A 113,478-nucleotide genomic window follows, 5' to 3' on the forward strand; every position below is an offset into this window, starting at 1 on the left:
CAGTGCTCGAAGCGCTGCACGAATCCAGCGACCCCGCCTGGCATCGCGTCGACCTCGAGATCTTGCCAGGGGTGTCGGCCTCGCTCGCTACCGCTGCGCAGGCGGGGGCACCGCTGGGGCATGACTTCTGTGTGATGTCGCTGTCGGACAACCTCAAGCCCTGGTCGATCATTGAAAAGCGCCTGGACCTGGCGGCCCAGGCTGACCTGGTGCTGGCCTTCTACAACCCGATTTCCAAGTCCAGGCCGCACCAGCTCGGGGTGGCCCTGGAAGTTGTGCGTCGCCACCGCGAGGGGAACACGCCTGTAGTCCTTGGGCGCGACATCGGTAGGCCGGGGCAGACGCTTAAGGTAGTCACCTTGGCCGAGCTGCTGCCGGAAATGGTCGATATGCGCACCATGGTTCTGGTCGGCTCCTCTACAACCTGTGTATTCCCTCGTCTGTCGGGCGGGGTGTGGGCCTACACGCCGCGTTGGTACCCCACTGCCAACTAGTTGCGTCGGAAACTCTTCAGCGCGCTTTGTGGCCAGCGCGCTGGCTAAGGTGATTGCCCCTGACTCAAGGGGCAACCATCAAGGAGTTTCCAATGTCCGATGCAACCCAAATCACCACCACCGATGCCGCCATCCTGGTAGACGGCAACCTGCTTGCTTGCGGCGCGGGCATGTCTGCGCAGAGCCGTCATGATGTGAAGAATGCCTTCCACTTCGCCACGTTGGTCGCCGACAAAGCTTTTGACGCCGAAAAGCAGAGCCGGGAGTGGTACGACAAATTCATCGATGTCATGCGAGACCTTGGCTTTACCATCCCACGTCGTAGCTTCGAACTTGAAACTTCGGTGGAACTGTCCGTCACCGTAGGCGCCGTGGCCATCCGCACCATAGGTGTGGTTGGCAATGCGGTGCTGGGTGGCACCAAGCTGGGTGAAGTGGCAAAGCGGGCCTTCGACAAAATGACCACTGTCGAAAACGACGCCAAGGTGCTCGACCACAAGCGCAAGAACAAAGCCAGGGGCATGGTTGGCATGGCCGCCTGTATTGAAACCGCAAACAACGATGTGGTCATGGTGGTGAGCTGCATCCAGGCATCTGCCCCAACACTGGACGACGATGTGCTGGGCATCCAGTGGAAGCTGGACAGGGCCGCTTACTACGCCGGCACGGCAGTGCTCACCCTCAATAACTTTGTCTACGACAAAGTCCGCGAAACCGTAGAAAACAAACTCGGCGTGCGCAGTGTCGAGAACGTGCTCGAGTACGACATCTGATTGCTGGGCGGCGTAGTCGCAACGCCGCCTTGTTCGGTTCTTTGTGACGAGGTAACACGATGGATAGAGCAGCTGAGCAACTGATGTTGATTGGCGGAACAGCATTGCTGTATTCGCCAGGCGCAGTCGAGGCACAACGCCAGGCCGCTTTCGATTCAGTCCTGTACGCGCAGTTGGTAGCCAACAAGCACGCCGGTTCACGCGTTGACAATTATGAAAACTGGTATGCCGCGTATCGGGAGGCCTACCGCCAACTGGGCTGGATCAAGCTGGCCAGTACCCATGACCTGAAACCGTTGGGGCGACCTGTGCGCAACGCGCATATACAGCCACTTGAAGCGTGGCTGAAGATGCGTTCGCTTCGCCATGAGGCTGTGCTCGCGGCGATAAAAACGGGCCTTGGCCAGTCTGCCGAAGGCTTCCGGCACTTGCTGAGTTTCTGCGCGCATGATCTGGCGCAGTGCTCCACCCTGGTCATCGAACTTGGCGTACTCAAGCCGGGGCCGGCGCTGGACTTGTGCAGCATCTCGCTGCAAATCGATAAGCCACTCTCGCTGGTTTCGCTGGAGACATTTCTGGGCGAACAAGTACTTGAGGGCGAGGCCGAGTTCAACGGCGTTTCCCTGGCGTTGGATGAAGGGCGCTTTCAACGCCAGCGTGATGAATTGCAGGCCTTGATGAAAACCAAGGATGCACAGGCCGTCTACCGGTTCGACCCTTACGCACAACCCACAGGAGCAGCATCATGAGTGAAACCACGTCTGCCGTGATCGGCGCTGGGATTGTTTCGTTCTTGCCGGGCGTCGACGCCGCGCAGAAAAACAAGGTGAAGCTGGCCTTGGCAATGGCCGAAAGAGCCACCGAGGCCGCTTTCAAAGAGGGGCTGATTAAAGACTGGTTCGCTTATTACCGTAACCAGCTCAAATTCATGGGGTGGGATGCGGTAACGGCTGAGCAGATTCATTGGCCGGACAAGACGCGTACGCAACAGACGGACCACGTGCTGCAGACCCTGTCTAAAACTGCCGGGGACAGCTTTGCGTCGTCGGTCAAAGTGTCCATTCAAGCGTTGCTGACCAAGCCGTCGGTGCTGAAGGAACTTGAGAAAAAGGCATTCGAGATGCAGCACTTTCAAGTGTTGGCCTGCGCGCCGGCCGGTAATAACCGTGTCGACATGGTGATTTACCACGAAACGGACAAGCAGTCTGTTTTCAGTGCAGGGTTCATCAGCCGCAAGCGCAGTTACAAGAATGTGCGTGCGGAGCTGGTCCGGTTCAATATTCTGGCCTTCGAGAACAGCGTAATGCCAAAAGTGCAGGAAAGCGTCGTCAAGGTATCTCTCGCGCGCATTCATGACTATGCCATCTAAGGCACCAGGTACCCTTTGATCCCGGTAAAAATGATCTGCGCCGCCAGGGCACAGACGAACAGCCCCATCAGACGGCTGACGATCTGCAGGCCCTGGTCGCCCAGGATCCGCTCGATACCGTGCGACAGGTAAAGCACCAGGCCGACAGTGAAACTGGCCAGCGCGATACTGACGATGGCCAGCAGTTTGTCGTCCCAGTGCGGCTGGCTCACACCCATCACCAACAGGGCCCCGATGGTACCGGGACCAACCGTCAGCGGAATGGTCAGTGGCACGATGGTCACATCCTGCTGCACGTTGTCGGCCTGCACCGCCGGCTTGCCCTGGGCCATACCCAATGCCGAGATGAACAGCACGCTGCCGGCACCGATGCGGAAGGCGTCGGCGGTGATGCCGAAAATGCCGAAGATCACCCGACCGAACAGGTACAGCAGCACGCTGGCGAGCAGGGCTGCGAAGGCTACCTTCCAGGCCAGTTGCTTGCGCTCCTTGCTGGAGTGGCCGCGGGTCAGGCTGATGAAGCACGACAGCACGAAGAACGGGCTGTAGAGCACAAGCATTTTCAGGTAGACGCTGAACAACTCATGGAGCATGAGTGCTGATCCTCGGAAACTTAAAAAGGATGCGCGCTCGGTGCACAAGTGCGCTATCTCTGTGGGAGCGGGCATGCCCGCTCCCACAGGGGCCGTAGAGATCTTGTGAGCAGTGTTCACTGCTCGACAGCGTAGTCTAGGAAGTATGCGCCGGGTCCACCTTGGCTTCCCGGTGATTGGCCCAGTACTGGATCAGCTCGCGCAACTGCGACAGCTCGACCGGCTTGGCCATGTGGCCGTCCATGCCCGCCAGACGGGCGCGTTCCTTGTGTTCTGTAAGAATGTGCGCGGTCAGTGCCACCACCGGGGTGCGCTGGCGCTGGTTGGCGGTTTCCCAGGCGCGCAGCTGCTGGGTGGCCGAGAAACCGTCCAGAATCGGCATTTCGCAGTCCATCAGCACCAGGTCATAGCGCTGGTTTTTCATCGCCTGCAGGGCCTCTTCGCCATTGCACGCGGTGTCGGGCTCAAGGTTCAGCTTGCCAAGCATGCCGCGTATCACCTTGGTGGAAATGCTGTTGTCTTCGGCAACCAGCACGCGGAAGTCGCCGGGCAGGTCCAGTGCCTGCGGGACACCGGGCAGGCTGGCCGGCACTGCCTGATCGCGGCCGCGTTGGGCCAGTTCTTCGGCCAGGGTGGTTTTCAGCGTGTAGCCGGCCACCGGCTTGGCAAGTATCCGCTTCACCCCGGCATTGCGTGCGATGACCTTGCTCGGCGCATTGCTGATGCCGGTGAGCATCACCACCAGGATGTCGTGGTTCAGGCTCGGGTCTTCCTTGATCTTGGCGGCCAGCTGCATGCCGGTCATGCCGGGCATGTTCTGGTCCAGCAGCACCGCGTCGAAGTAGTCGCGCAGGTGGGCCTTGGTGCGCAGAAGGGCCAGGGCTTCCTTGCCTGATGGCACTGCGCTGACATTCATGCCCCACGCGCTGCATTGTTGCACCAGCACCTTGCGGCAGGTGTCATTGTCGTCCACCACCAGCACGCGGGCATCGCGCAGCGGGCTGTCGAGGTCGGTCGGTGGCTGTTCCAGGCGAGAAGGGTCCAGCGGCAGGGTCAACCACAGGGTGTTGCCCATGCCGGTGCTGCTCTTGATGCCGAACTCGCCCTGCATCAGGCCGATCAGCTGTTTGGCGATGACCAACCCAAGGTGGCCACCCAGCTTGTTGCTGGACAGGAAGTGGTGGCTGTGCAACTCGGCCTGCAACAAGGCTTCACGGTCTGCGGCGGCCAACGGCTCGCCGCTGTCCTGCACGGCGATGCGCAGGCGCGGTAGCTCACCCCGTTGGTCCAGTGCCACGACCAGCAGGATCTCGCCCTGGTCGGTGTTTTTCAGGGCGTTTTCCAGCAGGCTCGACAAGGCTTGGCGCAGGCGTGTCGGGTCGCCGCTGATCACCCGCGGTACTTGCGGCTGGGTAAAGCTGATCAGCTCGATGTTCTGCTGCTCGGCCTTGGCGCGGAAGATGTTCAGGCAGTCCTCGATCAGCGCGTTGAGGTCGAACTGCACGTCATCCAGTTCGATCTGCCGGGACTCCAGCTTGGAAATGTCGAGAATCTCGTTGATCAGCGTCAGCAGCTCGTTGCCGGCGCTGTGGATTGTCTGCACGTAGTCACGTTGTTTGACGGACAGCGGTGTGCCCAGCAGCAGCTCGGTCATGCCCAGCACGCCGTTCATGGGGGTGCGGATTTCGTGGCTGATCTTGGCCAGGAACTCGGCCTTGGCGTTTATTTCGGCATCGCTGGCGGCCAGGGCGCGGCTGGCGCTGAAGCGCTCCTCGCTCATGCGGCGCAGGCGCTCGCTGACTGCCAGGTTGAGCAGCAGGCCGCTGGCCACGGCCAGCCCCAGCAGGACGCACAGCAGCCAAGGCGTCGAGGTGCGGGTCAGGCCCAGCAGTGCCGGCAGCAGCACCAGGCCGCCCAGGTTGAACACCACCATGGCCAGGCTGAACAGGCGCCCAGGCGCGTAACCCCGGTACCAGTGGTAGCTGCTGACCAGCAGCATGCTCACGCTGCCCAACGCCATCAGGGCGTAGGTCATCAGGTTGAGGGGGAGGGTGTCGACAAACAACAGCACCAGCCCGCTGACCCCCACCACCAGCATTTCGCCCTGCAGCAGGCGGTTAAGCCGGGGTGAGTTGCACGGGTTGAAGAAGTGTTGGGTGAAATACAGCCCCGCCAGGCCGGCCAGTACCAGAGTCAGGTAGGCGGCCGGGGTTTGCGCGTTGTGCCAGACGTGCCACCAGGGGCCGCTGAGGTTCAGCAGGATCAGGCCGCTGAGCAGCATCAGGCCGTGGTACAACGCCAGGATCAGGGTGGTGGTGGAGCGGCTGTAGAGGAAGCGGATCAGGTTGTGCAGGATCAACATGACCAGGCCGCCGAACAGCATGCCGAACAACAGTGGCTGGCTCTGGTCCGAGGCGGCTACGGCCGCAGGTTCCAGGCTGATGGCTGGGCGCAACTGGTGCTCGGAGACCAGGCGCAGGTAGATGTCCAGCGGTTGCTTGCTGTTGGGCAGGGGCAGTACATGGTCGCTGCCACGCAGGGTCGGGCTGGCATTGCCGGCCTGGCGCCCGTGGTGCAGCTGACGCAGAAGTTGGTCGCCTTCGAGGGCGTAGAGATCAAGGCCAGACAGGTCGGGGGCGAATACCCGTAGCAGTTGCTCCTGGTCGCCTGGTTCCAGGCGGTAGTGCAGCCACAAGGCCTGTTCCGGCGGGGCGGCATCCAGCTCGGTAAGCACCAGCGGGCTGAACTGGTTGCGGTAGCGCTCCGAGCGTACATCGCTCAGTTGCAGGTTGGCCTGTTCGTCGAGCAAAACGGTCCAGCCTGCGTCATGTTCGGCTGCAGCCGGGAACATGCAGAGCAGGGTCAGCAAGGTGACGATCAGAGCTGAGGCAATCCGAAGCCGACGCACTACGAGATCCCTTCTTAGCCGATGTGCCGGGTACTAACTATGCGCGGCGCGCCAAGTCGAAGGCAAGGCCCGTGCCGGGCCTTGTCGACGAGCCGGATGCCGTGCGCCGGGCGGTTGACAGCCCTGGGCGGCACGGCGTTCCGGTAATGCTTACTGCTGGTGCTCACCGCGCTCGCGGGCAATGGCCCGGTAGCCGATGTCATTGCGGTAGAAGCTACCGTTCCAGCTTACTTCCCTGGCCAGGCGGTAAGCCTGCTGCTGCGCATCGGCAACCGTGCTGCCCATTGCCGTGGCGCACAGCACGCGCCCGCCGTTGGTGGCCACTTGGCCGTCCTTGAGCGAAGTACCGGCATGGAATACCTTGCCTTCGATCTTGGCTGCTGCGTCCAGGCCACTGATCACGTCGCCCTTGGCGTAGTCGCCCGGGTAACCGCCAGCCGCCAGCACAACGCCCAGGCTCGGGCGTGGGTCCCACTGGGCTTCGACCTTGTCCAGCGCCTTGGCGAAGGCGGCTTCGATCAGCAGCACCAGGCTCGACTCCAGGCGCAGCATGACTGGCTGGGTCTCTGGGTCGCCGAAGCGGCAGTTGAACTCGATGACCTTGGGGTTGCCTGCCTTGTCGATCATCAGGCCAGCATAGAGGAAGCCGGTGTAGACGTTGCCTTCCTCGGCCATGCCGCGCACGGTTGGCCAGATTACCTGGTCCATCACGCGCTGGTGGACGTCGGCGGTAACGACCGGGGCAGGGGAGTAGGCACCCATGCCGCCCGTGTTCGGGCCGGTGTCCTGGTCGCCGACGCGCTTGTGGTCCTGGCTGGTGGCCATGGGCAGCACGTTGTGGCCGTCGACCATGACGATGAAGCTGGCTTCTTCGCCGTCGAGGAACTCTTCGATCACCACACGCGAACCGGCTTCACCGAAGGCGTTGCCGGCCAGCATGTCACGCACGGCGGCTTCGGCTTCTTCGAGGGTCATGGCGACGATCACGCCTTTGCCCGCAGCCAGGCCGTCGGCCTTGATCACGATCGGCGCACCTTTTTCCTGCAGGTAGGCCAGCGCCGGCTCGATTTCGGTGAAGTTCTGGTAGTCGGCGGTCGGGATCTTGTGACGCGCCAGGAAGTCCTTGGTGAAGGCCTTGGAGCCTTCCAGCTGGGCCGCACCCTTGGTTGGGCCGAAGCAGTCCAGGCCACGGCTGCGGAACAGGTCGACCACACCGATGACCAGCGGTGCTTCCGGGCCGACGATGGTCAGGTCGACGTTCTTCTCGGCGAAATCGGCCAGTTGTTCCAGGGCGCACACGTCGATGGCGACGTTCTCGCACTTGGCTTCAATGGCGGTACCCGCGTTGCCTGGGGCAACGAAGACTTTCTCGACGCGTGGGTCCTGGGCAACTTTCCAGGCCAGGGCGTGCTCACGGCCGCCGCTGCCGATGATCAAAACTTTCATGTCAAAACCTCGAATTCTTTCGGGCGCAAAGCGAAGCCTCACGCTGTACGAGGTCGCAATGAAGCAGGTAGATGCAAGGCGGGGCCGGTTCCGATGAGCGGAGTTGCCTTCTGGCAATGAGCATCAGCGGAACCGGCCCCAACGCAGCAGATGCCTGCTTCAGTGCGGCCGATTGCCGTAAATCAGTGGCGGAAGTGGCGCATACCGGTGAACACCATCGCGATACCTGCCTCATCGGCAGCGGCAATGACTTCGGCATCACGCATCGAGCCACCCGGCTGGATCACGGCGCTGATACCCACTTTAGCCGCATTGTCGATGCCATCACGGAACGGGAAGAACGCATCCGATGCCATGACCGCGCCCTGCACTTGCAGGCCAGCATGCTCGGCCTTGATTGCAGCAATGCGGGCGGAGTTGACGCGGCTCATCTGGCCAGCGCCGACGCCGATGGTCTGGCGCTGCTTGGCGTAGACAATGGCGTTGGACTTGACGAACTTGGCCACTTTCCAGGCAAACACCAGGTCGTGGACTTCTTGCTCGGTCGGGGCACGCTTGGTGACGATCTTCAGGTCGTCTGCGGTGATCATGCCGATATCGCGGCTTTGCACCAGCAGGCCACCGTTGACGCGCTTGAAGTCCCAACCGGCAGCGCGCTCAGCTGGCCACTCGCCGCACTCCAGCAGGCGTACGTTCTGCTTGGCAGCTACCACGTCGCGGGCGGCCTGGGAGATTTTCGGGGCGATGATCACTTCGACGAACTGGCGCTCGACGATGGCCTTGGCGGTTTCGCCGTCCAGTTCGCGGTTGAAGGCAATGATGCCGCCGAAGGCCGACTCGGTGTCGGTGGCGTAGGCCAGGTCGTAGGCCTTGCGGATGCCGCCTTCGTCTTCAGGCACAACGGCCACGCCGCACGGGTTGGCGTGCTTGACGATGACACAGGCTGGCTTGACGAAGCTCTTCACGCACTCCAGTGCGGCGTCGGTGTCGGCCACGTTGTTGAACGACAACTCCTTGCCCTGCAGCTGGGTGGCGGTGGAAATGCTGGCTTCGCCTTTTTTGGCTTCTACGTAGAACGCCGCGCTCTGGTGCGGGTTCTCGCCGTAGCGCATTTCCTGGGCCTTGACGAACTGGCTGTTGAAGGTGCGCGGGAATTCGCTGCGTGCGGAAGTCGAAAGGGTGTCCTTGGCCTGGTCGATGGTGCCCATGTAGTTGGCGATCATGCCGTCATAGGCAGCAGTGTGCTCGAACGCCTTGAGCATCAGGTCGAAGCGCTGGGCGTAGGTCAGGCCGCCGGCCTTGAGGCCTTCGACGATGCCGGCGTAGTCGCTGGCGTTGACCACGATGGCGACGTCTTTGTGGTTCTTGGCTGCCGAACGGACCATGGTCGGGCCGCCGATGTCGATGTTCTCGATGGCGGTCGGCAGGTCACAGCCAGGCTTGGAAATGGTGGCTTCGAACGGGTACAGGTTGACCGCAACCAGGTCGATCGGCTTGATGCCGTGCTCGTTCATGATGACGTCGTCGGTGCCGCGACGGCCGAGGATGCCACCGTGGATTTTCGGGTGCAGGGTCTTGACCCGGCCATCCATCATTTCGGCAAAGCCGGTGTAGTCGGCCACTTCCACCGCGTTCACGCCATTGTCCTTCAGCAGCTTGTAGGTGCCGCCGGTGGACAGGATCTCGACACCGAGCTGCTGCAGCTCACGGGCGAATTCGAGGATACCGGTCTTGTCGGAGACGCTGATCAGGGCGCGGCGGACTGGCAGGCGGGTAGTCTGGTCGGTCATTTCGGGTTCCAATAACGCGGTGGAGTCTGCAAAAAAGGCGCCTCTGTTCAGGGAGCCGCCTTTTCTGGTTGGGATTCTGGCTTACAGCAAGTCGTACTGCTTGAGCTTCTTGCGCAGGGTGCCTCGGTTCAGCCCGAGCATCTCGCTGGCCTTGGTCTGGTTGCCCTTCACGTAGTTCATCACGCTTTCGAGCAGTGGCGCCTCCACTTCGGAGAGCACCAGGTTGTACACGTCCGTCACGGTCGCGCCTTCCAGGTGGGCGAAGTAGTTGTGCAGCGCCTTCTCGACGCTGTCGCGAAGGGTCTGGCCCTCTTCGCTCGGCGTGTTGAGGTGCTGTTTCAGGTTGGCGTTGTCGCTCACGGGCGTTGTTCCACTCACAAAATTCTCGGTCATCATCGTCATGCGGCCACCCCTTGTCCGTCCTCTGTCTCAAGGCTCTGTCGACGCTCGCTGAAAAACGCACGAACGTTGGCGCACTGCGCTTGTGTCTCTTCCAAAGCGTTGAACCGGGAGCGAAACTCCTTGCCGCCGGGTCGTGTTGCCAGGTACCAGCCAACGTGCTTGCGGGCGATACGTACGCCCATCACATCGCCATAAAAGGCATGCAACGCGGCCAGGTGCTCCAGCAGGATGCGTTCCACTTCGTCCAGTTGCGGCGCTGGCAGGTATTCGCCAGTGCGCAGGTAATGCTCGATCTCGCGAAAGATCCATGGCCGCCCCTGGGCAGCCCGGCCGATCAACAGGCCGTCGACCCCGGTGGCATCCAGCACCGCCCGGGCCTTTTCTGGCGAAGTGATATCGCCATTGGCAAAGACCGGGATAGACACCGCTTGCTTGATGGCCGCGATGGTGTCGTATTCGGCTTCGCCGGTGTACAGGTCGGCGCGTGTGCGGCCATGCACCGCCAGCGCCTGGATGCCGGCCTGTTCGGCGATCTTCGCCACGTTCAGGCCGTTCTTGTTTGCCCGGTCCCAACCGGTGCGGATCTTCAGGGTCACCGGGACGTCCACAGCGCCGACCACGGCGTTGAGGATCTCGCTGACCAAGGCTTCATCTCTCAATAAAGCAGAGCCTGCAGCTTTGTTGCAGACTTTTTTTGCCGGGCAGCCCATGTTGATGTCGATGATCTGGGCACCCGCCTCGACGTTGGCCTTTGCTGCCGCAGCCATCATCTGCGCATCACCACCGGCGATCTGCACCGAGCGTGGCTCGGGATCACCTTCATGGATGCGGCGCAGGCTCGACTTGCGGCTGTTCCACAGGCTCATGTCGCTGGAGACCATCTCCGACACCACCATGCCCGCGCCCAGACGCTTGCAAAGTGTACGGAAAGGCTGGTCCGTGACCCCGGCCATGGGCGCGAGGATCAGGTTGTTACGTAGTGTGTATGGGCCGATGCGTACCGCCGACATAGGTGATCCCTGTTGTGGGGCCGAATCTTGGAGTTCGAAAAAGGGTGGGCATGATACCCGCTCTCGGTGACCGGATAAAGATGGATTTGGATAAAATCTGAACAGTTGTCGGCTTATGACTTTTGGTATGAGCCAAGACCCGGGTATCGCGCGGACCCCTGTGGGAGCGGGCGCGCCCGCGAAGCAGACGCCGCGGTGCATGGCACGGGCTTTGCCCGTGTTCGCGGGCATGCCCGCTCCCACAGGGTTGTGCTGACTATTCCGGCGAGCGGAAGCTGAGGCTGTAGTTCACGGCCTTTGGCCCCGGGTCGAGGATGTCCAGGGCGATATGGATGGGCGTCTGGCTTGGCATGTCGCCACGCCCGGCCAACTCGCCGGACAGGTACTCGCTGGGCTTGAAGCGCCGGCTGGCGATCAGCTGGCCATTGAGGTCGGCAAAACGCAGTTCCAGCAGCGGGAACGGTTGGGCGAACGGTGCACGGTTGTAGATGATCGCATCGACGATCAGTGCGCCCTTGAAGTCCGGGTGGCTGCGCACCACCAGGTTGCTGCTCTTGATTCTTGCGATATCGACGCGGGTCGGCACCTGGCACCCGACGATCGGGCAAATTTGCTGGAAGATCGGCCGGTACTGGTCCTGGCGGGCCATTTCGTCGAAGTGGAACCACACATACTGGAATGCCAGCAGGCCAGCGGCCAGCAGGGTCAGGAAGCCCCACAGCAGGCGCTTGCCCCAGTTGGGCGCGGGTTTTTCCCAGCCCAGTTGCAGCGGGTCGTCCACCACATCGACCAGCGGCTCCTTGCGCGCCGGGCGCTCGGGCTTGCTGGCAAGGCCGGGCTCCAGGCGTTCACCCGGCAGCGGCTCGACAGGGTCGTCGTCGCGCGCCGACAGGTGCAGCGCCAGCGGTTCATCGTCGCGGGCGCTCAGGCCTTTTTCCGGGATTTCGTCATCACGGGTGCGCAGCGGTTCGCTGAAGGCGGGCTGGTCGTCGATTTCAGCTGCGCGGTGTACGGGCGGCTCGTCATCGATGTCCAGGTCAAGGTTACGGCCCAGGGTCGGCTCGGTGCGCTCGCCGGGTACGGGCTCCAGGTCCAGCTCCAGCGGCTGCGGCTCCAGCAACACAGGTGCGGGCTCTGCCGGCGTTTGCGGCTCGAAGGGCTCATCGGTGGCGTTGCCGAACAGGTCGTCCGCATGCTCGTCCGGGTGCAGTTCGTCACGGCGCGCCTGCAGCCCGCCATCCAGGTTGGCGGGGCGTGCCGGGGCCGGCTGGCCGCGCCGCTCCAGGCGTGCCAGTTCCTGGTCGAGGTCGAGTGCGTCCAGCGCCTGGGCGGTCAGGGCCCAGTCCTCGTCAGGCGTGATGCTGCGCTCGCGGGTGACAGGCTCGGGGGTAACCGGCGGCTCGACCACTGGCTCGGCAGGTGCCGCTGGCACAGGCGCCGCTACCGGCACCTCAGGTGCGCTGGCGCGGTTCTGCTCCAGCAGTTGCTTGGCGGCATTGAACACCTGCAGGCAATGGCCGCAGCGAACCACGCCGCGGGCCACGCTCAACTGGTGGTGGGTGACGCGAAAGCTGGTCTGGCAATGCGGGCACTGGGTGACGAAACTGTCGGTCATGCGGCAATCCGGGAGCTATGCAGAGAGATATTCTAGGCCCGCTTAGCGGCGGCGACCACTGATGCGCACCCAGCCGTCGCGGACGACGATCGGGTCCAGCTCGAAGTCGGCGGCGTAGGCCGCGGCCACCTCCTCGCCCTGTTCGGCCAGAATGCCGGACAGTGCCAGCAGGCCACCAGGGCGCACCAGGCCGGACAACTGCGGCGCCAGCGACACCAGCGGGCCAGCGAGGATGTTGGCGACCAGCACGTCTGCCTGCATGGCCGGCATGTGCTCGGGCAGGTACAGGGCCAGCTTGTCATCGGCGATGCCGTTGCGCTGGGCATTGTCGCGCGAAGCCTCGATGGCCTGCACGTCGATGTCGGTACCGACTGCTTCACGGGCGCCCAGCAGCAGCGAGGCGATGGCCAGGATGCCCGAGCCGCAGCCGAAGTCCAGCACCTGGGTGCCTTCGAGTTGCTGGCCGTCGAGCCATTCCAGGCACAGGGCCGTGGTGGGGTGGGTGCCGGTGCCGAAGGCCAGGCCCGGGTCCAGCAGCAGGTTGACGGCGTCCTTTTCCGGGGCCTCGTGCCAGCTTGGCACGATCCACAGGCGGCGGCCGAAACGCATGGGCTGGAAGTTGTCCATCCAGCTGCGCTCCCAGTCCTGGTCCTCGATCACTTCAGCCTGGTGCTGTGGCAGCTCGGCGCCGGTCAGCAGGCGCAGGTGAGCAAACACCTGCTCGGGCTCGGCATCGGCCTCGAACAGGGCCAGCAGGTGGGTGTGCGACCACAGCGGGGTGGTGTTGAGGTCTGGTTCGAAGATCGGTTGATCTTCGGCGTCCATGAACGTGACCGAGACGGCGCCTACTTCGAGCAGGGCATCTTCGTAGGTTTCGGCTTGTTCCGGGCTGATGGCCAGGCGTACTTGCAGCCAGGGCATGGCGGGCACCTTTGGTAAATCGACAGGGGCAGCCCTAGGCTGCGCGGAGGCTGGCAGTCTACGCGAGTGCGGAAGATTTGTGGATCGGGGGCTGCTGTGCAGCCCATTCGCAGCACAAGGCTGCTCCTACATGAGATCGCATACCCCTGTAGGAGCAGCCTTGTGCTGCGAATGGGGCGCGTAGCGCCCCCGGGGATAAATCAGACGAAACAGAGCGAGAGCGACTCAGCTATATAAGCAGGCTTCTCTTCACCCTCGATTTCCAGCGTGGCAATCGCCTTGAGCAACCACTGCCCCGGCTTTTTCTCCACCACTTCGGCCAGGTCCACTTTCAGCCGAACCTGGCTGTTGACCTTGACCGGCTGAATGAACCGTACGCTGTCCAGCCCATAGTTCACCACCATCTTCAGCCCTTCTGGGAGGACCAGGATGTCCTCGATCAGCTTGGGGATCAGTGACAATGTCAGGAAGCCGTGGGCAATGGTGCCGCCAAACGGGGTTTTGGCCGCCTTTTCAGGGTCGACATGGATGAACTGGAAATCGCCCGTCGCCTCGGCGAACAGGTTGATGCGCTGCTGGTCGATTTTCAGCCAGTCGGAGCGGCCCAGTTCCTTACCAACATATTGCGAAAGCTCTGTAACCGGTACATAGGGCATCGCGGACTCTCCAGGTTGTCAGTTGGTACGAAAGTGCAAGATCAGCACGGCGAACCGTTTCAGTCAAGTTGTGTGCTTTTCGGCGAATATCGGTCTATAGCTGCGCGTGCTTATAATGGCGGCCATGCCCGAGGGAGATGCTTATGCTGTTGCGTGGTTTGACCTGGCTGGTGCTGTTCCAGCTGCTGGGGACGGCGATCAATCACCTGTTGGTGCCATTTCTGCCGGGGCCGATCATCGGCCTGGTGCTGCTGTTGTTCTTCCTCATGGCCCGTGGGGAGGTGGGCAAGCCGCTGAACGAGGCGGCCAGCAGCCTGCTGCGATACCTGCCGCTGTTGCTGGTACCGCCAGCAGTGGGGGTGATGGTATATGCCAAGGACATCGCCGCTGACTTCTGGGCGATTGCCGGCGCCTTGCTGATTTCCTGCCTGTTAACGCTGGTGTTTGTTGGTGTGCTGATGCAAAAGCTCATGCATCGCCAGGGCAAGCGCGAGGAGCAGCCATGATGCTCGATTGGCAAGGCGCGCTGAATGCCGTGGTGCACCATCCTCTGTTCGGTATCGGTATTACGCTCGGTGCCTACCAGGTGGTGCTAGCGGCCTACGAGAAAACCCGCTGGATCTTCCTGCAGCCGGTATTGGTGTCGATGTTGCTGGTAATCGGCGTGTTGCTGCTGTGCGGCATCGAATACAGCGAGTACCGCAACAGCACCGAAATCATGAACATCCTGCTGGGCCCCGCCACCGTGGCGCTGGCCGTGCCGCTCTATCTCAACCTGCGGCGTATCCGGCAGCTGTTCTGGCCCACATTTACTACGCTGGTAATCGGGGGGCTGTTCGCCACGCTCTGCTGCCTGTTGCTAGGCTGGTGGTTCGGTGCCGAGCACATGATCCTGATGACCATGGCACCCAAGTCGGTGACCTCGCCAATCGCCATGCTGGTGGCAGAGCAGATTGGCGGTGTGGCGGCGCTGGCGGCAGTGTTCGTACTGATCACCGGGGTGATCGGCGCGATCTTCGGCCCGGCGCTGCTGAGCCGCTTCGGCGTGCACAGCCCTGAGGCGCGCGGCATGTCGTTGGGTGTGACCGCGCATGCGGTGGGTACTTCGGTCGCCCTGCAGGAAGGTGACGAATGCGGCGCTTTTGCCGCGCTGGCGATGAGCTTGATGGGGGTAGCCACGGCAGTCTTTCTGCCGTTGGCGGTCAGCCTGGTGGCTTGAGGAGTTGTGATGACACTACCGCTGTTTCCGCTCAATACCGTGCTGTTCCCGGGTTGCTTTCTCGATTTACAGATTTTCGAGGCACGCTACCTGGACATGATCGGGCGCTGCATGAAGCAGGGCGAAGGCTTTGGGGTGGTCTGCATCCTGGAGGGCGAGCAGGTTGGCAAGGCGCCACCGATGGTCGCGTCGATCGGCTGTGAAGCAGTGATCCGCGACTTCGTGCAGCAGGACAACGGTTTGCTGGGGATCCGCGTCGAGGGCGTACGGCGCTTCAACCTGGAAAGCACCGAAGTGCAGAAGGACCAGTTGCTGGTGGGGCAGGTGCAATGGCTACCGGAGCAGGCGGACAGCCCGTTGCTCGAGGCCGATGACGACCTGTTGGCGCTGCTGGTGGCGCTGGGCGAGCACCCGATGGTCGAGGCGCTGGACATGCCGCGCCCGGTGGACGGGCGCCAGGCGCTGGCCAATCAGCTGGCGTACCTGCTGCCGTTCATGGAAGAAGACAAGCTGGACCTGCTGACCCTTGACTCGCCGCAGCAGCGATTGGGGGAGATTCAGAAATTGCTGGAGCGGATTCAGGGTGAGCTTTTCGCCTGACCTCTTTGTGCTGCTTGGGCTGGCCTCTTCGCGGGCTTGCCCGCGAAGAGGCCAGTGAGGGCGACATCAGTACTGGTATCTGAGCAAAGCCTGCGGCAGCGCATGCATGGCAAAGAACGCCAGCAGCGCGATACATGCCGGCAACACCAGCCACCACACCCGCAGCGGCAGGGCCGGCAGTGTTTGCTGGCGCTGCACCACTGCCAGGCTAAGCGCACACACGCAGCACGCCAGCAGCGCCCCAGCCAGGATATCGGTCGGCCAGTGCGCCCCCAGGTACACCCGTGACAGGGCAATCGCCAGCGCCGGAATACAACCCAGCATCACCCAGGTCAGGCGCATCCGTGGCGGCTGGCCGCGCCCTGCCAGTACCGCCATCACCAGAAAGAACGCAAACGACGCCGAGCTGTGCCCGCTGGGCATGCTGTAGCTGGTCAGTGGGTCGGTCAGCACTTCCGGCCTTGCGCGGGCGAACAGCCATTTCAGCGTACCGTTGGCGATTGCCGTGCCCATCAGCGCGCCGGCAGCAAAAAAGGCTTGCCGCCATTGCCGGGCAAGCAGCAGCAGGCCGGTCAGCAGGCCGCCAAGAAACAGTTGCGTGCGGAAATCGCCCAGCCGGGTCACCAGTACCACGGCGCCATCGATGGCCTGGCTGCGATGTTCCTGTACCAGTGTCATCACGCCTTGGTCGAACTCGTGCAGGTAAGGCCAGCCAAAAAATACTCCGGCCAAGGCAGCGAAGCTCATGCCGGCGATCAGTCGTGTTCCATGGCGCTGGTCGCGAATGCTGGTGGTCAGGCTAAAGCCGATGATGACTGCCAGGGTGCCGGCGATGATGCCAGCATCCAGCCAGAAGCCTTCCGGCAGCGGCAGGCGCATGGCCGCGCCGGTGGCCCAGCCTGGCAGCAGGTAGGCCACCGACCAGCCGGCGCCGGCCACCAGGCTGACGGCGATGAAGCGCGGCAGGGGCATGTCGAACATGCCGGCGACCATTGGCAGCATGGGCCGCAGCGGCCCGATGAAGCGCCCCACCAGCAGGCTGGCGATGCCGTAGCGCTGGAAGTAGGTTTCGGCGCTGCCGATCCACTCAGGGTGATGGCGCAGCAATGGCAGGCGGCGAATGTTCTGGTGGAAGTGCTTGCCCAACGTGTACGACACCGCGTCGCCCAGCAAACCGCCGAGAAAACCCAGTAGTAATGTTTCGCCCAGGCTGAAGGCGCCACTGCCGGCCAGTACCGCGACGGCGAACAGCAGCACGGTGCCAGGCACGATGATGCCGGCAATGGCCAGGCACTCGATGCAGGCCACCAGGAAAATCGCCAGGCCAAGCCACTGCGGGTTGGCGCTGAGCCAGCCGGTCAGGCTGTCGAGCCATTGGCCCATGTTCAGCTTCCTTGTTCCAGAATGAAGAAGTCACGGCCTTCGACTTGGCCGCGACGTAACGGGTTCCGCGTGCAGAAACGGGCGTACTCGGCGTCGACGAAGCGGTAGGGCAGGTGCTCGTCGCGCCCGTGCGGGATGCCCAGCCGTGCAGTCTGGATCACCCTTGGTACGGCATTGCCGCAATCGTCCACGTACAGCCGCTCGGCGTCAAAGCGCTGGGCGTCCCAGTGGGGCACTTTCAGGCCCAGCGCCCGGCAGAGCAGGGTCTGGCCGGCGCACAGGCGCGCATCCGGGCGCAGCTTGCCGCTGGCGTCGGGGTTATTCAGTTGCATCTGCGCCAGGCTGTTGGGGCCCGAGCGGGCGTCCTGCCAAGGATAGGCAGACTTGATCAGCACCGCGTTACCCGGGCCTTCGGCGCTGAAGTTCAGCGAGTCGCCGCCGCGGGCGTAGTACATGTAGATGTGCCCGCCATCGAGGAACAATGCCTTGCGCTTTTCGGTGTAGCCGAGCGAGGCGTGGCTGCCCTTGTCAGTGAGGTAGTAGGCCTCGGTCTCAATGATGCGCGCAGCCAGCCACAGGTCGCCGTGGCGATGGCGGATTACCTTGCCCAGCAGCGCCTTGGCCACGGTCTGGGCATCACGGTTGAAAAAGCTGTCGGGCAGGGCTGGCATGCGGGCGGTTCGTGGCTGGGGAGGCGGGGATGATAGCAATGAATGGCTTAATCGAGGCTGAATCGGATATCGAAGTTGGCAGTGCCGGCCTCTTCGCGGGTGAACCCGCTCCCACAGGTGTTTCATAGGGCTCAGGCCGTGTGGAATCAGCGTGGGAGCGGGTTCGCCCGCGAAAGGGTCGGAGCAGGGAGAGGAATTTTCGATAAGTGCAGTTACATCTTTCCTGCGCATTGCCCCAGCCATTTTCTACCATCCGCCACCCGCCGCTGGGCGTACACCTGCGCGGCAGTTATAATCAGTCGATTTCCCCTTCGCCAAGACACCGAACCCATGACTGAGTCCGTTCTTGACTACATGACCCGTTTGGGTCGCGCTGCCCGTGAGGCTTCCCGGGTGATCGGCCGTGCCAGCACCGCGCAGAAGAACCGCGCCCTGCAAGCCGCTGCCGATGCGCTGGATGCTGCCCGTGCCGAACTGACTGCCGCCAACGAGCTGGACCTGGCCGCCGGCCGCGCCAATGGCCTTGAGCCGGCGCTGCTCGACCGCCTGGCGCTGACCCCCGCGCGCATCGACGGCATGATCACCGGCCTGCGTCAGGTCGCCAGCCTGCCGGACCCGGTCGGTGCCATCCGCGACATGAGCTACCGCCCATCCGGTATTCAGGTCGGCAAGATGCGCGCACCGCTGGGGGTGATCGGGATCATCTACGAGTCGCGCCCGAACGTGACCATCGATGCCGCCAGCCTGTGCCTGAAGTCGGGTAACGCAACCATCCTGCGTGGCGGCTCCGAAGCCATCCATTCCAACCGCGCCATCGCCACCTGCATCCAGCGTGGCTTGGCTGCTGCGGGCCTGCCGGCCCCCGTGGTGCAGGTGGTCGAGACCACCGACCGCGAAGCCGTGGGTGCGCTGATCAGCATGCCGCAGTTTGTCGACGTCATTGTGCCGCGTGGCGGCCGTGGGCTGATCGAGCGCATCAGCCGCGATGCCCGCGTTCCGGTCATCAAGCACCTGGACGGCATCTGCCACATCTATGTCAGCCAGCATGCCGACCTGGACAAGGCCTGGAACGTGGCCTTCAACGCCAAGACCTACCGTTATGGCATCTGCGGCGCCATGGAAACCCTGCTGGTCGACCAGCAAGTGGCCGAGCGCTTCCTGCCGGAGATGGCCCGCCGCTTCCAGGAGAAGGGCGTGGAGCTGCGTGGCTGCGAGCGTACCCGCGCGCTGATCGAGGCCAAGCCGGCCACTGAAGACGACTGGCACACCGAGTACCTGGACGCGATCCTGTCGATCCGTGTCGTCGATGGCCTGGACCACGCCATCGAGCACATCAACCACTATGGCTCGCACCACACCGACTCGATCATCAGCGAACACCAGGGTGAAGCCCGCCAGTTCATGGCTGAGGTCGACTCGGCGTCGGTCATGCTCAACACCCCGACCTGCTTCGCCGACGGTTTCGAGTACGGGCTGGGTGCGGAAATCGGTATTTCCACCGACAAGCTGCATGCCCGTGGCCCGGTCGGCCTGGAAGGCCTGACCTGCGAGAAGTACGTAGTGATCGGCGACGGCCAGCTGCGCGGTCAGGAGTCCTGCTGAGTTGAGCAAGGCCCAGGCAGTCCGGCGCATCGGCATTCTAGGCGGCACCTTCGACCCCGTGCACATCGGCCACCTGCGCAGCGCGCTGGAAGTGGCCGAGTTCATGGGGCTGGACGAGCTGCGCCTGTTGCCCAACGCCCGGCCGCCGCACCGCGACACCCCGCAGGTGGGCGCGCAGGATCGCCTGGCCATGGTCCGCGAAGCGGTGCAAGGCGTTGCTTGCCTGAGCGTCGATGCCCGCGAGCTGGAACGGAACAAGCCGTCGTACACCATCGATACGCTGGAATCGATCCGCGCCGAACTGGCCGGCAACGACCAGTTGTTCCTGGTGCTGGGCTGGGATGCCTTCTGTGGCCTGCCTGGTTGGCACCGCTGGGAAGAATTGCTGCAACATTGTCACATCCTGGTGCTGCAACGCCCGGATGCCGACGTAGAACCCCCTGACGAGCTGCGCAACCTGCTGGCTGCGCGCTCGGAGAGCGATCCCGCCGCCATGTCCGGCCCGGCGGGAAATATTTCGTTCGTCTGGCAGACGCCGCTTGCGGTGTCGGCTACACAGATCCGACAGCTGCTGGCCAGCGGCAAATCGGTGAGGTTCCTGGTGCCGGACGCCGTACTGGCCTACATCGAGGCGCACGAACTGTATCGTGCGCCTAACTGACGGTGCCTCTGGCGCCTCATCCAACGAGTTGAACGAGTTTTATATGAGCAAGCAGAAAACCAATGGCATCAGTGGCGAAGAACTGGTCAAACTGACCATTAGCGCTCTGGAAGACGTCAAAGCCCAGGACATCCAGGTTATCGACGTCCGCGAAAAGCACAGCCTGACCGACTACATGATCATTGCCACCGGTACCTCCAACCGCCAGATCAACGCGATGCTGGAAAAGGTCCGTGAAGCGGTCAAGAAACAAGGCGCGCAGCCGCTGGGCGAAGAAGGCAAGGGCGACAGCGACTGGGTTCTGCTGGACCTGAATGACGTCATCGTGCACATGATGACTGCCGCTGCCCGCCAGTTCTACGACCTGGAGCGTCTGTGGGCGGGTGCCGAGCAGAGCCGTGCTGCTGATGCCAAGCATCACAGCCCGGAAAACGCCAGCGCCTACTTCGATGACAAGATCAAAGACCGGGAATAAGGAAGCGTCGTGCGTCTGCGCCTGATCGCGGTCGGCTCGCGCATGCCGAAGTGGGTCGAGGAAGGCTGGCATGAATATGCCAAGCGCCTGCCCGCCCAGCTGTCGCTGGAGCTGGTGGAAATCCCGCTGAATACCCGTGGCAAGAATGCCGATGTCGCCCGCCTGATCCGTCAGGAAGGCGAAGCCATGCTGAGCAAGGTTCAGCCTGGGGAACGCATTGTCACCCTCGAGGTCCATGGCAAGCCTTGGAGCACCGAGCAGCTGGCGACCGAGCTGGACCGCTGGCGCCTGGATGCGCGCACGGTGAATTTGATGGTCGGAGGCCCGGAAGGCCTGGCGCCTGAGGTTTGCGCGCGCGCCGAGCAACGCTGGTCGCTGTCGCCGCTGACCTTGCCGCACCCGTTGGTAAGGATACTCATCGGCGAGCAGATCTACCGCGCCTGGACCGTGTTGTCCGGGCACCCTTACCACAAATGAGCCTGTAAGCAGTCAGATGTCGCAGCCGATCCGCCTCAAGGACCACGAGAAAGACGCCCGCCTGGTGCGCAACCGCGTCGTGGTCGGCGCAGTGGCGATCGTGCTGCTTATTTGCGTGCTGATTGCGCGGCTGTACTACCTGCAGATCATCCAGTACGACTACCACTCGACGCTCTCGGAGAACAACCGGGTGCATGTGCAGCCGATCCCGCCGACCCGCGGGTTGATCTTCGACCGCAACGGGGTGATCGTTGCCGACAACCGGCCCAGCTTCAGCCTGTCGATGACCCGCGAACGTGCGGGTAACTGGCAGGAAGTGCTGGACACCATCGTCGAAGTGCTGGATTTGACAACCGACGACCGGGCCCTGTTCGAGAAGCGCATGCGCCAGGGCCGTCGGCCGTTCGAGCCGGTGCCGATCCTGTTCGAACTCAACGAAGAGCAGATCGCCCGGGTGGCGGTGAACCAGTTCCGCCTGCCAGGCGTGGAAGTGGTGGCCCAGCTGGTGCGGCATTACCCGCAGGGTGCGCATTTCGCCCACTCGGTGGGTTATGTTGGGCGCATCAACGAGAAAGAGCTGAAAACCCTCGACCCGGTGAACTACAGCGGCACTCACCATATCGGCAAGACCGGCATCGAGCGCTTCTACGAAGACGACCTGCACGGCCAGGTCGGCTACGAAGAAGTCGAAACCAACGCTCGGGGGCGCGTGCTGCGGGTGCTCAAGCGCACCGACCCGAAACCGGGCAAGGACATTGTGCTGAGCCTGGACATCAAGCTGCAGGAGGCCGCTGAGGCCGCCCTGGGTGGCCGGCGTGGCGCAGTGGTAGCACTCGACCCACGTACTGGCGAGGTGCTGGCGATGGTCAGCCAGCCAAGCTTCGACCCCAACCTGTTCGTCACCGGCATCAGCTTCAAGGCCTATGCCGAACTGCGCGATTCGATCGACCGGCCGCTGTTCAACCGCGTGCTGCGTGGCCTGTACCCGCCTGGTTCGACCATCAAGCCGGCGGTGGCCATCGCCGGCCTGGACAGTGGCGTGGTCAATGCCAGCAGCCGGGTGTTCGACCCGGGCTATTACCAACTGCCCAACTATGACCACAAATACCGTAACTGGAACCGCTCCGGCGATGGCTGGGTCGACCTGGACACCGCGATCATGCGTTCCAACGACACCTACTTCTACGACCTTGCGCACAAGATGGGCATCGATCGGCTGTCCAGCTACATGAACAGGTTCGGCATCGGCCAGCGGGTTTCCCTCGACATGTTTGAGGAGTCTGCCGGGTTGATGCCGTCGCGCGAATGGAAGCGTGCCACCCGCCGCCAGGCCTGGTTCCCTGGTGAAACTCTGATTCTCGGTATTGGCCAGGGCTACATGCAGGCCACGCCGCTGCAGCTGGCCCAGGCCACTGCGCTGATCGCCAACAAGGGCGTGTGGAACCGCCCGCACCTGGCCAAGACCATCGAAGGCCAGCAGCCTGTGGACGAAAACCCCATGGAAAACATCGTGCTGCGTGACAAGTCCGACTGGGCCAAGGTCACCCATGGCATGGAGCAGGTAATGCACGGCGCCCGCGGTACTGCGCGCAAGGCTGCCGCCGGCGCCCAGTACCGCATTGCCGGCAAGAGCGGTACCGCCCAGGTGGTGGCGATCAAGCAAGGCGAGAAGTACGACCGCAACAAGCTTCAGGAGCGCCACCGCGACCACGCCTTGTTCGTCGCCTTTGCCCCGGCCGAAGCCCCGAAAATCGTGGTATCGGTGATGGTCGAGAACGGTGAGTCCGGCTCGGGCGTGGCTGCGCCCGTGGTACGCCAGATCATGGACGCCTGGCTGCTCGACGAAAATGGCCGGCTCAAGCCCGAGTTCGCGCCTGCCACCGTTACCCAGGAATCGGCCCTGTGATGAACAATTTCGATCGCATGCTCTCCAGTGAGGATGTGATGCGTCGGCGCGCCAGCTTTCTGCAGCGCATCCATGTCGACGGCCCCTTGCTGATCATTCTGCTCACCCTTGCGGCCGGCAGCCTGTTCGTCCTTTATTCGGCCAGTGGCAAGAACTGGGACCTGCTGCTCAAGCAGGCCACCTCGTTCGGCATCGGCCTGGTGTCGATGTTCGTCATCGCCCAGCTGGAGCCGCGCTTCATGGCACGCTGGGTGCCGCTGGCGTACCTGACCGGGGTGCTGTTGCTGGTGGTGGTGGACGTGATGGGCCACAACGCCATGGGCGCCACGCGCTGGATCAACATTCCCGGCGTGATCCGCTTCCAGCCCTCGGAATTCATGAAGATCATCATGCCGGCGACCATCGCCTGGTACCTGTCCAAGCGCACCTTGCCGCCCCACTTGAAGCACGTGGCGATCAGCCTGGTGTTGATCGGCGTGCCGTTCATCCTGATCGTGCGCCAGCCCGACCTGGGCACGGCGCTGCTGATTCTCGCCTCCGGCGCCTTCGTGCTGTTCATGGGTGGCCTGCGTTGGCGCTGGATCCTCAGTGTGCTGACGGCGGCGGTGCCGGTGGCGGTGGCGATGTGGTTTTTCGTCATGCACGACTATCAGAAGCAGCGGGTACTGACCTTCCTCGACCCGGAAAGCGACCCGCTGGGCACGGGCTGGAACATCATCCAGTCCAAGGCGGCGATCGGCTCGGGCGGGGTGTTCGGCAAGGGCTGGCTGCTCGGCACCCAGTCGCACCTGGATTTTCTGCCGGAAAGCCACACCGACTTCATCATCGCCGTACTGGGCGAGGAGTTCGGCCTGGTCGGTATCTGCCTGCTGCTGATTGTCTACCTGCTGCTGATCGGCCGTGGCCTGATGATCACCGCCCAGGCGCAGACCCTGTTTGGCAAGCTGCTCGCGGGCAGCCTGACCATGACCTTCTTTGTATACGTGTTCGTCAATATCGGGATGGTCAGCGGCCTCCTGCCCGTGGTGGGCGTGCCGCTACCCTTCATCAGCTATGGCGGAACATCGTTGGTGACGCTGCTTTCAGCGTTTGGCGTTCTGATGTCGATCCACACGCACCGCAAATGGATCGCACAGGTTTGAATAAGGTGAAGAATTTCATGCAAGCAGTGCGTAACTGGGCTGCCCGTTGTGCGCCGTGGATCGGCGCGGTGGGCCTGTTCGGCGCTGTACATCTGGCCCATGCCGGCGATTACCAAGGCTCACCGCAGGTGGCCGAGTTTGTTGGCGAAATGAGCCGCGACTATGGTTTTGCCCCTGAGCAGCTGATGGGCGTGTTCCGTGAAGTGCAGCGCAAGCAGTCGATCCTCGACGCCATCTCGCGCCCGGCCGAAAAGGTCAAGCCGTGGAAGGACTACCGGCCGATGTTCCTCACCGACGCGCGTATTGCCCGTGGTGTGGACTTCTGGCGCCAGCACGAGGCCGTGCTGGCCCGTGCCGAGCAGGAATACGGCGTGCCGGCGCAGTACATTGTGTCGATCATCGGTGTGGAAACGTTCTTTGGCCGCAACACCGGCAACTACCGGGTGATCGACGCGCTGTCGACGCTGGGCTTCGATTACCCGCCGCGGGCCGAGTTCTTCCGCAAGGAACTGCGCGAATTCCTGCTGTTGGCCCGTGATGAACAGCTCGACCCGCTGACGCTCAAAGGCTCCTATGCCGGCGCCATGGGCCTGCCGCAGTTCATGCCGAGCAGTTTTCGCAACTACGCGGTGGACTTCGACGGTGATGGTCACATCAATATCTGGAATAACCCGGACGATGCCATCGGCAGCGTCGCCAGCTACTTCAAGCGCCATGGCTGGGTAGCGGGCGGGGGCGTGGTCAGCCGCGCCTGGGTGGACGGTGCACGTGCCGACCAAGGCCTGACCACCGGTATCGAGCCGGTGAAGACGGTAGGGGAGTTGCGCGCGCTTGGCTGGTCGGTTCATGATTCGCTGCGCGATGATCTGCCGGTTACCGCCTTCCGCCTTGAGGGCGACAATGGCCCCGAGTACTGGGTGGGCCTGAAGAACTTCTACGCGATCACTCGCTATAACCGCAGCGTGATGTATGCCATGGCGGTGCATCAGCTTGCGCAACAGCTGGTTCAAGCACGGGGCGTCAAGTAATGCGCGCAATCATTTCTGCCAATTCCTTCAAGCTGTTGACCTGCCTCGCCGTTGGCGTGCTGCTGGCCAGCTGTTCATCCAGCCGCCCGCCCCAGCAAAGCAGTGGCAACGTCGTGCGTGCCCAGCCGGGGCTGGACATCAACCGGGCCCACAAGGACGGCGCGCCGTGGTGGGACGTGGATGTGAACAAGATCCCCGATGCTACGCCGACCGTGCACACCGGCAACTACAAGGCCAACCCCTACACGGTGTTGGGCAAGACTTATTACCCGATGCAGGACGCGCGCAATTACCGCGCCGAGGGCACCGCGTCGTGGTACGGCACCAAGTTCCACGGGCAGAACACCGCCAACGGCGAGCTGTACGACCTCTATGGCATGAGCGCGGCGCACAAGACCCTGCCGCTGCCGGCCTACGTGCGGGTGACCAACCTTGCCAACGGCCGGAGCGTGATCCTGCGGGTGAATGACCGTGGCCCGTTCTATTCGGACCGCATCATCGACCTGTCCTACGCGGCAGCGAAAAAGCTCGGCTATGCCGAGACCGGCACCGCGCATGTGCGCGTGGAGGGTATCGACCCGCAGCAGTGGTGGGCCCAGCGTGGCCAGACGCCGCCGATGGTGCTGAAAGAGCCGCAGGTGGCCCAGACCCAGGCGATCCCGGCCACTACCGGGCGTGTCGAGCAATGGACCCCGCCGGCCCAACAGCATGCAGCGCCGGTAGTGCCGGTGCAGGTCGGGGGCAACAACGTACCTGGCGGCAATGGCGGCAGCTTCCTGCAGGTGGGCGCCTTCGCCAACCCGGACGCCGCCGAACTGCTGCGCTCCAAGCTCAGCACCATGGTCAGCGCACCGGTGTTCATCAGCTCGATCGTGCGCAACCAGCAGACCCTGCACCGCGTGCGCCTGGGGCCGATCGGCAGCCAGGGCGAGATCCAGCAAGCACAAGACAGCATCCGCCTGGCGAACTTGGGGCAGGCCAAGCTGGTCACAGCAGACTGACCGCGTCGTCTTCTTCGCGGGCACGCCCGCTCCCACAGGGGTATGCGACACCCTGTGGGAGCGGGCGTGCCCGCGAAGAAGGCAACACCAAACTGTCGGTTTTGTCATGAATTGCCGGGCGCGGCCATGTACAATGACGGCTTTTGCCCGCAGCGACATAAAGCCGCACATGCGGGCCAGGCCAACGGCCATAAAACTAGACTGACTGGCGCTGGGCACACGATCTTGCCCAGGGAACATCTCAGACCATTAGCGATTTTCGAGAGACGGATGAACATCACCAACCTTGCCAAACGACTTTGCCTGCCTGTACTGCTGATGATCACGCCTGCCGCCTTCGCGGCAGAGCAGATGACGCCGGCACCACCGCAACTGGCAGCCAAGTCCTACGTACTCATGGACGCGTCCAGCGGCAACGTGCTGGTCGAGAACAACGGTGACGAGCGTCTGCCGCCAGCCAGCCTGACCAAGCTGATGACCGCCTACATCGCCACCCTGGACATCCGCCGCGGCCAGATCGGTGAGAACGACCCGGTTACCGTCAGCGAAAACGCCTGGCGTACCGGCGGTTCGCGCATGTTCATCAAGGTCGGCAGCCAGGTGACTGTCAGCGACCTGCTGCACGGCATCATCATCCAGTCCGGCAACGACGCTTCGGTCGCCCTGGCCGAGCACATCGCCGGCAGCGAAGATGCCTTTGCCGACATGATGAACAAGACGGCTGCCGACCTGGGCATGAGCAACAGCCACTTCATGAACCCGACTGGCCTGCCGAACCCGGAGCACTACTCGTCGGCGCATGACATGGCAACCCTGGCCCGTGCGATCATCACCGTCGACCCGGCCCACTACGCCATCTACTCGCAGAAAGAGTTCTTCTGGAACAACATCAAGCAGCCTAACCGCAACCTGCTGCTGTGGCGTGACAAGACCGTCGATGGCCTGAAGACCGGCCACACCGACGAAGCCGGCTACTGCATGGTGGCTTCGGCCGTTCGTGATGGCCAGCGCCTGATCGCCGTGGTGTTCGGCACCAACAGCGAGCAGTCCCGTGCTGCCGAGACCCAGAAGCTGCTGACCTACGGTTTCCGCTTCTTCGAAACCCAGACCTTCTACCAGAAGGGCACCGAGCTGACCCAGGCCCCGGTCTGGAAGGGCGCGACCAGCCAGATCAAGGCTGGCCTGGCCGACGACCTGACCATGACTATGCCTAAAGGCCAATTGAAGCGCCTGCAGGCTTCGATGACCATGAACCCGCAGCTCACCGCGCCAATCGCCAAAGGTGACGTGATCGGCAAAGTGGAAGTCAAACTGGACGAGAAAGTGGTTCACAGCGCCGACCTGATCGCCCTCGATGGCGTCGAGGAAGGTGGTTTCTTCCGCCGTATGTGGGATAGCATCCGTCTATTCTTCTTCGGGTTGTTCAACTGATACGTGACCTGCATGCCCCCGCGTATCTAGCGGGGGTGTTGTTGTTGCCACGGCTTACGAGGCCGTTTCCGCCATGAGCGAACCAGACGTCAAGTCGCACAAGATCGAATTCCCTTGCGCTGATTACCCGATCAAGGTGATCGGCGATACCGTTGTCCATTTCAAGGACACGGTCGTCGAGATCTTGAAGAAATATGCTGAGGTCGACATGAAGACCTTGGCTGAGCGCCAGAGCAAGGAAGGCAAGTACACCACCGTGCAATTGCACATCGTTGCCACCAGCGAAGACCAGTTGCACGACATCAATAGCGCCCTGCGCGCTACCGGCATCGTGAAAATGGTGCTCTGATGTCCGCCTGTCTCGGTTTTCGCGAGCTTGGCCTGCAGCCCTACGAACCGGTGCTGGAGGCCATGCGTCGCTTTACCGAGCAGCGCAGCCCGGACAGCCAGGATGAAATCTGGCTGGTCGAGCACCCCGCAGTCTTCACCCAGGGCCAGGCCGGCAAGGCCGAGCACCTGCTGGTGCCGGGCGACATCCCGGTGGTGCAGACCGACCGCGGTGGCCAGGTGACCTACCATGGCCCCGGTCAGCAGGTGGCCTACCTGCTGCTGGACGTGCGCCGGCTGGGCTTTGGCGTACGCGAGTTGGTCAGCCGTATCGAACAGGCCCTGATCGGCCTGCTCGCCAGTTACGACGTGCAGGCATCGGCCAAGGCCGATGCCCCGGGCGTCTATGTCGACGGAGCGAAGATCGCCTCCCTCGGCCTGCGAATTCGCAACGGCCGTTCGTTCCACGGCCTTGCCCTGAACGTGGACATGGACCTTGCGCCATTCCGCCGAATCAACCCCTGCGGCTATGCGGGGCTGGCCATGACCCAGCTGCGCGACCTGGCAGGTCCGATCGAACTCGACGAGGTCAGGACAAGGCTGCGCGGACAGCTGGTCAAGCACCTCGACTACGCTGAGCAGACGACCCTCACGGGCGGAATCGACTGAATATGACAACTGTGCAAGAAGCCGTGCCGAACCTGATACCTACCCTGGATGCCACCCCGCGCCAAGCGCCGAAAAAGGTGGAAGCCGGGGTCAAACTGCGTGGTGCCGACAAAGTCGCGCGCATCCCGGTAAAGATCATCCCGACCGATGAGCTGCCGAAAAAGCCTGACTGGATCCGCGTGCGTATCCCGGTTTCGCCCGAGGTAGACCGCATCAAGCAACTGCTGCGCAAGCACAAGCTGCACAGCGTGTGCGAAGAGGCCTCCTGCCCGAACCTGGGTGAGTGCTTCTCTGGTGGCACCGCCACCTTCATGATCATGGGTGACATCTGCACCCGTCGTTGCCCGTTCTGTGACGTTGGCCACGGCCGACCGAAACCGCTGGACCTGGACGAGCCAAAAAACCTGGCGGTCGCCATTGCCGACCTGCGCCTGAAGTACGTGGTGATCACCTCGGTGGACCGCGACGACCTGCGTGATGGCGGCGCCCAGCACTTTGCCGACTGCATCCGCGAAATTCGCGCGCTGTCGCCGGGTGTGCAGCTGGAAACCCTGGTGCCGGACTACCGTGGCCGCATGGACGTTGCGTTGGCGATCACTGCGCAAGAGCCGCCAGATGTGTTCAACCACAACCTCGAGACCGTGCCGCGCCTGTACAAGGCCGCGCGCCCGGGTTCCGATTACGACTGGTCGCTGGACCTGCTGCAGAAGTTCAAGCAGATGGTGCCGCACGTACCTACCAAGTCGGGCCTGATGCTCGGCCTGGGCGAGACTGACGAAGAAGTGATCGAGGTGATGCACCGCATGCGTGAGCATGAAATCGACATGCTCACCCTCGGCCAGTACTTGCAGCCATCGCGTAGCCACCTGCCGGTGCAACGTTTCGTTCACCCGGACACCTTCGCCTGGTTCGCCGAGGAAGGTTACAAGATGGGCTTCAAGAACGTCGCCTCCGGCCCGCTGGTGCGTTCTTCGTACCACGCTGACCAGCAAGCTCACGAAGCCAAGATCAAGCTCTGAGCCAAAAGCAGAGCTACGTATGCCGATGCACGCCGAAAGGCGGCATCGGCATTTTTATTTGTGCCACCTGCGCTGCAAGGAGCCGCGATGAATTGCGCCGAAACTGTCCAACCCAGCCTGTCAGCCGCGCTGCCGGCTAACGCCTGCTTTGCCATTGTCGCGCCGGCAGGCGCGGCGCGTCTGGATACGCACAAGGTCAGCCAGTGGTTTGCTGACCGCGGCTACCGTTGCCGTATCTACCCGGGTGCCCTGCAAGCGCAGGGTTACCTGGCGGGGCCGGACCAGCAGCGCCTGCAGGACCTGCACGATGCCTTTGCCGACCCGGCCATCGACGCCATCCTGTGCATGCGCGGGGGCTATGGCAGCATGCGTTTGCTCGATCAGCTCGACTTCGAGCTCATTCGCCGCCACCCTAAACCGTTGATCGGCTACAGCGACATTACTGCACTGCACACTGCTATCTACCGGCATTGCGGCGGGCTGGTTACCTTCCACGGGGGGATGCTGAATGCCGATCTGCTGGGGGCCAAGTTGCCGCCGACCGAATCGTCGTTGTTGGCACAGTTGGGTGGGCTTGTGCGGTGCGGCGAGCAGATCGCGCACCCGGCGGACTATGCCTTGACCACGGTGTTGCCGGGTGTGGCCAGCGGGCCGCTGCTGGGCGGCAACCTGTCGATGCTGGGGGCGACCATGGGGACGCTTGCCGAGCTGGATACTCAGGGCTGCATCCTGTTCATCGAGGACGTCAACGAGCCGTTGTACCGGGTGGACCGGCTGCTGACTCAGTTACGCCTGGCGGGCAAGCTGGAGGGGATCAAGGGTGTGCTGGCAGGGGACTTTGCCGGGATCACCACGGCGGCGTTGGCGCCGTTGCTGGAGAATACCTTCGCGCCCCTGGGTGTGCCGGTGCTGGCGGGGTGGCGCAGTGGGCATTGCGACCCGAATGTGTGCTTGCCGCTGGGGGCTCGGGTCAGGCTGGACAGTGATCGGCAGAGCCTGGTGCTGGAGCAGGACCTGTTCAAGGTTTGAGATTGTCGGGGCTGCTTTGCAGCCCATCGCGGCACAAGGCCGCTCCTACAGGGAATTGCGATACATTGCAGTTACGCGGTTGGCTGCAGGAGCGCCCCCAGCAATCTCACGGCTGACGCAGGCTCTCGAGCAGCTTGTGGGTCGGGTAGCCATCTGCTGGCCAACCCAGCCCCTGCTGGGCGGTGCGAATGGCCTTGCGGGTATTGGCGCCGATGATGCCATCGGCATTCCCGGCCTCGTGCCCACGGCTGTTCAGCAAGTTCTGCAGCTCCATGCGCTCGCTGCGGCTCAATGGCAGGTCTTCTTTCGGCCAACTGCCGGCAATGAAGCCCCAACCACTGAAGCGATCCCCCAGCAGGCTCACCGCCAAGGCGTAGGACGACGAGTTGTTGTACTTGAGGATTGCACGGAAGTTGTCCAGCACCAAAAACGCCGGGCCACGTGCGCCCGCTGGCAGCAGCAGGGCGGCTGCTAGCTGGTTGCTGTTGGCGGGCAACTGCGTGCCTGCAGGCAGTGTCACACCCATCGCCAGCCACTCGCTGACCGGTTTGCGCAGTGCGCCATCGGCTTGCCAGAAATCGAAACCAGCCGGCACTTGTACCTCGAAGCCCCATGGCTGACCACGCTTCCAGCCCGAGCTTTGCAGGTAATGCGCCGTCGAGGCCAGGGCATCCGGCGTACTGTTCCAGATGTCGCGGCGGCCATCACCGTCGAAGTCCACGGCATGGGTGTTGTAGGTGGTCGGGATGAACTGGGTCTGGCCCATGGCGCCGGCCCACGAACCACGCATGGCTTCAGGCTGGATGTCGCCATGCTGGATAATTTGCAGCGCGGCGATCAGCTGGTCCTGGGCGAACTGCGGGCGACGGCCCTCATAGGCCAGCGTGGCCAGCGAGCGAATCACCGACTTGTTGCCCTGGAACTGGCCAAAGTTGCTTTCCATGCCCCACACGGCGACCAGCACCTGGCGGTCGACGCCATAGCGTTGCTCGAGGCGGGTCAGCAGCTCGGCGTTCTGCTCAAGCAGCCTCTTGCCATTGCGCACGCGCAGAGGCGACAGGGCGCCTTCGAGGTATTCCCATACCGGGCGGGTGAACTCTGGCTGGCTGCGGTCAGCCTTGATCACGTCCATGTCGGGGGTGACGCCGAGGAAGGCGCTGTCGAACGTGCTCGGCGAGATGCCGGCTTGCAGGGCTTGCTGGCGGAAGCCTGCTTGCCATTGGGCGAAGGTTTGCAGAGGCTGGATTTCAGTGCTGACGTCAGGCGTTGTGCCGGGCACAGTCACCACTGGAGCGGGTTGGGCAGGGGCCAGCGGCAGTGCGTCGGCAGCGGTGGGTTTTTCCGCGCAGGCCACGAGCAGGATGAAGCTGGAGGCCGCGATCAGCTGGCGGGTTTCCCAACGGGGGAGAAGACGGAAGAGCATGCACAGATCCAGAATTGCAGGTCAGGTGACGACCATACCATGCCTGCGCTTGCGATGCTTTCATGCTGCCAAAAAGTAGGAAGCCTCCCAATCTCTCGATTGGAAGGCTTCGCGGCGGTAGCTGCCTTTGCCCTTGTCCGGTTGTTCCTGGCGGCAGCGGAACAGGGGTTGGGCGACGATGGACTTGGCCTTGTTGGGGCCGTGCTTTTTCGGCTTTTTGCTCATGGTGGGCTTCCCGGGTTGGGTGGGGATTCGGGGCGCACTGTAGGGCTTGGTGCGGGGTGGGGCCAATTGATTGTGTTTATGGCTTGGATCTTGGGGCCGCTTCGCGCCCCATCGCGGCACAAGGCCGCTCCTACAAGGGATCCGCGATCTCCTGTAGGAGCGGCCTTGTGCCGCGAAAGGGCCGCAAAGCGGCCCCGGCTATTGCGAAGGTAACGACAGGCGCTGACCCGCCATCAACAGCGACAAGCGCGCCAGACCTGTCCAGGGCGAACCCTCGGCCTGGCCCTTGATCTGCGCATCGATACGCTGGGCATCCTGCAACAACTGCCCCCAGCGTTGCGCTGACAAGCGTTGCAGGGCTTTGCTGACCAGCGGTCGGCGTTTGTCCCAGATCGGCGGGCGGGCCTGGCTAAAGGCTTTGTCCAGCGGCACGCCTTGGCTGAACTGTTGGGCCAGCCCGGCCAGTTGGCGCAGTTCACGGGCCAGGGCCCAGAGGATCACGGGCGGCTCTACGCCTTCACCACGCAAGCCTTCGAGCATGCGCAGGGCATGCGCCGCTTCGCCGTTGAGAATGGCGTCGACCAGGCCGAAGACATCGAAGCGGGCGCTGTCGGCGACTGCAGCCTGCACGGTTTCCACGGTGATCTGGTTGCCGTCGGCGAGCAGCTTGAGCTTTTCGATTTCCTGCGCGGCGGCTAGCAGGTTGCCTTCCACGCGCGCAGCGATCAGGTCGACAGCGTCACGTTGCGCCGACAGGCCGGCTTGCTGCAGCCGCTGGCTGATCCACTGTGGCAGCTGGTGCACATCCACCGGCCAGATCTGGATGAACTGGCAGTGGGCACCTTCGATCAAGGCCTTGCCCCATTTGGTCTTCTGCGCGCTGCCGTCGAGCTTGGGCAGGCTGACCAGCAGCACGGTGTCTTCGGCGGGCCTGGCGCAGTATTCGATCAGCGCGGCGGCGCCCTTGTCACCAGGCTTGCCCGAGGGCAGGCGCAGTTCCAGCAGGCGGCGCTGGGCGAACAGCGACAGGCTGGCGCCAGCCTGGAGCAGGGTGCCCCAGTCGAAGTTGGCGTCGGCACTGAATACCTGACGTTCGTCGAAACCTTGCTGACGTGCCGCGTTGCGGATGGCGTCAGCGGCTTCCTGGCACAGCAGCGGGTCGTCGCCGCTGACCACGTAGACCGGTGCCAAGGCGCCTTGCAGGTGCTTGTTGAGTTGGGCGGGGGCGAGTTTCATGGGAAACAGGTGGGGCACCCGAGGGTGCCCCACGCGGGCTTAGTTGCCCGGCACTTCCAGTGGCGACTGCTGAGGCGTGTCGGCCTGCTGGCGGCGCGCAGCTTCCAGCGCGTCGGCTTCGGCCTTGGCGCGCTCGTCGGCTTTACGCTGCAGCTCGTCCAGCTGGGACGGGCTCAGCATCTGCAGGCGCACGACCATGGCATTGACCAGGTCGCGGCGCATTTCTTCACGCGCGCGGTTGGCTTCCTGCTCGGAACCGGTGATGTTCGAGCCGTCACGCACGTAGATCTTGCGCACTTCCAGCTTGTCGCTCAGCAGTTCCAGGTTGTTCAGGCCTTGGATGCTGTAGTTCAGCTCCGTGGTCAGCTCGTACTCGGCGGTACGGTTGCCGCTGCTGTAGGTTGCCGAGCGCTCGCGCTCCTGCTCGTTGGTCAACACCAGGCGGTAAGGCGCGCCGGCATGCACGTTGACACCGCTACGCTCCAGTACCTCTCGGAGCTGGACCACGGTCGGGCCGTAGGCATTGCGTGCGCTGACGTCCATTTCCTTCACACTCAGCTCGGTGGAGCCGGTGCCGCGCAGCTGGAAACCGCAGGCGCTGAGCATGACCGCCAGGCCGATTACCAGCAAATTGCGTTTGATCATGTTGTTGCTCCCTTGTGGGCCTGTACCGCCCACCCGCAGCCACTGCGGGTGGGCGTTTTCATCAGTTGGCGACGATGTTGACCAGCTTGCCCGGTACCACGATGACCTTGCGGATGGTGAGGCCATCGATGAAGCGCAGGACATTCTCGTTGCTGCGGGCGGCGGCTTCGACTTCTTCGCGGCTGGCTGCGGCAGGCATCTCGACCTGGCCGCGCAGTTTACCGTTGACCTGAACCACCAGGGTAACGGTGTCCTGCACCAGTGCCTGCTCGTCGACGCTCGGCCAGGCGGCATCGATTACCGACCCTGCGTGGCCCAGGTGCTGCCACAGCGCGTGGGAAATGTGCGGGGTGATCGGCGACAGCAGCAGGGTGACGGCTTCCAGGCCTTCGTGCAGCAGGGCTCGGTCCTGCTCGCTGGCTTGCGGGGCCTTTTCCAGCACGTTCATCACGGTCATCACCTGGGCAATGGCGGTGTTGAACTTGTGGAACTGGCCTACATCATTGCTGGCCTGCTTGATGGCGGCGTGGATGGCGCGGCGGATGACTTTCTGCGCGTCGTCCAGGGCGGCGACATCCAGCTTGCCCGGCAGGCCCTGGCTGACGTGAGCCTGGGCCAGGCGCCAGACACGGCGCAGGAAGCGGCTGGCACCTTCGACGCCAGAGTCGGACCATTCCAGGCTCATGTCGGGCGGCGAGGCGAACATCATGAACAGGCGGCAGGTGTCGGCGCCGTAGGCTTCGATCATCGATTGCGGGTCGACGCCGTTGTTCTTCGACTTCGACATCTTCTCGGTGCCGCCGATTTCCACCGGCAGGCCGTCGGTCTTCAGGCGGGCGCCGATGATCTTGGCCTTGGCATCGCGCTCGATTTCGACATCGGCCGGGTTGAACCAGTCCTTGCCGCCGTTGCTGGCCACGCGGTAGTAGGTTTCAGCGACCACCATGCCCTGGGTAAGCAGGTTCTTGAACGGCTCGTTCGAGGTGACCAGGCCTTCGTCGCGCATCAGCTTGTGGAAGAAGCGCGCGTACAGCAGGTGCAGGATCGCGTGTTCGATACCACCGATGTACTGGTCGACGGGCAGCCAGTGGTTGGCGGCTTTCGGGTCGACCAGGCCCTTGTCGTAATTAGGCGAGGCGTAGCGGGCAAAGTACCAGGACGACTCGACGAAGGTGTCCATGGTGTCGGTTTCGCGCTTGGCCGCGGTGCCGCATTTCGGGCAGGTGCATTCGTAGAATTCAGGCATGCGCGCCAGTGGCGAGCCGGCACCGTCCGGTACCACGTTCTCCGGCAGAGTGACCGGCAGCTGGTCTTCCGGCACCGGTACGTCGCCGCAGGACGGGCAGTGGATGATCGGAATCGGGCAGCCCCAGTAGCGCTGGCGGCTGATACCCCAGTCGCGCAGGCGGAACTGGGTACGCGACTTGCCCAGTTCCTTGCGGATCAGGGCGGCTTCGATGGCGTCGAAGGCGCCGGCGAAGTCCAGGCCGTCAAACTCGCCGGAGTTGATCAGTTGGCCGTGCTCGCCATAGGCGGCCTGCCACTCGCTGCCGACTTCATCGCCAGCGCTGGTGCGTACCACGGCCTTGACCGGCAGCTTGTACTTGTGGGCGAACTCGAAGTCGCGCTCGTCGTGGGCCGGCACGGCCATTACCGCGCCATCGCCGTAGTGCATCAGCACGTAGTTGGCGACCCATACCGGCAGCTTCTCGCCGGTCAGCGGGTGCTCGACCAGCAGGGAAGTGGCCATGCCCTTCTTCTCCTGGGTGGCCATGTCGGCTTCGGCAACGCTGCCGCTCTTGCACTCGTCGATGAACGCCTGCAGCGCCGGGTTGCCCTGGGCGGCCTGGGTGGCCAGCGGATGCTCGGCGGCGACGGCGACGTAGGTCGCGCCCATCAGCGTGTCCGGGCGGGTGGTGAAGACCTTCAGGGTGCCTTCGTGGCCGATGCTGGCCTGGTCGTACGGGAACTGTACTTCCATGCCGCGCGACTTGCCGATCCAGTTGCGCTGCATGGTCTTGACCTGCTCAGGCCAGCCCGGCAGTTCGTCGAGGCTTTCCAGCAGCTCGTCGGCGTAGTCGGTGATGCGGAAGTAGTACATCGGGATTTCGCGCTTTTCGATCAGCGCGCCCGAACGCCAGCCACGGCCGTCGATGACCTGCTCGTTGGCCAGTACGGTCTGGTCAGCCGGGTCCCAGTTCACGGTACCGTTCTTGCGGTAGATGATGCCTTTCTCGAACAGGCGGGTGAACAGCCACTGCTCCCAACGGTAGTAGTCGGGTTTGCAGGTGGTCACTTCACGTGCCCAGTCGATGGCAAGGCCCAGACTCTTGAGCTGGGTCTTCATGTAGTCGATGTTTTCGTAGGTCCACTTGGCCGGGGCGACGTTGTTTTTCATCGCCGCGTTTTCCGCGGGCATGCCGAAAGCGTCCCAGCCCATCGGCTGCAGGACGTTCTTGCCCAGCATGCGCTGGTAGCGGGCAATCACGTCGCCGATGGTGTAGTTGCGCACGTGGCCCATGTGTAGCTTGCCGCTCGGGTACGGGAACATCGATAGGCAATAGTAGGTGTCTTTGCCTGGCTGTTCGGTAACAGCGAACGATTGTTGCTCGTCCCAGAAGTTCTGGGCGGCGGCTTCGATATCACGGGGCGTGTATTGTTCGTGCATGGCTACTTTTGGCTGAGAGAGAAGAGACCTTGTTCCAGGCAGCGGAACCTCGCTGCAACCGGTACTCCGGTGTCGTTTAGAGTGAACGCCGTAGCATACAGCAGCGTTGCGCATCGTGGGAAACCTTCGTTGCGAATGCCCGCTGGTCGCGGCAGGCGGCTGCTTTTCATTGCGCCGCTAAGCTCAGGTGTGGGGGGAGATATTCTTTATCTTCAATGAGGTGAACGGATGGGAGAGACGCAGCTACCCGCAATCAAGCCGGAGCTTTACGAACGTCTGATCGACCGGCTTGGCCTGGCGCTGGAAACCGCCAGGACCTCGGTTCGATTGCGCGACGAGATGCCGGCCGAGCTGGAATTGCGCGGCCTGAGCCACGCAGAGTTCGAAGTGATCAAGGCCTACCTGGAATCGCTCCCGGTGCGCCAGAGTGCCTGTGCCGGCAGTTACCCACAAGCGGAGCCGACATCGGCCAAGATCATCTGGCTCAAGGACAAGAAACGCCCCGCCAATACGGCGAGATCCAGGACGCTGCCACATCGCTAGCCGTTCAGGATGCCAGCCGCAGGCCATCGCGCGCCGGTTCTTCAATATCACACAGCTCACGATTGGCGCCGGTCGCACCCTTGTTGACCGGCGCCGATCCTTTTAGGCTGCACCCCTGCCAAGGAGGTGTGGCCGATGCCGATCCGATTCTTCATCAAACAATGGCTGATGCCGCCGGGCATCCTGTTGCTGCTGTTGCTTGCGGCGTGGTGGCTGCGTGCACGGCGGCCACGGCTGGCGGCGCTGTGCTTTGCCATGGGGCTGGGTGGCCTGTGGCTGATGAGCCTGCCGCTGGTGGTGCAGGAAACCGCCCGTGTGCTGGAAAGTGAGCCGCCGCTGGCCGTGAGCGACTGGGCGGGCCTGGCGAGCCGGGCGGATGCCATTGTGGTGCTGGGCGCCGGGCGCGAGCGCGGGGACCCGGCCTGGGGTGGCGGTGACCAGCCCACGGCCACGGCACTGGAGCGTATGCGCTTTGCCGCGCGGCTGGCCAAGGCCTCGGGCCTGCCAGTGTTGACCAGTGGTGGACTGCATTACGGCACGCCGCCCAGCGAGGCGAGGCTGATGGCGGAACGCCTGCATGAAGATTTCGCTGTCGAGGTGAAATGGCGCGAAGAGGCCAGCCGCACGACCTGGGAAAATGCTCAGCTGACGGCCAAGGTGTTGCAGCCTTTAGGGTTTCGCCGGGTGGTGCTGGTGACCCAGGCCTGGCACATGCAGCGCTCACGCTGGAGTTTTGAACAGGCGGGGTTCGAGGTGGTGCCAGCGCCGGTGGGGTTCCTTTGGCGCGATCATGCGCGACCGTTTGCCGGGCTGCTGCCCGAGAGCCGGGCGATGTGGCAGAGCGGTCAGTTGCTGAATGAGGTGGTGGGGCTGGTGGGGTATCGGGTGTTCTATTGAAACTTGTGCTACCTGTACCGGCCTCTTCGCGGGCTTGCCCGCTCCCACAGAATTAGCGCAGCCTTCGAGGCGTGTGCAGTACCTGTGGGAGCGGGCAAGCCCGCGAAGAGGCCGGTACAGGTAGCATCATCAGACAGTTTTGGCTATGCGCCCTGCCAGCAACGCCCAGCCCAGCAGCAGCACACAGACAATCGCCAGCGGCCACGAGCGCCATTTCAGGTACGGCGTCAATTGCTGCATCGGCACCACTTCGCCATACAGCACCGCCTGCTCGAACTGCGGCACCTGCGTGGTAATGCGGCCAAACGGGTCGATAAGGGCCGTCACGCCGTTGTTGGTGGCGCGGATCATCCAGCGGCCGGCTTCCAGGGCGCGCATCTGTGCCATCTGCAAGTGCTGCAAAGGACCGATCGATCTGCCGAACCAGGTGTCGTTGCTGATGGTCAGCAGCAGGTCGCTGCGTGCGGCCAGGCCTGCGGCAAACTCGGGGTAGACCACTTCGTAGCAGATGTACGGCGCAATCTGATAACCCTTGGCTTGCAGCAGCGGCTGATCTTCCGGCCCGCGGGCGAAGTCGGACATGGGCAGGTTGAAGAACTCGATCATCCCTCGCAGCATGTCCTGCAACGGCACGTATTCACCAAACGGCACCAGTTTCTGCTTGAGGTAGGTGCCATCGCCTTCACCGGTGACGGTGATGCCGTTGTAGTAGCGGCGCTGATGATGCACCACTTCACGCACCGGCACGCCGGTGATCAGCGCCGAATGCCTCTCGGCAGCGAAGCGCCCCATCACGTCGATGTAGCCCTGTGCCTGGTCCTTGAGCACAGGCACTGCGGTTTCTGGCCAGATCAGCAGGTCCACAGGTTTGGAGCTGAAGCTCAGGTCACGGTACAGCGCCAGTTGCGCGTCGATGTGCGCCGGGTCCCATTTCAGGTCCTGCTCGACGTTGCCTTGAATGGCTGCCACTTTCAGCGGGTCACCTGCCGGTTTGGTCCAGGCATGGCCCTTGAGCGCCAGGCCCAGTACCCACGGGGCCAGCAACAGCAAGCAGGCCACGGCAAGGAACGAGGGGCGGGCGCGCAGGCGGTGCAGGTTGCACAGCAGGGCCGCAGTGAGCGCCAGGGTGAAGGAAACCAGCCACACGCCCCCCAGTGGTGCCAGCCCGGCCAATGGGCCATCCAGCTGGCTGTAGCCGGCATAGAGCCAAGGGAAACCGGTCAGGAACCAGCCGCGGAAGGCCTCTTGCAGCAGCCAAAGGGCGGCGAAGCACAACGCGTCGGCCAGTGGCGCTTCATTGCGCCTCAGCCAGCGTGCCCACAGCCAGGTGGGCAGGGCAAAGAACCAGGCCAGGGCGGCGAAGAACGCCAACAGCAGCAGGATCGCCAGCAGCGGCGAGGCGCCGCCGTAGGTGTTCATGCTGACGTAGATCCACCAGGTGCCGGCGCCATACAGGCCGAAACCGAACCACCAGCCCCGCCACATGGCCTGGCGCGGGGTGAGCTCGCGCAGGCCAAGGTAGAGCACGGCGATGGACAATATGGCCAGCGGCCAGATGTCGAACGGCGCCAGGGCCAGAAGGGTGGAAGCACCGGCCGCCAGGGCCAGCAGGTTACCGGGCCAGCCGGGGCGGGTGATCCAACGCATGTTTGTCCTTAACGGGTGATCGGGGTCAGGCGCAGCAAGTGTATCCGCCGGCTGTCGGCGTTGAGAATACGGAACTTGTAAGACCCGATCTCGGTGGTTTCGTTGCGCTTGGGCAGGTGGCCAAAGGCGCTCATCACCAGCCCGCCAACCGTGTCGAACTCGTCATCGGAGAACTCGCTGTCGAAGAACTCGTTGAAGTTCTCGATCGGGGTAAGCGCCTTGACCAGGAAGTCACCGCTTGGCAGCGGCTTGATGTAGCTGTCTTCCTCGACGTCGTGCTCGTCTTCGATGTCGCCGACAATCTGTTCCAGCACGTCTTCGATAGTCACCAGGCCTGCCACGCCGCCATATTCGTCGATGACGATGGCCATGTGGTTATGGTTGGCGCGGAACTCGCGCAGCAACACGTTCAGGCGCTTGGACTCGGGCACGAAGGTGGCCGGGCGCAGCAGGTCCTTGATATTGAAGCTGTCGCCGTTCTCCTTGAGGATCAGCGGCAGCAGGTCTTTGGCAAGCAGGATCCCGAGCACATCGTCGTGGCTTTCGCCGATCACCGGGTAGCGCGAGTGCGCGGCGTCTATCACCGCTGGCAGAAACTCGCGAGGCGACTGGCCGGCCTTGATGCTGTTCATCTGCGAGCGCGGCACCATGATGTCGCGCACCTGCAGGTCGGCGACCTGGATGGCGCCTTCGACGATGGTCAGCGCTTCGCTGTCCAGCAATTTGTTCTGATGGGCTTCGCGCAGCAGCTCAAGGAGCTCCTGGCGGTTTTTCGGCTCATGGGCAAAAGCCTGGGTCAGTTTGCCCAGCCAGGACTTTTGCCCGTTGCTCGATCGATCTTCGCTCATGGCGGTTCTCGTGATCCTTCGTGTTTCAGTGTGTGATTGAGTCGGTTTCATCGTCGGCATACGGGTCGGGGTGACCCAGTTCTGCCAGCAATTCCCGTTCCAGGCTTTCCATTTCTTCGGCTTCCTCATCATCGATGTGGTCGTAGCCGAGCAGGTGCAGGCAACCGTGAATGACCAGGTGCGCCCAGTGGGCGTCGAGCGACTTGCCTTGTTCGGCCGCTTCGCGCTCGACCACCTGGACGCAGATCACCAGGTCCCCCAGCAGCGGAATATCGAGCAGTTCGTCGGGCACATCGGCCGGGAAAGACAGCACATTGGTCGCGTAGTCTTTGTGCCGGTAGGTGTGGTTCAGCTCACGGCCTTCGGCTTCGTCGACCAGGCGAATGGTCATTTCCGAGTCGGCGCTGCGCTGGCGCAGGGCCAGTTCGCACCAGCGGTGGAAGGCGGCGTCATCCGGGGCGGCAGCGTCCGTGGCCCGTTGGATATCAAGTTCAAGCATCTTTGCCGGGCGCCTCGGGCTTGGCCTGGCGGGCTTCGAAGCGGTCGTAGGCTTCGACAATACGCTGCACCAGTGGGTGACGAACCACATCCTTGGGTTGGAAGTGGGTAAAACTGATGCCCGGAACGTCTTTCAGCACCTCGATGACGTGTGCCAGGCCCGACTTGGTGCCACGTGGCAGGTCGACCTGGGTGATGTCGCCGGTAATCACCGCGGTGGAGCCGAAACCGATGCGGGTGAGGAACATTTTCATCTGTTCCAGCGTGGTGTTCTGGCTTTCGTCGAGGATGATGAAGCTGTTGTTCAGGGTACGGCCACGCATGTAGGCCAGCGGGGCGATCTCGATCACCTGGCGCTCGATCAGCTTGGCAACGTGTTCGAAGCCGAGCATTTCGTACAGGGCGTCGTACAGCGGGCGCAGGTACGGGTCGATCTTCTGTGCCAGGTCACCGGGCAGGAAGCCAAGCTTTTCGCCTGCCTCGACCGCAGGGCGCACCAGCAGGATACGGCGCACCTGTTCGCGCTCCAGCGCATCCACGGCGCAGGCCACGGCAAGGTAGGTCTTGCCGGTACCGGCCGGGCCGACGCCGAAGTTGATGTCGTTGGCCAGTATTTCCTTCACGTAGCGCTGCTGGTTGAGCCCGCGCGGGCGGATGTTGCCCTTGCGCGTACGCAGCGACACGCTGACCTCGTTGACGGCCGGGTTGTCGATGTTTTCGACAGCCGACTCCTGCAGGTACAGGTGCACGGTTTCCGGCGACAGGTCGGTGGCCTTGGTCTCGCGGTAGAGACGGCGCAGCAACTGTTCGGCCGCAGAGGTGGTCTTGGGTTCGCCGATCAGTTCGAACTGATTGCCGCGGTTGCGGATTTCGATGGCCAGGCGCTGTTCGATCAGGCGCAAGTGCTCGTCGAACTGCCCGCACAAGTTGGCGAAACGGTGGGCCTCGAAGGGCTCGAGGATGAAACGATGAGGTTCTATGGGTGCGTTCAAGGTCGTTTTTAGCCGCTCGACGGCAATGGGTGTGAACTCAAGAATAACCCTTGAATGCCAGTGGCGAAAGCACTGAAACGTTCAACGGTATGTACTGCCTGTTCTGGCCTCTTCGCGGGTGAACCCGCTCCCACAGGTTGTGTGCATGACCTGTGCGAGCGGGTTCACCCGCGAAGAGGCCGGAGCAGGTATCATGCCTGCCTTTTCTTACGCATGTGTTATCCCTCCCATCATGAGCAAACGCGAACCTGCCATCTATAAAGTGATCTTCCTCAACCAGGGGCAGGTCTTCGAGATGTATGCCAAGCAGATCTACCAGAGCGACCTGTGGGGCTTCCTGGAAATCGAGGAGTTCGTGTTCGGCGAGCGCTCGCAACTGGTGGTGGATCCGAGCGAGGAGAAGCTAAAGAACCAGTTCGAGGGCGTGATCCGCAGTTTCGTGCCGATGCACTCGATCGTGCGGATTGACGAAGTGGAGCGGCTGGGCACGGCAAAGATCAGCGAAGCCAAGGGCGGCGGCAATGTGATGCCGTTCCCGATGCCAATGCCGGAAAAATAACTGTCAGGGGAGTGGCGAGAACGGCGTGCGCCCTTCGGCGTTCTGCAGTTCCAGCAGGTATTTGCGGAAGATCTGGCCGAGCACCTGGGTGGCATGCTCCAGTTCGTCGCGGGGCATTTGCTCGGTGACTTCGTCGGCCATGTCCAGTGCATCTTCGGCGCCGTTGACCGCGGCCATCTTCAGCAGGATGTAGGCTTGCACGTTGTTGGCCTTGACCCCTTCGCCATGGAAGAACATCGCACCCAGACGGTACTGGGCGTCGGCCTGGCCTTGCAGCGAAGCCTTCTGGAACCAGTCCAGGGCTTTGTCGAGGTTTTTCGGCGTTTGCGTGTAGTAGTACTCGCCCAGTTCGAATTGCGCCTGGGCATCCCCCGCGGTAGCCGTCTGCTCGCAGGCCTTTAGGGCGTTTGCCAGGTCTTCAGGCTGAACATTCAAGGTGCAGCGGCCCGTCGCCGGAATCAGCAACGAGTTACCGCCCTCCGCCAAGGCCAGCAGGGGCTGAAGAAGCAACAGGCAGCCCAGGGTCAGGGCGCGGCCGGTGCGGTTCATGGGGATCGACTTACCTCTGCAAAGCTGCGGCCAATGTCTCTGGTGGCACATTATGGGATAAGCAGCGCCAACCTTACAAAGTTTTACTCGAATTTCTGCTTGGTTGGGGAAGTCAGCTGATTGTGCATGCGTAATTATTGCCTGTACCGGCCTCTTCGCGGGGCAAGCCCGCTCCCACAGAGGCCGATGCAGGCTGGCAGTTACTTCAATGCAGCAAAGGCCTTCTCAGCCGCATCCAGGGTGATTTGCAGCTCCTTGTCGCCATGGGCGATGGAGGTGAAGCCCGCCTCGAATGCGCTGGGTGCCAGGTACACGCCGCCTTCCAGCATCAGGTGGAAGAAGCGCTTGAAGCGTTCGGCATCGCTGCTCATCACGTCTTCGAAGGTGACGATATCGTCGGCGCCGCTGAAATACAGGCCGAACATGGCACCGGCCTGGGTGGTGACGAACGGTATGCCAGCGGCATCGGCACGTTGCTGCAGGCCATCGAGCATGCGGCTGGTGTAGTCGGTCAGCTCATCGTGGAAGCCCGGGCGGCTGATCAGCTTCAGGGTGGTCAGGCCAGCGGCCATGGCCAGCGGGTTGCCCGACAGGGTGCCGGCCTGGTAAACCGGGCCGAGCGGGGCGATGCAGCCCATGATTTCGCGCTTGCCGCCGAAGCAGCCGACCGGCATGCCGCCACCGACGATCTTGCCGAAGGTGGACAGGTCCGGCTTGATGCCGTAGTGGCCCTGGGCGCCGCCCAGCGAGACGCGGAAGCCGGTCATCACTTCGTCGAAGATCAGCACCACGCCGTGTTTGTCGCACTGCTCGCGCAGGCCTTCAAGGAAGCCCGGCGCCGGCGGGACGCAGTTCATGTTGCCGGCCACGGGCTCGACGATGATGCAGGCCACGGTCTGGCCGACGTCTGCCAGGGTTTTCTCGACCGCGGCGATGTCGTTGAACGGCAGGGTCAGTGTGTGCTTGGCGAAGTCTGCCGGCACGCCGGCCGAGCTTGGCACGCCTTGGGTCAGCAGGCCGGAACCGGCTTTTACCAGCAGGCTGTCGGAGTGGCCGTGGTAGCAGCCTTCGAACTTGATGATGGCGTCACGGCCGGTGTAGCCACGGGCCAGGCGGATGGCGCTCATGGTGGCTTCGGTGCCCGAGCTGACCATGCGCACCATTTCCATCGACGGCACCAGCGAGCAGACCAGGTCGGCCATGTCGGTTTCCATGGCGGTCGGCGCGCCGTAGGACAGGCCGTGCTCCAGCTGCTTGCGTACCGAGTCCAGTACGTCCGGGTGGCCGTGGCCGAGGATCATCGGGCCCCAGGAGCCTACGTAGTCGACATAGCGCTTGTCGTCTTCGTCAACGACGTAGGCGCCTTCGGCATGCTTGAAGAACAGCGGCGTGCCGCCCACGCTTTTGAAAGCGCGCACTGGCGAGTTGACGCCGCCGGGGATGTGCTTCTGGGCTTTGGCGAACAGGTCTTCGGAACGGGACATGAAAGGCTCTCTCGAAATCAGGATGCGAACAAGGCATTGAAGGCGCGGGCGCGGCGGGTAACTTCCTGCGCGCTGTCGGCACCGAACAGGCCATGGATCACCGCCAGCAGGTCGGCGCCGTGGGCGACCAGCGGGGCGGCGTTGTCGAGGGTGATGCCGCCGATCACGGCAATCGGCAATTTCACCTGGGCACGCGCCTGCTCCAGCAGTTCGACGTTGGCGGCGGGCGCGCCCGGCTTGGTAACGGAATTGAAGAAGCGGCCAAAGGCGACGTAGCTAGCGCCTTCGCTGGCGGCCTGGGCGGCCAGGTCGAGGCTGGCGTGGCAGGTGGAACCGATGATCGCCCGGCGGCCGAGCAGGGCGCGGGCCGGGGTCAGCGGGCCGTCGGTCTGGCCCAGGTGTACACCGACACCCAGGCGTGCGGCCAGTTCGGCGTCGTCGTTGATCAGCAGCTGGGTGCCGTAGCGCTCGCAGAGCTTCATCAGCCCTTCGGCTTCACGCAGGCGGCGCGCCGCGTCGTCACTTTTGTCGCGGTACTGCAGCAGGCACACGCCGCCTTCCAGTGCCGCCTCGACATGGGACAGGAACCGGCCGGCGAGCAGCTGGCTGTCGGTGATTGCATACAGACCGCGTAGCTTCATTGAAAGCCTCGTATCAGGAACAGAAGTCCAGGGGCAGGCGGCGCGGCACGTACTGGCCCCTGCCCAGCTGCTCGGCGTCACGCAGGGTGCGCCAGGTGTAGTCCAAAGCGCTGCGCACGGCGCTTTCCAGCTGCTCGCCGAGGGCCAGGCGGCCAGCCAGGGCGCTGGCCAGGGTGCAGCCCGAGCCATGGTAGCTGCCCGGCAGGCGCTGGCAGGTCCAGGTGTGGTGCTGACCGTCCTGGGTGTACAGGCGGTTGTGAATTTCGTCTTCGTCGCCGTGACCGCCGGTAATCAGCAGGTGTCTACAGAACGGCAGCAGCTTTTCGGCACATTCGTCGGCGGTGCCTTCGGGCAGTTCGGCGAGGATGCGCGCTTCGGGCAGGTTCGGCGTGGCGATGGTCGCCAGTGGCAGCAGGCGTTCGCGCACGGCGTAGCCCACCTCGTCCTTGCCCAGGCGGCCACCGCCGCCGGCACGCAGCACCGGGTCGCAAACCAGCGGCAGGTGCGGGTGGGCGGCCAGCAGTTCGGCGACGGTGTCGACCATCTCGATCGAACCGAGCATGCCCAGCTTGACGGCGGCCACCGTGGAGTCGGCCAGTACGGCATTGGCCTGGGCCAGTACCCACTCGCGGTCGAGCACGCGGAAGTCGGAAACGTTGACGGTATCCTGCACGGTCAGGGCGGTCACTGCGGGTGCAGCGTGACAGCCTTGGGCGATCAGGGCTTCGATATCTGCCTGCAGGCCGGCGCCGCCACTGGGGTCGTGGCCGGAGAGACAGAGGACAACGGGGCGGGAGCTGTAGGTATTCATGGTCGGCGAGCTTACCACCAAACCTGTTTGGGCGGATCGTCCGACAAACGAGTTTTACTGATCGATCGGTCAGATTCTAATTTTATGAACTTCTGAAAGTATTGATTTAGAGCCTTTTCTTTGGTTTTTGATATGGCCGATTGCCAGGTTGCGAAGCTATGCTAGAGTGCTCGGATAACTCGACAAACGGGTTCTGCCGGATAACGTCGTCTCAAACGGATGGGAGGCTACCGCGACGCGACCGGACAGGCCATGCTGGGGCTGTATGCGCTATTTGCTGATTGTGCTTCTGGGCTTGCTGCCCGTGCTGGCCGGAGCGGTCGATTTCGACGACGCTACCCGGCATCTTCCATTGGGCAAGGCCATGCAGGTTTACGAAGACCTCGATGGCAGTGCCAGCATCGCCCAGGTCAGTGCCCCCGGGTTTGCCAAATTCTTCCGCCCCCACCATGAAGACGTGCTGAACGCCGGTTATTCCACCTCGGTGTTCTGGCTCAAGGTCGAGCTGCGCCCCGTTGCCCCGCCCGGCGCTGCCCCGCGGCAGTGGCTGCTGGAGCTGGCCTATCCGCCGCTGGACCACCTCGAGCTGTACTTGCCTGACGGCAGCGGCGTATACCGCCTGGCGCAGCGCACCGGCGATGCCTTGCCCTACGACAGCCGGCAGATACGGCAGAACAACTACCTGTTCAAGTTGCAGTTGCCCCCTGGCAAGGTGACCACCGCCTACCTGCGGCTGCACAGCCAGGGTTCGGTACAAGCGCCGCTGGCGCTGTGGTCCCCTGAAGCCTACCTGGAAGAGCAGCCCACGCGCCTGTATGTGCTGGGGATCATCTACGGCGTGTTACTGGTGATGCTGGTGTACAACCTGTTCATCTACCTCAGCGTGCGCGACGTCAGCTACCTCTACTACATCCTCTATATCGCCTCGTTCGGTTTTTACCAGGTATCGGTGAACGGTGCAGGCGTGGCCTACTTCTGGCCGGACAGCCCCTGGTGGGCGAACGCCTCGACGCCGCTGTTCATTGGTGCGGCCGGCCTGTTCGGCTGCCAGTTCGCCCGGCACTTCCTGCAACTGGGTAACATCAGCCGTGGTTTCGACCGGCTGCTGCAGCTACTGATGCTGGGCGGCGCTTTGGTCATGGTAATGGCGGTGAGCATGCCCTACGGCATTGCCCTGCGCATGGCCACGCTACTGGCGTTGCTGTTCACCGTGAGCATCTTCAGCGCCGGCCTCTACGCCTGGTGGCGTGGCTTGCGCGTGGCGCGCTGGTTCATCATCGCCTGGACGGCGTTCCTGCTTGGCGGGCTGGTCAACACCCTGATGGTGCTGGGCCACCTGCCAAATGTGTTCATCACCATGTATGCCAGCCAGCTCGGTTCTGCGCTGGAGGTAGCATTGCTGTCGCTGGCGCTGGCCGACCGTATCAACAGCCTGCGTGAGCAACAGGCGCAGACCTTGCGCGAGACTGGGCGCACGTTGGAGCAGCTGAACCTGCAACTGGCCAGGAGCAACCGCCTGAAGGACGAGTTTCTGGCCAGCGTGACCCATGAGCTGCGCACCCCGATGAATGGCGTGATCGGCTCGCTGGAGCTGATGCACACCCTGCCGATGGAAGCCGAGATGGCCCAGTACCACCGCACGGCGGTGGGGTCGGCGCAAGGCATGATGGACATGGTCGACGCCATTCTTACCCTGTCCGAGCTGCAGGCAGGCCGCCTGCGCGCGCAGCCGGCGCCGTTCAGCCTGCGCGCACTGCTGCAGGGCTTGCGCGCCGGTTATGCAGGGCAGTCCCTGCGCAAAGGCTTGTACCTCAGCCTGGACATACCGGCCGACCTGCCGGACGGGCTGCTGGGTGATGGGAAGAAACTGGCCCAGTGCCTGGGCTGCCTGGTGGACAACGGTTTGAAGTTCACCCATCAGGGCGGGGTGATGATCCAGGTGCGCGGCCGCCGGTTGGGGCCGGGCGACCTGGCCTTGACCTTTACCATCAGTGATAGCGGTATCGGCTTCGATGACCTGGAGCAGTCGACCCTGTACCAGCGGTTCTTCCAGGTCGACGGTTCGATGACCCGGCGGTATGGCGGCCTGGGGATTGGCTTGTCGATCTGCCGGCAGATGGGGGAATTGCTGGGGGCCAGGTTGGCGCATGAATCGACGCGCGGGTTGGGGAGCCGGTTTGAATTGAGTTTGAACGTGGCGATTTCGCAGGTGCAGATGAGCCCGAATATAGTGCAGACGCGGCGCTTGCTTTGAAGGCATAGCGTTCGTGAGGGCTGGCAGGTGTTCGCCGGGGCAGGTGCAGCGCCTATGAGATCGAGCGCCGCCCGCGCGGCGCTTCGCAGCACAAGGCTGCTCCTACGTTTGTCTCGGGCCAGTAACACCTGGGCCAACGCGCGCGACCGCGTGGTTTGCCCGACACGATATCGAGGTGAACACCAAGGGGCCGCGCGCCTCTGCCTCAGGAACCACTGGCCCGAAACAAATGTAGGAGCAGCCTTGTGCTGCGAAGCGCCGCGCGGGCGGCGCTCGATCTCATAGGCGCTGCACCTGCCACGGCGAGCACCTTCAGCCCTGATGCCTCCCAAGGTATGCGCCACCCCCACCACACGTTTAGTCATTAATGCCCCTTTGACTCCCCTGCAAGCAGTGCTTCACTGGGTCTCTCAAGCCTACCCGGATCCAGGAGCCCCCCGATGAACCTGCACCAGTACGCTGAAACCCACGAAGTCACCAACCAGCCGCCGCCTCTCGACGGTGCCAACCTGTACCGCCTCGACCTGCCTTTGCAGGAATGGTCCCGGCGTTTCGGCGCGGGCTGGGCCGAGTCGCGGATAGATGCCTACGGCGCCCTGGCGGGCGGCCCGCTGATGCAGGCAGGTTTCCTGGCCAACGCGCACAAGCCGGAGTTCATCAGCCACGACCGCTATGGCCATCGCATCGACCTGGTCGAGTTCCACCCGGCCTACCACGAGCTGATGCGCACCGCCGTCGAGCACGGCCTGCCTTCTTTGCCATGGGCCGAACCCCGCGCTGGCGCCCATGTGGCACGCGCGTCGATGACTTACCTGCACAGCCAGGCCGAAGCCGGTACTGGCTGCCCGCTGACCATGACCTTCGCTGCCGTGCCGGCGCTGCGCCTTCAGCCCGAGCTGGCCGAGTACTGGCTGCCGAAAATCCTTGCCTGTGAATATGACCCGCGCAATGTCGGCGACCGGCACAAGGCCGGGGTCACCCTGGGCATGGCCATGACCGAGAAGCAGGGCGGCACCGATGTGCGCGCCAATACCACGCGGGCCTACCCGGTAGGGGCACCTGGCCCGGGCCAGCCATATGAGCTGGTCGGGCACAAGTGGTTCTGCTCGGCACCCATGTGCGATGCCTTCCTCACGCTGGCGCAAACCGAAAAAGGTCTGAGCTGCTTCCTGCTGCCGCGCCATCGCCCGGACGACAACCGCAACCAGTTCTACATCCAGCGCCTGAAGAACAAGCTGGGCAACAGCTCCAACGCCTCCAGCGAAGTGGAGTTCCGTGGTGCGCTGGCATGGATGATTGGGGAGGAAGGGCGGGGTGTACCGACCATCATTGAAATGGTGGCCATGACCCGTTTCGACTGCATGGTCGGCTCCAGCGCCCTGATGCGTCAGGCGTTGACCCAGGCGGCCCATCACTGCGCGCACCGCAAGGTCGGCGGCCGGTTGCTCAATGAGCAGCCGCTGATGCAGAACGTGCTGGCCGACCTTGCCCTGGAAAGCGAGGCGGCACTGGCCCTGAGCCTGCGTATGGGGAAGGCGCTGGAGCAACTCGACGACCCGCAGCAGGCGCATTTCGCCCGGCTGGTCACGGCGGTTGGCAAGTACTGGATCTGCAAACGGGCGCCGGCCATGATCAACGAGGCCGCCGAATGCCTGGGCGGTGCGGGTTATGTCGAAGACAGCATCCTGCCACGGCTGTACCGCGAGGCACCGGTCAATTCGACCTGGGAGGGCTCGGGCAACGTGCAGTGCCTGGATGTGCTGCGGGCCTTGTCCAAGGAGCCGGGCGTGCTCGATGCGCTGTTCGCCGAATTGGGCGACGGGCATGGGGATCCGCGGCTGGCGGCGCATATCGGCAACCTCAAGGGGGCGTTTGCCGACACCGGCGACATACAGTACCGCGCGCGGCAGCTGACCGAGGATATCGCGCTGGCGCTTCAGGCCAAGCTGTTGCTGGAGGCGGGCAACGCGGTGGTCAGCGATGCGTTTATCGGTAGCCGCCTGACGGGTGGTGGACGGGCGTATGGGGCGCTGCCACGGGGTGTGGATGTGCAGGCATTGGTGATCAGGGCAACACCTGCCTGGCCGAGTTGAGGTGTGTTTGAAGGCCCTATCGCCGGCAAGCCAGCTTCCACAGGTAATGCGCAATGTTCGATACCGGTGGAGGACTTGTGGGCGCTGGTTTGCCGGCGATAGGGCCGGTACTGACCGCCGGGGATGTAATTGCCATGAAACGCAGGCAAGATGGTTCACATGCATGTCCAGACAGGAAGCACAGTGTGAGCCACGCTTTTGTAGTCGTTGATACCCCCGAACAGGCCGTCGACCGTCTGGCGGCCCTGCATGAACAGGCTACCGGGGCCCTTAGCCAGGCCCTCAAGCGTTACCTGAAGGATCGTACCGAGCCGGGCGCCGATGAGCGCGACCTGTTCCGCTACCCGGCGCTGCGCCTGACCTACTACAGCCACGGTGAGGTCGCCGCCACCACGCGGGCCTATGCCAAGGTGCAGGTGGCCGGCACCTACAGCGTCACCGTCACCCAGCCCGCTGCGTTCCGTGGCTACTTGCTGGAGCAGTTGCGCCCCCTGATGCACGACTACACCGTCACGGTAGAGGTAGGCATCAGCGAGCAGAACATTCCATACCCTTACGTAGTCGACCAGGGCGACGAACTGGCCGGCAGCGGCATTACCGCCGCGCAGCTGGCGCGGGTGTTCCCTAGCACCGACCTGTCGGCCGCCACTGACAACATCGCCGATGGCCTGTACGACTGGGACCGTGCCGAAATTTTCCCACTGGCGCTGTTCGACGCCGCGCGCGTCGACTTTTCGCTGCGCCGCCTGGTGCACTACACCGGCAGCGACTGGCGCCATGTGCAGCCGTGGATCCTGCTGACCAACTACCACCGTTATGTCGACCAGTTCATCAGCCACGGTCTGGAGCAACTTCGCGACGACCCGCGCTTCGTGCGCATGGTGCTGCCGGGCAACGTGGTGATCGAAAAAGCCATGGATCACGGTGAAACCCAGGCCCTGGTCGCCAGCGTGATCTGGCACCGCTACCAGATGCCGGCCTACCACCTGATCGCCGCCGACGGCGACGGCGTGACCTTGGTCAACATTGGTGTCGGCCCGTCCAACGCCAAGAACATCACCGACCACCTGGCCGTGCTGCGCCCGCACTGCTGGCTGATGATCGGCCACTGCGGCGGCTTGCGGCAGTCGCAAACCATCGGCGACTACGTGCTGGCCCACGCCTACATGCGCCGTGACGGCATTCTCGACCGGGTGGTGCCGCCGAACATCCCCATTCCAGCCCTGGCCGAAGTGCAACTGGCCTTGCAGGAAGCGGCTGCGCAGGTTACCGGCGAACGTGGCGAACAGCTGAAGAAACGCCTGCGCACCGGCACCGTGCTGACCTACGACGACCGTAACTGGGAGCTGCGATGGGCCCAGGAACGGCCGCTGATCAACCTGTCGCGTGCCGTGGCCGTGGACATGGAAAGCGGGACCATTGCCGCACAGGGTTACCGTTTGCGCGTGCCGTACGGCACCTTGCTGTGTGTGTCCGACAAGCCGCTGCACAGCGAGATCAAGCTGCCGGGTTCGGCCAACGCCTTCTACAACCGGGCGGTCAGCCAGCACCTGAAGATCGGCATTGCCGCCCTCGACCTGTTGCGCACCGAGCTCAACTCGCTGCACTCGCGTAAACTGCGCAGCTTCGATGAGCCGCCGTTCCGCTGAGGATCCATGTCACTGCCACCCCGTAACAAGCCGCGCCGCCCCCAGGCGCGGCCTGCCGCCGGCCCGCGTCGCCAGCCCAAGGCGCCACCGGCCGAGCCGCGCCTGATCCTGTTCAACAAACCGTTCGACGTGCTGACCCAGTTCAGCGACGGCGAAGGGCGCGCGACCCTCAAGGACTTCATCGACATCGCGGGCGTGTACCCTGCCGGGCGGCTGGACCGCGACAGCGAAGGCCTGCTGTTGCTGACCAACGATGGCGGGCTGCAGGCGCGTATTGCCGACCCCAAGCACAAGCTGGCCAAGACTTACTGGGTACAGGTGGAGGGGGAACCGAGCGACGAGCAGTTGCAGCGCTTGCGCGATGGCGTGGAGCTGAACGATGGGCCGACTTTACCGGCCGAGGCGCGGCGGCTGGAAGAACCCGACTTGTGGCCACGCAACCCCCCGGTACGCTTTCGCAAGAGCGTGCCGACCAGCTGGCTGGAACTGGTGATTCGCGAGGGGCGTAACCGGCAGGTACGGCGGATGACGGCGGCAGTGGGGCTGCCGACCTTGCGTTTGGTGCGGGTGCGGATTGGTGACTGGGCGCTGGATGGGCTGGAGCAGGGGTGCTGGCGCGAAGTGCCGGCGAAGTTGCAGCGCTCCCGCCATTCCTGAGCCTTAAACGCCTTCGAGAAACCCCACCACCACGCTCTTGATGATAAAGGCCAGCACCCCCAGCCCCAGCACGAAGAACAGGATCAACGTCCCGAACTTGCCTGCCTTGGACTTTTTCGCCAGGTCCCAGACGATGAAGCCCATGAAACCGATCAATACGGTAACCAGGATGATCATCATCCACTCTTCGAATACGGCGGGATCCATCTGTGTTCTCCAGGCAGGCTTAACAGCCGATTATACGCCGGCTACCGTGGGCATTTAACGCAGGTGGGTCAATGGCAGCTCGGTGCTGGCCAACACCTGGTTGAGCACGAAGCTTGAACGCACGCTGGTGACGCCTTCGATACGGGTCAGGCTGCCTAGAAGCAGTTTCTGGTAATGGTCCATGTCCGGCACCACCACTTTGAGCTGGTAGTCGGCATCCATCCCGGTGACCAGGCTGCATTCAAGCACCTGCGGCAGGATGCGGATGGCCGCCTCGAAGGTTTCGAAGCGCTCCGGGGTGTGGCGGTCCATGCCGATCAGCACGTAGGCGGTGAGGCTCAGGCCCAGCTTCTTGCGGTCGAGCAGCGCCACCTGGCGCGAGATGTAGCCGTCGTCCTCCAGTTGCTTGACCCGACGCGAGCATGGCGAAGGCGACAGGCCTATGCGTTCGGCCAGTTCCTGGTTGGAAATGCGCGCATCGCGCTGCAATTCGGCGAGGATGCTCAGGTCGTAGCGGTCAAGTTTGCTCATGGCATTTGCCCTTTTCTGTTCGTATTGCGGCGAATTATCAATCCAGGGTGAAAAATTGCGCAAGTGCTATTTATCTGAGCAATCTTCGCAATCCTCTGCCGCAACCTGTCCGGTATCTTTATCCACAGAATCACTGCCCGGACATCAGTCCACAGCGACGCGCCCTAGGCGGGCGGTCGCGGCCAGCCATCCAACAGGATGCACTCGGCCCCCGGGCTACACACCCTCCAGAAGACGGTGTGAGGTGAGCCGGCGCCACAAGTGCCGAGCACGGACGACAATTTCAGAAGGGAGGCCCTGTGGCCTCCCTTTTTTCTGTCTGGAAATTTAATTGGCCTGTGGTGCCGTCACGGTAGACTGGCTCTAGTTGCCGTATTTTCTACCGTGAGGAACACCATGAAGTCGCGCATCTGGCAGTTGGCAGGTGTTGGTTTGCTGGGTTTGAGCATCAGCCTGGGGGCCTTGGCCGAAGGGCCGGCCGAGGGGCATGGCGAACGAGGCCAGCAGGGGCAGGCAGAAGGCACGCCTGGCCGCTCATTGAACTCGCGCGACGAAGTGCGCCAGACCCAGCCGCCAAGGCAGGGCTACTACCAGGACATTCCCCGGCGCCACGGCGATAACCATCAATGGGAAGCTGGCGGCCCAGGGCAACGTCCCGGTGGCGACTGGCAGGGGCGCCCGGATGGCCACGGCAATGGCTGGGGGCCTGGGCCGCAGTATCGACCGGGTCACACTGTCGATCATTTCCCCGACCGCTACTGGAAAGTGCCTTACCGGGGGGCGGACTACTTCTACTCCGGTGGCTACTGGTATCGCCCCCATGGTGGCAGTTATATCGTCGTGACCCCGCCTTACGGCGTGCGGGTCAATTACCTGCCGCCCTATGCGCAGGAGGTCTGGCTGGGTGGGGCGATGTTCTTCCTGGTGGCCGACACCTATTACCAGTACCTGGCTGACAGCCGGGAGTATGTGGTGGTCAACCCATCTGTCGCCGCCCCGGCCCCCGGACCGGTGGCGCCGGCAACCGGCGGGTATGACGTGGTGGCTTACCCGATGAACGGGCAGGGGCAACAGCAGCAGGAGCAGGACCGCTACCAGTGCCATCGCTGGGCGGTGAGCCAGTCGGGGTTCGACCCGGCGACGGCGACCTACGCACCGGCGGCCAATGTGCTCGACACCTATCGCCGGGCGCTGGGTGCCTGCTTCAGTGGCCGGGGTTACAGCATCAACTAAGCCAGATGTGCTGTCTGTCCCGGCCCTGTCGCCGGCAAGCCAGCTCCCATGGGTATTGCGCATGCCTCCAGGCCAGTGCAGGCCCTGTGGGAGCTGGCTTGCCGGCGATAGGACCCTTGCAGATTCAAACAGGGTCGGCGTGCACCATCACATCCGCCAGTGGATAACGCTGGCGGATCACCCGCGAGGCCTCCACGCACAAACCATGCGCATCATGCAGCGGCAACTGCCCCGGCAGCTCCAGGTGCAGCTGCACGAACCACTGGTTGCCCGACACCCGCGTACGCAGGTCATGCACACCTTTCACCCCGGGTATGGCCAAAACCAGTGTGGTCATGTCCTCGCCAACATCACCGGGCAGCTCCTTGTCCATCAGGATTGCCGTACTCTCGCGGGCAATCTGCAACGCGCTCCAGAGGATGTAGCAGGCAATGCCCAGGCCGAACAGTGCATCCAGTTGTGGCCAGCCAAAGCGTGCCAGCAACAGGGCCAGCAGAATGCTGCTGTTCAACAGCAGGTCCGAGCGGTAATGCAGGGAGTCGGCCCGCACTGCGGTGGAGCCGGTCAGGCGAACGACCTTGCGTTGCAGTGCCAGCAAGGCAAAGGTCAGCCCCAGCGACAGCAGCATCACTGCAATGCCGACGCCGGTATCGCCCAAGGGTTGCGGCGTGTGCAGGCGTTCGGCCGCCTGTACGCCAATCAGCACCGCACTGACGCCGATGAACAGCGCTTGCGCCATACCGGCCAAGGCTTCGGCCTTGCCATGGCCAAAACGGTGGTCGTCGTCGGCCGGGCGCAAGGCGTAGTGCACGGCGAGCAGGTTGATAAACGAGGCGACAGCATCCAGTGCCGAGTCGGTCAACCCGGCCAGCAGGCTGATCGAGCCGCTCAGCCACCAGGCCAGCGCCTTGCTCAGCACCAGGATACTGGCCACCGCCAGTGAGGCGCGGGTGGCCAGGCGTAGCAGGCGCTGGTGTTCGGCTGGGGTGATCATCCGTGGTCAACGTCCGTGCGTGGGGTTCAGGCTGCCGGCACCAGGCCCAGGCTGGCCAGCTGTTCGACGCTGCCGCGGTGCTGGATCAGCCGTGGGTCATTCAGCGGCAGGCGCTGGCCCAGTTCGCTTTCGAGAATGGCCTGCAACTTCAGGTTGTCGACCTTGCCGTCGGGGCTTACTGCTTCTTGCAGCTTGGCCGGGTCGACCTGGGCGGTGCGGCCACCCGGGTAGTAGATGGCGCCAGTGGCGAAGTCGATGCCGAAGGCAATCAGCCCCGGGATGACGTAGAACAGAATGCCGATGGCGTCCATTGCGGCTACCACGGGGTCGATCTTGCCGCCGATCTGGCCGCGCCGGTCCGGGTAGAAAATGGTACCGCAGGCCGTCAGCTGGGTCAGCAAGGTGGCGATGAGGGCGCCGCCGATGACGCGGGATGGGATGCGCATGTAAATCTCCGAGAAGGTATTCAGCAGGGCAAGCGAAGCGCCTGCGCCTGAAGCTTAAGACCATGATAGAGCAGGCTGGGTTCGCCGTTATACTCGCCAGATTGTTCGAGGACCACCATGATTTCATTACCGATCGATGCCGTCTTGCCTGCTTTGCGCCATGCCCTGGAAAAACGTGACGAAGCTGTGCTCGAAGCGCCACCCGGCGCCGGCAAGACCACCCGCGTGCCGCTGGCGCTGCTGAACGAGCCGTGGCTTGCCGGGCAGACCATCCTCATGCTCGAACCGCGGCGCCTGGCGGCGCGTGCGGCAGCCGAACGGCTGGCCAGTGAACTGGGCGAGCAGGTGGGTGAAACGGTGGGATACCGCATCCGCCTGGACAGCAAGGTCGGGCCGAAAACCCGTATCGAGGTGGTGACCGAAGGCATTCTTACCCGCCGCCTGCAAGCCGACCCGGCGCTGGAAGGCGTGGGCCTGCTGATCTTTGATGAATTCCACGAACGCAGCCTGGATGCCGACCTGGCCCTGGCGCTGAGCCTCAACGGCCGCGCGTTGCTGCGTGACGACCCACCGCTGAAGATCATGCTGATGTCGGCAACCCTGGAAGGCGAGCGCCTGTCACGGCTGCTGGACGACGCCCCGGTGGTCAGCAGTGAGGGCCGCATGCACCCGGTGGACATCCGCTGGGGGCGGCCCTTCCAGCCGGGCGAGTTCATCGAGCCACGGGTCGTGGACAGCGTGCTGCAGGCGCTGGCCGACCAGACGGGCAGCGTGCTGGTGTTCTTGCCGGGCCAGGCCGAAATCCGCCGGGTGCATCAGAGCCTGCAGGAAGCACTGGGCGAGCGGCCGGAGATTCTGCTGTGCCCGCTGCATGGCGAACTTGACCTCAATGCCCAGCGTGCAGCCATCGACCCGGCGCCCAAGGGCCAGCGCAAGGTGGTGCTGGCCACCAACATTGCCGAAACCAGCCTGACCATCGACGGCGTGCGCGTCGTGATCGACGCGGGCCTGGCCCGGGTGCCGCGTTTTGACCCTGGCAGTGGCATGACCAGGCTGGATACACAGCGTATCTCCCGCGCCAGCGCCACCCAGCGTGCCGGCCGTGCCGGCCGCCTGGAGCCGGGCGTGTGCTACCGGCTGTGGTCCGAAGCCCAGCATGACCAACTGGCTGCCCATGGCAGCGCCGAAATCCTCCAGGCCGACCTGGCAGGCCTGGCCCTGCAACTGGCGCGCTGGGGCGTCGCCCCCCATCAGTTGAGCTGGCTCGACCAGCCGCCCAGCGCAGCGTTTACCCAGGCTCAGGACCTGCTGGCGCGCCTGGGGGCATTCAAACCGGGCAGCCGCGACAACCTCAGCGATCACGGCCAGGCCATGGCCGAGCTGCCGGCCCACCCCCGTATCGCCCATTTGTTGCTGCGGGGGCAGAGCCTGGGTTTGGCCGCCATGGCCTGTGATGTGGCGGCGTTGCTCGGTGAGCGGGATATCCAGCGTGGCGGCGGTGCCGACCTGCACAGCCGGCTGGCCCTGGTCAGCGGCGAGAGCAAGGCCAGCCGTGGCGGCCAGGGTGGCGTGCAGCGCGCCCGGCAGCTTGCGCGTCAGTACCGTGGCCTGTTGCGCGGCAAGGCCGGGGCCGCCGTCGCCGACCCCGATCATCCGCGCTGGCTTGGCGCCTTGCTGGCGCTGGCCTATCCCGACCGGGTCGCGCAGCAGCGGCGTGCAGGGGGCGCCGAGTATCGCCTGGCCAACGGCCGTGCTGCCTTGTTCGGCGAGGTCGATGCGTTGATGAAGCACCCGTGGTTGGTGATCGCCGACCTGGGCAGCCGCCAGGGCCAGCGCGAAGAGCGCATCTACCTTGCGGCAGAATTTGACCCGGCGCTGCTTGATGATGTGCTGGCCGAGCAGGTCGAGCGTGTCGATCTACTCGACTGGGACGAGCGTGAGCAGGTGCTGCGTGCCGAGCGGCAAACCAAAGTCGGTGAGCTGATACTAAGCCGTGAACCACTGGCGGGCCTGACTGACGAAGCGCGGGCCAAGGCGCTGCTTGGCCTGGTACGGCGCAAAGGCCTGAACCTGCTGACATGGACCCCGGAACTGCGCCAGTGGCAGGCGCGAGTGGCACTGTTGCGCCAGCTGGACCTGGACAGGGACGGGCAAAGCGAATGGCCCGACCTGGGTGACGAGGCGCTGCTCGCCAGCCTGGAAGACTGGTTGCAGCCCTACCTTGGCAAAGTGTCCCGGCTCAGCCACTTCAGCGCGCTGGACCTGCCGTCGCTGCTGCGCAATCTGCTGCCCTGGCCGCTGCCGCAACGCCTGGAAGAACAGGCCCCCGCGCACCTGGCCGTGCCGTCCGGCTCGAATATCCGGCTGGACTACAGCGAAACCCCGCCGATTCTCGCCGTGCGCCTGCAAGAACTGTTCGGCCTGGCCGATACCCCGCGCATCGCCAATGGCCGGCAGCAGGTCAAGTTGCACCTGCTGTCGCCGGCACGCCGACCGGTGCAGGTGACCCAGGACCTGGCCAACTTCTGGCGCACGACCTATGCCGAAGTGAAGAAAGACCTGAAAGGGCGGTACCCCAAGCATTACTGGCCGGACGACCCTCTGGTGGCCGAAGCTACGGCGCGGGCCAAGCCTCGGGGTACCTGATTACGGTGCTGCCTGGCCGAAACGCGGGCCTGGGCATCACGCCCCGGCTTCGCCCTCCAGCAGCATGAACAGGCGGTACAGCACCACGGTGCTGAACAACTGCAGGAAGCCGCTGAGGCTGTCCATGGCCAGCTCCATGCCCGGCGATGGCTCGGGGAAGGCCATCAGCAACAGCCCGTCGATCAGCCAGATCGGTGCCAGCACGGCCACCACGCAAATCATGATGCGCATGAAGTGCCCGGTGGTCATGCGTGCGCTTTCGCGCATTGCCTGCACCACCGGCAGGCCGCGCAGCACCAGCAGGTACTCGGCGAACACCAGGTTGATCATGATCCACACGCCCGGGAAGATGAACAGCGCCAGGCCGGCCATGATCAGCAGCGAACTGATCAGGATCAGCAGGGCCAGTTGCGGCCATAGCTGCAGGGCGCGGGCGAACAGGTCGCGCTTGCCGATGTCCTGGCCGTTGCTGCGCGTGTGCAGGTAAAGAATCAGTGCCGCGCTGTACAGCGGGTAGAACAGCAGGCTGACCAGCATGCCGTAGGCCGGCGATGCCTGGTCGCCCATCTGCCGGTACAGCAGCTGGGTGAGCAAGGCCTCCAGCACCACCAACGGCAGGCACAGCTGGAGGATGTTCGGCAGGTGGCGGCGGAAGAAGTACAGGGAGTCGCGCAGAACGCTCAGCGGATTCATCAGTCAACATCGCATGGCAGTAAAATCAGGGGCATAACTTTAGCCCAAAGCGGGCGTGGGGCTGTCACTTGCTGAAAAAAGTTTCACGGCGCCAGTGATTGAATCCCGTGCCGCTACACCCCATCTTTGACGCTGTCCGTTGTCCTGCTACCCCACGAGGTCGCCCCATGAACACTGAAGAACAAACCCTGATCGACGGCCTGTTCGGCCGCATCAAGCAAGCCGAAGACCCAAGCCAGCCGCGTGACGCGCAGGCCCAGGCGTGCATCGAGCAACACCTGCGCCAGCAGCCGGCGGCGCCTTACTACATGGCCCAGGCGATTTTGGTGCAGGAGGCGGCAATCAAGCGCCTCGACGAACAGAACAAGCAGCTGGAGGCCGAGTTGAAGCAGGCCCGCGCCCAGGCCGAGGCGGCACAGGCTGGCAACGGCGCACCGGGCAGCGGCGGCGGTGGTTTCTTGTCCAGCATCTTTGGCTCGGGCGGGCGCAATGCGGCGCCGGCTGTGCAGCCTCAGCGCCCTTCGGCGCCGCCTGCAGCATCCGGTGGTGGCTGGCGCGAGCCGTCGGCACCGGGCTTCTCCCAGGCTCAGCCGCAACCGCAGCAGCCAGGCTTTGGCGCTGCGCCGGCGCGCGGCGGTGCCAGCAGCTTCCTCGGTGGGGCCATGCAGACCGCAGCCGGTGTGGCCGGTGGTGTGTTGCTGGCCCAGGGCATCAGCAGCCTGTTCAACCACAATTCACAGCCCGAGGAAGTGGTCGAGGTAATCAAGGAAGAGCCAGCACCGGCCAGCGACAGCGGTGGCTGGAACGATCAGGGCGGGCAGCAGCAAGTGGCTGACAACGGTGGTTGGGGCAGTGACCAGGGCGGTTATGCCGACACCGATTACGGCAGCGACGATGGCGGGTTCTTCTCGGACGACGATTCGTACGTGTGACAGGTCTGGCATACTGCTGGCAATTTTGGGGGCGCTTTGCGCCCCTTCGCGGGCCAGACATGAGGTTCCCAGGTGAAAAAGATCGCGCTGTTCGCCGATGTGCAGAACCTCTACTACACCGTGCGCCAGGCCCACGGGTGCCATTTCAACTACACCGCGTTGTGGGCCGACGTCATCCGTGAAGGCGAAATTGTCGAAGCGGTGGCCTATGCCATCGACCGTGGCGACAGCAAGCAACAGCAGTTCCAGCAGATTTTGCGCAACCTTGGTTTCGATGTGCGCCTCAAGCCTTTCATCCAGCGCAGCGATGGCTCGGCCAAAGGGGACTGGGATGTGGGTATTACCCTGGATGTGATCGATGCGGCCAGCCGGGTCGACCAGGTGGTGCTGGCCTCTGGCGATGGCGACTTCGACCTGCTGCTGGAACGGGTGATCCAGCGCCACGGTACAGAGGCCGTGGTGTATGGCGTGCCTGGGCTTACCGCATTGTCGCTGATCCGTGCGGCCACCCGTTATGTGCCCATCGAGGGTAAGCTGTTGCTCAAACATTGAGGCCCCTTCATGGAACGTATTGCTGTCATCGACTTTGAAACTACCGGCATCAGCCCTGGCGCCGGCTGCCGCGCCACCGAAGTGGCAGTGGTGATGCTGGAAGGCGGGCGTATCGTCGAGCGCTACCAGAGCCTGATGAACGCTGGCGTGCCGGTACCGGCCTTCGTCGCCGGGCTGACCGGGATTACCACCGCCATGCTGCGCAGCGCACCACCGGTGGACAAGGTTATGACGAAGTGGCCGAGTTTGTCGGCGACACCCCGCTGCTGGCACACAACGCGGCGTTCGACCAGAAGTTCTGGGACTACGAACTGAGTCGCATCGGCCGTAGCCGCAGCCAGTCGTTCGCCTGCTCCCTGCTGTTGTCGCGGCGCCTGCTGCCGATGGCACCGAACCACAAGCTGGGCACCCTGACCCGCTGGGCCGGCCTGCCGGACACCGGTACCGCGCACCGGGCCATGGCCGATGCCGAGATGGCCGCCAACCTGCTGCAGCACCTGGTAGGCGAACTGCGCCAGGCCCATGGTATTCAGCAACTGTCCCATGGCCTGCTTTGCCGTCTGCAGAAAGTGCCTGCCGCAAAGGTACGTGAAACCCTGGCCAAGTTCCGCTAAGGCCACCGTCCAAGCTGTGCGCACCAAAAGTGTGCCGCTCATTTGAGCCCGTTCTGTAACGTAACTTCACCCAGGCAGGCCGTTAAACTGAATCACCCGTAAACGGATTTCGAGTTTTTCCCATGCCTGCCGCCCGTCGCTTCCCGTTGCTGCTCATTGGTGCTTTCCTGGCCTTGTACCTGGTCTGGGGCTCTACCTATCTGTTCATTCGTATTGGCGTGGAGAGCTGGCCGCCGATGCTCATGGCTGGTGTGCGCTTCGTGATTGCTGGGGGGCTGCTGTACGGTTTTCTGCGCTGGCGCGGTGCGCCGGCGCCGACCTGGGCGCAGTGGCGGGCGGCAGGGGCAATCGGCTTTCTGCTGCTCAGCTGTGGCAACGGCGGTGTGACCGTGGCCGAACATGCCGGGGTGGCATCGGGCGTGGCGGCGCTGGCGGTGGCGACAGTGCCCTTGTTCACCTTGCTGTTCGGCCTGTTGTTCGGGCACCGCAACTCGCGGCTGGAGTGGGCGGGGATTGCCCTGGGGCTGGTGGGTATCGGCCTGCTGAACCTGGGTTCGAACTTGCAGGCAAGCCCGGTGGGTGCTGCCCTGATCATTTTCGCGGCGGCGTCGTGGGCGTTCGGCTCGGTGTGGAGCAAGACCTTGCCATTGCCCAAGGGGCCGATGGCCAGCGCGGCGGAAATGCTGGTGGGTGGCGCGGCGCTGTTGCTGGGCAGCGTGCTGTCTGGCGAGCGTATGACGCAGATGCCGACCGCGGCCGGCTGGGGGGCGTTGGCCTACCTGGTGTTCTTTGGCTCGATCCTGGCGTTCAGCGCCTACATGTACCTGCTCAAGAACGTACGCCCGGCGGCGGCCACCAGCTATGCCTACGTCAACCCGGCGGTTGCCGTGCTGCTGGGCATCGTCTTTGCCGGCGAACAGATTGGCGCAGAGGAGTGCGTGGCCATGGCGGTGATTATCGGTGCGGTGGTGCTGATCGGCCTGCCACAGTGGCGCAAGGCACCTGCGCCTGCGCAGCCGCTGGAAGGCGAAATCTGCAAGTAGGCCGGGGTGATGCGGTAAACTTGCCGCCTTCGCTGAACCCCCTGACGGTATTGCCATGAATTTCGCCAAACTCGGCCTGATCGAACCGCTGCTGCGCACCCTGCAGCAGCTGGACTACACCACCCCGACCCCGGTGCAGGCCAAGGCCATCCCCGCCGTGCTGGCCGGCCGCGACCTGATGGCCGCAGCCCAGACCGGTACCGGCAAGACTGCAGGCTTTGCCCTGCCCGTGCTGCAGCGTCTGGCGCTGGAGGGCGAGAAGGTGGCCAGCAACTCGATCCGCGCGCTGGTGCTGGTGCCTACCCGCGAGCTGGCCGAGCAGGTGCACAACAACGTGCGCGAGTACGCCGAGAACCTGCCGCTGAGCACTTACGCGGTGTACGGCGGCGTCAGCATCAACCCGCAGATGATGCGCCTGCGCCGTGGCGTCGACCTGTTGGTGGCCACCCCGGGCCGCTTGCTCGATCTGTTCCGGCAAAACGCGGTCAAGTTCAACCAGGTGCAGACCTTGGTGCTGGACGAAGCCGACCGCATGCTCGACCTGGGCTTTGCCGAAGAACTGCAATCGGTGTACGCCGCGCTGCCCCGCAAGCGCCAGACGCTGTTGTTTTCCGCCACGTTCTCTGACCAAATTCGCGTGCTGGCCGGGCTGGCCCTGAACGACCCGATCAGTATCGAAGTGAGCCCGCGCAACGCCACCGCGACCAGCGTCAAGCAGTGGCTGGTACCTGTGGACAAGAAGCGCAAGGAAGACCTGTTCTGCCACCTGCTGCGCAAGCAACGCTGGACGCAGGTGCTGGTATTTGCCAAGACCCGTAACGGTGTCGACCAACTGGTGGCGCGCTTGCTGGCCGAAGGCGTGAACGCCGACGGCATCCACGGTGACCGCCCGCAGGCCACCCGCCAGCGTGCGCTGGACAGCTTCAAGGCCCGCGAGATTCAGGTGCTGGTGGCAACCGACGTGGCGGCCCGTGGCCTGGATATCGACGACCTGCCGCTGGTGGTCAACCTCGACCTGCCGATCGTTGCCGAGGATTACGTGCACCGCATCGGCCGTACCGGGCGGGCGGGTAACAAAGGCGAGGCGATTTCGCTGGTGTGCGCGGATGAAGTGCAGTTGCTGGGGGCTATCGAAGTGCTTACCCGGCAGACCCTGCCACGTCATGAAGAGCCGGATTTCATCCCTGATCACCGGGTGCCGATGACCGACGCCAGTGGCCAGGTGATCAAGAAGCCGAAGAAACCTAAAAAGCCGAAAGAGAACAGCGCCAAGCGCGGGCTGGGGCGCTGGATGGACAGTGGGGACCCGGAGCCTGCTGTGAAGGCGGTGCGCAAGGTGCCGAGCTTCAATGGTGGGCCGCGTAAGCGTAAGCCTTGAGTTTTTTGGGGCCGCAAAGCGGCCCCAAAAATCTGTCAGGAAACCCGCGTAACCCAATCCGCCGCCGCCCGCCCGGCGCGCAACCCGCTGGCGAAGCAAGCCGTCAGCAGATACCCCCCGGTCGGCGCCTCCCAGTCCAGCATCTCGCCGGCACAGAACACCCCCGGCATGCCCTTGACCATCAACCCCTCATCCAGCCCCTCGAAGCGTACCCCGCCGGCACTGCTTATTGCTTCATCCAGTGGCCGCGTACGCACCAATGTGATCGGCAATGCCTTGATCGCCTGCGCCAGTACCAGTGGGTCGGCAAAGGTCGCCTGATCGGTCAGCTCGCGCAGCAGCGCCGCCTTCACACCATCAATGCCCAGCTGGCTGTGCAGATGCTTGGCCATGGAGCGCGAACCGCGTGGCTTGGCCAGTGCCTGGGCAATTTTGTCCACAGGCTTGTCCGGCAGCAGGTCGAGCAGCAGGACCCCTCGGCCTTCGCGGTTGATGGCCTCACGCACCGGCGCCGACCAGGCATACACCAGGCTGCCTTCAACACCCTGCGCGGTGAGGATGAACTCGCCCTTGCGCGGGGCGCTGCCGGGGACGCTGAGGGCAATGTTCTTCAGTGGTGCACCCGCGAATTTTTCCTTCAGCAATGCGCTCCAGCCTTCCACCTCAAACCCGCAGTTGCTGGACTGCAAAGGCGAGATATCCACAGCCCGTTCGGCCAGCAATGGCTGCCAGGCGCCATCCGAACCAAGCCGCGCCCAACTGCCGCCACCCAGCGCCAGTACCACGACTGCAGCCTTCACCGCGCGCTCGCCCTGTGGATAAGCGATCCGCAAGGCACCGTCGGCGTTCCAGCCCAACCAGCGGTGGCGGGTGTGGATAACTACCCCGCTGTCGCGCAGGCGCTTGAGCCAGGCGCGCAGCAATGGCGCGGCCTTCATGTCGGTGGGGAACACCCGCCCCGAGGTGCCGACGAAAGTTTCGATGCCCAGGCCGTGAATCCACTGTCGCAAGGCGTCGGCGTCGAAGTCGCGCAGCAGCGCATCGACTTCGCCCTGGCGCTCGGCATAGCGTGAAACGAACGCTGGGTATGGCTCGGAGTGGGTGATGTTCATGCCGCCAACCCCCGCGAGCAGGAACTTGCGCCCCACCGAAGGCATGGCGTCGAACACCTCGACCGCCAGGCCTGCCTGGGCCAGCGCTTCGGCGGCCATGAGGCCGGCGGGGCCGCCACCGATAACGACGGCGAGGGGAGGGGAGGCGGGGTTCAGATCGGGCATGGTGGGCAGCAGGCTGTGGAAAAGATGCGCATTCTAGCGCAGCGCTGCCCATGGAAGCACTGGTCAAAAAACGATCAGAGTTCTGCAGGCCTTGTGTACAAAGGGCTACAGCGCCTTTCCCGCAGGTTATCCACAAGCGGTTCCACAGTCATTGTGAACAACCGATGACGCGTGCCGCGCTGTGGTGCAGGATGCCATGGCGCCTGGCCAACGCTTCGCGGTCCTTGCTGTAGCCGCCGCCGATTACGCCAACCACCGGGATGTCACGGCCCAGGCAATGGCGCAGCACCGCTTCGTCACGGGCGGCCAGGCCGGCGTCGGTCAGTTGCAGGTAGCCCAGGGCGTCGTCCTTGTGCACATCGACGCCGGCGTCATACAGCACCAGGTCGGGTTGATAGAGCGGCAGCAGGTAGTTGAGGGTGTCATCCACCACCTTCAGGTAGGCCGCATCGCCCATGCCCCGAGGCAGGGGAATGTCCCAGTCGCTCTGCGCCTTGCGGGCCGGGAAGTTCTGTTCGCAATGCAACGACACGGTTATGGCTTCGGGGGTGTCGTGCAGGATGCGCGCGGTGCCGTCACCCTGGTGCACATCGCAATCGAAGATCAGTACCCGGTGTACCCGGCCAGCCTCCAGCAGGTAGCGGCTGATCACGGCCAGGTCGTTGAAGATGCAGAAGCCGGCGGGGTGGTCGTAATGGGCATGGTGGGTGCCACCGGCGAGGTGGCAGGCGATGCCATGTTGCAGCGCCATCTCGGCGGTCAGCAGCGAGCCACCCACTGCCCGCACCGTGCGCCGGGCCAGGGCTTCGCTCCAGGGCAGGCCGAGGCGACGCTGGTCCTCGCGGGACAGGTCGCCGTTCATGTAACGTTCGATGTAGCCACGGTCGTGGGCCAGGGCGAGGATGTCGTTGGGGCAGATGTCCGGGCGCAGCAGCGCCTGGTCGGTGGTCAGCCCGCTGTCGACCAAGTGGTCATGCAGCAGGCGGAACTTGTCCATCGGGAAGCGGTGTTCGGCGGGGAACTCCGGGCTGTAGTCTTCGTGGTAGATCAGCGGCAACGGCATGGGTGGGGTCGCAATCAGGGCCAGTGCTGATCTTGCCATGGCCGGGGCCGCTTTGCTGCCCAATCGCCTGTAGGAGCAGCCTTGTGCTGCGAAAGGGCCGGTATGACAAACAAGTGTCTGTGGCAGTAATGGCCTCTTCGCAGCACAAGGCTGCTCCTACAAGGGAATTGTGATTGCCTGCATCACTTGGCGGTGCTGGCCAATACGCGTTGCCAGTCAGGTTTGTTCAGCCTCCCGCCTGTCTGGGGCCGGTGAAGGGCGTGTGAAAATTGCATTCGGCTGCTGCCGGTTGGGTGAAACCCGCGCCCGCGCCTACGCTGTAAACTGCAAGGCGGTAAACCGGAGCAGGCCCAATGACCCCCATCCTCCAACTGGAAAGCGCACGGCTGGTGCTGCGCCAATGGCATGACGATGATTTGCGCGAGTTCGCCGCGCTGTGTGCCGACCCCCAGGTGATGCGCTACTTTCCGGCGCCGCTGACGCGCGTTGAGGCGGCTGCGTTGATCGGCCGTGTGCGCGGGCATTTCAATGAGTACGGCTTTGGCCTGTGGGCGCTGGAGCGCAAAGACAGCGGCGCGTTCATCGGCATGACCGGGTTGCTCAATGTCAACTTCGAGGCACCCTTTGCCCCGGCGGTGGAGATCGGCTGGCGCCTGGCACGTCGCCACTGGGGCCTGGGCTTTGCCAGTGAGGCGGCGTGGACCTGCCTGCGTTGTGCTTTCGCCCAATTGCGCCTGGAAGAAGTGGTGTCGTTCACTAGCGAGAGCAACCTGCCGTCGCAGAAGGTGATGCAAGCCATCGGCATGCAGCAGGACCTGAACGGCAGCTTCGAACACCCCCGCCTGGCCGAGGGCCATCCGCTGCGCCCGCACGTGCTGTACCGCATCGACCGCGCACACTGGGAGCGCACCCTGCGCGCCTGAATGCACGGCCATGCCCGGCGCGAATGACAAACCCTGTATCATTTGCCTTCATAACGAGCGCTGTAGAGACGTGTTGCCTTGCGAGGAGAACCCCCAATGAGTCATGTGTTGGACGACCTGGTCGACCTGTTGAGCCTCGAATCCATCGAGGAGAACCTGTTCCGTGGGCGTAGCCAGGACCTGGGCTTCCGTCAGCTGTACGGTGGGCAAGTGCTGGGCCAGTCCTTGTCGGCGGCCAGCCAGACGGTCGAGGATGCTCGCCATGTGCATTCGTTGCACGGCTACTTCCTGCGCCCGGGCGATGCCAGCCTGCCGGTGGTGTACTCGGTGGACCGCGTGCGCGATGGCGGCAGCTTTAGCACCCGGCGGGTAACGGCGATCCAGAAGGGCCAGACCATCTTCACCTGCAGCGCGTCGTTCCAGTACGACGAGGTAGGTTTCGAGCACCAGGCACAAATGCCAGACGTGGTCGGCCCGGAAAACCTGCCGAGCGAGGTGGAGCTGGCCCGCGCCATGGCCGACCAGTTGCCCGAGCGTATTCGCGACAAAGTGCTGTGCGCCAAGCCGATCGAGATCCGCCCGATCACCGAGCGCGACCCGTTCAACCCCAAGCCCGGCGACCCGGTGAAGTACGCCTGGTTCCGCGCCGACGGCAGCCTCCCGGACGTACCTGCCCTGCACAAGTACCTGCTGGCCTATGCCTCGGACTTCGGCCTGCTGACCACGGCGTTGCTGCCGCATGGCAAGTCGGTGTGGCAGCGCGACATGCAGATCGCCAGCCTCGACCATTCGCTGTGGTTCCATGGCAACCTGCGGGCCGACGAGTGGCTGCTTTACGCAACCGACAGCCCCTGGGCCGGGAATTCTCGCGGTTTCTGCCGCGGCAGCATCTTCAACCAGGCCGGGCAACTGGTGGCATCGTCGAGCCAGGAAGGCCTGATTCGCCATCGCAAGGACTGGGCATGAGCCTGGGCGAGGTGCGTAACTGGGTGTTCGACATGGACGGCACCCTGACCGTGGCCGTGCATGATTTCGACGCCATTCGCGTGGCGTTGGACATCCCGGCCGAGCACGACATCCTCACCCATCTGGCGGCCTTGCCGGCAGATGTAGCAGCGGCCAAGCATGCCTGGTTGCTGGAGCACGAACGCGACCTGGCGGTTGCCTCCACGGCGGCCACCGGCGCGGTGGAGCTGGTGCGCGAGCTGGCCGGGCGGGGGTGCCGGCTGGGTATTCTGACCCGCAATGCCCGCGAGCTGGCGCATGTGACGCTGGAGGCCATCGGCCTGGCAGACTGCTTCCCGGTGGAGCACATTCTGGGGCGTGACGAAGCGGCGCCCAAGCCGAGCCCGGACGGGCTACTGAAGATCGCCAGTGCCTGGGGCGTGGCGCCGGGCGAGCTGGTGATGGTGGGGGATTACCGGTTTGACCTGGACTGTGGGCGTGCTGCAGGTGCGCGCACGGTGCTGGTGAATCTGCCGGATAACCCGTGGCCAGAACTGGTGGACTGGCATGCGGCCGATTGCCGAGCGCTGAAGGTGATGCTGGGCTGATTTTGTGTCGGCAATGCGGGCCTCTTCGCGGGCATGCCCGCTCCCACCGGTATTGTGCAAGTCTCAGGTCTGTGGTGCCGGACCTGTCTATGCTGAACCCCATTCTTTCCTCTGATACGGAGACCCACCCATGACCAGCAAGGCCATCTACGTACAACCCGGCGGCGGCTACGACAAGGTCGAGGTCGGCACCAGCGAGGCCCAGGCCCCCAAGGCCGGCGAAATCACCGTGCGCCTGCACGCCAGCTCCCTCAACTACCATGACTTCGCCGTGGTCAGCGGCATGTGGGGCCCGAGCGAGCGGCGTATCCCCATGGCCGATGGCGCTGGCGAAGTGGTTGCGGTGGGCGAAGGCGTCAGCGAGTTCCAGGTCGGCGACGATGTGGTCAGCACCTTCTTCCCCGACTGGCTCGACGGCCAGGCCACTGTCGAGGGCTTTGCCCGGGTGCCCGGTGACGGCCTCGACGGCTATGCCCGCGAACAGGTGACCGCCCGCGCGACCGCGTTCACCCTGGCGCCCAAAGGCTTCAGCCATGCCGAAGCCGCTACCCTGACCACCGCTGGCCTTACCGCCTGGCGTGCGCTGATGAGCGACGACCACCTCAAGCCTGGCGACACGGTGCTGGTGCAGGGCACCGGTGGTGTGTCGATCTTCGCCCTGCAGTTTGCCAAGCTGGCTGGCGCCACCGTGATCGCCACATCGTCCAGCGACGCCAAGCTGGAGCGCCTGAAAGCGTTGGGCGCCGATTACCTGATCAACTATAAGAGCACCCCGGCCTGGGGCGAGAAAGTGCGCGCGCTCACCGACAACCGTGGTGTCGACCATGTGATCGAGGTGGGTGGCCCGGCGACGCTGGAACAGTCGATGATTGCCGCGCGCATCGGTGGGCATGTGTCGCTGATCGGCATCCTTACCGGCGTGGCCGGTCAGCTGCCGCTGGTGCAGGCGCTGGTGCGGCAGATTCGCCTGCAAGGTGTGCTGGTGGGCAGCCGCGCCCAGCAGCAGGCGATGGTGCGCGCGATCGATGCCAACGGCCTGCGGCCGGTGGTGGACAAGCACTTCGAACTGGAGCAGATCGTCGAGGCGTTCCGCTACCAGGAAAGCAACCGGCATTTCGGCAAGATCTGCCTGACCTGGTGAGGGCTGGATTCCCACACGCCCTGCCCATACGCGGTACCTGTGGGAGCGGGCGTGCCTGCTAAGGGCTGCGCAGCGGCCCCTAGTCCGGCAGCAAACGGTCGCGGCTGTTGGACAGGTGCAGGCATACCGCCGCCCGCGCCGCGTCCGGGTCTTGCCGGCGGATGGCATTGAGGATTGCCTCATGCTCCAGGTTGGCCAGGTACGCCTGCCGCGCCAGCTTCGCCCCGCCGCGTTCGGCCAGGGCCATGCGGTTGCGCGGGATCAGGCTGTTGCCCAGATGCAGCAGCATTTCGGTGAAGTACAGGTTGCCGGTGGCCTCGGCAATCAGCAGGTGGAAACGCCGGTCGGGCTCGATACAGCTGTCGCCGGCGGCTGCCAGGTCCTGGTAGTCATCCAGCGCCTGGCGCATGCGCACCAGGTGCCCCTCGTCACGGCGCAGCGCAGCCAGGGCGGCGGCCTGGCCTTCCAGGCCAATGCGCAGCTCCAGCAGGTCGCGCACATTCGCCGCGCTTTCCGCCGCGATGCGCAGCCCGGCCTGGGCCTGGCGCTCCATCACGAAGGTACCGATACCGTGGCGCGGCTCCACCAGCCCGGAAGCCTGCAACTTGGACAAGGCTTCACGCACCACCGTGCGGCTGACGCCATGCTCGCGCACCAGTGTGTTCTCTGAGGGCAGCTTGTCACCCGGCTTGAAGGTGCCCAGCAAAATCTGCTGGGTCAGGCTGGAGACCAAGTCATGGGCACGGCTGTGGCCGCGTTTGCGGGTGTGTTCGGGTTCCATGGTGTGATCCGTTTCGCGCTGTACTTGTACGACAAGTTAATCCATCAAATTATTTTTTGCCGATTTTTTCTGCCTCCAAGCTGGCATTTGACTTCTCTACTTTTGAAAGATCGCAGCATATTGGCATTGTGACAGCTTGTATTTTGCCATTTTGCCGACACTGTTGATCTTGTCGTACAACATCGTCGCGAATATGCTCATCTCACTGCCATGTCAGACAACCAAGACCCGCACAAAAACAATTAGTGGGAGATTCGCACGTGAACGACACCCTCGCTCCGTCTGCCCGGAATGACGGCGACGCCCTGGCCAGTGCTGTAGCCAAGGTCAAGCGCCATGTCCTGCCGCTGTTCGTCATCATGTTCATCGTCAACTACCTCGACCGCGTCAATATCGGTTTCATCCGCCCGCATCTGGAAAGCGATCTGGGCATCAGCGCCGCGGCCTACGGCTTTGGCGCCGGCTTGTTCTTCATTGGCTACGCGTTGTTCGAAGTGCCTTCGAACATGCTGCTGCAAAAAGTGGGGGCGCGGCTTTGGCTGACCCGCATCATGTTCACCTGGGGGCTGGTGGCCACGGCCATGGCCTTTGTGCAGAACGAAACCCAGTTCTACGTGCTGCGCTTTCTGCTGGGTGTTGCCGAGGCGGGCTTCTTCCCCGGGGTGATCTACTACTTCACCCGCTGGCTGCCAGGCGCCGAGCGCGGCAAGGCGATTGCCATTTTCCTCAGCGGTTCGGCGCTGGCTTCGCTGATTTCCGGGCCGCTGGCCGGGGCGTTGATGCAGATCCAGGGCCTGGGCATGCATGGCTGGCAGTGGATGCTGTTCATCGAAGGCATGGCCTCGGTCGCCTTGTGCTTCTTCGTGTTTTTCTGGCTGGACTCCAAGCCGCAGGATGCCAAGTGGTTGAGCCAGACTGAGCAGGACGCGCTGGTGGCCACCATCGACCGCGAGCAGCGTGAGCGCGAAGCCGTTGGCACGGTCAAGGCTTCGGCCTGGAGCCTGCTCAAGGACCGCCAGATCGTGCTGTTCTGCGTGATCTACTTCTGCATCCAGTTGACCATCTACGCCGCCACCTTCTGGCTGCCCAGCATCATCAAGCGCATGGGTGACCTCAGCGACCTGCAGGTCGGCTTCTTCAACTCGATCCCGTGGCTAATCTCGATCCTGGCCATGTACGCCTTCGCCGCTGGCTCTGCGCGCTGGAAGTTCCAGCAGGCCTGGGTAGCCGGTGCCCTGGTGGTCGCGGCCATCGGCATGTTCATGTCCACCACCGGTGGGCCGGTGTTCGCCTTTGTCGCCGTGTGCTTCGCGGCCATTGGTTTCAAATCGGCATCGTCACTGTTCTGGCCGATCCCGCAGGGTTACCTGGATGCCCGCATCGCGGCGGCAGTGATCGCCCTGATCAACTCGGTCGGCAACCTCGGCGGCTTTGTTGCCCCCACCACCTTCGGCCTGCTGGAGCAGCAGACCGGCTCGATCCAGGGCGGGCTGTATGGCTTGGCCGTGACCTCGGTGCTGGCGGCCATTGCCATCTTCTTCGTACGCACTCGCCCAAAGGGCGCCCCTTCCGATGACCTCAAGGCCCCCTCGGCCCTGGGCCAGACCCACTGAATACTGCGAGACAACAATCATGAATATGCAGACCAATCCCGCCGTTCATACCAGCACCCCGGTGGTCACCGACCTGCGGGTGATCCCCGTGGCCGGCCATGACAGCATGCTGCTGAACCTCAGTGGCGCCCATGGCCCGTATTTTACCCGCAACGTAGTAGTGCTGCGCGACAGTGCTGGCAATACCGGGCTGGGCGAGGTGCCTGGCGGTGAACAGATTCGCCAGACCCTGGAAGACGCCCGCAGCCTGGTAGTCGGCCAGCCGGTCGGCCACTACCAGCGCGTGCTCAATGCCATGCGCCAGGCCTTTGCCAGCCGGGACTCGGCGGGCCGTGGCCTGCAAACCTTCGACCTGCGGATTACCGTGCATGCGGTAACGGCCATCGAGTCGGCGATGCTCGACCTGCTTGGCCAGCACCTCAACGTGCCCATGGCGGCTCTGCTGGGCGAGGGGCAGCAGCGCGATGCGGTGAAGATGCTGGGCTACCTGTTCTACATCGGCGACCGTCAGCAGACCGACCTGGCCTACCGCAACGAGGCCGATGCCGATGACGACTGGTTCCGCGTGCGCCACGAGAAGGCCTTGACCCCGGAAGCGGTGGTGCGCCTGGCCGAAGCGGCCGAGCAGCGCTATGGCTTCAGCGACTTCAAACTCAAGGGCGGCGTGCTGCGTGGCGAGGAGGAGATGGAGGCCGTGACGGCGCTGGCCGAGCGCTTCCCCGAAGCGCGCATCACCCTTGACCCCAACGGCGCCTGGTCACTGAAAGAGGCCATTGCCCTGTGTCGCGACAAGCATCACGTGCTGGCCTATGCCGAAGACCCCTGCGGCGCCGAGAACGGTTACTCGGGCCGTGAGGTGATGGCCGAGTTCCGCCGTGCCACTGGCCTGCGCACCGCCACCAACATGATTGCCACCGACTGGCGGCAGATGGGCCATGCGATCCAGTCGCAGGCTGTGGATATTCCGCTGGCCGACCCGCACTTCTGGACCTTGCAGGGCTCGGTGCGGGTGGCGCAGATGTGCAATGACTGGGGGCTGACCTGGGGTTCGCATTCGAACAACCACTTCGACATTTCGCTGGCGATGTTCACCCAGGTGGCGGCTGCGGCGCCGGGCGAGATCACCGCAATCGACACCCACTGGATCTGGCAGGATGGCCAGCGCCTTACCCGTGAACCGCTGCGCATAGTGGACGGGCACGTGCGGGTACCGGCCCGGCCGGGGCTGGGGGTGGAACTGGATGAGGACCAGTTGGCCAAGGCCCATGAGTGCTACCGCAACATGGGGTTGGGGGCGCGGGATGACAGTGTGGCGATGCAGTTTCTGATTTCGGGCTGGCAGTTCGATAACAAGCGGCCTTGCCTGGTGCGTTGAAGCGATTGCAGGCCCAGTGTGGGCAAAGAGAGCCCTGGGTGACCGGGGCTTTTTTGTGGGTGGCTGAAAATACCTGGGCCTGTGCTGGCCTCTTCGCAGCACAAGGCTGCTCCTACAGGTACCCCGCTGCCCTTGAGACTTGTGCGGTCCCTGTAGGAGCAGCCTTGTGCTGCGAAGAGGCCGGCACTGGCAACACACATCCAAATGAAAAACAAAAGCGCCAGATGGCCCGATGGCGCGATCGGGCATGCCATTCGCGACATCTGGCGGTAATGGAACTGCCCTGTCGTGATCGAACAGTTCCGGGGCGTTCTCGTGTAATTTCCCGCAGCCCTGCGAGGCTTAAATGAAGCCCGAACCGCACGGACACGTTGCTCTGTGATGCGCGCCAAAGATCAACAACAGCGCGCGAGCAACCTGTCGACTAACTGATTTGAAAGGAGATATTTTCGCCTACGCCTGCCCGTCCATCCTTGTGTCAGCAAAAAGAGAACAACACCAATGAGCACCGTGGGATCTGATGGCAACCTTGCACAAGGTTTCAAGCCTCGTCATGTAACGATGCTGTCCATCGCCGGCATCATCGGCGCCGGACTTTTCGTAGGCTCTGGTCACGCCATCGCGGCGGCCGGGCCAGCTACCATAGTTTCTTATTTCGTGGCCGGAACCCTCGTGGTACTGGTCATGCGCATGCTCGGCGAAATGGCCGTGGCACACCCTGATACCGGATCGTTTTCCACCTACGCCGACCAGGCCATCGGCCGCTGGGCCGGCTACACCATCGGCTGGTTGTACTGGTGGTTCTGGGTACTGGTAATCCCTATCGAAGCACTGGCTGCCGGGCATGTGCTGAACGCCTGGTTCCCGCAGGTGGACAGCTGGATCTTCGCCTTGGCCTCGGTACTGCTGCTGGCCTGCACCAACCTGTTCAGCGTGGCCAAGTACGGTGAGTTCGAGTTCTGGTTCGCCATCCTGAAAGTTACGGCGATTCTGGGTTTTATCGGCCTGGGCTTTGCCGCACTGATGGGCTGGCTGCCCAACCGCGAGGTCAGCGGCCTGAGCGGGCTGATGGCCGAGTACGGCGGCTTTGCGCCGAAGGGCTGGTCGGCAGTGGTCGGTGCGTTCATCACCGTGATGTTCAGCTTCATCGGCACCGAGGCGGTGACCATCGCCGCGTCCGAATCCAGCGACCCTTCGCGCAACATCGCCAAAGCCACGCGCTCGGTGATCTGGCGTATCAGCACCTTCTACATCCTGTCGATCTTCGTGATCATTTCGGTGGTGCCGTGGAACGACCCGCAGTTGGCGGTGGTGGGCTCGTACCAGCGTGCGCTGGAAATCATGAACATCCCCAACGCGGCGTTCATGGTCGACCTGGTGGTGCTGGTGGCTGTGACCAGCTGCATGAACTCGTCGATCTACATTGCTTCGCGGATGATGTATTCGCTGGCCAAGCGCGGTGACGCCCCGGCCTTCCTCAACAAGACCTCCAAGGTTGGCGTACCGCGCGCTGCAGTGTTTGGCAGCACCCTGATCGGCGCAGCCATCGCCGTGCTCAACTACTTCGCACCGAAGGGCGTGTTCGAGTTCCTGCTGGCCAGCTCCGGGGCCATCGCCCTGCTGGTGTACATGGTCATCGCCATTTCGCAGCTGCGCATGCGCCGCCGCCTGGAGCGGGAGAACACCGAGCTGAAGTTCCGCATGTGGCTGTTCCCGTACCTGACCTGGGCGGTGATCATCTTCATTGCCGGGGCGCTGGCAGTGATGATGTACACGCCCGAGCATCGGGTGGAGGTCAGCTCTACTTTGGGCCTGGCGATCGTGATTTCCTTCCTGGGGATCGTGACCTCGCGCGGCCATGCGCAACCGGTGGGGGCGCGGTCGATGGGGTGACTGAGTTCACCGGGCGGTAAGGCGAAGGGCACCCGAGGAGGGTGCCCTTTGTTTTTCTGGGCGACGGTCAGGCCTTCAACATCTCGATGTACCTCATCGCTGCCGGCGCTTTCTCGAACCGCCGGTGGATCAGGCTTAGCCACGAGCTGGCCTGGCAATCGACGATCTGCCGGTAGTTCACCTGTGGCAGGTTGATGCGCTGCACCACCGATGCCGGGACTACGGCAATGCCTTGCCCAAGGGATACCAAGGTAATCACTGCCACCAGGCTGCCGGGTTGTGGACCAAGCCTGGGCACGAAACCACCTTGCGCGGCCACTTCCAGCGTGCCGGAAATCTGCTCGGGCAGGATGAAGGTTTCGTTGGCCAGGCGCGAGGCCGGGATCTGCGGTACTTCGTTGATCCGCGAGCTGGCGGGCAGGGCGAGGACGAAACCTTCCTGGTGCAGGGCGATGGCTTCCAGTGCGTCTGGCAGCTCCATCGGTGAGCGCACGTAGGCAAGGTCGAGCAAGCCGTCGCGGACCATGCCGGGGAGTTCGGCCATGGGCAGTTCACGGATATTCAGGCGCACGCCAGGGCAGGTTTCGCTGTAGCGGCTGACGTGCTGCTGGAGCATGCCCGAGTAGGCGGCCGAGGCCACGTAGCCCAGTTCGATACGCCCGCTTTCGCCACGGGCGGCCCTTTGTGCGCCCAGTTGCGCCGCATCGAACTGGCGCACGGCGTGCTCCGCCTCGATCAACAACGCCTGGCCGGCGGCGGTCAGGTTGACCTCGCGCTGGCTGCGCTCGAACAAGCGCACACCCAGCTCGCGTTCCATGTCCTGGATCTGCCGGCTGAGGGTGGGCGGGGCGATGCCCAACTGCTCGGCGGCCCGGGTGAAATGGCCGTGGCGGGCGACGCAGAGAAAATAGCGGAAATGGCGGATTTCCATCAGGTGTTACCTGCAGGGTAATGACGCGGGCCGCCGGGGCTAACAAGCCTTGGCGCAGGCGGCGGTATGGTAAGGCCAACACTACAAGGCTGGTGGCTTGGCGGCAAAGCCTGCCTGTGCAATTGCAGGGTACCGCTTTGCACAGGGGCTGCAGCGCTTTCGGAGGTTACGCAAAACCTGTGGGAGCTGGCTTGCCTGCGATGGGCTGCAAAGCAGCCCCGGCGATGCTGCAAGCTGACAGTACCTCCGAGCCAGCCCGCTCAGCTTCCGGAGCCCCATCATGCCCTCTGCACGTTTCACCCTGCTCACTGCCTCCCTGGTCTGTGCCCTGATCATTCTCGACACCAACATCGTCGCGGTCAGCCTGCCCAGCATCGCCCGCGACCTGTCCGGCTCGTTCGCCGATATCGAGTGGGTAGTCAGCGCCTACCTGCTGGCCTTCGCCGCCTGCCTGTTGCCCGCCGGCAGCCTGGCCGACCGTTTTGGCCGGCGGCGCATGCTGCTGCTCGGCCTGGTGCTGTTCGGTTTGGCCTCGCTGGCGTGTGGTGCCGCGCCCAACCTGCTGTTCCTTGACCTGGCCAGGGCCGCCAAGGGTGTTGGGGCTGCTTTGTTGCTGACCTCGGCCCTGGCCGCGATCGGCAACCGCTTTCATGAGCCGCAGGAGCGCATGCGCGCGTGGGCTTTCTGGGGTGCCTGCATGGGCGCCACCATCACCTTTGCGCCGTTATTGGGCGGGATAATCGCCAGCACCCTGGGTTGGCGCTGGATCTTCTACATCAACCTGCCGCTGGTAGCGCTGCTTGCCGTGATGGTAATGCGCAGTGTCGAAGAATCTCGCGACACCGACGCCGCCCGGCTCGACCCATGGGGCAGCCTGACCTTCGCCGGCAGCCTGGGCTACCTGATCTGGGCGATGATCGATGCCAACCAGGTGGGCTGGGGCAGCGCGCAAACCCTTGGGCGGCTGGTGATCAGCGCCTTCCTGTTCGGCTTGTTCGTCATGGTCGAGCGCAGCCAGGCACGGCCGATGATCGACCTGCGGCTGATGCGCAGCGGGCGTTTCGTCGGCGCCCTGCTGGGCATGTTCGCGTACGCCGCTTGCGCCCAGGTGATGATGACCTTGCTACCGCTGTACCTGCAGAACGGCCTGCAGCTTTCGGCCCTGGCCGCTGGCGCAGGCATGTTGCCGTTCGCCATTGCCATGTTGGTGACGCCGCGGCTGGGCATGCGCCTGGCCACCCGCTTGAGCCCGGCGCAGGTGTTTGCGTTGGGCCTGGTGCTGGTGGGGGTGGGCAACCTGCTGTGTGCCTGGGCCGCCGGGTTTGGCGGCTATGCAGCCTTTGCCCTGGCCAGCCTGGTGCTGGGGGCGGGTGCCGGGCTGCTAAATGGCGACACCCAGAAAAACATCATGGCTTGTGTGCCACGCCAGCGTACCGGGATGGCTTCCGGGTTAAGTACAACTACGCGCTTCGGGGCCATCGTCCTGGCTATCGGTTTACTGGGGGGCGTACTGGCCGCCCGCAGCGGGCAATTGCTTCACGAAGCCCTGGTTGCCGTAGCGCCATCGCAAGTGGGCCAGGTTGCTGCGATGGCCACGCGGGTAGCGGCGGGCGACCTGCAGGCGGCCCTGGCGCTGCTTGATCCGGGCTTGCGTGAAGCGGTGGCACCCTTGGCCCGCCAGGCGTTCATGGGTGGCTTCGAGGCCGTGTTGCAGGTTGCGGGCTTTGCAGCGCTGGTGTTCGCGGTGGTGGTTGGCGTGCTGCTGAGCCGCCCGCTGCCCGTTACGCAGGAAACGCTACTGGCGCAAAGCCAACCCCTGTAAAAGGCCTGTATCCACACCGGCGAAACCGCTTTGAAACCGCACTCGGATGAGTAGGTAGCTGACCGCGGTTATTTCACCCTTGCGCGCAACTAATACAACCGGAAAATGTCATTTCACTGCGCGCCAGCAATGGCGCGTGGATGATGCTGGCGCTGGCCAGTAAAACTACACCGAGGCAAGGAGCTTCCCGTGCACAACGACGACTATTCCGACCAGCTATCAATCCCGGCGGACCAACTACCGCCAGGCGTTTTTCCGCCGATGCCGGGCTTCACCATCGCCGACCTGCTTTATGTTGCTTACCAACCCACTGAAACGCTACTTGAAAAGCGCGATATCGACCCGGGCCTGATTCGCGAAACCAGCATCGCGTTTGCCAGCCATCTGTATCAGGCGCTGGAAAGAGAGGATATCCAGTATCAGATCGCGAGCTGGTACCAGAAGCCCTATGACCACCCTGAAAAGCGTGTGCGCAGTGTGGAAATCATCGCTGAACAATCCGGGACCATAACGTTAAAAGCTGTCGCTGAGTCATTGAAGGGCTCACCGCTGCGGCAACTGGGTAAAGACTTCTATATGGAATACATCGAGCTGGCCGGTTATGCCATCAAGAACCACATCCTGAAGTTGAACGACCCCGAGTTTGACCCGTTTGCGAGCCGCGATAGTGAATAAGGTTTAAGTGCTGGAAGCGCCCGCGATGTGGTGCCTCCAGCTATCCGAAAAATAAATGAGGTGTTTTCTCATTCTCGTTCGGCTTGTAGAGAAGGCCGGAATACAGGCCAGCCCGCCGACCCCTCTACGGAGCGAGAAAATGAGTTTGACCCCGGTTTCACAGCGCCATCCATTGAGCCGTGCTGTGCACGCTGCTTTCCTGGGCCTGGTTGTCAGCAGCGCTGCGCTGCCTGCGCTTGCACAAGAGGCAACCGCTGAGCGCAACAACCAGGTCCAGCAATGGAATATTCCTGGGGGCCCACTGGCCCCGGCGCTTGACCACTTTGCGCGCCAGGCCGGTATCAGCCTGTCCTTCGACGCACAGAGCGTAGCCAACCGCAACACGGCGGGTGTGCAGGGTGCGCTGGGTACGTCGGCTGCACTCTCGTCGTTGTTGCAGGGGACCGAGCTTCAGGCTGAACAGCAAGGCCCGAGTGCTTACCTGGTGGTACCGCAGCCAAAGCCGACCGGCCCGCTGGAACTGGGCGCGACCGAGGACTACCGCCTGGCGCCCGTCATCATCAACGCCAAGGTCAAGGCCAGTGCCGACGATGACACCAACTCGGTGGTTGCCAAGGAACTGTGGGTGGGTGGCAAGGTGGCGACCAGCATCCTCAACACGCCAGCCTCCGTGTCGGTAGTGACCAACAAGGAAATGCAGCAGCGCAGCGTCAGCACCACGGAAGAGGCGCTGCAATACACCCCTGGTGTGGTCAGCGACTTCTACGGCTCGGACGACCGCAACGACTACTTCCAGATCCGCGGCTTCCAGGCCACCACTTACCGTGACGGCCTGACCTTGAGCTCGATGCGCGGTGTGCGTGAAGACCCGTTCGCCTATGAGCGCATCGAAATTCTGCGCGGCGCCAACTCCACCCTGTTCGGCCCGGCAGACCCAGGCGGCTCGGTCAACTTCGTGACCAAGCAGCCGCGCTTCGAAAAATTTGGCCAGGGCTATGTCACCTACGGCTCGTATGACCATGCCGAAACCGGTATCGATGTAGGCGACGCCCTGAACGACGAACAGACGCTGGCCGGCCGCTTCACTGCCAAGATGCAGAACAGCGACCGTGAGTACGACCACTCGCAGGACGATAACCGGTTCGTGATGGGCGGCCTGACCTGGGCGCCTACCGACTTCACTTCGGCTACCGTGATCCTCGACTACCTGAAGACCAACAGCTCGCCAAACAGCGGTGGCTACCCACTGGACAAGGAATACGACCGCAGCGATTTCTACGGCGAGCCCGGCTACAACTTCCACGATGTCGAGCGCACCAGCCTCAGCGGCAACATCACCCACGACTTCGACAACGGCTTCACGCTGCGCGGCAACCTGCGCTACAGCGAGTTGAGCGATGACTTTGGCTATGTCTACCTGAGCGACAGCGCTTCGCGGGTTGGCACCACCATACCGCGCTACGTGTTCGGCACCGACAGCGATGCCGATCAGCTCAACGGCAACCTGATGCTGCAATACGATGCCCAGTTCGAGCACATCGACAGCAGCACCCTGGTGGGTGTGGAATACCTCGACTCCACCACCAAACAGAGCTCCGTATACAGCCTGGCGCCCTCCATCGATATCGCCAACCCAGTGTTCACCGGCGTGCCGGGCGGCATCACGCCCTATACCCGCAAGAAGAACGACGCCACCACCAAGGCCGTGTTCCTGCAGCAGAACCTGTCCTTCCATGACCGCTTGATCGCTACAGCGGGTGTGCGTAATGACTCCATGGACCTGTCCAGCACGGAGTACGTCGGCGGGGTGAGCAAGCAAAGCGACAACTTCTCTGAAACGTCCTACCGTGGCGCGCTGACTTACATCGTCAACGATGAAGTCTCCACTTATGTGAGCATGGTGGAATCTGTTTCGCCCCCGCAGGTTGGAGTAACGCCGCAGACCGGCAGGCAGTACGAAGTGGGTGTGAAGTACTCGCCAGTGGGCATGGATGCGTTGTTCTCTGCTGCCGTTTATGACCTGACCCAGGAAAACGTCACCATCGCCGTCGTGCTGCCGAGCGGCATCATCGAGCAGCAGACGGTGGGCGAGTCCCGTGCCCGCGGCCTGGACCTGGAAGCCAAGGCGCAAGTCACGCAAAACCTCAGCCTGATCGGTGCCTATTCCTACATGGAAACTGAGGTGCTGCGCGGCGCGCTGTATGACGGCAGTTCGCTCAAGGGCAAGGAATTCACTGTGGCGCCGAAGCATACGGCTTCGCTGTGGAGCTACTACGACATTGCCAACACTGATGTGAGCGTTGGTCTGGGTGCCAGGTACGTTGGTGGTTATTACATGGATGCTGCCAACACCAAGAAGAGCGACGGTACCACGCTGTTTGACGCGGCCTTGAACTACAAGATTGCCAAAGGGACTGACCTTGCCCTGAATGTCAGCAACCTGTTTGACGAGCAGCATGTGGTGGGGTCGGGGACGGCGAATTACTACAACCCGGGGCGTGAGGTTACGGCGAAGGTGAGTTACAGCTGGTAAGGCGGGTAGGGGGCACGGACTCCGTCCGTGTTCTCGAGCAAATCAGCCCCTGCAGGTGTGCAAAACACTGACGTCTGCAAAGATGCCTGTAGGGGTAACTGCCCTGGGTGTAAGCACCAAGGAAAACGGCAGCAGCGAGCTCAGCGGCAACTGCTTGAGCGTCGAGAGGGAGGGATCGGAATGTCGCTCAGATTGTATTTGGCGAAGTTCAAATCATGATCCTCGCCCGCATATCCTCGCCGTCTACATCCATGCCAACCTCGACAAACCCAAAGCTGGAATAGAACCCTTTGGCTACGATGTTGTTGGGGTTGTAGCAAATTTCAATTTCTTTCAAATATTCGATCTGTTTTATTTCCTGCAGGGCGAGACCTAGGGCTACTCTACCGATGGACTTCTGCTGATGTTCTTTGTCCACCATAAAGCGCCAGATGGAGACTTTTTCTTTTGATTCCTGCACCCACATAAAGAAGCCCACGGGCTCTTCATCCGCTATGATGGCGCGTGTGAAGTAACCTGGGTTGTATGCAGCCTCAACGAGCGACCAAGTATTACTAGCCACGTAGTCCTCCTGCTCCTCAGTGACCTCCAGTTCACAAATTACCTCATAGTTTTGTTGGGTTATTTGGGCGAGTGAGATTTCCATAGCGTCTCCTGAGTTTTCTCCTGGCGGTACCTTTGGTTTGTGTTCTTACTCTTTCGAATGTCCTAGCCATTCTTGGTAAGTGATACGGCTAATGTGTTCTGTTCGGTAGTCTTGGAGGAATGGGTTATATTTGTTTTCTTCCGTGTGGTGAAAGCGAAAGCCACACTTCGATTGAGCAGCATGGGACTGGATGTTGTCGGCGAAGTAACCACACCATAGTGCTTTGAGGCTCAGGTTTTCAAAAGCATGTCGCATCACTTCACGCACTGCTTCCGGAATCAGGCCTTTGCCCCAGTACGGCACACCGATCCAGTAGGCTATTTCCCCTTCCTGCTCACTGATTTCAAAATGGCTGTTGCTGCCTATGAGAATGCCCACACAACCCACAGCACGGCGATTTTCCTTCAATTCGACCGCGTACACCTCTGGGTGATTGAAGACTGTGCGGATGATGTCGGCACTGTTCTCCACACTGGTGTGCGGGGGCCAGCCAGCGATGGGGCCGACTCGGGCGTCTTTGGCATATTCGTATAGATCAGCGGCGTCTGTGTCTTGCCACGGGCGCAGCAAGAGTCGTTCTGTTTTAAGTGTCATATCCTGTACTCGTAGTGGATTGGTGTGTTCGGGATAGAGTATTGGGAGACAGGGCATCGGTACATGCCAGTAACTCGGCTTCTTCGGTACTTTTCGAAACAATCGCGCCACGCAGTGATACGATGATGGCTACTGTTTGTTGTAGCGCTGAGGCACTATGCATCACATTCCGAAGCTCTCCGTTCCTGACGATCCGATGCGGATGGGAGAAACCACGCTAGCGGAAGGGCGTGGTTTGCCGCTCTCCTTCGGTCATGCTTACTTGACGCTGCTGGTGTGCCTCTCCGGTAGTGCCCACTTCACTCTCAACTTCAAAGAGCATGCGGTCAGGCGCGGTGGTGTGATGCTGCTAGCTGAGGACACTATTGCCTTGCTCAAACGTCGCTCGCGCCGCTTCAAGGTTTTCTTCTGCCTGATGCCGAAAAATTTTGCAGCGGAGGTAGCCTACCCGCTGCCAAATAGCTTGTTCGTATTTCTGCATGACCACCCTCATTGCGTTCCATCCAAGGACGACATGCCGCTGGTAGAGGGGTGGGTGGCACAGATGCGTAACGTTGCGCAGACTTGTCCCACATACCAACGCATCATGTTGCGCAATCAGCTGCAGAACCTCTTTTTGAAAATAGCCGAGCAATTGCCAGCCACTCCCATAGAAAACAGTGGCTTCAACCGGCAGGAAATGCATTGTTGGCGCTTCTGGGAGTTGATTGGCAAACACTGCCGCCGCTACCGAGATGTGAAGTTCTATGCCGATGCACTGAATATCACACCGTTCTACCTGTCGCAGTTGACCAATGCGTTTTTCAATGAAACTCCCAAGGGCCTGATCGATCGGCAGGTAACCTTGGAAATCAAGGCTCTTCTTTCGTACAGTGACTTATCTATTGGCCGTGTGGCCGAGGAACTGAACTTCGCCGACGCATCGTACTTGTGTCGCTACTTCAAGCGCCAAACGGGTGTTTCGCTCTCCCGTTATCGTAAGCACAAGAAGGCGGAGGGGGACTGACCTGCGGTCAAAATAAGTAGTCAAAAGACGGTGTGTTGGCCTGGAACGCCGAAGTGGCGATCAACGATTGAACGGTTGAAAGAGCGCTTTCCGCACTCCCATGATATGGCCGCCACCTAGGTCAGATGGCGGCGGCTGGTAGGCCTAGCGGTTTGGGTTTCAACGCATCATGCCGAGTTCGGCATCATCCAGTAGCGCTTTGCCCAAAGCGCAAAGGTAGTGCGCAGCCCAGATCAGCTTGGGCTTGTCTTCCATCAGGCCATCAATAGTCAGGTCCCGCGCGTAGCCCATCAGTTCCGAGGCCTGTTCGCGGGCGTTCTGGCAAGGGATGCCGGGTTCGATGCGGAACAGTGGGTGAGTCTGGTTTTCGCCTTGAAAGAAGATGGTTTTGCCGACGGTGCAGTTCGTGTCTTCGGTGGTCATTGATCAATCTCCCTGGTCTGGTGGTTGCCTGGGCTGGCCCTGTCGCCGGCAAGCCGGGCTCCCACAGGTTTTCTGCTCGATATGCGAATCAGTGCATCGGTTGCGGGTTCGCTGGCTGCTGTATTTGCACCAGCGCTGATTCGAGCAATCGGCGCAGGGTTTCGAGCTCGTGCATCGAGGCCATGATCAACACCGATGCGGGCGACCTGGGCTGCATCAGCATCGCCTGCTGGGCTACGGCTTCTGCGCAGAGTGCGTAGTCCGTGGCCATCATGATCGTGTCTTCCAGGGAGTGGAGGTGGTGGGGTGGGTCGGGGACTATCTTCAACATGATTGCTTCCATTTCAGGGCCGTCACCATCTGCTGTCAAACAGAGGGTGGCAGCTGTACGCGGGTTGACAGACCGGCGGAAACAACAAGTTCCGGCGCACGCAAGCGTGCCCGCACGTACAGCCGCCATAAGGACGAGCCGTTTTGTTGTTTACCGTCGCGACCTGTCAAAGTCATGCCGTTGATGAGCAACGACCCACCGAGACTAAAACCCCGAAAAAATGACCGCAACGGAAAACAGGCGCTGGGAGTATCTTTGGGAAACGCCCTACAAGAAAGGGGGTAAATCCGATTTTTCGGCCCGCAGGGCCCAAAATCCAGGCACAAAAAAAGACGCCCGAGGGCGTCTTCTTCTTTGGATTTGGTGGAGCCGGGGGGATTTGAACCCCCGTCCGCCAGTACTCCGCTGTCGGTACTACATGCGTAGCCGTGTCTACTGATTTAATCCGCAGCCGCCCGACGGGCAGGGTGCTTTGGATGAGTTGTGTAAGTTTTAGTCACTTCGCCCACAACGTGCTACGCGACGATCCTGTTCTGTATGACAATCAGTTCGGGTTTACAGGCATCCCCTAGTGATTGCTGGAGCCGAAGCTACCAGAAGCAACGGGTCAAGAAGACTGCTTACGCAGCCAGCTTGTACTCCGCGCCGTAGTTATCGTCATTGGCAACTATAAAAGTTGCAACAGTGGATTTACGAGTTCTGTTACCAACTCGGCATGCACCTAGAGTTTCGCTACCGGCGTCGAATCCTAATCGGCCCCACACTAGCGTTACGCTAACGCACCTTACGGCACGTGGGATGGAGTATACGCCATTGCGCGGGCGACGTCGACAGCCGGTCCTGTCGCCCGCATCAAGGCTCACGCGCCGCCGCCGCCGCTGCCGGAGCTGCTGCCTTTTTCGGTTTTTTCCAGGCGCTCCAGCACTTTGCTGGTGATGGCGATGCATTCCTTGGTATCGCCCGAAGCCTGGGCGGCCTTGGCTTTGTCGACGTGCTCGGTGAGGGCCTTGTCCAGGCCTTCGGAGGTGGCGCCGGCGGTGGCCATGCTGTCGTCGATCTTTTGCAGGTTGGTGGTGCAGAGGTCATCGGCGGCGAACACCGGCGAAGCCAGCAGGGTGGCGGCCGCGAACAGGGCCGAAAGCGCGGTACCTTTCATGGGTGTCTCCTCTGGGGCCTCTGGAAGGTGGGCCTGTAGGGTGGACTGTGGGGGATTGGCGGGGGTTCAATCGGGATGGTGGCGGGATTGATTGGCAGTGGGACCGGGGTGGCTGCTGGGTTCGCCTTGGAATGCGCGGCGCCTGGGAGATCAAGCGCCGCCCGCGCGGTGCTCGATCTCCCAGGCGCTGCAACCCCCACGCCGAACCGCTCCCGGCCTAGATGCTGCGTGGGCGGGTGACGCGGTCTACCAGGTAGACCAGGCCGTGGTAGTCGATGCCGCTGTGGCTCGACAGGCCTATCTCGCAGGTGCGGCTGGTGGAGATGCCTTCGCTGCAATACTGCACCGCGTCCTTCAGGCTGCGCAGCGAGTGGGCGTTGAGCTCGGGGGTGGTGAAGCCTTTGTCACCTGCAAACCCGCAGCAATGGATGCCTTCGGGGATTACCACCTGTTTGCTGCAGCGCCGCGCCAGGTCGATCAGCGCCTGGCTTTCGCCCAGGTGCTGGGTGCTGCAGGTCACGTGCACGGCCACCGGCTCGTCCTGGGGGGTGAACTCCAGGCGGTCAAGCAGGTGGGTGCGGATGAAGCGCACCGGGTCGTACAGGTCGAGGCGGGTTTCGCCCAGGTCTTGCACCAGGCGCAGCGTGCAGGGGCTGGTGTCGCAGTAGATCGGGTCAAGGCCGCCGCGGCTGGCGTGCAGCAGGGCGGTGATCAGCTCCTGGCGCTTGTGCTCGGCCTGTTCGGGGTAGCCCTTGGAGGCGAAGGGCTGGCCGCAGCACAGGCTGTCGGCGTTGTCGGGGAACACCACTTGGTAGCCGGCCTTTTCCAGCAGGGCGCGGGTTTTGTCCAGCAGCGAGCTTTGCTCGCGGTCGGCATAGGCCGGGCCCATCACTCGTGACACGCAGGCTGCCAGGTACACCACGCGGGGGCGTGCGTCGTTGCTGGCCGGGCCGAAGCTGATCGGGCGCAGGGGTTGTGGCATGGCCGGGGTCCACTGGGGTAGGCGGCCTTTGCTGGCGTTGCTCAGCGAGGCGCTCAGGCGGCCCAGGCGCGGGGCGCCGAGCAGCTTGCGTGCAGTGTTGGCGGCCGTGAGGGTAAGGCGGGCGCCACCCAGTGCGGTGTGGAAGTGCTCGGCCAGCCAGTCGGCGGTCTTGTTGTGTCCGGCGGCCTGGCTGCGCAGCTTTTTCACCAGCTCGCCGGTGTTGATACCGACCGGGCAGCGCTGGGCGCACAGACCGGTGGCGGCGCAGGTGTCGAGGCCTTGGTACTGGTAGGTCTGCATCAGTTCGCGGGTGTCGATGCCGGCACGTTGCTTGGCCTGGATGTCCCGCCACATGACGATGCGCTGGCGCGGGCTGAGGGTAAGCCCTTTGGACGGGCACACCGGTTCGCAGAAGCCGCATTCGATGCACTTGTCGACGATTTCGTCGGCTGCTGGCAGCGGCTTCAGGTTTTTCAGGTGGATATCAGGGTCTTCGCTCAGCACCACGTCGGGGTTGAGGATGCCGTTGGGGTCGAGCAGGCGCTTGAGCTTCCACATCAACTGGTAGGCGTCATGGCCCCATTCCAGTTCCACGAACGGTGCCATGTTGCGCCCGGTGCCGTGCTCGGCTTTCAACGAGCCGCCGAACTCCACCGCCACCAGTTGCGCCACGTCGTCCATGAACGCCTTGTAACGGGCGACTTCCGCGGCGCTGTTGAAGCCTTGGGTGAAGACGAAGTGCAAGTTGCCTTCCAGCGCATGGCCAAAGATGATCGCTTCGTCGTAGCGGTGCTTGTCGAACAGCAGGATCAGGCGGTTGACGCCTTCGGCCAGTTGCTCGACGGGGAAGGTCACGTCTTCGATGATCACCGTGGTGCCGGTCTGGCGCACGGCGCCGACGGCGGGGAAGGTGTCCTTGCGGATTTTCCACAGCTGGTTGTACACGGCTGGGTCTTCGCTGAAGTCCACTTGCTGTTCCAGCGGGAAGTCGGCAATCGAGGCCATCACCTGGCGCAGTTGCTCGTGCAGCAGGCTCTGGCTGGCGGCGCGGGACTCGATCAGCAGGGCGCAGGCGTTGTCTGACAGGCCTTTTACCCACAGCGGCATGCCGGGCATGTTCTGCACCGAGCGCAGGCTGCGGCGGTCGAGCAGTTCCACCGCCGAGACTGGCTGCTGCTTGAGCACGGGCACCGCGCGGCAGCAGCTTTCGACGCTGGGGAACACCAGCAAGGCGCTGGCCTTGTGCGGGTGATCAGGCACGGTGTCGTAGGTGACGGCGCTGATGAAGCCCAGCGTGCCTTCGGAACCGACCAGCAGGTGCTGCAGGATGTCCAGCGGTTGGTCGTAGTCCACCAGTGCGTTCAGCGACAGGCCGGTGGTGTTCTTCAGCCGGTATTTGTGCCGGATGCGCTCGGCCAGCGCGGTGTTGGCGCGGGTCTCGCGGGCCAGGCGGGCCAGCGATTCCAGCAGCTCGGCGTGGCTGCTTTCAAAGGCGGCAACGCTGGCCGGGTCTTCGCTGTCGAGGCGGGTGCCGTCGGCCAGCACCAGGCGCAGGCCGGCCAGGGTGTGGTAGGTGTTCTGCGCGGTGCCGCAGCACATGCCGCTGGCGTTGTTGGCAACGATGCCGCCAATCTTGCAGGCGTTGATCGACGCCGGGTCGGGGCCGATCTTGCGCCCGAAGGGGGCCAGCCAGGCGTTGGCCTGGGCGCCGATCACGCCCGGTTGCAGGCGGATCTGCTCGCCCTGGCCACGGATTTCGCGGCCGTTCCAGTTATCGCCGAGCACGATCAGTACCGAGTCGGTGATGGCCTGGCCAGACAGGCTGGTGCCGGCTGCGCGGAAGGTGACCGGCACCCGCTCGCGCTGGGCCAGTTTGATCAGGCCGACCACTTCGTCCTCGGACTCGACGCGCACCACCAGCTTGGGGATCAGCCGGTAGAAGCTGGCGTCGGTGCCGAAGGCCAGGGTGGACGTGGGGTCGTCGAAGCGGCGTTCGGCGGGTATCAGGCGCTCGGCATCACGCAGAAACGCGGCGGGCAAGCTCATGCAGTCTCCTCGCGGGGCCGTGGCGTCTGTGCGCCACATGCCCCGGGTCAATCAGGCGGTGTTTCTTGCAGGCGGTCAGGCGCCCAGTTCGCGTACCAGCGAGTCGCGGGTGATCTCGCTGATCGACTTGGCGCCGGTCAGCACCATCGCCACGCGCATTTCCTTCTCGAACAGCTCCAGCAGGTTCTTCACCCCGGCCTCGCCGTGCACGGCAAGGGCGTAGAGGAAGGCGCGGCCGATCAGTACGGTGTCGGCGCCCAGGGCGATCATGCGCACCACGTCGAGGCCACTGCGGATGCCGGAGTCGGCCAGAATTTTCAGGTCGCCTTTGACGGCGTCGGCAATTGCCGGCAGGGCGCGGGCGCTGGACAGCACCCCATCGAGCTGGCGGCCGCCGTGGTTGGACACCACGATGCCGTCGGCGCCGAACTTGACCGCATCGCGGGCGTCATCGGCATCGAGAATGCCCTTGATGATCATCGGGCCGTCCCAGTACTCGCGGATCCACTCCAGGTCTTTCCAGGAGATGGACGGGTCGAAGTTGTTGCCCAGCCAGCCGATGTAGTCGGCCAGGCCGGTGGGGTTGCCGCGGTACTTTGAGATGTTGCCCAGGTCGTGCGGGCGGCCCATCACGCCGACATCCCACGCCCACTCGGGGTGGGTCATGGCTTGCAGCACACGGCGCAGCGGGCCGTTGCGGCCGCTCATGCCCGAGTGGGCATCGCGGTAGCGGGCGCCGGGTACGGGCATGTCGACGGTGAACACCAGGGTCTTGACCCCGGCGGCCTTGGCCCGCTCCAGGGCGTTGCGCATGAAGCCGCGGTCCTTGAGCACGTACAGCTGGAACCACATCGGCCGGTTGATCGCCGGGGCCACTTCTTCGATCGGGCACACCGACACGGTAGACATGGTGAACGGGATGCCATGGGCCGCAGCTGCACGCGCCGCCTGCACTTCGCCGCGGCGCGCGTACATGCCGGTGAGGCCGACCGGGGCCAAGGCCACCGGCATGCTGAGGGTTTCGTCGAACAGCTTGGTTTCCAGGCTGAGCTCGGACATGTTGTTCAGCACGCGCTGGCGCAGGGCAATGCCGGCCAGGTCCGACACGTTGTGGCGCAGGGTGTGCTCGGCGTAGGCGCCGCCGTCGGCGTAGTGGAACAGGAAGGGAGGCAGCTTGCGTTGGGCCGCGGCGCGATAGTCGGTAGAGGCAGAAATGATCATGGATTCTCGCAGCGTTGCTTGTGGGGAGTGCCGGGCGCGCAATGGCGCCCGGCCCCTTTCACTTTAGTGATGAACCAGCATGCCGGTCAGCCAGTAAGCCTGGACCAGGGTGATCAGGCCGACGATGGTGGCAAAGAACAGGCTGTGCTTGACGGTGAAGCGGAACAGGTCAGATTCCTTGCCCACCAGGCCGGTGGCGGCGCAGGCCACGGCAATGGACTGCGGCGAGATCATCTTGCCGGTCACGCCGCCGCTGGTGTTGGCCGCTACCAGCAGGGTGTCGTTGACGCCGATCTGGTGCGCAGTGGTGGCCTGCAGCGAGCTGAACAGGGCGTTGGACGAGGTGTCCGAGCCGGTCAGGAATACGCCAAGCCAGCCAAGGAACGGCGAGAAGAACGGGAACGCGGCGCCGGTGCCGGCCAGTACCAGGGCCATGGTCGAGGACATGCCCGAGTAGTTGGTGACGAAGGCGAAGGCCAGCACCATGCCGATCGACAGGATAGGCCAGCGCAGCTCCCAGAACGTTTCCTTGAAAGTGGTCAGACCAGTTTTGAAGTTGATCTTCAACACCGCCATGGAGATCAGCGCCGAGAGGAAGATCGCGGTGCCGGTGGCGGAGATCGGGTCGAGCTTGAACACCGCTGGCATGGCAGTGGGCGCGGCAACGATCGGTGCGGTCTTGATCACCAGTTGGTCGAGGTGCGGGATGGCGAAGTTGAAGACGAAGTTGTACATGGCACCGCCCGGGGCGAACGCTGCCTTGAACGGCTTCAGGGTCCAGATGGTGACCAGTACGGTCAGGATCAGGAACGGCGACCAGGCCTTGAAGATTTCACCAAAGCTGTAAGGGCTTGGCTGGCTGCCGCTTGATTGCACAACGGCTGCGCCGACGCTGCCTTTGGCTTCGCTGAACGAACGCTTTGGCTGCCAGACTTTCAGGAACAGGGTGAGGCAGATCAGGCTGGCCAGTGCCGAGGTGATGTCGGGCAGCTCAGGGCCGATGAAGTTCGAGGTGAAGTACTGGGTAACGGCGAAGCTCAGGCCGGCGACCAGGGCGGCAGGCCAGGTTTCCTTCACGCCGCGCAGGCCGTCCATCATGAACACCAGCCAGAACGGCACGAACAACGACAGCAGCGGCAGCTGGCGGCCGGTCATGGCGCCGATGTGGAAGGCGTCGATGCCGGTGACCTGGCCGGCCACGATGATCGGGATGCCCAGGGCGCCGAATGCCACCGGTGCGGTGTTGGCGATCAGGCACAGGCCGGCGGCGTATAGCGGGTTGAAGCCCAGGCCCACCAGCAGCGCGGCAGTGATTGCCACGGGGGCGCCGAAGCCCGCCGCGCCTTCCAGGAAGGCACCGAAGCAGAAGCCGATCAGCAGCACTTGCAAGCGCTGGTCGTCGGTAATCGACAGCACCGAGCTGCGGATCACTTCGAACTGGCCACTCTTGACCGTGAGTTTGTACAGGAACACCGCGGCAACGATGATCCATGCGATTGGCCAGAGGCCGTAGAGGAAGCCATAACCCGCGGCAGCGAGGGCCATGTCGACAGGCATCTGGAAGGCAAAGATCGCCACCAGGATCGACAGCGCGAGCGTGATGCTGCCCGCTACGTGGCCTTTCAGGCGGAACACGGCGAGGGCAAGGAAGAAGAACACGATAGGGATGACTGCCGCCAGTGCGGACAGGCCAAGACTACCAAGCGGGCTATAGAGTTGTTGCCAGGTTTGCATATGGGGTGGCCCCTAATTGTTGTTGGTCAGCACTGGCATTGGATAATTGGTAAGACCAATTTACAATGGCTGGTCGCTAGGTTAAAAGCGCTGTCGTGGGTGTGTCAATTTGTCCTGTGCAAAACTTTGGTCGTGTGCCGATGAGCGGGCGCCTGATGCGCATGCAAAATCGTGGCTTGATGGGTGTTTGCGCGGCGTGGATCGGCGAGAATAGGCGCCCCCTGAAATCTGCCGGGGGTTTGTGGAGAGCATGTGATGGTTTTTGATCAGGTCCGCCAACGGCGCCTGTCCGACGACATCGTCGATCGGTTGGAAGGGATGATTCTGGAAGGCACGCTGACCTCGGGGCAGCGGCTGCCGGCCGAACGCGCCCTCGCCGAGCAGTTCGGCGTGTCCCGCCCGTCACTGCGTGAGGCGATCCAGAAGCTGGTGGCCAAAGGGCTGCTGGTCAGCCGCCAGGGCGGCGGCAATTTTGTTGCCGAGTCACTGGGCTCTACCTTCAGCGACCCATTGCTGCAGTTGCTCGAGCACAGTGCCGAGGCGCAGCGCGACCTGCTTGAATTTCGCCATACCCTGGAGGCGTCGTGTGCCTATTACGCCGCCCAGCGTGCCACCGAGCCGGACCGGGCACGCTTGAAGGCGGCCTTCGATGCGTTGCAGGACTGCTACAGCAGGGTCGATGAAGTCACTCGGGCGGAGGAGGGTGTGGCCGATGCACGCTTCCACCTGGCGATTGCCGAGGCCAGCCATAACGCGGTGCTGCTGCACACCATTCGTGGTTTGTTCGACCTGCTCAAGCGCAACGTGGTGACCAACATTGGTGGCATGTACCAGCAACGCACCGAAACCCGGGACATGTTGATCAGCCAGCACCGGGAACTGTACCTGGCGATTGTCGAGGGCAGGGCGGAGGATGCACGGGAGGTGTCCAGCCGGCACATTCTGTATGTGCAGGAGGTGCTGCAAGAGGCACACGAAGAGGCGCAGCGGGTGGCGCGGGCAGAGCGGCGCAGCGGGCGCTGAGATCAGTGCTGGATTCTTCGCGGGCACGCCCGCTCCCACAGGATGGGCGCCGGGTTTGAACCTGGCGCGGTCCCTGTGGGAGCGGGCGTGCCCGCGAAGAGGCCGGAACAGGCTAAAGACCGATTAGTCTTCCTTGCCCTTGTTCCGCACGACCCGCTGCAGCTCGCGGTTGGAATCGCGTTCGCGCACGGTGTCGCGCTTGTCGTATTCCTTCTTGCCCTTGCCCAGCGCAATTTCGCACTTGATCAGGTGCTTGCTCCAGTACAGCGACAACGCCACGCAGGTGTAGCCCTTTTGCGCTACAGCCGCTTCCAGCCGCTCGAGCTCGCGCTTGTTCAGCAGCAGCTTGCGAGTGCGGATGGGGTCGGCGATGACGTGGGTGCTGGCAGTGGTCAGCGGGGTGATGTGGCTGCCGAACAGCCAGGCTTCACCGTCCTTGAGCAGCACGTAACTGTCAACGAGGTGCGCCTTGCCAGCTCGCAGGCTTTTTACTTCCCAGCCGGACAGGACCAGCCCGGCCTCGAACTTGTGTTCGATGAAGTAATCGTGTCGCGCTTTTTTATTTTGCGCGATGGTCCCGGTCGGATGTTTTTTTTGCTTAGCCATAGGGGCGGCATTATAGGCAAGTCCGTGCGTCGTCCGCTATGGGATTTCGGTGTGCTTGAGCCACTGCAATGAATACCGGACAATACAGGCCTGTCTTGGTGACAGAACCTGTTTTCGGCACGCTGCGAAGCGCCGCCACCCAGCCTTGGAAGTGACGCCTGGATGACAACCCATATTCAACGCTCCGCCCTGCTGCCATACCCCGCCCAGGCGCTCTATGATCTGGTCAACGATGTGGCCAGCTACCCAGAGTTTTTGCCGTGGTGCTCGGCCTCGACGGTGATCGACGCCAGCGACACGCACATGCACGCCAAGCTCGAGGTGGCCAAGGGCGGCATGAGTCAGTACTTCGTCACGCGTAACGTGCTGGTGCCGGGGCAGTCTATCGAGATGAACCTTGAGGAGGGGCCGTTCACGCAGTTGCATGGCGTGTGGGTGTTCAAGCCGCTGGGTGAAAAGGCCTGCAAGATCAGCCTGGACCTGTCTTTCGATTATGCCGGGCCGATTGTGCGCGCCACCTTGGGCCCGCTGTTCAATCAGGCGGCCAACACGCTGGTCGATGCTTTCTGCCAGCGTGCCAAGCAACTGCATGCCTGACAGATACGGCGAAAACAAAAAGCCCGGACCAGGTCCGGGCTTTTTTGTGACTGCTGTTCCCGCTCAGCGGGTTTCCAACGGAGCCGGCGTCGGGACCGGGGTGGTCTCGATGGTGTCGATTTCGCGCTGGATGGACTCTTCCACCGAGCCTGGCTTGGCTGGTTTTTCTTCAGGCTGAGCTGCTGGCTGCGCTGTCTGGCCTGGCTCGGTGGCCGGGCTGACTGTGGTGTCGCTGCTGCCCCCCAGGATTTCCTGGTCGCGGCTGACGCCTGGCATGAAGTCGCCCGACAAGCTGACCAGTTGGTCGCTCTCGTTGAAGAAGATGCTCATGCGCTCTTGCTGGCGTTTACCACCGCCAGGCTGCAGGCTGTACAGGTAATCCCAACGGTTGGTGTGGAAGGTATCCTGAATCAGCGGGTTGCCCATGATAAACCTTACTTGCCGGCGGGTCATTCCCGGGCGTAATTGGTCTATCATGTCCTGCGTGACGACATTGCCCTGCTGGATGTCGATTTTGTAAACCCCGGGAAACGAGCAACCGGCGAGTGCGAGCAGTCCCACTAGGGTGAGGCTGGTTAGCAAGAGCTTGGTGTTTTGCATCGGTGGGCGACTTCCACTATCTTGGCTGGACAACGTAAACCCCGATCATACCCGTATTAAGAGAAGCTGCGAAGCAGCATCGGCGAGAAAGCTGACCATGGTTGAAAATAGCGAATTACGCAAAGCCGGTCTCAAGGTGACCCTGCCTCGAGTCAAGATCCTTCAGATGCTCGATTCCACCGAGCAGCGTCACATGAGTGCCGAGGATGTTTACAAGGCACTGATGGAAGCAGGCGAGGACGTAGGCCTGGCCACCGTCTATCGCGTACTGACCCAGTTCGAAGCGGCGGGTCTGGTGGTTCGCCACAACTTCGACGGCGGCCACGCAGTGTTCGAGCTGGCCGATGGCGGTCACCACGACCATATGGTGAACGTGGATACCAGTGAAGTCATCGAATTCATGGATGCCGAAATCGAGAAGCGCCAGCGCGAAATCGTAGCCGAGCATGGCTTCGAGCTGGTGGACCACAATCTGGTCCTGTATGTGCGTAAGAAGAAGTAACGATTTTTTATCGTTATGAATGACAAAGGCGACCTTCGGGTCGCCTTTGTGCTTTCTGCTTCGGCAGATTAATTTGGTTGTCTGCACTGGCCCTATCGCCGGCAAGCCAGCTCCCGCAGGTACACCCCATATCCCAGGTCCTGTGATCACCCTGTGGGAGCTGGCTTGCCGGCGATAGGGTCAGTACCGGTAGCATCAAGCCTTGCCAGAAACCACCATCTTGCGCGCATGCGCCAGGGATTCCTTGGTCAGGTCAATGCCGCCCAGCATCCGCGCCACTTCTTCTACCCGCTCACGCTTGCCCAGGCTGGCCACGGCGGTGTGGGTGGTGTCGCTGTTGCGCACTTTGTGCACAAACAGGTGGTGATGCCCTTGCGCGGCTACCTGTGGCAGGTGAGTCACGGTCAGCACCTGGCCGCGCTCTCCCAGGCGGCGCAACAACTGGCCGACAATTTCGGCAGTAGGGCCGCCGATACCCACGTCGACTTCGTCGAATACCAGGGTAGGAATGCGCGATGTCTGTGCGGTAATCACCTGGATCGCCAGGCTGATACGCGACAGTTCGCCACCCGAAGCTACCTTGGCCAGGCCCTTGAGCGGTTGGCCGGGGTTGGCGCTGACCAGCAGTTCGATCTGCTCCAGACCATGCGGTGACAGGTCTGCGCCCTCGGTGGGCGTCAGCTCGATGCGGAAACGCCCGCCGGGCATGCCCAGGCGCTGGATTTCCTGCTCTACGGCGCCCGCCAGTTGCTGGGCGGCTTGCTGGCGCAGGGCGCTGAGTTCACGGGCCCGCTCTTTGTAATGCTGTGCGAAAGCCGCCAGTTCCTCGCCCAGCCGCTCGATCGACTCGTCACTGGCGTTCAGGCCTTCGATTTCTTCCATCAGTTGTTGCTGCAGGTGCGGCAGTTCAGTGGGGTGCACGCGGTGTTTGCGCGCGAGTGTATAGATGGTGTCGAGACGTTCTTCCAAAGCCTGCAGGCGCATCGGGTCGGCGTCGAAGTTGTCGAGGAAACGGTTGAGCTCGCCCACGGCTTCTTCTATCTGGATCTGTGCGCTGGCGATCAGGTTGGCGGCCTCGCCCAGGGCCTTGGGTGAGTGGGTGGCAGCGCCCAGCCGGTTGAGGCTGGAGGTGAGGGCGCTGAGCACGTTGCCCGAATCGCTTTCACTGCACTGGTCGATCACTTGGCGACAAATGCCGAACAGCGCTTCGGCGCTGGTCAGGTTCTTGTGCTCCTGCTCCAGTTGCTCCAGTTCGTGCTCGCCCAGGCCGAGGTTGTCCAGTTCTTCCAGCTGGTAGCTTAGCAACTGATGACGGGCGCGCTGCTCGTCACCTGAATTGGACAGCCGCTCCAGCTCCAGGCGGGTCTGGTTCCAGCGCTTGGCCGCCAGATGCACCTGGCGGGCCAGGTCGACGGCGCCGGCGTACTCGTCGAGCAGGCGGCGGTGGGTGTCGGTTTTCAGCAGCGACTGGTGCTCGTGCTGGCTGTGGATATCGATAAGCAGCTCGCCCAGCGCCTTGAGGTCGCCCAGCGGGCACGGCGTGCCGTTGATGTAGCCGCGGCTGCGCCCTTCGGCGGTGATTACCCGGCGCAGGATGCATAGCCCGTCGTTGTCCAGGTCGCGTTCGGCCAGCCAGGCATGGGCTTCCGGGATGTCTACCAGGTCGAAGGTGGCGAGGATGTCTGCCTTGTCGGTGCCAGGGCGCACCACGCCACTGTCGGCACGGTCGCCAAGGGCCAGGCCGAGGGCGTCGAGCATGATCGATTTGCCGGCACCGGTCTCGCCCGTGATGACGGACATGCCGCGGGCAATTTCGAGGTCGAGGTGCTCGACGATGGCGTAGTTGTGAATGGACAGGTGCACCAGCATGAGGGGCGGCTCCCGAAAGTCAGGTCTGGTTATTTATACAGTACTTTTTTCAGGCCTGCCAATGCCCCCTGCCAGATTCTGTTGCAACCCGGAAAACCACCTTGCCCCTTGAAGCTGGTTTTTCCGGCCCCATATAGCCGACATCACAGGCGAGCCTGGCTCGCAGTCCACAAAATTGCGCAGGAGAGACCCCATGGCTGATGAACAGCTGAACGAGAAAGACCTTAACGTGGAAGAAACCGGTGCAGGCACTGCAGCTGACACCCGTGTTCTGGAGCTCGAGGAACAGCTGGCCGCAGCCAAGGACCAGGCGCTGCGCGCCGTTGCCGACGTGCAGAACGTGCGCCGTCGTGCCGAGCAGGATGTGGAGAAAGCCCACAAGTTCGCCCTGGAGAAGTTCTCCAGCGACCTGCTGCCGGTCATCGACAGCCTGGAACTGGCCCTGGCCCACTCCAGCGCCGAGGATGAGCACGTCAAGCAGATCCGCGAAGGCGTCGAGCTGACCCTGAAAATGTTCCAGGACACCCTCAAGCGCTACAACCTCGAAGCAGTCGACCCGCACGGCCAGCCGTTCAACCCTGAGCACCACCAGGCCATGGCCATGCAGGAAAACGGCGAAGTCGAGCCAAACAGCGTGCTGAATGTGTTCCAGAAGGGTTACCTGCTGAACGGCCGCCTGCTGCGCCCCGCCATGGTGGTGGTCAGCAAGGCGCCGAGCGCGGCGCAACCCTCGATCAATGAAAAGGCTTGAAATCCTTCCGGGCAACCCCATCTAGGTGTCAAGCCTTCAAGTATTACCGCAGTTGGCCAAAGTAGTCGCTGCTACCAAATTCAAGTTTCGGGAGAGTTAACATGGGTAAAATCATCGGTATCGACCTGGGGACCACCAACTCGTGCGTCTCCATTCTGGAAAACGGTAACGTCAAAGTCATCGAAAACGCCGAAGGTGCGCGTACCACCCCTTCGATCGTGGCCTACGCCAACGATGGCGAAATCCTGGTGGGTCAGTCGGCCAAGCGCCAGGCTGTGACCAATCCGCACAACACCCTGTTCGCAGTGAAGCGCCTGATTGGCCGCCGCTTCGAAGAAGACGTTGTGCAAAAAGACATCAAGCTGGTGCCGTACAAGATCGTCAAGGCGAACAACGGTGACGCCTGGGTCGAGGCTGCTGGCAAGGAAATGGCTCCGCCGCAAATCAGCGCCGAAGTCCTGAAGAAAATGAAAAAGACTGCCGAAGACTACCTCGGCGAGCCAGTCACCGAAGCGGTCATCACCGTTCCGGCCTACTTCAACGACAGCCAGCGTCAGGCCACCAAAGACGCCGGCCGCATCGCTGGCCTGGACGTAAAACGCATCATCAACGAGCCGACCGCCGCTGCACTGGCTTATGGCATGGACAAGGCCAAGGGCGACCACACTGTCATCGTTTATGACCTGGGTGGTGGTACCTTCGACGTTTCGGTCATCGAAATCGCCGAAGTCGACGGTGAGCACCAGTTCGAAGTACTGGCTACCAACGGCGACACCTTCCTGGGTGGCGAAGACTTCGACATGCGCCTGATCGACTACCTCGTCGACGAGTTCAAGAAAGAGTCGGGCATGGACCTGAAGAACGATCCTCTGGCCCTGCAGCGCCTGAAAGAAGCCGCAGAAAAAGCCAAGATCGAGCTGTCTTCCGCTCAGTCGACCGACGTCAACCTGCCGTACATCACTGCAGATGCCACCGGTCCTAAGCACCTGAACGTGAAGATCTCCCGCGCCAAGCTGGAGTCGCTGGTCGAAGACCTGGTCAAGCGTACCATCGAGCCTTGCCGCATCGCCCTGAAAGACGCCGGCATCGACGCCAGCAAGATCGACGACGTGATCCTGGTCGGCGGTCAGACCCGTATGCCGCTGGTGCAGAAAGAAGTTGCCGACTTCTTCGGTAAAGAAGCACGCAAGGACGTCAACCCGGACGAAGCAGTTGCCATGGGCGCTGCCATCCAGGGCGCTGTACTGGCCGGTGACGTGAAAGACGTACTGCTGCTGGACGTCAGCCCGCTGACCCTGGGTATCGAAACCATGGGCGGCGTGATGACCGCGCTGATCGAGAAGAACACCACCATCCCGACCAAGAAGTCGCAGGTGTTCTCGACTGCCGATGACAACCAGGGCGCCGTGACCATCCACGTACTGCAGGGTGAGCGCAAGCAGGCTGCGCAGAACAAGTCGCTGGGCAAGTTCGACCTGGCTGACATTCCGCCAGCACCACGTGGCGTTCCACAGATCGAAGTCACCTTCGACATCGACGCCAACGGCATCCTGCACGTAGGCGCGAAAGACAAGGCTACCGGCAAGACTCAGTCGATCGTGATCAAGGCCAACTCCGGCCTGTCGGACGAAGAGATCGAGCGCATGGTGCGTGACGCCGAGGCTAACGCCGAGGAAGACCGCAAGTTCGAAGAGCTGGCCGCTGCCCGTAACCAGGGTGATGCGCTGGTTCACTCGACCCGCAAGATGGTTGCTGACGCGGGTGACAAGGTCACCGCTGAAGAGAAAACTGCCATCGAGGCTGCCGTTGTTGCCCTGGAAACCGCTGTCAAAGGCGATGACAAGGCTGCAATCGATGCCAAGGTCGAGGAGCTGTCCAAGGTCTCTGCCCCGGTTGCCCAGAAGATGTACGCCGAGCAGTCGGCCGAACAGCCTCAGGGTGGCGCGCAGCAGGCCGAGCCGGAAGCCAAGCACGATGACGTGGTTGACGCCGAGTTCGAAGAAGTGAAAGACAACAACAAGCAGTAATCCCTGCATGTTGTCGGCCAGCCCACCGCCGTTTGGCGGTGAGCTGGTAGGATGTCGCCGCGCGGGGGCTTGCTCCCGCGTTGGCGTATCTGGAATTCGAGAATTTTTACAGCATCTGTCAGCCAACTTTGGTGGCGCAGGCAGGTGCTGATGGCGCGGCGCAGATGCCAGACGCCCAACAAGGTGCAAATGACCTATGTCCAAGCGTGATTATTATGAGGTACTGGGTGTCGAGCGCGGCGCCAGCGAGTCTGACCTCAAAAAGGCCTATCGCCGCCTGGCGATGAAATACCACCCGGACCGCAACCCGGGTGACAAAGAGTCGGAAGACATGTTCAAGGAGGCCAACGAGGCCTACGAAGTGCTGTCTGATGCCAGCAAGCGCGCGGCGTTCGACCAGTACGGCCATGCGGGTGTCGACCCGAGCATGGGCGGTGGTGGTGCCGGCTTCGGTGGCGCCAACTTCTCCGACATCTTCGGCGATGTATTCAGCGACTTCTTCGGTGGCGGCCGCGGTGGCGGACGTGGCGGTGCCCAGCGCGGCAGTGACCTGCGCTACACCCTGGAGCTGAACCTGGAAGAAGCGGTGCGTGGCACCACGGTCAGCATCCGCGTTCCTACCCTGGTCAATTGCCAGCCTTGCGACGGTTCCGGTGCCAAGAAGGGTTCGACCCCGTCGACCTGCCCGACGTGCGGCGGCATCGGTCAGGTGCGCATGCAGCAAGGCTTCTTCTCGGTGCAGCAAACCTGCCCGCGCTGCCATGGCCAGGGCAAGATCATTACCGACCCGTGCACCTCGTGCCACGGCGAAGGCCGTGTCGAAGAATACAAGACGTTGTCGGTCAAGGTGCCGGCAGGTGTCGATACCGGCGACCGCATCCGCCTCTCGGGCGAGGGCGAGGCCGGTACCCATGGTGGCCCGACTGGCGACCTGTACGTGGTGATCAGTGTGCGTGAGCACGAGATCTTCCAGCGCGACGGCAAGCACCTGTACTGCGAAGTGCCCATCAGCTACACCGATGCCGCCCTGGGTGGTGAGCTGGAAGTGCCGACCCTTGATGGTCGCGTGAAGCTGAAAATTCCGGAAGGCACCCAGACGGGCAAGCAGTTCCGCCTGCGTGGCAAGGGTGTGGCGCCGGTGCGCGGTGGTGGTGCGGGTGACCTGCTGTGCCGTGTGGCGGTGGAAACCCCGGTCAACCTCAGCCGCCGTCAGCGCGAGCTGCTCGAAGAGCTGCGGGACTCGCTGGAAGGCGACAGTTCCCACTCGCCCAAGGCCAGTGGCTGGTTCGATGGCGTGAAGCGCTTCTTCGGCGATCTCTGACAAGGAAAAGGCTATGCGACGTATTGCAGTGATGGGCGCGGCAGGGCGGATGGGCAAGACCCTGATCGAGGCTGTGCAGCAAACCCCGGGTGCCGGCCTGACGGCAGCGATCGATCGCCCTGACAGCTCGCTGGTCGGGGCGGACGCCGGTGAATTGGCGGCCCTCGGCCGGATCGGTGTGCTGCTGTCCGATGACCTGGCCAAGGTTGCCGACGAGTTCGACGTGCTGATCGATTTCACGCACCCTTCGGTCACCCTCAAGAACCTGGCGTTCTGCCGCAAGCACGGCAAGGCGATGATCATCGGTACTACGGGCTTCTCTGTTGAAGAGAAGCAGCTGCTGGCCGAGGCGGGCAAGGACATTCCAATCGTGTTTGCCGCCAACTTCAGTGTCGGCGTCAACCTCAGCCTCAAGCTGCTGGATATGGCGGCGCGGGTGCTGGGTGATGATGTTGATATCGAGATCATCGAGGCGCACCACCGGCACAAGGTCGATGCGCCGTCGGGTACTGCGCTGCGCATGGGTGAAGTGGTTGCCAATGCGCTGGGCCGGGACCTGCAGGAAGTGGCCGTGTATGGCCGCGAAGGGCAGACCGGTGCGCGTGATCGCAAGACCATTGGTTTCGCGACTGTGCGTGCCGGTGATGTGGTGGGTGATCACACTGTATTGTTCGCTGCCGAAGGCGAGCGTCTGGAAATCACTCACAAGGCCTCCAGCCGCATGACCTTCGCCAAGGGCGCCGTGCGTGCGGCGCTGTGGCTGGATGGGCGCGAGCCTGGCCTTTACGACATGCAGGATGTGCTCGAGCTGCGCTGAGCCGTTCGAGTGGTGTTGGCTTCTTCGCGGGCTTGCCCGCTCCCACAGGTATTGCGCCGGTCTTGGCGCCTGGTGGTTCTGTGGGAGCGGGCGAGCCCGCGAAGAAGCCACCGCCGATGTCAGTCTGTCGCATTGATGTGTTTTAGAGACACATATGCGGTAGACCGAAAACGCACTTTTCTGTAAGCTACAGCTTTAGTGTGTCCACTAAAAGCGCGCAGCGAATTGAATTCAGCACATGAAAGCGGGGTGACGTGTCCATACGTCACTCCGCTTTTTTGCAACCTGCGATCGCCCTTTCATGCTTGATTTACGGGAGGTCTTCTTGACAAAGCCAGCCATACTCGCCCTTGCCGACGGCAGTATTTTTCGCGGTGAAGCCATTGGTGCCGACGGTCAGACCGTTGGTGAGGTGGTATTCAACACCGCTATGACCGGCTACCAGGAAATCCTTACAGACCCTTCCTATGCGCAGCAAATCGTTACCCTGACCTACCCGCACATCGGTAACACCGGTACTACGCCGGAAGATGCCGAGTCGAACCGCGTCTGGTCCGCTGGCCTGGTCATCCGTGACCTGCCGCTGCTGGCCAGCAACTGGCGTAACACCCAGTCGCTGCCTGAATACCTCAAGGCCAACAACGTCGTTGCCATCGCTGGCATCGACACCCGTCGCCTGACCCGTATCCTGCGTGAAAAGGGTGCCCAGAACGGTTGCATCCTCGCCGGTGACAACATCAGCGAAGAAGCCGCCATCGCCGCTGCCCGTGGTTTCCCGGGCCTGAAGGGCATGGACCTGGCCAAGGTCGTTTCCACCAAAGAGCGCTACGAGTGGCGCTCCAGCGTGTGGGAGCTGAAAACCGACAGCCACCCGACCATCGAAGCTGCCGACCTGCCTTACCACGTGGTCGCCTTCGACTACGGCGTCAAGCTGAACATCCTGCGCATGCTGGTTGCCCGTGGCTGCCGCGTGACCGTGGTGCCGGCCCAGACCCCGGCCAGCGAAGTGCTGGCACTCAACCCGGACGGCGTGTTCCTGTCCAACGGCCCTGGTGACCCTGAGCCGTGCGACTACGCCATCCAGGCGATCAAGGAAATTCTTGAAACCGAGATTCCGGTATTCGGCATCTGCCTCGGCCACCAGCTGCTGGCCCTGGCCTCCGGCGCCAAGACCGTGAAAATGGGCCACGGTCACCACGGTGCCAACCACCCGGTCCAGGACCTGGACAGCGGTGTGGTCATGATCACCAGCCAGAACCACGGTTTTGCTGTTGATGAAACTACCCTGCCGGGCAACGTTCGCGCCATCCACAAGTCGCTGTTCGACGGCACCCTGCAGGGTATCGAGCGCACCGACAAGAGCGCGTTCAGCTTCCAGGGCCACCCTGAAGCGAGCCCTGGCCCGACCGACGTCGCGCCACTGTTCGATCGTTTCACCGATGCCATGGCCAAGCGCCGCTGAGCATCCTGCTTCAAGGCCCCGGGCCGGCTCGCGCCGCGCCCGGAAGCGCCTGACCCAGATTGTTCTAAGCGGCTTGCCGACTGACCCCGGATTTGAGTGACCACCATGCCAAAACGTACAGACATCAAAAGCATCCTGATTCTCGGTGCCGGCCCGATCGTGATCGGCCAGGCCTGTGAATTCGACTACTCCGGCGCCCAGGCCTGCAAGGCCCTGCGCGAGGAAGGTTTCCGCGTCATCCTGGTGAACTCCAACCCAGCCACCATCATGACCGACCCGGCCATGGCCGATGCCACCTACATCGAGCCGATCAAGTGGCAGTCGGTGGCCAAGATCATCGAGAAAGAGCGCCCGGACGCCGTTTTGCCGACCATGGGTGGCCAGACCGCACTGAACTGCGCCCTGGACCTGGAGCGCCACGGCGTTCTGGAGAAGTTCGGCGTAGAGATGATCGGTGCCAACGCCGACACCATCGACAAGGCTGAAGACCGCTCGCGCTTCGACAAGGCCATGAAGGATATCGGCCTGGAATGCCCGCGCTCGGGTATCGCCCACAGCATGGAAGAGGCCAATGCGGTCCTCGAAAAGCTCGGCTTCCCGTGCATCATCCGCCCGTCGTTCACCATGGGTGGCACCGGCGGTGGTATCGCTTACAACCGTGAAGAATTCGAAGAAATCTGCACCCGTGGTCTGGACCTGTCGCCGACCAAAGAGCTGCTGATCGACGAATCGCTGATCGGCTGGAAAGAGTACGAGATGGAAGTGGTCCGCGACAAAAAGGACAACTGCATCATCGTCTGCTCGATCGAAAACTTCGACCCCATGGGCGTGCACACCGGTGACTCGATCACCGTTGCTCCCGCGCAGACCCTGACCGACAAGGAATACCAGATCATGCGCAACGCCTCGCTGGCGGTGCTGCGTGAAATCGGTGTTGAAACCGGCGGTTCCAACGTGCAGTTCGGTATCTGCCCGGACACCGGCCGTATGGTCGTCATCGAGATGAACCCGCGCGTATCGCGTTCGTCCGCCCTGGCTTCCAAGGCCACCGGCTTCCCGATCGCCAAGATCGCCGCCAAGCTGGCCATTGGCTACACCCTCGACGAGCTGCAGAACGACATCACCGGCGGCCGCACCCCGGCTTCCTTCGAGCCGTCGATCGACTACGTCGTCACCAAGCTGCCGCGCTTCGCCTTCGAGAAATTCCCGAAAGCCGACGCCCGCCTGACCACCCAGATGAAATCCGTGGGTGAAGTCATGGCCATCGGCCGTACCTTCCAGGAATCCCTGCAGAAAGCCCTGCGCGGCCTGGAAGTCGGTGCCTGCGGTCTGGACCCGAAAGTGGACCTGGCCAGCCCTGAAGCTGCCGGCATCCTCAAGCGCGAGCTGACCGTGCCGGGCGCCGAGCGTATCTGGTACGTCGCTGACGCCATGCGTTCGGGCATGACCTGCGAAGAAATCTTTGCACTCACCGGCATCGACATGTGGTTCCTGGTGCAGATGGAAGATCTGATCAAGGAAGAAGAGAAGGTCAAGACCTTGGCCCTGTCGTCCATCGACAAGAGCCTGATGCTGCGCCTCAAGCGCAAAGGTTTCTCGGACCAGCGCCTGGCCGTGCTGCTGGGTATCACCGACAAGAATCTGCGCCGTCACCGCCACAAGCTCGAAGTGTTCCCGGTATATAAGCGCGTCGACACCTGCGCCGCCGAGTTCGCCACCGACACCGCCTACCTGTACTCCACCTACGAGGAAGAGTGCGAGGCGAACCCGTCGACCCGCGACAAGATCATGATCCTGGGTGGCGGGCCGAACCGTATCGGCCAAGGTATCGAGTTCGACTATTGCTGCGTACACGCCGCCTTGGCGCTGCGTGAAGACGGTTACGAGACCATCATGGTCAACTGCAACCCGGAAACCGTTTCCACCGACTACGACACCTCCGACCGCCTGTACTTCGAGCCGCTGACGCTGGAAGACGTCTTGGAAGTGTGCCGCGTCGAGAAGCCGAAAGGCGTGATCGTCCATTACGGCGGCCAGACCCCGCTGAAACTGGCCCGTGCCCTGGAAGAAGCCGGCGTACCGATCATCGGTACCAGCCCGGATGCCATCGACCGCGCCGAAGATCGTGAGCGCTTCCAGCAGATGGTTCAGCGCCTGAACCTGCTGCAGCCGCCAAACGCCACCGTGCGCAGCGAAGAAGAAGCCATCCGCGCTGCTGGCGGCATCGGCTACCCGCTGGTGGTGCGCCCGTCGTACGTACTGGGGGGCCGCGCCATGGAAATCGTCTACGAACTGGACGAGCTCAAACGCTACCTGCGTGAAGCGGTACAAGTGTCGAACGACAGCCCGGTACTGCTCGACCACTTCCTCAACTGCGCCATCGAGATGGACGTGGATGCGGTGTGCGATGGCACTGACGTTGTGATCGGCGCCATCATGCAGCACATCGAACAGGCCGGCGTTCACTCCGGTGACTCGGCGTGCTCGCTGCCACCTTACTCGCTGAGCAAGGAAGTGCAGGACGAAGTCCGCGTACAGGTCACCAAAATGGCCCTGGAGCTGGGCGTTGTCGGCCTGATGAACGTGCAGCTGGCCCTGCAAGGCGACAAGATCTACGTGATCGAAGTCAACCCGCGCGCCTCGCGTACCGTGCCGTTCGTGTCCAAGTGCATCGGCACTTCCCTGGCCATGATCGCCGCCCGCGTGATGGCCGGCAAAACCCTGAAAGAGCTGGGCTTCACCCAGGAAATCATCCCGAACTTCTATAGCGTCAAGGAAGCCGTCTTCCCGTTCGCCAAGTTCCCGGGGGTTGACCCGATCCTTGGCCCTGAGATGAAATCGACCGGTGAAGTCATGGGTGTCGGTGACACCTTCGGTGAAGCGTTCGCCAAAGCCCAGATGGGTGCCAGCGAAGTGCTGCCGACCGGTGGTACCGCGTTCATCAGCGTGCGTGACGACGACAAGCCACAAGTGGCTGGCGTTGCCCGCGACCTGATCGCCCTGGGCTTCGAAGTGGTTGCAACTGCTGGCACCGCCAAGGTTATCGAGGCGGCTGGCCTGAAAGTGCGCCGTGTGAACAAGGTGACCGAAGGTCGCCCGCACGTGGTCGACATGATCAAGAACGACGAAGTGTCGCTGATCATCAACACCACCGAGGGCCGTCAGTCGATTGCCGATTCCTACTCGATTCGTCGCAATGCGCTGCAGCACAAGATTTACTGCACCACCACCATTGCGGCCGGTGAAGCCATCTGCGAGGCGCTGAAATTTGGTCCTGAAAAGACCGTTCGTCGCCTGCAAGATCTGCATGCAGGACTGAAAGCATGAGCATTACCAAGTACCCGATGACCGTCCAGGGCGCTCGCGCCCTGGAAGAGGAGCACCTGTTCCTGAGCAAGACAGAGCGCCCGCGTTTGAGCCAGGCGATCGGTGAAGCGCGCGAACTGGGCGACCTCAAGGAGAACGCCGAATACCATGCCGCCCGCGAAGAGCAGGGCATGGTCGAGGCGCGTATCCGCGATATCGAAGGCCGTCTGCAGAACTCGGTCGTGATCGACGTGACCACCATTGCCCATACCGGCAAGGTCATCTTCGGCACCACCGTAGAGCTGGCCAACACCGAAACCGACGAGCGGGTGAAGTACCAGATCGTTGGCGAGGACGAAGCCAACATCAAGCTCGGCAAGCTTTCGGCAAGCGCGCCGATTGCCCGTGCCATTATCGGCAAGGAAGAAGGCGACATCGTCGTCATCAAGACGCCAAGCGGCACGGTCGAGTACGAGATTGTCGAAGTCCAGCACATCTGACCGGCGCCTGCGGGCGCCATCCCTTGAGGGGATCCTCTGGCAACTGGCCCAGGTTTTCTGGGTTGGTGGCCTGTGGGTGTTCCATGTAGGGCTGGTGCCTGCGCTCAAGGTCAGTGGTCTGGCGCCGCTGCTTGTGCAGGACATCGCCGGGCAGATCGACCGCTGGTTGATCGGCGTGGCGTTGCTTGGCTTGTTGACCCAGCTGGCAGTGCTGGCAAGGGTGGACGGCCTGGCGGCCTGGTGGCGGCAGTTCCGTGGCCAGATGCTGTTGCTCGGCTTCGGTGCCTGCGTGGGGTATTACACCTTGCGCTACGGTATTTCCGTGGGCGAGCGCTGGCAGATGTTCTGCTTCCTGGTGCTGGGCTTTTCCGGCATCGTGCTGGTGGCCCAGCCGGTACCGGTCAGGGCGCGTTCGCCGCGCCACTGACCGGAGCCACCGTTACTTGAAGCGGTGGATATTGGACAGCTGCTTGTTCGGCTGTGGGTTCTTGCGGTAGATCAGCGCTTTCTTGCCGATGGTCTGCACCAGCTCGGCACGGCCGGCCTTGCACAGCTCGGCAATGGTGGCAGCACGCTCTTCGCGGTCTTCCGAGCGAATTTCGACCTTGATCAGCTCATGGTCGACCAGTGCGCGCTCCAGCTCGCCGATTACGCCTTCATTCAGACCGTTCCCGGCAACGATCAGGACCGGCTTCAGGTCATGACCAATGGACTTGTATTGCTTCTTCTGCTCGTTATTGAGCGGCATAATCTGACCCTTTCCGTCTGATTCTGTAAAATTGACCGGCATTTTACCCGAGGGCCACCGGCTCCGCCCAGTCAATCACGACGCATATCATCGAGGTGCCCCGTGGTACAACGTTCCAAAAGCAGCGCAAACTGGCTGCGAGAGCATTTTAACGACCCTTTTGTGAAGCAGGCGCAGAAGGATGGCTACCGCTCGCGTGCGAGCTACAAACTGCTGGAGATCCAGGAAAAGGACCGCCTGATCCGTCCTGGCATGAGTGTAATCGACCTTGGCGCGGCCCCTGGCGGCTGGTCGCAGGTGACCAGTCGTCTGATTGGTGGTCAGGGCCGGTTGATCGCTTCCGACATCCTGGAAATGGACTCGATCCCCGACGTGACCTTCATCCAGGGTGACTTCACCGAGGATGCAGTGCTGCAGCAGATCCTCGCGGCGGTCGGTGATTCGCACGTAGACCTTGTGATTTCAGACATGGCCCCCAATATGAGTGGTACGCCCGAAGTGGACATGCCGCGCGCCATGTTCCTCTGCGAGCTGGCCCTGGATCTGGCAACCCGCGTGTTGAAGCCTGGCGGTGACTTCCTGATCAAGATTTTCCAGGGCGAAGGTTTCGATATGTACCTGAAGGATGTGCGCACCAAGTTCGACAAGGTGCAAATGCGCAAGCCGTCCTCTTCGCGGGACCGTTCCCGTGAGCAGTACCTGTTGGGCAAAGGTTTCAAAGGTGTTTGAAAAGCGTGCTGCGGGTGGTCGATAGTTATTTCCAATCGGCCCTCCCGTCTGGATCGTCCGAACTTCGTGTAGTCTAGCTTTCACAAAGGGTTACAGACGGTGCCTGCGGCTGCGTAGGTAATGTAGTAAGTTAGGGCGATGAATATCATGCGAGGCACGGCTGCGTCGTGCGCCGGCCTCAGAGGGTAGCGAATTGAACGACATGGCAAAGAATCTGATCCTGTGGTTGATCATCGCAGCTGTCCTGGTGACAGTGATGAACAACTTCTCCAGCCCTAACGAGCCGCAGACCCTCAACTATTCCGACTTCATCCAGCAGGTCAAGGATGGCAAGGTCGAGCGTGTGACCGTCGACGGCTACATCATTACCGGCAAGCGCGCCGACGGCGACAATTTCAAGACCGTGCGCCCGGCCATTACCGACAATGGCCTTATCGGTGACCTGGTCGACAACCACGTGGTTGTAGAAGGCAAGCAGCCTGAACAGCAGAGCATCTGGACGCAGTTGCTGGTCGCCAGCTTCCCGATCCTGGTGATCATTGCCGTGTTCATGTTCTTCATGCGCCAGATGCAAGGCGGTGCGGGTGGCAAGGGCGGGCCGATGAGTTTCGGCAAGAGCAAGGCGCGCCTGCTGTCCGAAGACCAGGTCAAAACCACATTGGCCGACGTTGCAGGTTGCGACGAAGCCAAGGAAGAAGTGGGCGAGCTGGTCGAGTTCCTGCGCGATCCGGGCAAGTTCCAGCGCCTGGGTGGCCGTATCCCGCGCGGTGTGCTGATGGTAGGCCCGCCCGGTACCGGTAAGACCCTGCTGGCCAAGGCCATTGCGGGCGAGGCGAAAGTACCGTTCTTCACCATTTCCGGTTCGGACTTCGTGGAAATGTTCGTCGGTGTCGGTGCCAGCCGTGTGCGCGACATGTTCGAACAGGCCAAGAAGCACGCCCCGTGCATCATCTTCATCGACGAGATCGACGCCGTTGGTCGCCACCGTGGCGCCGGCATGGGTGGTGGTCACGACGAGCGTGAGCAAACCCTCAACCAGTTGCTGGTAGAGATGGACGGCTTCGAAATGAACGATGGCATCATCGTCATCGCCGCCACCAACCGTCCCGACGTGCTCGACCCGGCACTGCTGCGTCCTGGTCGTTTCGACCGCCAGGTGGTGGTGGGCCTGCCAGACATCCGCGGTCGCGAACAGATCCTCAAGGTGCACATGCGCAAGGTGCCGATTGGCGAAAACGTCAACCCGGCGGTCATTGCCCGTGGTACCCCTGGCTTCTCCGGTGCCGACTTGGCCAACCTGGTCAACGAGGCTTCGCTGTTTGCCGCGCGTTCCAACAAGCGCCTGGTCGAAATGAAAGAGTTCGAGCTGGCCAAGGACAAGATCATGATGGGCGCCGAGCGCAAGACCATGGTCATGTCCGAGAAAGAAAAGCGCAACACTGCCTACCACGAGGCGGGTCATGCCATCGTTGGTCGCCTGGTGCCTGAGCACGACCCGGTCTACAAGGTTTCGATCATTCCGCGCGGTCGCGCCCTGGGCGTGACCATGTTCCTGCCGGAAGAAGACCGCTACAGCCTGTCCAAGCGTGCACTGATTAGCCAGATCTGCTCGTTGTACGGCGGCCGTATCGCCGAAGAGATGACCCTGGGCTTCGACGGCGTCACCACGGGTGCCTCCAACGACATCATGCGGGCCAGCCAGATCGCTCGCAACATGGTCACCAAGTGGGGCTTGTCGGAAAAACTCGGCCCGCTGATGTACGCAGAAGAAGAGGGTGAAGTGTTCCTCGGCCGCAGCGCGGGCAGCCAGCACGCCAGTGTGTCCGGCGAGACTGCCAAGCTGATCGACTCCGAAGTACGCAGCATCATCGACCAGTGCTACGCCACTGCCAAGCAGCTGCTGATCGAGAATCGCGACAAGCTCGAAGCGATGACCGAAGCGCTGATGAAGTATGAGACCATTGATGCCGATCAGATCGATGACATCATGGCTGGCCGTACGCCACGCGAACCGCGTGACTGGGACGACGACAAGCACTCGGGCACCCCTGCTGCCCAGGATGATCGCCCTGAATCGCCAATTGGCGGTCCGGCAGCTCAACACTAAGGGCGTCTATGAGCTCAGTGCAGTACCCGACCCGGTTGCCTTGCGGCAACCGGGTTCTTGATTTGTCGCGTACCCATGTCATGGGTATTCTCAATATCACCCCCGATTCCTTCTCCGATGGTGGGCGCTTCAGTCAGCGCGACGAGGCCCTGCGCCATGCCGAAGCGATGGCTGCCGCCGGCGCCACGCTGATCGACATCGGTGGTGAGTCCACGCGCCCCGGTGCGCGGGCGGTATCCGTGACCGAGGAGCTGGAGCGTGTGGCGCCGATGGTCGAGGCTATCAACAGCCGCCTGGACGTCGTCATTTCGGTCGATACTTCGACGCCTGCCGTCATGCGTGAATCGGCGCGCCTCGGTGCCGGGCTGATCAATGACGTCCGTGGCCTGGAGCGTGATGGCGCCCTGGATGCCGCTGCGGATACCGGGCTCCCGGTGTGCCTCATGCACATGCGCGGCGAGCCGGGTAACATGCAGGACGACCCGCATTACGATGATGTGGCCGCCGACGTTACGCGTTATCTTGAACAGCGGATGGCCGCCTGCGCTGCAGCGGGCATCGATGCGAACAGAATCATCCTTGACCCGGGCTTTGGTTTCGCCAAGACACTGGCGCACAACCTTAGCCTGTTCAAGCACATGGAAGCGCTCTATCGCCTTGGGCGCCCGCTGCTGGTGGGCGTTTCACGAAAGAGCATGATCGGCCTGACGCTGGATCGTCCGGTCGGCGAGCGGTTGTACGGCAGCCTTGCGCTGGCGGCGTTGGCCATGACCAAGGGGGCGAGCATCCTTCGTGTCCATGACGTGGCCGAAACTGTCGATGTGGTGCGCATGATCGCTGCGGTACAAAACGCCGAATAAGAACATTGGAGTCCCTATGAGCAGAAAATACTTTGGTACCGACGGCATTCGTGGCCGCGTCGGCGAATTCCCGATCACGCCTGACTTCATGCTGAAGCTTGGCTGGGCGGCCGGCATGGCCTTCCGTAAGCAGGGCCATTGCCGCGTGCTGGTGGGCAAGGACACGCGTATCTCCGGCTACATGTTCGAGTCCGCACTCGAAGCCGGTCTGGCCGCAGCAGGTGCCGACGTCATGCTGCTGGGGCCAATGCCTACACCGGCCATCGCCTACCTGACTCGCACCTTCCATGCGCAGGCGGGCATTGTCATCAGTGCTTCGCACAACCCGCACGAAGACAACGGCATCAAGTTTTTCTCGGGCCAGGGCACCAAGCTGCCGGACGAAGTCGAGCTGATGATCGAAGAGTTGCTCGACCAGCCGATGACCGTTGTCGACTCGAGCAAGCTGGGCAAGGTCTCTCGCATCAACGATGCTGCTGGCCGCTACATCGAATTCTGCAAGAGCAGCGTGCCTAGCAGCACCAGTTTCGATGGCCTGAAGCTTGTGGTCGACTGTGCCCACGGTGCCACCTACAAGGTTGCGCCAAGCGTGTTCCGCGAGCTGGGTGCTGACGTGACCGTGCTGCATGCCCAGCCGGACGGCTTGAACATCAACGAAGGTTGCGGCTCGACCCACATCGAATCGCTGCAGGCCGCTGTGCTGGTTGGCCATGCCGACCTCGGCATTGCCTTCGACGGTGACGGTGATCGCGTGTTGATGGTCGACCACACTGGCGCCATCGTCGACGGCGACGAGCTGCTGTTCATCATTGCCCGCGACCTGCACGACCGTGGCAAGCTGCAGGGCGGGGTAGTGGGTACGTTGATGAGCAACCTGGGCCTGGAGCTTGCGCTGAAGGACCTGGATATCCCGTTCGTGCGGGCCAAGGTCGGCGACCGTTACGTCATGGCCGAACTGCTGGAGCGCGAGTGGCTGGTCGGGGGGGAAAACTCTGGCCACGTCGTGTGCTGCAACCACACCACCACCGGTGACGCGATCATTGCCGCGCTGCAGGTGCTGATGGCGCTCAAGCGCCGTGGTGAAACCCTGGCGCAGGCTCGTCAGGCCCTGCGCAAGTGCCCGCAGGTGCTGATCAACGTGCGCTTCGGCGCGAGCAAGGTCGACCCGCTGGAGCACCCGGCAGTCAAGGAGGCCAGTGCCAATGTGACCGAAGCCTTGGCTGGTCGCGGTCGTGTTCTGTTGCGCAAGTCCGGTACCGAGCCGTTGGTGCGGGTCATGGTCGAGGGCGAAGACGAAAGCCAGGTGCGGACGCACGCTGAAGCGTTGGCCAGACTGGTCGGCGAAGTTTGTGTCTGAAGGCGCTTGCCAGCGCAGATCTGGTTGGGTAAGATCTGCGCCCACTTTGACCGACGAGGTAAAGCATGCGTCGCCCTATGGTAGCTGGTAACTGGAAGATGCACGGTACCCGCGCTAGCGTCGCTGAGCTGACCGAAGGCTTGAGCAATCTCGCCTTGCCGAGCGGAGTGGAAGTCGCGGTGTTTCCACCGGCTTTGTTCATCAATCAGGTGATTGATGGCCTGGCAGGTAAAGAAATAACTGTCGGCGCACAGAATTCTGCTGTACAACCCGAACAGGGTGCGCTGACCGGGGAAGTTGCTCCGGAACAGCTGGTTGAAGCAGGTTGCAAGTTGGTGTTGGTGGGTCACTCGGAGCGTCGCCAGATCATTG

The 113,478-nt window shown here is 62.8% G+C and carries 105 protein-coding genes, 1 other RNA gene and 1 pseudogene (2 of these 107 cut by a window edge); 61 read left to right on the top strand and 46 right to left on the bottom strand.

The window, feature by feature from the left end:
- From cobJ to SB756_RS22880, 4 genes are all read left to right on the top strand, one after another.
- A protein-coding gene (cobJ, locus tag SB756_RS22865; protein ID WP_410911965.1) for a precorrin-3B C(17)-methyltransferase crosses the window boundary here: on the top strand, positions 1-494 show its 3' portion. It extends 1,204 nt beyond the left edge of the window; the window shows 494 of its 1,698 coding nt (coding positions 1,205-1,698); its start codon lies beyond the left edge, outside the window; the stop codon is at positions 492-494.
- A 92-nt stretch (positions 495-586) separates the two neighbouring features.
- Positions 587-1,267, top strand: coding sequence for a hypothetical protein (locus tag SB756_RS22870; protein ID WP_410911967.1), 681 nt, complete (start codon positions 587-589; stop codon positions 1,265-1,267).
- 59 nt (positions 1,268-1,326) lie between these two features.
- On the top strand, positions 1,327-2,016 hold the full coding sequence (locus SB756_RS22875) for a hypothetical protein (RefSeq protein WP_410911969.1): 690 nt from the start codon (positions 1,327-1,329) through the stop codon (positions 2,014-2,016).
- Positions 2,013-2,636 (top strand): hypothetical protein, encoded by a 624-nt coding sequence (locus tag SB756_RS22880; RefSeq protein ID WP_341796876.1) that lies wholly within the window; start codon positions 2,013-2,015, stop codon positions 2,634-2,636. The genes SB756_RS22875 and SB756_RS22880 overlap by 4 nt, the downstream gene beginning before the upstream one ends.
- On the opposite strand, the gene SB756_RS22885 is transcribed toward SB756_RS22880, so the two are convergent.
- From SB756_RS22885 to SB756_RS22925, 9 genes are all read right to left on the bottom strand, one after another.
- Positions 2,633-3,229, bottom strand: coding sequence for a MarC family protein (locus SB756_RS22885; RefSeq protein WP_016501822.1), 597 nt, complete (start codon positions 3,227-3,229; stop codon positions 2,633-2,635). The genes SB756_RS22880 and SB756_RS22885 overlap by 4 nt on opposite strands.
- A 136-nt stretch (positions 3,230-3,365) precedes the next feature.
- On the bottom strand, positions 3,366-6,137 hold the full coding sequence (locus tag SB756_RS22890) for a hybrid sensor histidine kinase/response regulator (RefSeq protein WP_063422759.1): 2,772 nt from the start codon (positions 6,135-6,137) through the stop codon (positions 3,366-3,368).
- A gap of 150 nt (positions 6,138-6,287) precedes the next feature.
- Entirely contained in the window at positions 6,288-7,583 is a 1,296-nt protein-coding gene (gene purD, locus SB756_RS22895) for a phosphoribosylamine--glycine ligase (RefSeq protein WP_410911971.1), read from the bottom strand.
- 182 nt (positions 7,584-7,765) lie between these two features.
- Complete coding sequence (purH, locus tag SB756_RS22900) at positions 7,766-9,373, bottom strand: bifunctional phosphoribosylaminoimidazolecarboxamide formyltransferase/IMP cyclohydrolase (RefSeq protein ID WP_410911973.1); 1,608 nt, start codon at positions 9,371-9,373, stop codon at positions 7,766-7,768.
- Positions 9,374-9,454: 81 nt separating this feature from the next.
- On the bottom strand, positions 9,455-9,775 hold the full coding sequence (gene fis, locus SB756_RS22905) for a DNA-binding transcriptional regulator Fis (RefSeq protein ID WP_003249693.1): 321 nt from the start codon (positions 9,773-9,775) through the stop codon (positions 9,455-9,457).
- The gene (gene dusB, locus SB756_RS22910) at positions 9,772-10,785 is read right to left on the bottom strand and encodes a tRNA dihydrouridine synthase DusB (protein ID WP_341796875.1); all 1,014 of its coding nucleotides are present in this window, start codon (positions 10,783-10,785) and stop codon (positions 9,772-9,774) included. Before dusB ends, fis begins: the two co-directional genes overlap by 4 nt.
- 256 nt (positions 10,786-11,041) lie before the next feature.
- Positions 11,042-12,400, bottom strand: a complete 1,359-nt coding sequence (locus SB756_RS22915) for a DUF3426 domain-containing protein (protein ID WP_341796874.1) — start codon at positions 12,398-12,400, stop codon at positions 11,042-11,044.
- A 42-nt stretch (positions 12,401-12,442) separates the two neighbouring features.
- Complete coding sequence (gene prmA, locus SB756_RS22920) at positions 12,443-13,321, bottom strand: 50S ribosomal protein L11 methyltransferase (protein WP_341796873.1); 879 nt, start codon at positions 13,319-13,321, stop codon at positions 12,443-12,445.
- A gap of 200 nt (positions 13,322-13,521) precedes the next feature.
- Complete coding sequence (locus tag SB756_RS22925; RefSeq protein ID WP_174370692.1) at positions 13,522-13,977, bottom strand: MaoC family dehydratase; 456 nt, start codon at positions 13,975-13,977, stop codon at positions 13,522-13,524.
- 143 nt (positions 13,978-14,120) lie between these two features.
- Here SB756_RS22925 and SB756_RS22930 point away from each other — a divergent pair, with 143 nt between their 5' ends.
- Genes SB756_RS22930 through SB756_RS22940 form a run of 3 tightly spaced genes read left to right on the top strand, consistent with a single transcriptional unit; the run spans position 14,121 to position 15,796 of the window.
- Positions 14,121-14,483 carry a CidA/LrgA family protein gene (locus SB756_RS22930; RefSeq protein ID WP_341796872.1) on the top strand — a complete coding sequence of 121 codons (363 nt, stop codon included), beginning with the start codon at positions 14,121-14,123 and terminating at the stop codon, positions 14,481-14,483.
- A complete protein-coding gene (locus tag SB756_RS22935; RefSeq protein WP_341796871.1) occupies positions 14,480-15,196 on the top strand; it encodes an LrgB family protein in 717 nt (238 codons plus the stop codon). The genes SB756_RS22930 and SB756_RS22935 overlap by 4 nt, the downstream gene beginning before the upstream one ends.
- 9 nt (positions 15,197-15,205) lie before the next feature.
- Complete coding sequence (locus tag SB756_RS22940) at positions 15,206-15,796, top strand: LON peptidase substrate-binding domain-containing protein (RefSeq protein ID WP_016501812.1); 591 nt, start codon at positions 15,206-15,208, stop codon at positions 15,794-15,796.
- Between the two features lie 66 nt (positions 15,797-15,862).
- On the opposite strand, the gene SB756_RS22945 is transcribed toward SB756_RS22940, so the two are convergent.
- On the bottom strand, positions 15,863-17,179 hold the full coding sequence (locus SB756_RS22945) for a bifunctional DedA family/phosphatase PAP2 family protein (protein ID WP_410911975.1): 1,317 nt from the start codon (positions 17,177-17,179) through the stop codon (positions 15,863-15,865).
- 2 nt (positions 17,180-17,181) lie between these two features.
- On the bottom strand, positions 17,182-17,850 hold the full coding sequence (locus SB756_RS22950) for a DNA-3-methyladenine glycosylase (RefSeq protein ID WP_341796869.1): 669 nt from the start codon (positions 17,848-17,850) through the stop codon (positions 17,182-17,184).
- Between the two features lie 330 nt (positions 17,851-18,180).
- Between SB756_RS22950 and SB756_RS22955 the strand changes: the two genes are divergently transcribed.
- The 13 genes from SB756_RS22955 (at position 18,181) to SB756_RS23015 (ending at position 30,617) form a co-directional block, all read left to right on the top strand.
- Entirely contained in the window at positions 18,181-19,452 is a 1,272-nt protein-coding gene (locus SB756_RS22955) for a glutamate-5-semialdehyde dehydrogenase (protein WP_410911977.1), read from the top strand.
- Between the two features lies 1 nt (position 19,453).
- A complete protein-coding gene (nadD, locus tag SB756_RS22960) occupies positions 19,454-20,113 on the top strand; it encodes a nicotinate-nucleotide adenylyltransferase (RefSeq protein ID WP_410911979.1) in 660 nt (219 codons plus the stop codon).
- Between the two features lie 43 nt (positions 20,114-20,156).
- Complete coding sequence (rsfS, locus tag SB756_RS22965) at positions 20,157-20,588, top strand: ribosome silencing factor (RefSeq protein ID WP_016489366.1); 432 nt, start codon at positions 20,157-20,159, stop codon at positions 20,586-20,588.
- 9 nt (positions 20,589-20,597) lie between these two features.
- On the top strand, positions 20,598-21,065 hold the full coding sequence (gene rlmH, locus SB756_RS22970) for a 23S rRNA (pseudouridine(1915)-N(3))-methyltransferase RlmH (protein ID WP_410911981.1): 468 nt from the start codon (positions 20,598-20,600) through the stop codon (positions 21,063-21,065).
- A 16-nt stretch (positions 21,066-21,081) separates the two neighbouring features.
- Positions 21,082-22,971 (top strand): penicillin-binding protein 2, encoded by a 1,890-nt coding sequence (gene mrdA / locus SB756_RS22975; protein ID WP_016501807.1) that lies wholly within the window; start codon positions 21,082-21,084, stop codon positions 22,969-22,971.
- 38 nt (positions 22,972-23,009) lie between these two features.
- Positions 23,010-24,113 (top strand): rod shape-determining protein RodA, encoded by a 1,104-nt coding sequence (gene rodA / locus SB756_RS22980; RefSeq protein ID WP_049275595.1) that lies wholly within the window; start codon positions 23,010-23,012, stop codon positions 24,111-24,113.
- Positions 24,114-24,130: 17 nt separating this feature from the next.
- Positions 24,131-25,141 carry a lytic murein transglycosylase B gene (gene mltB / locus SB756_RS22985; RefSeq protein WP_016501806.1) on the top strand — a complete coding sequence of 337 codons (1,011 nt, stop codon included), beginning with the start codon at positions 24,131-24,133 and terminating at the stop codon, positions 25,139-25,141.
- Positions 25,141-26,142, top strand: coding sequence for a septal ring lytic transglycosylase RlpA family protein (locus SB756_RS22990; RefSeq protein WP_410911983.1), 1,002 nt, complete (start codon positions 25,141-25,143; stop codon positions 26,140-26,142). The genes mltB and SB756_RS22990 overlap by 1 nt, the downstream gene beginning before the upstream one ends.
- Positions 26,143-26,412: 270 nt before the next feature.
- Positions 26,413-27,573, top strand: a complete 1,161-nt coding sequence (locus SB756_RS22995; protein WP_016489361.1) for a D-alanyl-D-alanine carboxypeptidase family protein — start codon at positions 26,413-26,415, stop codon at positions 27,571-27,573.
- Positions 27,574-27,646: 73 nt separating this feature from the next.
- A complete protein-coding gene (locus SB756_RS23000) occupies positions 27,647-27,922 on the top strand; it encodes a DUF493 domain-containing protein (protein WP_016501804.1) in 276 nt (91 codons plus the stop codon).
- Positions 27,922-28,569, top strand: a complete 648-nt coding sequence (gene lipB, locus SB756_RS23005; RefSeq protein WP_410911985.1) for a lipoyl(octanoyl) transferase LipB — start codon at positions 27,922-27,924, stop codon at positions 28,567-28,569. The genes SB756_RS23000 and lipB overlap by 1 nt, the downstream gene beginning before the upstream one ends.
- Before the next feature lie 2 nt (positions 28,570-28,571).
- Positions 28,572-29,588 carry a lipoyl synthase gene (gene lipA, locus SB756_RS23010; protein WP_016501803.1) on the top strand — a complete coding sequence of 339 codons (1,017 nt, stop codon included), beginning with the start codon at positions 28,572-28,574 and terminating at the stop codon, positions 29,586-29,588.
- Positions 29,589-29,675: 87 nt separating this feature from the next.
- Complete coding sequence (locus tag SB756_RS23015) at positions 29,676-30,617, top strand: LD-carboxypeptidase (protein ID WP_410911987.1); 942 nt, start codon at positions 29,676-29,678, stop codon at positions 30,615-30,617.
- Between the two features lie 106 nt (positions 30,618-30,723).
- On the opposite strand, the gene SB756_RS23020 is transcribed toward SB756_RS23015, so the two are convergent.
- The 5 genes from SB756_RS23020 to leuS form a co-directional block, all read right to left on the bottom strand.
- Positions 30,724-32,040, bottom strand: coding sequence for a lytic murein transglycosylase (locus SB756_RS23020; RefSeq protein ID WP_410911989.1), 1,317 nt, complete (start codon positions 32,038-32,040; stop codon positions 30,724-30,726).
- Positions 32,041-32,100: 60 nt separating this feature from the next.
- Entirely contained in the window at positions 32,101-32,265 is a 165-nt protein-coding gene (gene arfA / locus SB756_RS23025) for an alternative ribosome rescue factor ArfA (protein ID WP_016501800.1), read from the bottom strand.
- Positions 32,266-32,463: 198 nt separating this feature from the next.
- Positions 32,464-33,501 (bottom strand): DNA polymerase III subunit delta, encoded by a 1,038-nt coding sequence (gene holA, locus SB756_RS23030; RefSeq protein ID WP_410911991.1) that lies wholly within the window; start codon positions 33,499-33,501, stop codon positions 32,464-32,466.
- A gap of 39 nt (positions 33,502-33,540) precedes the next feature.
- Positions 33,541-34,146: an LPS assembly lipoprotein LptE gene (lptE, locus tag SB756_RS23035; protein ID WP_410911993.1), complete on the bottom strand. Its 606-nt coding sequence runs from the start codon at positions 34,144-34,146 to the stop codon at positions 33,541-33,543.
- Between the two features lie 61 nt (positions 34,147-34,207).
- Complete coding sequence (gene leuS / locus SB756_RS23040) at positions 34,208-36,814, bottom strand: leucine--tRNA ligase (protein WP_341796859.1); 2,607 nt, start codon at positions 36,812-36,814, stop codon at positions 34,208-34,210.
- Positions 36,815-37,042: 228 nt separating this feature from the next.
- On the opposite strand from leuS, the gene SB756_RS23045 reads away from it, so the two are divergent.
- Entirely contained in the window at positions 37,043-37,357 is a 315-nt protein-coding gene (locus tag SB756_RS23045) for a hypothetical protein (protein WP_063422775.1), read from the top strand.
- Between the two features lie 135 nt (positions 37,358-37,492).
- On the top strand, positions 37,493-38,254 hold the full coding sequence (locus SB756_RS23050) for a YdcF family protein (protein ID WP_410911995.1): 762 nt from the start codon (positions 37,493-37,495) through the stop codon (positions 38,252-38,254).
- Positions 38,255-38,383: 129 nt separating this feature from the next.
- Here SB756_RS23050 and lnt read toward each other — a convergent pair whose 3' ends face one another.
- From lnt to SB756_RS23070, 4 genes are read right to left on the bottom strand one after another with little or no spacing between them, the layout of a single operon-like run.
- Positions 38,384-39,901, bottom strand: coding sequence for an apolipoprotein N-acyltransferase (gene lnt / locus SB756_RS23055; RefSeq protein ID WP_410911997.1), 1,518 nt, complete (start codon positions 39,899-39,901; stop codon positions 38,384-38,386).
- A gap of 8 nt (positions 39,902-39,909) precedes the next feature.
- Positions 39,910-40,749 (bottom strand): HlyC/CorC family transporter, encoded by an 840-nt coding sequence (locus tag SB756_RS23060; RefSeq protein WP_003249762.1) that lies wholly within the window; start codon positions 40,747-40,749, stop codon positions 39,910-39,912.
- A gap of 25 nt (positions 40,750-40,774) precedes the next feature.
- Complete coding sequence (ybeY, locus tag SB756_RS23065; RefSeq protein WP_410911999.1) at positions 40,775-41,248, bottom strand: rRNA maturation RNase YbeY; 474 nt, start codon at positions 41,246-41,248, stop codon at positions 40,775-40,777.
- Positions 41,241-42,239, bottom strand: a complete 999-nt coding sequence (locus tag SB756_RS23070; protein WP_016501791.1) for a PhoH family protein — start codon at positions 42,237-42,239, stop codon at positions 41,241-41,243. Before SB756_RS23070 ends, ybeY begins: the two co-directional genes overlap by 8 nt.
- A 232-nt stretch (positions 42,240-42,471) precedes the next feature.
- Between SB756_RS23070 and SB756_RS23075 the strand changes: the two genes are divergently transcribed.
- The gene (locus SB756_RS23075) at positions 42,472-42,798 is read left to right on the top strand and encodes a DUF1820 family protein (protein ID WP_041167902.1); all 327 of its coding nucleotides are present in this window, start codon (positions 42,472-42,474) and stop codon (positions 42,796-42,798) included.
- Between the two features lie 3 nt (positions 42,799-42,801).
- Here the strand turns inward: SB756_RS23075 and SB756_RS23080 are convergent, their stop codons facing one another.
- From SB756_RS23080 to SB756_RS23095, 4 genes are all read right to left on the bottom strand, one after another.
- A complete protein-coding gene (locus SB756_RS23080; RefSeq protein WP_016489345.1) occupies positions 42,802-43,347 on the bottom strand; it encodes a tetratricopeptide repeat protein in 546 nt (181 codons plus the stop codon).
- Between the two features lie 200 nt (positions 43,348-43,547).
- Positions 43,548-44,831: a glutamate-1-semialdehyde 2,1-aminomutase gene (gene hemL / locus SB756_RS23085; protein ID WP_258654112.1), complete on the bottom strand. Its 1,284-nt coding sequence runs from the start codon at positions 44,829-44,831 to the stop codon at positions 43,548-43,550.
- 17 nt (positions 44,832-44,848) lie between these two features.
- Positions 44,849-45,472, bottom strand: a complete 624-nt coding sequence (gene thiE / locus SB756_RS23090; protein WP_016501788.1) for a thiamine phosphate synthase — start codon at positions 45,470-45,472, stop codon at positions 44,849-44,851.
- Between the two features lie 13 nt (positions 45,473-45,485).
- Positions 45,486-46,283, bottom strand: a complete 798-nt coding sequence (locus tag SB756_RS23095) for a hydroxymethylpyrimidine/phosphomethylpyrimidine kinase (RefSeq protein ID WP_132844205.1) — start codon at positions 46,281-46,283, stop codon at positions 45,486-45,488.
- A 265-nt stretch (positions 46,284-46,548) separates the two neighbouring features.
- On the opposite strand from SB756_RS23095, the gene SB756_RS23100 reads away from it, so the two are divergent.
- The 4 genes from SB756_RS23100 (at position 46,549) to SB756_RS23115 (ending at position 52,936) form a co-directional block, all read left to right on the top strand.
- Positions 46,549-48,537, top strand: coding sequence for a 7TM diverse intracellular signaling domain-containing protein (locus SB756_RS23100; RefSeq protein ID WP_410912002.1), 1,989 nt, complete (start codon positions 46,549-46,551; stop codon positions 48,535-48,537).
- A 440-nt stretch (positions 48,538-48,977) separates the two neighbouring features.
- Positions 48,978-50,630, top strand: coding sequence for an acyl-CoA dehydrogenase family protein (locus tag SB756_RS23105; protein WP_410912004.1), 1,653 nt, complete (start codon positions 48,978-48,980; stop codon positions 50,628-50,630).
- A gap of 134 nt (positions 50,631-50,764) precedes the next feature.
- The gene (gene amn / locus SB756_RS23110) at positions 50,765-52,279 is read left to right on the top strand and encodes an AMP nucleosidase (RefSeq protein ID WP_217436105.1); all 1,515 of its coding nucleotides are present in this window, start codon (positions 50,765-50,767) and stop codon (positions 52,277-52,279) included.
- Between the two features lie 6 nt (positions 52,280-52,285).
- Entirely contained in the window at positions 52,286-52,936 is a 651-nt protein-coding gene (locus SB756_RS23115) for a pseudouridine synthase (RefSeq protein ID WP_341796854.1), read from the top strand.
- A gap of 3 nt (positions 52,937-52,939) precedes the next feature.
- Here SB756_RS23115 and SB756_RS23120 read toward each other — a convergent pair whose 3' ends face one another.
- The gene (locus SB756_RS23120; protein WP_003249787.1) at positions 52,940-53,143 is read right to left on the bottom strand and encodes a DUF2788 domain-containing protein; all 204 of its coding nucleotides are present in this window, start codon (positions 53,141-53,143) and stop codon (positions 52,940-52,942) included.
- Positions 53,144-53,197: 54 nt separating this feature from the next.
- The gene (locus tag SB756_RS23125; protein ID WP_016501780.1) at positions 53,198-53,674 is read right to left on the bottom strand and encodes an Lrp/AsnC family transcriptional regulator; all 477 of its coding nucleotides are present in this window, start codon (positions 53,672-53,674) and stop codon (positions 53,198-53,200) included.
- Positions 53,675-54,070: 396 nt separating this feature from the next.
- Between SB756_RS23125 and SB756_RS23130 the strand changes: the two genes are divergently transcribed.
- Positions 54,071-54,907, top strand: coding sequence for a DUF6515 family protein (locus SB756_RS23130; RefSeq protein ID WP_410912007.1), 837 nt, complete (start codon positions 54,071-54,073; stop codon positions 54,905-54,907).
- Positions 54,908-55,031: 124 nt separating this feature from the next.
- Here SB756_RS23130 and SB756_RS23135 read toward each other — a convergent pair whose 3' ends face one another.
- A complete protein-coding gene (locus SB756_RS23135) occupies positions 55,032-55,901 on the bottom strand; it encodes a cation diffusion facilitator family transporter (protein WP_341796852.1) in 870 nt (289 codons plus the stop codon).
- Between the two features lie 26 nt (positions 55,902-55,927).
- Complete coding sequence (locus SB756_RS23140) at positions 55,928-56,347, bottom strand: hypothetical protein (protein ID WP_016489328.1); 420 nt, start codon at positions 56,345-56,347, stop codon at positions 55,928-55,930.
- 117 nt (positions 56,348-56,464) lie between these two features.
- Between SB756_RS23140 and hrpB the strand changes: the two genes are divergently transcribed.
- On the top strand, positions 56,465-58,993 hold the full coding sequence (gene hrpB / locus SB756_RS23145; protein ID WP_341796851.1) for an ATP-dependent helicase HrpB: 2,529 nt from the start codon (positions 56,465-56,467) through the stop codon (positions 58,991-58,993).
- 36 nt (positions 58,994-59,029) lie between these two features.
- On the opposite strand, the gene SB756_RS23150 is transcribed toward hrpB, so the two are convergent.
- Positions 59,030-59,686: a YciC family protein gene (locus SB756_RS23150; RefSeq protein WP_341796850.1), complete on the bottom strand. Its 657-nt coding sequence runs from the start codon at positions 59,684-59,686 to the stop codon at positions 59,030-59,032.
- A gap of 167 nt (positions 59,687-59,853) precedes the next feature.
- Here SB756_RS23150 and SB756_RS23155 point away from each other — a divergent pair, with 167 nt between their 5' ends.
- From SB756_RS23155 to SB756_RS23175, 5 genes and pseudogenes are all read left to right on the top strand, one after another.
- Entirely contained in the window at positions 59,854-60,618 is a 765-nt protein-coding gene (locus tag SB756_RS23155) for a DUF2076 domain-containing protein (protein ID WP_341796849.1), read from the top strand.
- A 72-nt stretch (positions 60,619-60,690) separates the two neighbouring features.
- Positions 60,691-61,170, top strand: coding sequence for an NYN domain-containing protein (locus SB756_RS23160; protein ID WP_341796848.1), 480 nt, complete (start codon positions 60,691-60,693; stop codon positions 61,168-61,170).
- A 9-nt stretch (positions 61,171-61,179) separates the two neighbouring features.
- Positions 61,180-61,784, top strand: a pseudogene (locus tag SB756_RS23165) (PolC-type DNA polymerase III).
- Between the two features lie 122 nt (positions 61,785-61,906).
- Complete coding sequence (yedA, locus tag SB756_RS23170) at positions 61,907-62,827, top strand: drug/metabolite exporter YedA (protein WP_410912010.1); 921 nt, start codon at positions 61,907-61,909, stop codon at positions 62,825-62,827.
- Positions 62,828-62,882: 55 nt separating this feature from the next.
- Entirely contained in the window at positions 62,883-64,205 is a 1,323-nt protein-coding gene (locus SB756_RS23175; RefSeq protein WP_016501688.1) for a DEAD/DEAH box helicase, read from the top strand.
- Positions 64,206-64,240: 35 nt separating this feature from the next.
- On the opposite strand, the gene SB756_RS23180 is transcribed toward SB756_RS23175, so the two are convergent.
- Both SB756_RS23180 and SB756_RS23185 read right to left on the bottom strand, forming a co-directional pair.
- On the bottom strand, positions 64,241-65,482 hold the full coding sequence (locus SB756_RS23180) for a TIGR03862 family flavoprotein (protein WP_341796846.1): 1,242 nt from the start codon (positions 65,480-65,482) through the stop codon (positions 64,241-64,243).
- Positions 65,483-65,630: 148 nt separating this feature from the next.
- On the bottom strand, positions 65,631-66,545 hold the full coding sequence (locus SB756_RS23185; RefSeq protein ID WP_016489319.1) for a histone deacetylase: 915 nt from the start codon (positions 66,543-66,545) through the stop codon (positions 65,631-65,633).
- 353 nt (positions 66,546-66,898) lie between these two features.
- Between SB756_RS23185 and SB756_RS23190 the strand changes: the two genes are divergently transcribed.
- The 4 genes from SB756_RS23190 (at position 66,899) to SB756_RS23205 (ending at position 70,162) form a co-directional block, all read left to right on the top strand.
- Positions 66,899-67,468 (top strand): GNAT family N-acetyltransferase, encoded by a 570-nt coding sequence (locus SB756_RS23190; protein WP_049274282.1) that lies wholly within the window; start codon positions 66,899-66,901, stop codon positions 67,466-67,468.
- A 96-nt stretch (positions 67,469-67,564) separates the two neighbouring features.
- Positions 67,565-68,434 carry an acyl-CoA thioesterase II gene (gene tesB, locus SB756_RS23195; RefSeq protein WP_410912012.1) on the top strand — a complete coding sequence of 290 codons (870 nt, stop codon included), beginning with the start codon at positions 67,565-67,567 and terminating at the stop codon, positions 68,432-68,434.
- Complete coding sequence (locus tag SB756_RS23200) at positions 68,431-69,021, top strand: HAD family hydrolase (protein WP_028614113.1); 591 nt, start codon at positions 68,431-68,433, stop codon at positions 69,019-69,021. Before tesB ends, SB756_RS23200 begins: the two co-directional genes overlap by 4 nt.
- Positions 69,022-69,151: 130 nt before the next feature.
- Positions 69,152-70,162: a zinc-dependent alcohol dehydrogenase family protein gene (locus SB756_RS23205; protein ID WP_410912014.1), complete on the top strand. Its 1,011-nt coding sequence runs from the start codon at positions 69,152-69,154 to the stop codon at positions 70,160-70,162.
- 79 nt (positions 70,163-70,241) lie between these two features.
- Here SB756_RS23205 and SB756_RS23210 read toward each other — a convergent pair whose 3' ends face one another.
- The gene (locus SB756_RS23210) at positions 70,242-70,943 is read right to left on the bottom strand and encodes a FadR/GntR family transcriptional regulator (RefSeq protein WP_341796843.1); all 702 of its coding nucleotides are present in this window, start codon (positions 70,941-70,943) and stop codon (positions 70,242-70,244) included.
- Positions 70,944-71,203: 260 nt separating this feature from the next.
- Between SB756_RS23210 and SB756_RS23215 the strand changes: the two genes are divergently transcribed.
- From SB756_RS23215 to SB756_RS23225, 3 genes are all read left to right on the top strand, one after another.
- Entirely contained in the window at positions 71,204-72,556 is a 1,353-nt protein-coding gene (locus SB756_RS23215) for an MFS transporter (RefSeq protein WP_341796842.1), read from the top strand.
- Positions 72,557-72,575: 19 nt separating this feature from the next.
- Positions 72,576-73,931 carry a glucarate dehydratase gene (gene gudD, locus SB756_RS23220; protein WP_341796841.1) on the top strand — a complete coding sequence of 452 codons (1,356 nt, stop codon included), beginning with the start codon at positions 72,576-72,578 and terminating at the stop codon, positions 73,929-73,931.
- Positions 73,932-74,432: 501 nt separating this feature from the next.
- Complete coding sequence (locus SB756_RS23225; RefSeq protein WP_016501678.1) at positions 74,433-75,824, top strand: amino acid permease; 1,392 nt, start codon at positions 74,433-74,435, stop codon at positions 75,822-75,824.
- Positions 75,825-75,891: 67 nt separating this feature from the next.
- Here SB756_RS23225 and SB756_RS23230 read toward each other — a convergent pair whose 3' ends face one another.
- On the bottom strand, positions 75,892-76,755 hold the full coding sequence (locus SB756_RS23230) for a LysR family transcriptional regulator (protein WP_410912016.1): 864 nt from the start codon (positions 76,753-76,755) through the stop codon (positions 75,892-75,894).
- Between the two features lie 280 nt (positions 76,756-77,035).
- Between SB756_RS23230 and SB756_RS23235 the strand changes: the two genes are divergently transcribed.
- The 3 genes from SB756_RS23235 to SB756_RS23245 all read left to right on the top strand — a co-directional run bounded on the left by SB756_RS23235 (position 77,036) and on the right by SB756_RS23245 (position 81,785).
- The gene (locus SB756_RS23235) at positions 77,036-78,577 is read left to right on the top strand and encodes an MFS transporter (protein WP_410912018.1); all 1,542 of its coding nucleotides are present in this window, start codon (positions 77,036-77,038) and stop codon (positions 78,575-78,577) included.
- A gap of 189 nt (positions 78,578-78,766) precedes the next feature.
- Positions 78,767-79,252: a hypothetical protein gene (locus tag SB756_RS23240; protein WP_341796838.1), complete on the top strand. Its 486-nt coding sequence runs from the start codon at positions 78,767-78,769 to the stop codon at positions 79,250-79,252.
- 139 nt (positions 79,253-79,391) lie between these two features.
- Positions 79,392-81,785, top strand: coding sequence for a TonB-dependent siderophore receptor (locus SB756_RS23245; protein WP_410912020.1), 2,394 nt, complete (start codon positions 79,392-79,394; stop codon positions 81,783-81,785).
- 208 nt (positions 81,786-81,993) lie between these two features.
- On the opposite strand, the gene SB756_RS23250 is transcribed toward SB756_RS23245, so the two are convergent.
- Entirely contained in the window at positions 81,994-82,431 is a 438-nt protein-coding gene (locus tag SB756_RS23250; protein WP_410912022.1) for a GNAT family N-acetyltransferase, read from the bottom strand.
- Positions 82,432-82,476: 45 nt separating this feature from the next.
- Complete coding sequence (locus tag SB756_RS23255; protein ID WP_341796835.1) at positions 82,477-83,025, bottom strand: GNAT family N-acetyltransferase; 549 nt, start codon at positions 83,023-83,025, stop codon at positions 82,477-82,479.
- Positions 83,026-83,182: 157 nt separating this feature from the next.
- Here SB756_RS23255 and SB756_RS23260 point away from each other — a divergent pair, with 157 nt between their 5' ends.
- Positions 83,183-84,031, top strand: a complete 849-nt coding sequence (locus SB756_RS23260; RefSeq protein ID WP_410912025.1) for a helix-turn-helix domain-containing protein — start codon at positions 83,183-83,185, stop codon at positions 84,029-84,031.
- 159 nt (positions 84,032-84,190) lie between these two features.
- Here SB756_RS23260 and SB756_RS23265 read toward each other — a convergent pair whose 3' ends face one another.
- The 7 genes from SB756_RS23265 to SB756_RS23295 all read right to left on the bottom strand — a co-directional run bounded on the left by SB756_RS23265 (position 84,191) and on the right by SB756_RS23295 (position 91,924).
- A complete protein-coding gene (locus SB756_RS23265) occupies positions 84,191-84,454 on the bottom strand; it encodes a DUF3077 domain-containing protein (RefSeq protein ID WP_016489250.1) in 264 nt (87 codons plus the stop codon).
- A gap of 88 nt (positions 84,455-84,542) precedes the next feature.
- Positions 84,543-84,785 (bottom strand): hypothetical protein, encoded by a 243-nt coding sequence (locus SB756_RS23270; RefSeq protein ID WP_341796832.1) that lies wholly within the window; start codon positions 84,783-84,785, stop codon positions 84,543-84,545.
- Positions 84,786-85,146: 361 nt separating this feature from the next.
- Positions 85,147-85,545: a transfer-messenger RNA gene (gene ssrA, locus SB756_RS23275) on the bottom strand.
- A gap of 99 nt (positions 85,546-85,644) precedes the next feature.
- Entirely contained in the window at positions 85,645-85,941 is a 297-nt protein-coding gene (locus SB756_RS23280; protein WP_016501659.1) for a hypothetical protein, read from the bottom strand.
- 217 nt (positions 85,942-86,158) lie between these two features.
- On the bottom strand, positions 86,159-88,969 hold the full coding sequence (locus tag SB756_RS23285) for an FAD-binding and (Fe-S)-binding domain-containing protein (protein ID WP_410912027.1): 2,811 nt from the start codon (positions 88,967-88,969) through the stop codon (positions 86,159-86,161).
- Between the two features lie 75 nt (positions 88,970-89,044).
- The gene (gene lldD, locus SB756_RS23290) at positions 89,045-90,190 is read right to left on the bottom strand and encodes an FMN-dependent L-lactate dehydrogenase LldD (RefSeq protein WP_043202589.1); all 1,146 of its coding nucleotides are present in this window, start codon (positions 90,188-90,190) and stop codon (positions 89,045-89,047) included.
- 63 nt (positions 90,191-90,253) lie between these two features.
- Entirely contained in the window at positions 90,254-91,924 is a 1,671-nt protein-coding gene (locus SB756_RS23295; protein WP_410912029.1) for a lactate permease LctP family transporter, read from the bottom strand.
- Positions 91,925-92,179: 255 nt separating this feature from the next.
- Here SB756_RS23295 and SB756_RS23300 point away from each other — a divergent pair, with 255 nt between their 5' ends.
- On the top strand, positions 92,180-92,947 hold the full coding sequence (locus tag SB756_RS23300) for an FCD domain-containing protein (protein WP_341796829.1): 768 nt from the start codon (positions 92,180-92,182) through the stop codon (positions 92,945-92,947).
- Positions 92,948-93,070: 123 nt separating this feature from the next.
- Here the strand turns inward: SB756_RS23300 and smpB are convergent, their stop codons facing one another.
- Positions 93,071-93,553, bottom strand: coding sequence for an SsrA-binding protein SmpB (smpB, locus tag SB756_RS23305; RefSeq protein WP_016501655.1), 483 nt, complete (start codon positions 93,551-93,553; stop codon positions 93,071-93,073).
- Positions 93,554-93,715: 162 nt separating this feature from the next.
- Here smpB and SB756_RS23310 point away from each other — a divergent pair, with 162 nt between their 5' ends.
- Positions 93,716-94,150, top strand: a complete 435-nt coding sequence (locus SB756_RS23310) for a type II toxin-antitoxin system RatA family toxin (RefSeq protein ID WP_016501654.1) — start codon at positions 93,716-93,718, stop codon at positions 94,148-94,150.
- Between the two features lie 63 nt (positions 94,151-94,213).
- Here SB756_RS23310 and SB756_RS23315 read toward each other — a convergent pair whose 3' ends face one another.
- On the bottom strand, positions 94,214-94,750 hold the full coding sequence (locus SB756_RS23315) for an outer membrane protein assembly factor BamE (protein ID WP_016501653.1): 537 nt from the start codon (positions 94,748-94,750) through the stop codon (positions 94,214-94,216).
- A 97-nt stretch (positions 94,751-94,847) separates the two neighbouring features.
- Here SB756_RS23315 and fur point away from each other — a divergent pair, with 97 nt between their 5' ends.
- Complete coding sequence (fur, locus tag SB756_RS23320) at positions 94,848-95,252, top strand: ferric iron uptake transcriptional regulator (protein ID WP_003249922.1); 405 nt, start codon at positions 94,848-94,850, stop codon at positions 95,250-95,252.
- Between the two features lie 195 nt (positions 95,253-95,447).
- Here fur and recN read toward each other — a convergent pair whose 3' ends face one another.
- A complete protein-coding gene (gene recN / locus SB756_RS23325) occupies positions 95,448-97,121 on the bottom strand; it encodes a DNA repair protein RecN (protein ID WP_341796828.1) in 1,674 nt (557 codons plus the stop codon).
- Positions 97,122-97,314: 193 nt separating this feature from the next.
- On the opposite strand from recN, the gene grpE reads away from it, so the two are divergent.
- From grpE to SB756_RS23365, 8 genes are all read left to right on the top strand, one after another.
- On the top strand, positions 97,315-97,872 hold the full coding sequence (gene grpE, locus SB756_RS23330) for a nucleotide exchange factor GrpE (RefSeq protein WP_016489179.1): 558 nt from the start codon (positions 97,315-97,317) through the stop codon (positions 97,870-97,872).
- Positions 97,873-97,973: 101 nt separating this feature from the next.
- Positions 97,974-99,899, top strand: a complete 1,926-nt coding sequence (dnaK, locus tag SB756_RS23335; protein ID WP_341796827.1) for a molecular chaperone DnaK — start codon at positions 97,974-97,976, stop codon at positions 99,897-99,899.
- Between the two features lie 196 nt (positions 99,900-100,095).
- The gene (gene dnaJ, locus SB756_RS23340; protein ID WP_110746145.1) at positions 100,096-101,220 is read left to right on the top strand and encodes a molecular chaperone DnaJ; all 1,125 of its coding nucleotides are present in this window, start codon (positions 100,096-100,098) and stop codon (positions 101,218-101,220) included.
- 13 nt (positions 101,221-101,233) lie between these two features.
- A complete protein-coding gene (gene dapB / locus SB756_RS23345; RefSeq protein ID WP_016501648.1) occupies positions 101,234-102,037 on the top strand; it encodes a 4-hydroxy-tetrahydrodipicolinate reductase in 804 nt (267 codons plus the stop codon).
- A 325-nt stretch (positions 102,038-102,362) separates the two neighbouring features.
- Positions 102,363-103,499 (top strand): glutamine-hydrolyzing carbamoyl-phosphate synthase small subunit, encoded by a 1,137-nt coding sequence (gene carA / locus SB756_RS23350; protein WP_341796826.1) that lies wholly within the window; start codon positions 102,363-102,365, stop codon positions 103,497-103,499.
- A gap of 105 nt (positions 103,500-103,604) precedes the next feature.
- Positions 103,605-106,826 carry a carbamoyl-phosphate synthase large subunit gene (gene carB, locus SB756_RS23355; protein ID WP_016501646.1) on the top strand — a complete coding sequence of 1,074 codons (3,222 nt, stop codon included), beginning with the start codon at positions 103,605-103,607 and terminating at the stop codon, positions 106,824-106,826.
- On the top strand, positions 106,823-107,305 hold the full coding sequence (gene greA, locus SB756_RS23360; RefSeq protein ID WP_016501645.1) for a transcription elongation factor GreA: 483 nt from the start codon (positions 106,823-106,825) through the stop codon (positions 107,303-107,305). The genes carB and greA overlap by 4 nt, the downstream gene beginning before the upstream one ends.
- On the top strand, positions 107,283-107,732 hold the full coding sequence (locus SB756_RS23365) for a hypothetical protein (protein WP_012053750.1): 450 nt from the start codon (positions 107,283-107,285) through the stop codon (positions 107,730-107,732). Before greA ends, SB756_RS23365 begins: the two co-directional genes overlap by 23 nt.
- A 12-nt stretch (positions 107,733-107,744) precedes the next feature.
- Here the strand turns inward: SB756_RS23365 and SB756_RS23370 are convergent, their stop codons facing one another.
- Positions 107,745-108,053, bottom strand: coding sequence for a YhbY family RNA-binding protein (locus SB756_RS23370; protein WP_341796825.1), 309 nt, complete (start codon positions 108,051-108,053; stop codon positions 107,745-107,747).
- 102 nt (positions 108,054-108,155) lie between these two features.
- Here SB756_RS23370 and rlmE point away from each other — a divergent pair, with 102 nt between their 5' ends.
- From rlmE to tpiA, 5 genes are all read left to right on the top strand, one after another.
- On the top strand, positions 108,156-108,782 hold the full coding sequence (gene rlmE / locus SB756_RS23375) for a 23S rRNA (uridine(2552)-2'-O)-methyltransferase RlmE (RefSeq protein WP_041167880.1): 627 nt from the start codon (positions 108,156-108,158) through the stop codon (positions 108,780-108,782).
- A 202-nt stretch (positions 108,783-108,984) separates the two neighbouring features.
- Positions 108,985-110,889: an ATP-dependent zinc metalloprotease FtsH gene (ftsH, locus tag SB756_RS23380; RefSeq protein WP_041167879.1), complete on the top strand. Its 1,905-nt coding sequence runs from the start codon at positions 108,985-108,987 to the stop codon at positions 110,887-110,889.
- Positions 110,890-110,897: 8 nt separating this feature from the next.
- Positions 110,898-111,749 (top strand): dihydropteroate synthase, encoded by an 852-nt coding sequence (gene folP / locus SB756_RS23385; RefSeq protein WP_341796824.1) that lies wholly within the window; start codon positions 110,898-110,900, stop codon positions 111,747-111,749.
- A 16-nt stretch (positions 111,750-111,765) separates the two neighbouring features.
- Positions 111,766-113,106, top strand: a complete 1,341-nt coding sequence (glmM, locus tag SB756_RS23390; protein WP_341796823.1) for a phosphoglucosamine mutase — start codon at positions 111,766-111,768, stop codon at positions 113,104-113,106.
- 65 nt (positions 113,107-113,171) lie between these two features.
- On the top strand, positions 113,172-113,478 hold the 5' portion of the coding sequence (gene tpiA, locus SB756_RS23395) for a triose-phosphate isomerase (protein ID WP_341796822.1). 449 nt of this gene lie beyond the right edge of the window; 307 of the gene's 756 nt are visible here — the first part of the coding sequence; it begins with the start codon at positions 113,172-113,174; the stop codon falls past the right edge of the window.

This window comes from Pseudomonas sp. SIMBA_068, assembly GCF_046534705.1.
Classification (GTDB): Bacteria; Pseudomonadota; Gammaproteobacteria; order Pseudomonadales; family Pseudomonadaceae; genus Aquipseudomonas; species Aquipseudomonas putida.

Bases quoted from the DNA above. Each gene is read 5' to 3' on its own strand.
- SB756_RS23100 (WP_410912002.1), top strand. From the start codon at position 46,549: ATGCGCTATTTGCTGATTGTGCTTCTGGGCTTGCTGCCCGTGCTGGCC.
- SB756_RS23260 (WP_410912025.1), top strand. From the start codon at position 83,183: ATGCATCACATTCCGAAGCTCTCCGTTCCTGACGATCCGATGCGGATG.
- SB756_RS23075 (WP_041167902.1), top strand. From the start codon at position 42,472: ATGAGCAAACGCGAACCTGCCATCTATAAAGTGATCTTCCTCAACCAG.
- SB756_RS23185 (WP_016489319.1), bottom strand. From the start codon at position 66,545: ATGCCGTTGCCGCTGATCTACCACGAAGACTACAGCCCGGAGTTCCCC.
- rodA (WP_049275595.1), top strand. From the start codon at position 23,010: ATGCGTCGGCGCGCCAGCTTTCTGCAGCGCATCCATGTCGACGGCCCC.
- holA (WP_410911991.1), bottom strand. From the start codon at position 33,501: ATGAAACTCGCCCCCGCCCAACTCAACAAGCACCTGCAAGGCGCCTTG.
- SB756_RS23000 (WP_016501804.1), top strand. From the start codon at position 27,647: ATGAGCGAACCAGACGTCAAGTCGCACAAGATCGAATTCCCTTGCGCT.
- SB756_RS23015 (WP_410911987.1), top strand. From the start codon at position 29,676: ATGAATTGCGCCGAAACTGTCCAACCCAGCCTGTCAGCCGCGCTGCCG.
- SB756_RS23190 (WP_049274282.1), top strand. From the start codon at position 66,899: ATGACCCCCATCCTCCAACTGGAAAGCGCACGGCTGGTGCTGCGCCAA.
- thiE (WP_016501788.1), bottom strand. From the start codon at position 45,472: ATGAAGCTACGCGGTCTGTATGCAATCACCGACAGCCAGCTGCTCGCC.
- SB756_RS23105 (WP_410912004.1), top strand. From the start codon at position 48,978: ATGAACCTGCACCAGTACGCTGAAACCCACGAAGTCACCAACCAGCCG.
- ftsH (WP_041167879.1), top strand. From the start codon at position 108,985: ATGGCAAAGAATCTGATCCTGTGGTTGATCATCGCAGCTGTCCTGGTG.
- hemL (WP_258654112.1), bottom strand. From the start codon at position 44,831: ATGTCCCGTTCCGAAGACCTGTTCGCCAAAGCCCAGAAGCACATCCCC.
- tesB (WP_410912012.1), top strand. From the start codon at position 67,565: ATGAGTCATGTGTTGGACGACCTGGTCGACCTGTTGAGCCTCGAATCC.
- SB756_RS23095 (WP_132844205.1), bottom strand. From the start codon at position 46,283: ATGAATACCTACAGCTCCCGCCCCGTTGTCCTCTGTCTCTCCGGCCAC.
- lnt (WP_410911997.1), bottom strand. From the start codon at position 39,901: ATGCGTTGGATCACCCGCCCCGGCTGGCCCGGTAACCTGCTGGCCCTG.
- amn (WP_217436105.1), top strand. From the start codon at position 50,765: ATGAAACGCAGGCAAGATGGTTCACATGCATGTCCAGACAGGAAGCAC.
- SB756_RS23295 (WP_410912029.1), bottom strand. From the start codon at position 91,924: ATGCAAACCTGGCAACAACTCTATAGCCCGCTTGGTAGTCTTGGCCTG.
- SB756_RS23270 (WP_341796832.1), bottom strand. From the start codon at position 84,785: ATGTTGAAGATAGTCCCCGACCCACCCCACCACCTCCACTCCCTGGAA.
- lipB (WP_410911985.1), top strand. From the start codon at position 27,922: ATGTCCGCCTGTCTCGGTTTTCGCGAGCTTGGCCTGCAGCCCTACGAA.
- SB756_RS23205 (WP_410912014.1), top strand. From the start codon at position 69,152: ATGACCAGCAAGGCCATCTACGTACAACCCGGCGGCGGCTACGACAAG.
- SB756_RS23150 (WP_341796850.1), bottom strand. From the start codon at position 59,686: ATGAATCCGCTGAGCGTTCTGCGCGACTCCCTGTACTTCTTCCGCCGC.
- arfA (WP_016501800.1), bottom strand. From the start codon at position 32,265: ATGAGCAAAAAGCCGAAAAAGCACGGCCCCAACAAGGCCAAGTCCATC.
- SB756_RS23130 (WP_410912007.1), top strand. From the start codon at position 54,071: ATGAAGTCGCGCATCTGGCAGTTGGCAGGTGTTGGTTTGCTGGGTTTG.
- purH (WP_410911973.1), bottom strand. From the start codon at position 9,373: ATGACCGACCAGACTACCCGCCTGCCAGTCCGCCGCGCCCTGATCAGC.
- glmM (WP_341796823.1), top strand. From the start codon at position 111,766: ATGAGCAGAAAATACTTTGGTACCGACGGCATTCGTGGCCGCGTCGGC.
- yedA (WP_410912010.1), top strand. From the start codon at position 61,907: ATGCCTGCCGCCCGTCGCTTCCCGTTGCTGCTCATTGGTGCTTTCCTG.
- SB756_RS23050 (WP_410911995.1), top strand. From the start codon at position 37,493: ATGCCGATCCGATTCTTCATCAAACAATGGCTGATGCCGCCGGGCATC.
- SB756_RS22875 (WP_410911969.1), top strand. From the start codon at position 1,327: ATGGATAGAGCAGCTGAGCAACTGATGTTGATTGGCGGAACAGCATTG.
- SB756_RS23180 (WP_341796846.1), bottom strand. From the start codon at position 65,482: ATGCCCGATCTGAACCCCGCCTCCCCTCCCCTCGCCGTCGTTATCGGT.
- SB756_RS23045 (WP_063422775.1), top strand. From the start codon at position 37,043: ATGGGAGAGACGCAGCTACCCGCAATCAAGCCGGAGCTTTACGAACGT.
- SB756_RS23225 (WP_016501678.1), top strand. From the start codon at position 74,433: ATGAGCACCGTGGGATCTGATGGCAACCTTGCACAAGGTTTCAAGCCT.
- dusB (WP_341796875.1), bottom strand. From the start codon at position 10,785: ATGTCGGCGGTACGCATCGGCCCATACACACTACGTAACAACCTGATC.
- SB756_RS23125 (WP_016501780.1), bottom strand. From the start codon at position 53,674: ATGAGCAAACTTGACCGCTACGACCTGAGCATCCTCGCCGAATTGCAG.
- SB756_RS23280 (WP_016501659.1), bottom strand. From the start codon at position 85,941: ATGAAAGGTACCGCGCTTTCGGCCCTGTTCGCGGCCGCCACCCTGCTG.
- SB756_RS22950 (WP_341796869.1), bottom strand. From the start codon at position 17,850: ATGCCAGCCCTGCCCGACAGCTTTTTCAACCGTGATGCCCAGACCGTG.
- SB756_RS23235 (WP_410912018.1), top strand. From the start codon at position 77,036: ATGCCCTCTGCACGTTTCACCCTGCTCACTGCCTCCCTGGTCTGTGCC.
- dapB (WP_016501648.1), top strand. From the start codon at position 101,234: ATGCGACGTATTGCAGTGATGGGCGCGGCAGGGCGGATGGGCAAGACC.
- SB756_RS23200 (WP_028614113.1), top strand. From the start codon at position 68,431: ATGAGCCTGGGCGAGGTGCGTAACTGGGTGTTCGACATGGACGGCACC.
- SB756_RS22870 (WP_410911967.1), top strand. From the start codon at position 587: ATGTCCGATGCAACCCAAATCACCACCACCGATGCCGCCATCCTGGTA.
- fis (WP_003249693.1), bottom strand. From the start codon at position 9,775: ATGACGATGATGACCGAGAATTTTGTGAGTGGAACAACGCCCGTGAGC.
- mrdA (WP_016501807.1), top strand. From the start codon at position 21,082: ATGTCGCAGCCGATCCGCCTCAAGGACCACGAGAAAGACGCCCGCCTG.
- grpE (WP_016489179.1), top strand. From the start codon at position 97,315: ATGGCTGATGAACAGCTGAACGAGAAAGACCTTAACGTGGAAGAAACC.
- prmA (WP_341796873.1), bottom strand. From the start codon at position 13,321: ATGCCCTGGCTGCAAGTACGCCTGGCCATCAGCCCGGAACAAGCCGAA.
- SB756_RS22940 (WP_016501812.1), top strand. From the start codon at position 15,206: ATGACACTACCGCTGTTTCCGCTCAATACCGTGCTGTTCCCGGGTTGC.
- SB756_RS22945 (WP_410911975.1), bottom strand. From the start codon at position 17,179: ATGGGCCAATGGCTCGACAGCCTGACCGGCTGGCTCAGCGCCAACCCG.
- SB756_RS23080 (WP_016489345.1), bottom strand. From the start codon at position 43,347: ATGAACCGCACCGGCCGCGCCCTGACCCTGGGCTGCCTGTTGCTTCTT.
- SB756_RS23210 (WP_341796843.1), bottom strand. From the start codon at position 70,943: ATGGAACCCGAACACACCCGCAAACGCGGCCACAGCCGTGCCCATGAC.
- smpB (WP_016501655.1), bottom strand. From the start codon at position 93,553: ATGGCTAAGCAAAAAAAACATCCGACCGGGACCATCGCGCAAAATAAA.
- SB756_RS23020 (WP_410911989.1), bottom strand. From the start codon at position 32,040: ATGCTCTTCCGTCTTCTCCCCCGTTGGGAAACCCGCCAGCTGATCGCG.
- ybeY (WP_410911999.1), bottom strand. From the start codon at position 41,248: ATGCTTGAACTTGATATCCAACGGGCCACGGACGCTGCCGCCCCGGAT.
- SB756_RS23060 (WP_003249762.1), bottom strand. From the start codon at position 40,749: ATGAGCGAAGATCGATCGAGCAACGGGCAAAAGTCCTGGCTGGGCAAA.
- hrpB (WP_341796851.1), top strand. From the start codon at position 56,465: ATGATTTCATTACCGATCGATGCCGTCTTGCCTGCTTTGCGCCATGCC.
- SB756_RS23245 (WP_410912020.1), top strand. From the start codon at position 79,392: ATGAGTTTGACCCCGGTTTCACAGCGCCATCCATTGAGCCGTGCTGTG.
- mltB (WP_016501806.1), top strand. From the start codon at position 24,131: ATGCAAGCAGTGCGTAACTGGGCTGCCCGTTGTGCGCCGTGGATCGGC.
- fur (WP_003249922.1), top strand. From the start codon at position 94,848: ATGGTTGAAAATAGCGAATTACGCAAAGCCGGTCTCAAGGTGACCCTG.
- lipA (WP_016501803.1), top strand. From the start codon at position 28,572: ATGACAACTGTGCAAGAAGCCGTGCCGAACCTGATACCTACCCTGGAT.
- SB756_RS23175 (WP_016501688.1), top strand. From the start codon at position 62,883: ATGAATTTCGCCAAACTCGGCCTGATCGAACCGCTGCTGCGCACCCTG.
- SB756_RS22930 (WP_341796872.1), top strand. From the start codon at position 14,121: ATGCTGTTGCGTGGTTTGACCTGGCTGGTGCTGTTCCAGCTGCTGGGG.
- purD (WP_410911971.1), bottom strand. From the start codon at position 7,583: ATGAAAGTTTTGATCATCGGCAGCGGCGGCCGTGAGCACGCCCTGGCC.
- lldD (WP_043202589.1), bottom strand. From the start codon at position 90,190: ATGATCATTTCTGCCTCTACCGACTATCGCGCCGCGGCCCAACGCAAG.
- SB756_RS23250 (WP_410912022.1), bottom strand. From the start codon at position 82,431: ATGGAAATCTCACTCGCCCAAATAACCCAACAAAACTATGAGGTAATT.
- SB756_RS22935 (WP_341796871.1), top strand. From the start codon at position 14,480: ATGATGCTCGATTGGCAAGGCGCGCTGAATGCCGTGGTGCACCATCCT.
- SB756_RS23115 (WP_341796854.1), top strand. From the start codon at position 52,286: ATGTCACTGCCACCCCGTAACAAGCCGCGCCGCCCCCAGGCGCGGCCT.
- SB756_RS22925 (WP_174370692.1), bottom strand. From the start codon at position 13,977: ATGCCCTATGTACCGGTTACAGAGCTTTCGCAATATGTTGGTAAGGAA.
- SB756_RS22990 (WP_410911983.1), top strand. From the start codon at position 25,141: ATGCGCGCAATCATTTCTGCCAATTCCTTCAAGCTGTTGACCTGCCTC.
- folP (WP_341796824.1), top strand. From the start codon at position 110,898: ATGAGCTCAGTGCAGTACCCGACCCGGTTGCCTTGCGGCAACCGGGTT.
- SB756_RS23230 (WP_410912016.1), bottom strand. From the start codon at position 76,755: ATGGAAATCCGCCATTTCCGCTATTTTCTCTGCGTCGCCCGCCACGGC.
- leuS (WP_341796859.1), bottom strand. From the start codon at position 36,814: ATGCACGAACAATACACGCCCCGTGATATCGAAGCCGCCGCCCAGAAC.
- SB756_RS23285 (WP_410912027.1), bottom strand. From the start codon at position 88,969: ATGAGCTTGCCCGCCGCGTTTCTGCGTGATGCCGAGCGCCTGATACCC.
- SB756_RS23255 (WP_341796835.1), bottom strand. From the start codon at position 83,025: ATGACACTTAAAACAGAACGACTCTTGCTGCGCCCGTGGCAAGACACA.
- carB (WP_016501646.1), top strand. From the start codon at position 103,605: ATGCCAAAACGTACAGACATCAAAAGCATCCTGATTCTCGGTGCCGGC.
- SB756_RS23155 (WP_341796849.1), top strand. From the start codon at position 59,854: ATGAACACTGAAGAACAAACCCTGATCGACGGCCTGTTCGGCCGCATC.
- dnaJ (WP_110746145.1), top strand. From the start codon at position 100,096: ATGTCCAAGCGTGATTATTATGAGGTACTGGGTGTCGAGCGCGGCGCC.
- SB756_RS23300 (WP_341796829.1), top strand. From the start codon at position 92,180: ATGGTTTTTGATCAGGTCCGCCAACGGCGCCTGTCCGACGACATCGTC.
- SB756_RS22955 (WP_410911977.1), top strand. From the start codon at position 18,181: ATGACTGAGTCCGTTCTTGACTACATGACCCGTTTGGGTCGCGCTGCC.
- SB756_RS23265 (WP_016489250.1), bottom strand. From the start codon at position 84,454: ATGACCACCGAAGACACGAACTGCACCGTCGGCAAAACCATCTTCTTT.
- gudD (WP_341796841.1), top strand. From the start codon at position 72,576: ATGAATATGCAGACCAATCCCGCCGTTCATACCAGCACCCCGGTGGTC.
- SB756_RS23140 (WP_016489328.1), bottom strand. From the start codon at position 56,347: ATGCGCATCCCATCCCGCGTCATCGGCGGCGCCCTCATCGCCACCTTG.
- recN (WP_341796828.1), bottom strand. From the start codon at position 97,121: ATGCTGGTGCACCTGTCCATTCACAACTACGCCATCGTCGAGCACCTC.
- SB756_RS23370 (WP_341796825.1), bottom strand. From the start codon at position 108,053: ATGCCGCTCAATAACGAGCAGAAGAAGCAATACAAGTCCATTGGTCAT.
- lptE (WP_410911993.1), bottom strand. From the start codon at position 34,146: ATGATCAAACGCAATTTGCTGGTAATCGGCCTGGCGGTCATGCTCAGC.
- SB756_RS23310 (WP_016501654.1), top strand. From the start codon at position 93,716: ATGACAACCCATATTCAACGCTCCGCCCTGCTGCCATACCCCGCCCAG.
- SB756_RS22995 (WP_016489361.1), top strand. From the start codon at position 26,413: ATGAACATCACCAACCTTGCCAAACGACTTTGCCTGCCTGTACTGCTG.
- SB756_RS23135 (WP_341796852.1), bottom strand. From the start codon at position 55,901: ATGATCACCCCAGCCGAACACCAGCGCCTGCTACGCCTGGCCACCCGC.
- SB756_RS23315 (WP_016501653.1), bottom strand. From the start codon at position 94,750: ATGCAAAACACCAAGCTCTTGCTAACCAGCCTCACCCTAGTGGGACTG.
- rsfS (WP_016489366.1), top strand. From the start codon at position 20,157: ATGAGCAAGCAGAAAACCAATGGCATCAGTGGCGAAGAACTGGTCAAA.
- greA (WP_016501645.1), top strand. From the start codon at position 106,823: ATGAGCATTACCAAGTACCCGATGACCGTCCAGGGCGCTCGCGCCCTG.
- dnaK (WP_341796827.1), top strand. From the start codon at position 97,974: ATGGGTAAAATCATCGGTATCGACCTGGGGACCACCAACTCGTGCGTC.
- SB756_RS22915 (WP_341796874.1), bottom strand. From the start codon at position 12,400: ATGACCGACAGTTTCGTCACCCAGTGCCCGCATTGCCAGACCAGCTTT.
- SB756_RS22880 (WP_341796876.1), top strand. From the start codon at position 2,013: ATGAGTGAAACCACGTCTGCCGTGATCGGCGCTGGGATTGTTTCGTTC.
- SB756_RS23120 (WP_003249787.1), bottom strand. From the start codon at position 53,143: ATGGATCCCGCCGTATTCGAAGAGTGGATGATGATCATCCTGGTTACC.
- SB756_RS22885 (WP_016501822.1), bottom strand. From the start codon at position 3,229: ATGCTCCATGAGTTGTTCAGCGTCTACCTGAAAATGCTTGTGCTCTAC.